Genomic DNA, 108,421 nt, shown 5'->3' with positions numbered 1-108,421 from the left:
CGCGCTTCAGGGCGCTGTTCCTCGCCGGCGAACGGGCCGATCCCGAGACACTGAAATGGGCCGAGGCGCTGCTGAAGGTGCCGGTGATCGACCATTGGTGGCAGACGGAAAGCGGCTCGCCGATCGTCGGCGACCCGATGGGCCTGGGCCTGCTGCCGATCAAGCACGGCTCGCCGACCGTGCCGCTGCCGGGCTGGGACGTGCAGTGCCTCGACGAGGGCGGCCGGCCGGTCGAGGCGGGCAAGATGGGCGCGATCGTGCTGAAGCTGCCGCTGCCGCCGGGCGCGCTGCCGACGCTGTGGAACGACGATGCGCGCTTCCGGGAGGCCTACCTCACGACTTATCCGGGCTACTACAACACTTCGGATGCCGGTTTTATCGATGAAGACGGCTATGTCTTCATCATGGGCCGCACCGACGACATCATCAATGTCGCCGGCCACCGGCTCTCGACCGGCGGCATGGAGGAGGTTCTGGCAGCCCATCCGGCCGTGGCTGAATGCGCGGTCGTCGGCATCCGCGACGCGCTCAAGGGCGAGCAGCCCTGCGGCTTCGTGGTGCTCAAGGCCGGCGCGACGGTGTCGCCCGAGCAGGTCGAGAAGGAGCTGGTGGCGCTGGTGCGCGAGCGGATCGGGCCGGTGGCGGCCTTCAAGCTGGCGGTGACGGTCAACCGGCTGCCGAAGACGCGCTCCGGCAAGATCCTGCGGGCGACGATGAAGAAGATCGCCGATGGCGAGGATTATGCGGTGCCGGCGACGATCGAGGATGTCGGGGTGCTCGACGAGATCGGCGCGGTGCTGAAGGGCAGGGGGCTGGGCTGACCACGCACATCGCCGTTGCGTGAGGTTTCGCAACGGCAATACAACTTCACGTTGAATTTACGGTTTGGTGGCAAGATCGACTGTGGTGGGGATAGCCGCAGGCGCTGAATATGGCTGCTTTGCAAGCTGGCCGGATCTTGTTGCCATTGATCGTCGCTCTGGCGCCGTTCGCGCTGGTGCTGGCGCCGCGCGATAACGCGTCGGTGATTGTCTTCGCAGCCGATGGGCGGGCAGCGGCGACCGCGATCGCGCATGCCGGCGGTACGGTGCTGGCGCGCTTCAGCTCGTTCGGATTCGTTGCCCGCGCCGAGAGCCCGGGCTTTGCGACGCGTCTCTATCTCGCAGGAGCCCTTCTCGTCCTGGACGGCGCCGGTCGCGGCGGCTGCCTGGCCTCGACAGGGCGTTCATGACTCGTGACGGAAGGGTGGATCCGGTGAGCCGCAGCCTCAATGACATTCGTCAGGCCTTCACGACGCCGCTGATGTACGGGCAATGGGGGTTCGTTCCGATCGTCGCCCTCGTCGCCTGGTTCAACGGGCATTCCATGGTTGCGGTCGCTCTGGTCTCCGCGCTTCTCGCGGGTGGCGGAGCGCTGGCCTGGGCGCAGGACAGGACCGGCCTCTCGACGCGGATCACCTCGACGGTCGCGCTGTGCGGGCAGGTCGCCCTGCTGGTGCTGGCCTGCGAAGGCACGCGCTACCAGATCGACATGCACATGGCCTTTTTCGCTGCGCTCGCGGTCACGACGGCGTGGTGCTGCTGGCGGGCGATCCTGGCTGCGACGGCGGTGGTCGCAGTCCACCATCTCGTCCTCAACCTGATCTATCCGCTGGCGGTGTTTCCGGACGGGGCGGAATTCCTGCGCGTCGTCACCCATGCCGTGATCCTGCTGGCCGAGGCCGGCGCGCTCGTCTGGCTGGCGCTGCGGCTCGAAAAGGCATTGTTTACGGCCGATGTGGCGACGGATACAGCCATTGCGAACCAGCAGCGCGAAGATGACCTGCGGCGCGAGGCCGGGCTTGCCGACGACCGGCGCGGCATCGTGGAAGCGCGGCTGCTTGCCGCCGTCGGAACGACGGTCGAGGCGGCGCGGCGCGGCGACTTCTCGGTCCGGACGACGCAAGCCTCCGATCTCGGCCGGCTGAGCTCGCTCGTGCAGGGCGTCGACGAACTCGCCGGCGTCTGCGAAGGCTTTCTCGACGAGACGGACCGGGCGCTGGCGGCGCTGGCGGCGGGCGATCTGACGGCGCGGATGGCGACCGGGTTCGAGGGGCGGCTGGCCGGGGTGGCGGTGAATTTCAACCGCTCGGCCGAGGCGCTGGGCAGCCTGCTGGCTGATGTCACGCAGAGCGCTTCCGATACGCGTCAGGCCGCCGATGCGATCCTGTCGGCGACGGACGACCTGTCGCAACGCGGCGAAAGTCAGGCCGCGGCTCTGGAAGACACGTCCACCGCGATCGAGGGGATTGCCGCGACGATCCGGGCGACGGCGGAGAAGGTTTCCTCAGCCGCCAGCAAGGCCCGCAGCACGGCCGACAGCGCCGATGCAGGCGCGGCCGTTGCCGGCAGCGCCGTGGCGGCGATCGACAGGATCGACGATCAGGCAAGGCGGATCGTCGATATCGTCGAGGTGATGGACGGGCTTGCCTTCCAGACCAATCTGCTTGCGCTCAACGCCTCGGTCGAGGCGGCACGCGCCGGCGAGGGCGGGCGCGGTTTCGCCGTGGTCGCCACCGAGGTCCGGCGGCTGGCTCAGCAATCGGCCGATGCGGCGCGGGATGTCCGGCTGCTGATCGACGAGACCAAGACGCAGGTCGATGAAGGCGTCAGATTGGTGCGCGAGGTTGGGCAAAGCCTGAACCTCGTCTCGGGCGACGCGGCCACGGTGGCGCGGGTCTTCGAGGAAATCAGCGACTCCACACGGGAGCAGACCCGGGCGGTGGGCGCGATCGAGCAGACGCTGGCGCAGATGGGCGCTCTGACTCAGGACGGCGCGCTCGCGGCTGCCCGTACCAGCGCTGCCGGGCATGGCATGGTGGCGACCGCGGAAACGTTGACGCGGCAGACGGAGCGCTTCCGGAGTGCCGCGATCTCCACTCTCGAGCGTGAACGCCAGCGGCGCGTGGCATAGTCACCGAGCCGTCCCGGGGGAGCGGCTCGGTCACGCATCGGTCGAGCCTCAGTCCTCGTCGTCCTCGTCGGCCGGGCGCTTGATCTGCTTCAGCTTAGCGAAGACGGAATCGACGTCGATCGCGGCTTCCTCCTCGCGCTTCGGCCGGCTCATGTCGGCGAAGGGCTGGGTCTCCGTCCGCACGGGCTCCGGAGCGGTCGCTTCCTCGACCGAGAGCAGGGTCGAGCCGGCTTCGGCCAGCGCGGCCGGGCGGTCCTTGGCGGCGCGGGCGACCTCGAAGTCCAGGTCGATCTGCGAGCATAGGCCGAGGCTGACCGGGTCGATCGGATTGAGCTGCTGGGCGTTCCAATGCGTCCGGTCGCGGATCTGCGCGATGGTCGACTTGGTGGTGCCGATCAGGCGGATGATCTGCGCGTCCTTGAGCTCGGGGTGGTTGCGCAGCAGCCAGAGGATGGCGTTCGGACGGTCCTGGCGCTTCGAGACCGGGGTGTAGCGCGGGCCCTTGGTGCGCTTGATCTCCGGCACCTTCACCTTGCGCTCGGCGAGGCGCAGATGGTGGTTCGGGTTCGCGGCGGCGCGCTCGAGCTCCTCGCGGGTGAGCTGGCCGGAGGTGATCGGGTCGAGACCCTTGATGCCGGCCGCCACTTCGCCATCGGCAATGCCGCGCACTTCGAGCGGGTGCAGCTTGCAGAACTCGGCGATCTGCTCGAAGGTCAGCGAGGTGTTCTCGACCAGCCAGACCGCAGTGGCCTTGGGCATCAGCGGGGGTTGTGACACGGGGGGCGTCTCCTGAATTGCCCTGGCGCCGTCTCAGGCTCGGCAGGGCAGGGTCGCGGACAATAGCTCTCATGCGCCGACCGGCCTCCTCGGCCGGCCATCCAAATCATCGACGATGAGCAGGATGGCGCGCCTTATAGGCGAGCGCGTGGCAGGTGTCCATGGAAAGTGACGTTCATATCGTCAGCACGATCTTGCCGATATGGGCGCTCGATTCCATCAGACGGTGCGCCTGCGCCGCTTCCGCCAGCGGGAAGGTCGCGCTGATCAGCGGCTTGCAGCGTCCGGCGTCCAGCAGCGGCCAGACCTTCTCCTGCAATTCCGCTGCGATGGCGGCCTTCTCGGCGACGGTGCGGGGCCGTAGCGTCGAGCCGGTGTGGGTCAGACGCTTCAGCATCAGCCGGCTGAAATTGACCGTCGCTTTCGGCCCGTTGAGGAAGGCGATCTGGACGATGCGGCCCTGATCGGCGGCGGCCTCGTAATTGCGGTCGATATAGTCCCCGCCGACCATGTCGAGGGTCAGGTTCACGCCGCGCCCGGCGGTCGCGGCCTTCGTCGCCGCGACGAAATCCTCCGTGCGGTAGTTGATGGCGTGGTCGGCGCCGAGCTCGCGGCAGGCCTGGCACTTCTCGTCCGAACCCGCGGTCGCCAGCACGGTCGCGCCGAAGGCCTTGGCGAGCTGGATCGCCGTGGTGCCGATGCCCGACGAGCCGCCATGGACGAGGAAGCTCTCGCCCGCCTGCAGGCGCCCGCGCTGGAAGACATTGGTCCAGACGGTGAAATAGGTCTCGGGAACGGCGCCCGCCTCGATCAGCGAAAGCCCTTTCGGCACGGGCAGGGCGTTGCTCTCATGGGCGACGGCGTATTGCGCATAGCCGCCGCCGGCGACGAGGCCGCAAACCTGGTCGCCGAGCGCGAAGCGCGTCGCGCCCTCGCCGAGCGCGACGACCGTGCCGGCGATCTCGAGGCCCGGGATGTCGGAAGCGCCCGGCGGCGGGTTGTAGCCGCCCTGCCTCTGTAGCACGTCGGGCCGGTTGACCCCGGCTGCCGCGACCGCGACGAGGATCTCGCCGGCAGCCGGCTGCGGGACGGGGCGCGTCTGCGGTTTCAGCACGTCGGGGCCGCCGGGGGCCTCCATGCCGATCGCGATCATGGTCCGGGGAACGATGCTCGAAGCGGTGTTCATGAGGCTCTCCTGCTATGGCATCGGGTTGAACGGCGTATTCGATCCGAGACGATAGGTCTTTGTTTTTACGTCGGCTTTGCCCGAAAACCGCATTTGGTTTTCGGGCCGCTGCCCCCGGCATGTTGCGGCGCAGCTTGGCGGCATGGGTCAGAGTTGTTTAGCCTACCCGTTCGAGTTTGGTGAGATGCGAGGCCGCCATGTCGTTATTCCCGGAGGATGATCGCCCGAAGCCGAAGCGCGTCCATGAGATCGGGCAGGATCTGTCGACCCTGTCGCTGGGCGAGCTGGAGGAGCGGATTGCCGCGCTGAAGGCCGAAATCGAGCGGCTGACCGAGGCGCGGGCGAGCAAGAGCGCGTCGCGCGCGGCGGCGGACGCCTTCTTCCGCCGGCCGGCCTGAAAATCGGGCGGGCAGGGTGCCATTAAGGGATCATTAATGATTCCAAAGTATGAATCGCATCATCCAGTTTGTCTGGATGTGAGTGGCTCCTGCCTACTCTGTTTGACGCCTCCCTGTTGACCTTCACGAGCCGCCTTTGGCGGCTCTTTTTTTATCCGGGGGGCATCCGGGGTACCGGGGCGGGCCGCCTTGTTGCCGCCATGGATGTCTACCTCCATTAAGGTTAACGACATCTTACCGGGGCCGGTCATCGTTAACGGCGCTATCCTTGCGGTGTCGTGGGCATGATCCGCGTTGCGTTCCAGAGGCGCACGCGATTGTGCCGATGGGAGACACCGTATGAACGACGCCCAGTTGCTCGAACTGCCCCGGGAAGGAACGATCTCCTTCGCGCGCGGCTTCGTTCGATCCGACGCCTTCATGATCCTGTTCCGCGAGGGCATGGGGCTGGTCGAGCAGACCGCGGCCTATCTCGATGGCGAGGGCCGCAAGGAATCGGCGGCGCTGCCGCGCGAGGTCGCGCTGACCTATGCCACCGAGAGCATGCGCCTGACCACGCGGCTGATGCAGATCGCTTCCTGGCTGCTGGTGCAGCGAGCCGTCGCGGAGGGCGAGATGACGGCCGAGCAGGCGCGGGCCGAGCACAGCAAGGTCAAGATCGGCGATCCGATGATCCCGCCGGCCGAGCATATCGTCGCCCGGCTGCCCGAGCGGCTGCGCCAATTGATGGACCATTCGGTCCGCCTTCAGGCGCGCATCCGCCATCTCGAGGAGCAGATGTCGGGCCATGCCCCGCTGCCGGAGACCGCGAACCCGGTGCAGGACCAGCTCGCCAGCCTGCAGGCGCGGCTTGAGCTGCGGAGCTGAGAGCTAGAGGCCTGCCCCGTCATGCTCGGGCTTGACCCGAGCATGACGGAAAACAGTCCGTTCCGTCCCGAGATTCTCGGATCTTCGCTTCGCTGCGTCCGAGTATGACGGCGAGGCTTCCGAAACAAAAAACCCGGCCGCGAGGCCGGGTTTTTGCATTTTCGGAGGAAGCAGCCTTGCGACCGCCTCGACTTACTTCTTGCCGATCGTGCCGAGGCCAGCGAAGCGCGAGTTGAAGCGCGAGACACGGCCGCCGCGGTCCAGCATATGCTGCGTGCCGCCTGTCCAGGCCGGGTGGGTCTTCGGGTCGATGTCGAGGTTCAGCGTGTCGCCTTCCTTGCCGTAGGTCGAGCGCGTCGCATACTCGCTGCCATCGGTCATGACGACCTTGATGGTGTGGTAGTCGGGGTGGATGCCGGCCTTGGCCATGACGAAATCCTCGAAGCTTACAAAAACGGGCGTGTCGACAAGCAGGCGGACCTGCCCGGCCCGTCGAAAGAATTCGGATGAGCCTGTCGTGAAGTCGCGAGCACATATCGCAGACGCAGGCGCAGCGCAAGTTTGACGGTGCCGAACCACGCCTGCGGCGTTGCGACATTTGCCAAGGCTTGCCCGATCGGCTTTGTCCGGTGTTGAAGATTGCTATCGTTCCAGGGCGCGCGAAGCGCGCGATTGCAGCAGGAGTTCCGGCGCGTGGCCGAAGCTGACGGGAAAGACGACAAGGCGCGGCCGGATTTCCGTTCGCTGGCGACCTTCTGGCCCTATGCGCGGGCGCAGAAGCGGCGCATCGCCGCGGCTCTGGTCGCGCTCATCGTGGCCTCGCTGGCGACGCTGATCCTGCCCGTCGCGGTCCGGCGCGTCATCGATGTCGGCTTTGCCGGCGGGGAGCAGCAGCTCGCCAACAGCTATTTCATCCTGCTGATCGGCGTCGTCGCCGTGCTGGCGCTGGCGAGCTCGGCGCGATTCTATCTGGTGATGACGGTCGGCGAGCGCATCGTCGCCTCGCTGCGCGCCGACGTCTTCCGGCATCTGACACGGCTGGAGCCCGCCTTCTTCGATTCGAGCAAGGCGGGCGACCTCGTCTCGCGGCTCACCGCCGACACGACGCAGATCAAGTCCACCTTTGCCTCGACCGCCTCGATCGCTCTGCGCAACGCCATCATGGCGCTGGGCGCGCTCGGGCTGATGGTGGCGACGAGCCCGCGGCTCTCGGCCATCGTCATCGGCGTGATCCCGCTGATCGTGATTCCGCTGGTGATGTCGGGCCGCTCGGTCAGGCGCCGCGCCCGGATGGCGCAGGACCGGCTGGCCGAGGCTTCCGCCTTCGCGGCGGAGGCGGTCGGCGCCATCCGCACCATGCAATCCTTCGGCGCGGCGGCGCAGACATCGGCCCGCTTCGAGGCGGCCTCGGACGGGGCCTATGGTGCCTCGCGGGAGGCGACGGCCTCGCGGGCGCTGCTGTCGGGCGTGGCGATCTTCCTGGTCTCGGCCAGCGTCGTCTGCGTGCTGTGGGTCGGCGCGACCGAGGTGTTCGACGGGCGCATGACCGGCGGACGGCTGTCGCAGTTCATCCTCTATGCGGTGCTGGCGGCGAGCTCGCTCGGCCAGCTCTCGGAGGTCTATGGCGATATCAGCGCCGCGGCGGGCGCCTCCGGCCGGCTTGGCGAAATCCTGGCGATGAAGCCTGCCATCGCCGCGCCGCCGATGCCTAAGCCGATGCCCGAGGCCTCGCTCGGCGAGCTCGCCTTCGAGGATGTTTCGTTCAGCTATCCCGGGCGGGACGCCTCGGCGCTCCATCATCTCAGCTTCTCGATCCGGCCGGGCGAGCGCATCGCGCTGGTCGGCCCGTCCGGCGCGGGCAAGAGCACGGTGCTGCAGCTGGCACTGCGCTTCTACGATCCGCAGGGCGGGCGCGTCGTCGTCGATGGCGTGGCCGGGCCCGAAGCCGATCCGGAGGTCTGGCGGCAGCGTTTCGCGCTGGTGCCGCAGGAGCCGACCGTCTTCGGTGTCTCGGTTCGGGACAATATCGCCTATGGCCGCCCCGATGCCACGCAGGCCGAGGTCGAGGAGGCGGCGCGGCTCGCGGCGGCGGACGGCTTCATCCGGGCCCTGCCGCAGGGCTACGACACCATCGTCGGCGAGCGCGGGGTGACGCTCTCGGGCGGGCAGCGCCAGCGGCTCGCGATTGCGCGGGCGGTGCTGAAGGACGCGCCGATCCTGCTGCTCGACGAGGCGACGAGCGCGCTCGATTCCGAAAGCGAGCGGGCTGTGCAGGATGCGCTCGACCGGTTGATGCTGGGGCGCACGACGCTGGTCGTCGCGCATCGCCTCGCGACCATCCTCTCGGCCGACCGCATCCTGGTGATGGAGGAAGGGCGCATCGTCGAGCAAGGCACCCACGCCGAGCTCAAGGCGCGCGGCGGGCTCTATGCGAGGCTGGCAGCGTTGCAGTTCGGGCTGGAGGCGGCCTGAGGCCAGCCCTCAGCGCGGCAGCGAGGCGTAATAGGCCGAAAGCGCCTGAGCCTCGGCCAGGGAGATCGAGCGGGCCATGTAGCGCATCTCCTTGTGCGGGCGCTTGCCGGAGCGGAAGGCCAGCATCTGGTTGTACATGTAGAGTTCGTTCTGGGCGGCGAGATGCGGTACGTCGGCGCTGCGGGCGATGCCGTCGAGACCGTGACAGAGCGCGCATTCCTCGGCCGGCGAGGTCCGTGGCTCGGCCGATGCAGGATAGGCCCCCAGCAGCGCAAGGATGGCGAGCAGCGGCCGCGCGGCCGCAAGCCTGCGGGACATGGCCTCAGCGCTCCGTGATCTTGAACTCGATGCGCCGGTTGCGGCGATGGGCCTCGTCGGTGTTGGCGAGGTCGAGCGGCTGGTATTCGCCGAAGCCGGTCGCCGCGACGCGGTCATTGGGCAGGCCGCGCGACATCAGATACTCCACCACCGCGATGGCGCGGGCCGCGGAGAGATACCAGTTCGACGGGAACTGCGCCGTCTTGATCGGGCGGTTATCGGTGTGGCCGTCTACGCGCAGGATCCAGGGCAGGTCCGGTGGCATCTCGCGGGCGAGGTCGAGCAGGACCGTGGCGAATTTGTCGAGCTCGGCCTGGCCCTCCGGCTTCAGCACCGCCTGGCCGGCATCGAAGAAGATCTCGGACTGGAAGACGAAGCGGTCGCCGACGGTGCGGATGTCCGGCCGCGTGCCGAGCACTTGCCGCAGCCGCCCGAAGAAATCGGAGCGGTAGCGCGCCAGCTCCTGCACGCGCTGGGCCAGCGCCACGTTGAGGCGCGAGCCGAGATCGGCGATGCGGGTCTGCGAATCCCTGTCCTTGGCCTCGGAGGCGGCGAGCGCCTCCTCCAGCGCCGCGAGCTGGCGGCGCATGGCGATGATCTGCTGGTTGACGAGGTCGACCGATGCCTGGGCACGGGCTGAGAGCTGCTTCTCGCTCTCCAGCGCCTTCTGCGTCTCGGCGAGCTGGGCGCCGGCATTGCCGTTCTGCTGCGTGTCGAGCAGGCCCTGCAGGCGGCTGCGCTCGCCCTGCGTCTGGGCGAGCGTCGACTGCATGAGCTGGAGGCTCTCCTGCGCCTGCCGGTTGGAGGAACGCTCCAGGGCGAGCAGGTCGGTGAGCTCCGAGATCTGCTTGTTGAGCCGCTCCAGCGCCGTGTCCTTGCCGGTCAGCTCCTGCGAGAGGAAGAACTGGCCGAGCACGAAGACGGTGAGCAGGAAGACGATGCCGATCAGCATCGTCGAGAGCGCGTCGACGAAGCCGGGCCAGAAATTCACGTCCTCGCGGCGGTGGGCGCGGGAAAGGGCCATCGTCAGTTTCCTGCTGCGGTTGCGGGGCGGATCATGGCTCCGTGATGTGGTCCGCGGTGAGGCGCTCGATGAGCCGCTTCATATCCTTCTCGCGGGTGGCCTGCGCCTCGACCCAGTCGCGGATCATCTGCTGCTCGGAACGCATGTGCTGGACGAGCCCCTGGATGCCTTCGGCGAGATTGGCGAGCGCCTGCGTCGCCGCCCGGTTGTTGGCGGCGCCGTCGGCCATCGCCGCGCTCAGCTTGTCGAAGCGGTCGGCCAGCGGGTTGCCGGTCGGCAGGAGCGGGGTCACGCCCGGCAAGGCGGTGCGCGTGCCGAGCCAGCTTTCGATCTCGTTGCGGAAGCGGCGCTGCGCCTGCGCGACCTGCAGGTCGAGAAAGCCGAGAATCAGCGAGCCGGCGATGCCGAAGAGCGAGGACGAGAAGGACAGGCCCATGCCGGCCAGCGGCGCCGAGAGCCCGGCCTTGAGATCGTCGAAGAGCACGCCGGCTTCCGCCCCGGTGCGCAGCGAGTTGATGACCGAGCCGACCGAGCCGACCGTCTCGAGCAGGCCCCAGAAGGTGCCGAGCAGGCCGAGGAAGACGAGCAGGCCGGCGAGATAGCGCAGCACCTCGCGCCCGTCATCGAGTCGGACGGAGACCGATTCGACGATGGAGACGGCCTGGGCCGGCGCGAGGCTGGCCTCGTCCAGCGCCGGCAGCACGGAGCCGAGCGGCGCGATGACCTCGCCGCGGCGGATTTCGGCATGGCGCGGCGCGGCGGCGAGGCGGGTGGCGGCGCGCGCCTCGCTGTGCAGCCGCCAGAGCTCGCGCAGCGCGACCAGCACGCCGACGAGCAGCGCGCCGAGGATGAGGCCGTTCAGCCCCGGATTGGTCATGAAGGCCTTGGCCAGCCCGGCTTGCAGGATGTAGCCGAGGAAGCCGATCAGCGCGAGGAAGACCAGCGCGCGGACGACATAGCGGAGAGGCCGGGAGAAGCGGGTGTCGTCTCGCGGGGGTGCGACCGTGATCTCTTCGGCCGCCAGATCCTCGTTCGCCATGCTTCGTCTTCCGTTCGCCTCGGATCGCAGAGCGCGCGATTCCCCGACCAGGCTGGTTCAACCCGGTCGGATCCTGCTCGCAGGGAACTGTCGCCTCCCCTACGGACAGGATCAAGCCTGAAAGATCAAGGTTCTATGTCAGCCGGCCGTCTTGAGGGCCGCGCGCAGCGCCTGTTCACAGGCTTCGTTGCCGCAGATGACGTCCTTCGCGCTGGTCACCTGCTTGCCGTCGAGCGTGCCGAAGGTGCCGCCGGCTTCGCGGATCAGCACGCTGCCGGCCGCGAAATCCCAGGTGTTGAGCCCGCGCTCCCAGTAGCCGTCGAGGCGGCCTGCGGCGACATAGGCAATGTCGAGCGCGGCCGAGCCCAGGCGGCGGACATTGGCGAAGCGTGGCATCACGGCCGCAAGTTCACGCAGGAACTGGCCGTGCCCGCCCTTGCCGATATGCGGAATGCCCGTGCCGACCAGCATCTCCGTCGGCTCGCGGAGGCCGGAGACGCGCAGGCGGCGGTTGTTGACATAGGCGCCCTTGCCCTTCTCGGCCATGAACAGCTCGTCCTTGGCCGCGTCATAGACGATGCCGGCGATGAACTGGTTATCGCGCTCCAGCGCGACCGAGATGTTCCAGTGCGGGATGCCGCGCAGGAAGTTGTGGGTGCCGTCGAGCGGGTCGATATGCCAGCGGTTGCTCTCGTCCGTGCCGTGGACGACGCCGCTCTCCTCCATGACGAAGCCGTAGCCGGGACGGGCCTTCTCCAGCGACTCGCGCAGGATCTGTTCGGCCTTGTGATCCGCCTTGGAGACGAAGTCGCCCGGTCCCTTGGCGAGCACCTGCAGATTCTCGACCTCGCCGAAATCGCGCTTCAGCGAACGGGACGCCTTCATCACGGCGTCGGTCATCACGGTCATCAACGGAGAACGAATCATCTGAACCTCTTGCGCGCCGTCACGGCACGGTGAGCCTGCGGCAGCGTAGCGCGCGGCGAAAATAGCGTGCCGTCACTTGCGCGGCTCTTAGGGCGCCGTCAAGACGAAGCTGCTGATGCGGGAGGCGGCCATGCCGGCGGCGCGGCCCTTCTGCTCGGGATTGAGACGGTCGAACAGCTCGTCCAGGGCCGCATCGTCGAGCCCTTGTGAGCGGGCGGCGAGATGCCAGGCGGCGGCCTCGATCGTGTCGGGCGCGATGCCGAGGCCGAACTGATAGAGTTTGGCGAGGCGGTTCTGGGCGATGGCGTTGCCCTGATAGGCGGCGTGCAGGAAAAGTTTCGCCGCGGCGGCTTCGTCCTTCGGCACGCCGGTGCCGTTGAACAGCATGATGGCGTATTCGACCTCGCCCGGCACATTGCCGGCGGCGGCGGCCTTCTTCAGCCAGCCGGCCGCGACCTCCCCGGATTGCGGCAGGCCGCGACCCTGCCTGGCAAGGACGCCGAGCGCATGCATCGCATCGCCGATCTGGGCCTTCGCGGCGACCTGAAGGCAGGCGATGGCGCGCTTGTCGTCAGCCTCCCGGCCCGTCGCCAGCAGCGCGAGGGCGAGGTTGTAGTTGGCCAGCGGGTGGCCGGCGGCGGCGGCCTTCTCCAGCAATTGCCCGGCGCGGACGGGATCGGGCTTGCCGCTGTTCGGGTCGAGCAACTCGGTCGCCAGCGCGAAGGTGGCGTTGATGTCGCCGCGCGCATCCGCCTGCTGGTACCATTCGGTGGCCGCCTTCTGGTCGGGCGCCACGCCGAGGCCCTGGCGGTAGATCTCGCCCAGCAGCGTCATCGCGGCGGCGTCGTTGTGATCGGCCTCGACGCGCTTCAGCGCCTCGGTCTGGGCGCGCCGGTAGTGGCCGGCTTGATAGGCGCCATAGGCGAGGTCCTCGAACGGCGCGCCGGCGGCGCTCGTCGTGCCCGCGGCGCCGAGCGAGGCTGCCAGCAGAATCGCGCAGCCCGCTCGATTCATCGGGCGGCCTTCCGCGCCGCGCAGGCGGACATGGCGGCATTGGCGGCCTCGACCAGGGCGCGGATGTCCTGCCCCTCGGCAAAGGCCCAGGCGCCGAGGGCCACGAATTCGGCCCCGGTTTCGATCAGCGGCTCGATCGAGTCGGCATCCGGCGCATAGGCGACGCAGGGCGTCTCGAAGATCTCGGCCCACCAGCCGGCGCGCTCGATCACCGCCGGCAGGGGCGGCATGCTGCCGTCCGGCCGCGGCTCGCCGAACATGACGTAGTCGACGCCGGCCTCGCCGGCATCCATGGCGTCATGGCGCGCCCTGAGGCCGCCGACGCCGATGATGCGCTCGGTCTTGAGGCTGGCGCGCGCCTCCGCGATCGCCTGCGGGCCGCCGGTGATATGCACGCCGTCGGCGCCGCCCCGGGCGGCGACCAGCGCATTGTCCTCGACGATGAGGGCGACGCTGTTGCCTTGCACCGGGCCGGCGAGGCGCTTGACGCGCTCGATGCGGCTGCGGTCGTCGCCGGGCGTCAGCCGGAGCAGGATGGCCGCGACATCGCCGCCGGCCATCGCCTGCATCAGGCGGAAGGCCATGGCGTCGGCGTCCTCGACCGGCGGGGTGACGAGCATCAGGCGAGTGGGGGAAGGATGTGTTGTCATGATCGGCTGCGCAAACGGCCCGCAGCGAAGTCCAATGTCAAGACCGCAAGCCCGGCAACGAGGCTCCAGAAGGCCGAGCCGATGCCGAAAAGCGAAAGACTCGACGCCGCGACGCAGAATGCGATCGCCGCGGCGAAGCGCTCCCGGTCCGACGACATCGATTGCGCAAGCGCGCCGGTGAAGGAGCCGGCGAGGCCCAAGCCCGCCACGGCGACGATGAGCGCCTTCGGCAATGCCAGCAGAAGCGCGATCAGCAGGCCGGTGCAGCCGGCGATGACGAGATAGGAAAAGCCGTAGATCACGCCCGCCTTCCAGCGCTGCTTCGGATCGGGATGGGTGTCGCTGCCGGTGCAGATCGAGGCTGATATTGCCGCCATGTTGGACATATGCGCGCCGAAGGGCGCGGTCAGCAGCGAGACGAGCCCGGTGGCGAACAGGGCCGGCGCCGTCGGGGGATTGTAGCCGGCGGCGCGCAGCACGGCGAAGCCCGGCAGGTTCTGGGCTGCCATGGTGACGAGATAGAGCGGGATGCCGATACCGAGCATGGCGCCAATATCGAAGCGCGGCGTGACGAATTCGAGGCTGGTGAGCGCGATCCCGCCTGCCGGCCAGTGGGCGAGCCCGCCCAGGAAGCTGATGACGACGCCGGCGACCAGCGCCGCGACGACGCCCAGGAACGGGTTGAGAAGCCGCGCGACGAAGAAGATCGCGAGCAGGGGCAGCACGAGCAGCGGCGAGACCCGCATTTCGTCGAAGACGGCGACGACGAAACGGAAGATCACGCCCGCCAGCATCGCCGAGGCGATCGGCATCGGGATGCGCTCGATCAGCCGGCCTAGCGGGCGGAAGGCGGCGGTCAGCATCATCAGCATGGCGGCGACGAGGAAGGCGCCGACGGCAGAGGCCATGTCGAAGCCGCTGGCGGCGGCGATCAGCGCCGCACCCGGCGTCGACCAGGCGCAGATCATCGGCATGCGGTAGCGCCAGGACAGCCAGATGCTGGGCAGGCCGGTGCCGATGGCGAGGGCGGCGACCATGGAAACGGTCTGCTCGGGCGTGGCGCCGAGCGCCTGCGCGGCCGAAAGAATGACCGCGACCGAGGCGGCGAAGCCGACGAAGACCGCAACGAGGGCGGAGAAGACGATCGACATGGGGTTGCGGGGACCAGCGGGGCAGGGACAGCGCTGCCCTTGGATCAGAAATCGCACCGCGCGGAAAGGGCGCTCCCGGCATGGCTGCAGCGAGCGCGACGTACGACGAGCGCGGTCGTCAGGGCAGAAACCGCCCGACCTTGGCTTCGAGCAGGTGGACGAGGGCTGGGTCCATGAACGCGTAGTTGTCGGGAATGTCGAGGCAGATCACCCGCGCCGATTTCAGATATTTGCCGAAACGCCGCTGCAGCTTGGCGCGCTGCTCGCGCTCCATCACGAAGATCAGGTCGGCCCAGGCAACGAGATCGCTTGTCAACGGCACGTCCGCATCGTGGTTCGTGCCGGCGGACGCGACCTCAAGGTCACGCCTCTCAGAGAAGATCTGTTCGGCCGTGGGGCTGCGCAACCGATTCCGGCTGCAGACGAACAGAACTTTCTTCATGGGATGGAGGCCTTGCGGGTGAAGCGATGCTCCACCCGCCCGAAATCGTCTTTCACGCCGCCTTCTTCGCGCCGAAGGTCGGGTCGAGCTCGCCCTTGGCGTAGCGCTTGGCCATCTCGGCGAGCGTGATCACGCGCTTGATCTTGGAAGCCTGGCCGGCGGTGTTGAACTCCTCGAGCCGCTTCTTGCAGAGCGCGGTCATCGCCTCCATGGCGGGCTTCAGATACTTGCGCGGATCGAACTCGCCGGGGTTCTCGGACAGAATCTTGCGGATCTGGCCGGTCATCGCCATGCGGTTGTCGGTGTCGATGTTGATCTTGCGCACGCCGTGCTTGATGCCGCGCTGGATCTCCTCGACCGGCACGCCCCAGGTCTGGGGCATCTTGCCGCCATACTGGTTGATGATGTCCTGAAGGTCCTGCGGAACGCTGGACGAGCCGTGCATGACGAGATGCATGTTCGGCAGCTTCTTGTGGATCTCCTCGATGACGTTCATCGCGAGGATCGCGCCGTCGGGCTTGCGGGTGAATTTGTAGGCGCCGTGCGAGGTGCCCATGGCGATGGCGAGCGCATCGACCTTGGTCTCGGCGACGAACTTCACCGCCTCGTCGGGATTGGTCAGGAGCTGGTCGTGGCTGAGCTTGCCCTCGAAGCCGTGGCCGTCCTCCTTCTCGCCTTCGCCGGATTCGAGCGAGCCGAGCACGCCGAGCTCGCCCTCGACGGAGATGCCGCCGAGATGGGCCATGTCGGTGACGGTCTTGGTCACGCCGACATTGTAGTCCCAGTCGCCCGGGGTCTTGCCGTCGGCCTTGAGCGAGCCGTCCATCATCACCGAGGTGAAGCCGGCCTGGATCGCGGTCATGCAGGTCGCCGGCTCGTTGCCGTGGTCGAGATGCACGCAGACCGGGATATGCGGATAGATCTCGGTGACGGCGTCCATCATGTGCTTGAGCATGATGTCGTTGGCGTAGCTGCGGGCGCCGCGTGAGGCCTGGATGATCACCGGCGCGTCGGTGGCGTCCGCTGCCGCCATGATCGCCAGCGCCTGCTCCATGTTGTTGATGTTGAAGGCGGGCACGCCGTAGTCGTTCTCGGCGGCATGGTCGAGCAACTGGCGAAGCGTGATACGGGCCACGATGGCACTCCCCTTTAGCTAAATCGGTATGATGGTTGGATTTAGTGCGTAAGCGCCGCTCGCGCAAAGCCAAAGCGGCGACGTGCTGAAAATGCGAAGGGCCGCCCGTTGCCGGGCGGCCCCTGAAAAACAGCCGGAATCAGGCCTTCCGAAGCGCCTCGACGCCCGGCAGGGGCTTGCCTTCCATCCATTCGAGGAAGGCGCCGCCCGCCGTCGAGACATAGGTCAGCTCGTCGGCGACGCCGGCATGGTTCATCGCCGAGACGGTGTCGCCGCCGCCGGCAACGGCAACCAGCTCGCCGGCCGCGACCCGCTTGGCGACGGCCTTGGCGACAGCGACGGTCGCGGTATCGAAGGGCGGCAATTCGAAGGCGCCGAAGGGCCCGTTCCAGACCAGCGTCTTCACCTTGCCGAGCCGCAGCACGACCTCGGCGATCGAGAGCGGGCCGGCATCGAGGATCATCTCGTCGGCCTCGACCCCATCGACCGGCACGACGCGATAGCCCGGATGGGCCTTGAACTCGCGGGCCACCAGCGCATCGACCGGCAGCAGGATCTCGCAGCCGGCGGCCTTGGCCTTCTCCTCGATCTCGCGGGCGGTGCCGGCGAGATCGTGCTCGCACAGCGACTTGCCGACATCGACGCCGCGGGCGGCGAGGAAGGTGTTGGCCATGCCGCCGCCGATGACGAGGACGTCGACCTTCTTCACGAGATTGCCGAGCAGGTCGAGCTTGGTCGAGACCTTGGCGCCGCCGACGATGGCCATCACCGGGCGGGCGGGGTTGTCGAGACCGGCGGAGAGCGCCTCCAGCTCGGCCTGCATGGTGCGGCCGGCATAGGCCGGCAGGACATGGGCGAGGCCCTCGGTCGAGGCGTGCGCCCGGTGTGCGGCCGAGAAGGCGTCGTTGACATAGAGATCGCCATTGGCGGCGATCGCCCTCACGAAGTCCGGATCGTTCTTCTCGTCGCCTGCGTGGAAGCGGGTGTTCTCCAGCAGCAGAACGTCGCCGTTCTTTGCAGCCGTCACGGCCTTGGCGACGTCGTCGCCGATGCAGTCCTCGACGAAGGTGACGGGCCGGCCGAGCGCATGCGCCAGCGCCGGCACGACCTGCTTCAGGCTGTTCTTGTCGTCGCGGCCCTTGGGACGGCCGAAATGGGCGAGGAGGATGACCTTGCCGCCCTTGTCGGCGATCTCGCGAATGGTCGGCAGCACGCGGTCGATGCGGGTGGTGTCGCTGACCTCGCCGTCCTCCATCGGGACGTTGAGATCGACGCGGACGAGGACGCGCTTGCCGGCGACATCGGCATCGTCGAGGGTGCGGAAGGCGCTCATCGCGACAGCAGGCCCCCGAACAGGCCGGGCACGCCGAATTTCAGCACGAGGATGGTGAGGATGACCGTCAGCACCGCGGTGACGATCGCGGTCATGAACAGGGTGCCGGCGCGCGGCGTCGCGTCGACGCGGCTGCGCAGATTGGAGATCTCGCCGCGGATCGCGGCGAAGTCCATGGTGCCGGCCGCAGCGTCGACCTTGTGGGCACTGCGCTCCAGCGAGGCCTCGGCGCGGGTCAGCACCGCCTCGTAACGGGCGAACTTCTCCTCGATGCGGGCGGCCTTCTCCTCGATGCGGGAGAGCTGGTCGAGGCCACGCGGCTCCTGCCTGGAAGCGGGTTCGGCGGAGGCCGGCACCGCGGAGCCGACGATCGCGGCCGGGGCAGGCGTCGCCGGCGCAGGAGCGGCCGGGGCCGGGCTCGGTGCGGGGGGCGGCGTCACGGCGGGCGTCTCGACAGGGGCCGGGGACGTGACGGTCGGCTCGATCTTGGCCATGGGCTCTCCGCAGTTTGAAGGAAACGGGCGAGGCCGCGCCGGAACGCGGCCTCGCTTTCAGAGGTCGATCAGAGCAGCGCGCCCATGGCGACGGCGGTGTCGCTCATGCGGTTCGAGAAGCCCCATTCGTTGTCGTACCAGGACAGCACGCGCACGAACTTGTCGTCCATGACCTTGGTCTGGTCGAGGGCGAAGGTCGAGGAATGCGGATCGTGGTTGAAGTCGATCGAGACGTTCGGCTGGTCGGTGACGCCGAGGATGCCCTTCAGCGGGCCGCGCTTCGAGGCCTTGATGATGGCCTCGTTCACCTTCTCGACCGTGGTCTTGCGCTTCGAGATGAACTTGAAGTCGACGACCGAGACGTTCGGGGTGGGAACGCGGATCGAGGTGCCGTCGAGACGACCCTTGAGCTCGGGGATGACGAGGCCGATCGCCTTGGCGGCACCGGTCGAGGTCGGGATCATCGACATGGCGGCGGCGCGGGCGCGGTAGAGATCCTTGTGCATCGTGTCCAGCGTCGGCTGGTCGCCGGTATAGGCGTGGATCGTGGTCATGAAGCCCTTGTCGATGCCGACGGCGTCATGGAGCACGCGCACGACCGGCGCGAGGCAGTTCGTCGTGCAGGAGGCGTTCGAGACGATCAGGTGGTCCTTGGTCAGCTCGTGCTGGTTGACGCCGAAGACGACGGTCAGGTCGGCGCCGTCGCAGGGAGCCGAGACCAGGACGCGCTTGGCGCCGGCGGCGAGATGGGCGGCGGCCTTCTCCTTGGTGGTGAAGAGGCCGGTGCATTCCAGCGCGATGTCGACGCCGAGCGCCTTGTGCGGCAGCTCCTTCGGGTCGCGGATGGCGGTGACCTTGATCGGGCCGCGGCCGACATCGATCGTGTCGCCGGAGACGGTCACCGTGCCGGGGAAGCGGCCATGGACGGAGTCGAAGCGGAAGAGATGGGCGTTGGTCTCGACCGGGCCGAGATCGTTGATCGCCACGACCTCGATGTCCTTGCGCTTCGACTCGATGATCGCGCGCAGAACGTTGCGCCCGATGCGGCCGAAGCCGTTGATCGCTACCTTCACCGTCATGTCTTCCTCTCCTTCGCCGAGCGTCCGGCGTGAGCCGTCGCTATCCACGCGGGCAATTCGGCCAAAGCATGGCCGAATGCAAGACTTGTCTCGGGAAACTCAGCCCGGTGGCCTGAAAATCAGGCGTTATGCTTCTTCATCGCGGCATCGGCGACGGCTTCCGCCGTGATGCCGAAATGCTTGTAGACGTCCTTGTAGGGGCCGCTCGCCCCGAAGGAGTGCATGCCGACGAAGCCGCCATCATGCCCGATCACCGCATCCCAGCCGAAGCGGACGCCGGCCTCGACCGCGACCTTGACGGGCGCCGAGCCGATGATCGCGGCTTGGGTCGCCTCGTCCTGCGCCAGCAGCAGTTCGAGCGAGGGCACCGAGACGACGCGCGCGCGCACGCCCTTTTCCGCCAGCAGTTTGCGCGCGGCGACCGCGAGCTCGACCTCGGAGCCGGAGGCGAAGAGCGAGACCTGGGCCTTGCCGCCCTCGGCCGCCAGCAATTCATAGGCGCCAGCCGCCGAGCGGTTCTTCGCCGAGGCGTCGGTGCGCAGCTGCGGCAGGTTCTGGCGCGTGAGGGCCAGAACCGTCGGGCCATCCGTGCGCTCCAGCGCGATCTGCCAGGCCTCCGCCGTTTCGATCGTATCGGCCGGGCGGAAGACGCGCATGTTCGGCATGGCGCGCAACGAGGCGATCTGCTCGACCGGCTGGTGGGTCGGGCCGTCCTCGCCGAGCCCGATCGAGTCATGCGTCATGACGTAGACCACCGGAACGCCCATCAGCGCGGCAAGCCGCATCGAGGGGCGGGCATAGTCGGCAAAGACCAGGAAGGTGCCGCCAGCGGTGCGGAAGCCGCCATGCAGGGTGATGCCGTTCATCGCGGCGGCCATGCCGTGCTCGCGGATGCCGTAGCGGACGTAGCGGCCCTTCGGGGTCTTCGGGGTGAAGTCCTCCGCCGCCTTGGTGCGGGTGTTGTTCGACGGCGTCAGGTCGGCCGAGCCCATCACCAGCTCCGGCATCACCGGGATGATGGCTTCGAGCGCCAGCTCCGAGGCCTTGCGGGTGGCCACAGCCTGCGGCGCGGCGATCAGCGCCTTCTTATGGGCGAGGATCGCCTTGTCGAGCTTGGCCGGCACGATATGCGCCAGACGGCGCTCGAACTCGGCGCGCTTGCGCTCGGAGAGCAGGCCGAAACGGCTCCTCCAGCTGGCGTGGGCATTCGCGCCGGCCGCGCCGGCGGCGCGCCAGGCCTTCAGCACATCTGCCGGGACCTCGAAGGGGCCGCCGGTGATGCCGAGCGCCTTTTTGGCGGCGGCAAGCTCCTCGGCGCCGAGCGGCTCGCCATGGGCCTTGGAGGTGCCCGCCTTCTTCGGCGCGCCGAAGCCGATCACGGTCTTGCAGGCGATCATGGTCGGCTTGTTCGACTTCTGGGCGCGGCGGATCGCGGCCTCGATCGCGTCGGGATCATGGCCGTCGACGCGCTCGGAGCGCCAGCCGCAGGCCTTGAAGCGCGCGACCTGGTCGACATTGTCGGTGATGGTCAGCGGGCCGTCGATCGAGATGCCGTTATCGTCCCAGAACACGATCAGCTTGTTGAGCTTCTGATGGCCAGCGAGCGCGATCGCCTCCTGGCTGATGCCTTCCATCAGGTCGCCGTCGGATGCCAGCACATAGGTGTGGTGGTCGACGACCTTCTTGCCGAACTCGGCGGCGAGCATGCGCTCGGCCATCGCCATGCCGACGGCGGTGGCGAGGCCCTGGCCGAGCGGGCCGGTGGTGGTCTCGACGCCGGCGGTCTCGAAATTCTCGGGGTGGCCGGGAGTCCGGGAGCCGAGCTGGCGGAACTTCTCGAGGTCGGCGAGCTCCATGCCGGGCGTGCCGGTGAGATAGAGCAGGGCGTAGAGCAGCATCGAGCCGTGGCCGGCGGAGAGCACGAAGCGGTCACGATCCGGCCAGCGCGGATCGGCGGCGTCGTATTTCATCACGCGGGTGAACAACACGGTCGCGACGTCGGCGGCGCCCATCGGCAGGCCGGGATGGCCGGACTTGGCCTTCTCGACGCCGTCCATCGCCAAGCCGCGGATGGCATTGGCGAGCTTGTCGTGCTGGGCGCGGTCGATGGTGGTCATGGTGATCTCGTGGCTCCGTCTGGCGGGCGGGGCGGTCCGGCCCGACCCCGCGCGAGGCGGGCAGGACGGTCCGACAAAGGCAAGCGCAGATGACTTCGAAAGGACGGCTGGATTAGGCCCGGCGCTCGCCTTGAGTCAATTCGCGGCGGGCGGTTTCGTGCCTCGGAAGGCGCGGCGCAGGGTCGTTTCCGCAAGCTTTGCCTCAGCGCATGTGGACAAGCCCTTGGCAATTGCAGGTTTCCTGCGGCCGGGATTCACGTTTCCCACGCTTCTGCTGTAAATTCAGGCACGAATCGCGTGAGCCGGCTTCGATCTGAAAGGAGAGCGATGGTGGCGAGCCTGATGCTGGACAATGCGCTGGCGCGCCTCGATGCGGCGCTGGGGCAGTTGGAAGCGGCGGCACGGCGACGGGTCGAGGCCGAGCGCGGCCGGGCCAATCTCGAGACCGAGCTGGCGCTGATGCAGGACGACCGGGCGCGGCTGGCGGCCGAGCTCGACGGGACGATGGCCCGGCTCGGCCATGTCGAGGCGGCGGCTGGTGACGTCGACCAGCGCCTGATGCGGGCGATGAACGTGATCGGCGCGGTTATCGAGCGGGTGCAGGCCCAGCAGCCGGCGGAGGTCGAGGCCGAGGAGACGGAGTGATCTGTCCCGCATGGGAGGTCACGGGAAGGAGAGGCGATGCCGCAAGTCAACGTCACGATCGCCGGCAAGGCCTATCGGATGGCCTGCGGGGAGGGCGAGGAAGCGCATCTGGAAGAGCTCGCGCGCTTCTATGACGGCAAGATCGGCGAGATGCGGGAGGCCTTCGGTGAGATCGGAGACATGCGCCTGCATGTCATGGCGGCGCTGATGGTGGCCGACGAGATGTCCGAGCTGAGACAGCGGCTCGCCAAGCTGGAATCCGATCTGGCGGCGACGCAGGGCGATGCCGGCGCGGCAGACCAGCGACTCAGCGAGGTCGAGGACCGGGCCGCGGAAGCCCTTGTCGGCGCGGCCGAACGGATCGAGGGCGTGGCACGGAGCCTGATCCCGACGCCGGTGGGGTGAGACGCTGATCGAGAGCGTCATGCTCGGGCTTGATCTGAGAATGACGGCCAGAGCGTATCCTTTGCAAAAGCCCCGGACGTTGCCGTCCGGGGCTTCGTGTTTTCAGAGGGTCGCGGCGCTCAGACGCCGGGGGCGCCGCCGGCGCCGTCCAGGACCGTCACGGCGCGGCGGTTCTGCGACCAGCAGGAGATGTCGTTGCAGACCGCGACCGGGCGCTCCTTGCCGTAGGAGATGGTGCGGATGCGGTTGGCCTGGATGCCGCGCGAGGCGAGGTAGTCGCGCACGGTCTGGGCGCGGCGGGCGCCGAGCGAGTAGTTGTATTCGCGGGTGCCGCGCTCGTCGGCGTGACCCTCGACGACGAAGCTGTAGCGCGGATAACGCTGCAGCCAGGAAGCCTGCTTGTCGAGGGTTGCGGTCGCAGTCGAGGTCAGGTCGGTGGAGTCGGTCTCGAAGAAGACGCGGTCGCCGACATTGACGACGAAGTCCTGCGCGCTGCCGGGCGTCGCGGCGCCGCCGGCGCCGAAGCCCGACGCATCCGCGTTCTGGTTGTTGTTGGCACAGGCGCCGAGCGCGAGCGTGGCTGCGAGGGCGGCGGCGAAGCGGACGGTGCGGCCGCCGGCGAGGAGGGTGGTCAACATGGCTGAACTCCGGGCGATCGAAATCATATGGCGGCGCGCTTCAGGACAGCGTTGCCTCGCTGCCATCAATGAAGCGTCAACCTAAACGAGACCTTGCCAGATCAAGGCGAAGTGGCGGCATTGCGGCGTATGGTTAACCAAATGTGGCGAAGGGCCATTTGCGGGCTTGGCTGTAGCGTGGCGGACACAGGAAGGCGAGGCGCGCTCGCGCTGGTCGGGCTACCTGCAATGCAACGAGAAGAGGGCATCCGGCTTTCGATTGACAGATTCATAACTCAGTGGTTATCGATATAACTCATAGCCAGGCAGTTATGGATTTCAGATGCCGGACACACCTGATGCGCTCTTCAGAACGCTTGCCGACCCGACCCGGCGGGGCATCTTCGAGCGCCTTTGTCGCCAGGGGGAGCAGACCGTCGCGGCTCTGACGGCCCAGGCCGGTGTCTCGCAGCCTGCTGTCTCGAAACATCTCGCGGTGCTGAAGCAGGTCGGGTTGGTGCGAGACCGCCATGAAGGCCGCCAGACGCATTACAGCGCCCAGCTCGGCGCGCTTGCGCCCCTGGTCGATTGGACGAGCCGGATGGCCGGGTATTGGGAAAGCCGGTTCGACGATCTCGAAGATTTGCTGAAGAGGATGGATCAATGACCGAAACCCGCTCCGTCGTCGTCGAGCGAGAGATGCCCCATGCGCCGGAGAAGCTCTGGCGTGCCCTGACGCAGCCTCATCTGATCGGGGAATGGCTGATGAGGAACGATTTCGTGCCGGCCGTCGGGCACCGCTTCAAGTTGAGCGGCGACTGGGGCGGCGTGCTGGATTGCGAGGTGCTCGCGGTCGAGCCGAACCGGTCATTATCCTATACGTGGAACTTCGCGCATGACGACGCGGCCTATGCCCTGCAGAGCGTCGTGACCTTCACACTCACCCCTTCTCCGAAGGGCACGCATCTGCGCATGGAGCAGGTCGGCTTCCGGCCGGAGCAGAAGCAGGCCTTCGGTGGCGCCAAGGCCGGCTGGCAGCAGTTCTTCGCGAAGCTGGAAGAGGTCATGGCGCGCGAGGGCTGAAAATCGCCGCCTTCACTTCAATGGCTCGAAAAGGAGGTTCCATGGCTTGGAGCACTTCGATCCGGCAAGGCCATCGCTGGCTGTCGATTATCTTCACGGTCACGGTCATTGCGAACTTCGTCGCCATGGCGCGCGGGGAGCCGCCGGCGTGGATCGTCTATTCGCCATTGCTCCCGCTTTTCCTGCTGCTGTTCAGCGGGCTCTACATGTTCATCCTGCCCTATGCCGTCAGATGGCGCGGCAGGGGGCGGGCCGAGGGGTAGGCCGAAGCCTTTCCGGGAGCTGCCCGGACCGGCTTTGCGTGGCGGCATGAAAAAAATGCGCAAACGGCGCGGGTAATTGCAGCGCATCTTTCGCCCTCTCCGCTCTATCCTGACGGGATCGCGGCCCGAGGCTTGCTTCGGTTTGCGCCCTGTCCTGACTGGAGATTGCGATGGCCCATTCCCTCAAGCCCGGCGTTTCGAGCACGGCGCCTGCGCGGGGCCCCAACCAACCCGATCTCGACTCGGACGTGGTGTGGGAGGCCCGCCGGGATCTCGCCGCGACGTTCCGGATGGCGGCGCGCTATGGCTTCGAGGAGGGCATCTGCAACCATTTCTCGGCGCTGGTGCCGGGCTATGACGACCTGTTCATCGTCAACCCCTATGGCTGGGCCTTTCGGGAGCTGACCGCCTCGAAGCTGCTGATCTGCGACTTCCACGGCAACGTCGTCTCGGGCGAGGGCCAGCCGGAGGCGACGGCCTTCTACATCCATGCCCGGATCCATAAGAACCTCCCGCGCGCCAAGGTCGCCTTCCACACCCATATGCCCTATGCGACGGCACTCTCGATGACGGAGGGTGAGCCGCTGATCTTCGCCGGTCAGACGGCGCTCAAGTTCTACGGCCGCACGGCGGTCGACCGGGATTATAACGGCCTTGCCCTCGACGAGAGCGAGGGCGATCGCATCGCCGCCGCAGTTGGCGACGCCGATATCGTCTTCATGAAGCATCACGGCGTCATGGTGCTCGGACCGACGATCGCCGAAGCCTGGGACGATCTCTATTATCTGGAGCGCGCCTGCGAGGTGCAGGCGCTGGCGCTCTCGACGGGGCGCGAGGTTCTGCCGGTCAAGCCCGAGATCGCCGAGGCCGCCTATCGCCAGATGCGCGAGGGCGATCCGGAATCGGCGCGCCTGCACCTGGCCTCGATCCGCCGGCAGCTCGATGCCGAGGAGCCGATCTACCGCGACTGAGCGACCGACTCCACACAAGCAAAAGCCGCCCGGCGCAGGCCGGGCGGCGCGTTCGTCTTCGCCGATGCTCGTCTCAGCGCGCCGGGCCGCTCAGCAGCGGCGACCAGGTCGGGTCGGAGGCATAGGCCGGAGTCGGTACCGGCACTTCGACGCGGCCGGTGATGTCGACCATGTAGAGCTTGCCGCCGGTCTCGCCGCCGGGGTCGCGGAAAAACATCAGGTACTGGCCGTTCGGCGCCCAGTTCGGCGCCTCGTTGTGGAAGCCTTCCGTCAGGATGCGCTCGCCCGAGCCGTCGGGCCGCATCACGCCGATGGCGAAGCCGTTAGGGCTCTGCCGGGTGAAGGCGATGAGGTCTCCGCGCGGCGACCAGGTGGGCTGCGAATAGCGGCCCTGGCCGAAGGAGATGCGCTGGCCCTCGCCGCCGCCGGCCGGCATCACATAGAGCTGCTGCGAGCCGCCGCGGTCGCTCTCGAAGACGATCTTGGAACCGTCGGGCGCATAGGAGGGCGAGGTGTCGATCGCCGCCGTCGAGGTCAGCCGCGTCGTCGAGCGCGAGGCGATGTCGATGGCGTAGAGATTGGCGTTGCCGCCCTGCTGCAGCGAGAGCGCGATGCGCTGGCCGTTCGGCGCGAAGCGCGGGCTCGAGGTCATGTCGGGGAAGTTGCCGACGATCTGGCGCTGGCCGGTCTCGATGTTGAGCACCTGCACGCGCGGCTGCTCGCCATGGCGCTGCGACATGAAGGTCACATCCTGCCCGACCGGCGAATAGCGCGGGGTCACGACCGAGACGTCGCCATTGGTCAGGTAGCGCACATTGGCGCCGTCCTGATCCATGATGGCGAGGCGCTTGCGACGGTTCTCCTTGGTGCCGGATTCATCGACGAAGACGATGCGGGTGTCGAAGAAGCCGCCGAGCCCGGTGATCTTCGAGAAGATCGCGTCCGAGATGATGTGACCGACGCGGCGGCTGTTGCTCGGGTCGGTGAAATACTGCTGGCCGTCGGTCTGGGTGCCCGTGCCGACGTCCCAGAGGCGGAATTCGGCGCGGATGCGGCCGGCCTCGCGGGCGACGCGGCCGGTGACCAGCGCCTGCACGCCGGCGGCCTGCCAGGCCTGGAATTGCGGGGCGGCGTCGAAGGGCGGGTTCTTCTCGGGGAAGCGGCCCTTGTCGACGGGCAGGAAATAGCCGCAGCGCTTCAGGTTGTTGGTGATGACGCTGGAGACGAGAACGCCGCCCTCGCCGGCGAAATCCGCGATCGCGATCGGCATCGGCTGGAAGGTGCCGCCGCGCAGGTCGATGACGAGCTCGGCTCTCGCCGCCGCGGGCACGAGCAGGCTCGCGCCGGCCATGGCGAGGAGGCCGCGGCGCGTCGGGGCCGAAGCGAGGAAGGGGAGGGGAGTGCGGTCGATCAGGGTCACAGTACGTCCCTTGCGTCGAAATTGACGACGACGTCACGCCAGTCGTCATAATAGGCGGCAAATTGAGCCGGAATGCGCAAAGGCGCGCAGCGGCGGGTCGCGGTCAATGCCGAGCTGGCCGCGACCTGGAAGAGCGGATCGGCAGACCGGTTGATCACCCCGGGCTCGGCGGCGAGCGAGCCGTCGGTGTTCAGTTTCATGCGCACCGTCGGCACGACATTGGCGTTGCCATGCGCGTTGGCAAGCGCGATCGGCACGTTCCAGCACTTCAGCAACTGATCCTGGATGATGCCGATGAGCTGCGCCTTGAGCGAGGGGCTGAGCTTCTGCGAGGAGCCGGTCTGGGTGCCAAGCGAGGCGGTGCGGTTGACCTGCGGCGCCGAGGAGCCGGTGGACTGCGCCTTTTCCTTCGACTGCAGCAGGCGCTCGATGTCGGTGGCGTTGAAGTTCTTGGCGATCTGCGCCTCTTTCTTCGCCTTGGCCTCGGCCTCCTGCTTGGCCTTCGCCTCGGCGGCGAGCTTGGCCTTCGCGGCCGCCTCCGCCTTGGCCTTCGCGGCGGCCTCGGCCTGTTCCTTGGCGGCCTTGTCGGCTTCGGCCTTGGCGAGCGCGTCGGCCTTGGCCTTCGCGTCTGCCTTGGCTTTCGCCTGCTGGGCGTCAGCCTCGGCCTTCGCCTTGGCGGCGGCCTTGGCCTGTTCCTCGGCCTGCTTGGCCTTGGAGGCGATTTCGGCGTCTTCGGCGAGCTTGGCCAGCTCCTGGCGCTTCTGCTCGGCCTCCTGCGCGGCGGCGGCCTCCGATTTCTGCGGCGGCTTGACGGGCTCGGGCGGCTTCGCCTCGGGCTTGGGCTGCTCGACCGGGCGGGCCGGCGGCAGCGGCGCGGCGGCATTCTCGTCGGCCGTCTTCAGCTCGGGCGGGCGCGTGGGCGGGGCGGGGTTGTCGGCCTTGGCCTCGCCGGCCTCCTTGCGCTCGACCACGTCGGACTGGCGCTCGGCGCGCGGGGTCGGCTTTTCCTCGACCTTCTGCGCGTTGCGCTCGCCGCGGGTGATCTGGTTCAGCGCGTTGGGATCGACGAGCTCGACGGCGATCGCCTCCTGATGCTCCGGCAGCGGCGCAGGCGACGAGAACGCCAGCAGCCCGACGACGAGCGCCGTCGTGTGGCCAAGCGCCGACACCAGCATGCCAGGTTCGGAGGTCGAAAGCTTCACGCCCTGAGTACCCTTACTTCCATCGTCCTCAGCGGTTCGCCGGTTCCGTCACCAGAGCGACCCGCTTGAAGCCGGCGGCGGTGATGGTCGACATGACCGAAGCGACGCGGCCGTAATCGACCAGCTTGTCGGCGCGCACATAGATGCGCTCGTCGAAACCCTGCTTGGCGAGGCCCTGCAATTTGGTGACGAGGTCGGGCTCGAGCGTCGCCTCGTCCTGCAGGAAGATCTGGCCCTTGCCGTCGATGGCGATCGTGACCGGCTTCTGGTCGACATTGATCGGCTTCGCCCCGGTCTGCGGCAGGTCGAGCGGCACGCCGGTGGCGATCAGCGGCGCCGCGACCATGAAGATGATGAGCAACACCAGCATGACGTCGATGAACGGCGTCATGTTGATCTCGGCGATGGCGCGGTGGCGGCGCGAGCGGCGGCCCCGACGGCCCCCGCCCTGTTGCGCTCCGGCTGCGGACATTCCCATCGTTCAGCCCCTCACGCCGCCATGCGCTCGTCGATCTGCCGCGACAGGATCGCGGAGAACTCGTCGGCGAAGGCTTCGAGGCGCCCTTGCGCCTTGGCGACCTCGGATTGCAGCTTGTTGTAGGCCATCAGCGCGGGAATGGCGGCGAAGAGGCCGATGGCGGTGGCGAAGAGCGCCTCCGCGATGCCGGGCGCCACCACGGCGAGCGAGGAGTTCTTGGATACGGCGATGGCGGTGAAGGAGGTCATGATGCCCCAGACCGTGCCGAACAGGCCGATGAAGGGCGCGGCCGAGGCGATGGTCGAAAGCACGAGCAGCCCCGATTCCAGCCGCTCCGTTTCGCGCTGGATGGTGACGTCGAGCACCTTGTCGATGCGCTGGGGGAGGCTGGCGACCGAGCGCCCGCCATTCTCGAAGGAGCGCTTCCACTCCCGCATCGCCGCGACGAAGACGGCCGCCATGTCGGCGACGGGCTTGCTGGCGAGGTCGCGATAGAGCTCCTCGAGCGAGCGGCCAGACCAGAACACCTCCTCGAAGGCGTCCATATCCTTGCGGGTGCGCCGGTAGAGCAGCGTCTTGTCGATGATGATCGACCAGCACCAGATCGAGGCGCCGAGCAGGCCCATCATGACGAGCTTGACGACGATATGAGCGTGCCAGAACAGCGTCCAGAACGACATGTCGATCTGCGGCGCGGCCTGCGCGACGTCGGCGGGGTTCATCCTGTCATCCTTCCAACCCAGGCGGTGCGACCAGAAGCTTGGCCTAGAGGCTCACGGTCCTGATCCAAACCCCGCCGTTCGCGTCGCGGAAGACCCACGCCGCCGCCCTTTTCACGATCCGGGGAAATGCCGTACCCTGTCTTTCGCGCGCGAATCCGGCGAAAGATGGGCCGAACCGGGGTTTCCCACGAAACGCATGCTCCGGTTCGAGTTAAGCCCCCGGCAAGGTTAATGTCCGGTATACGGCAGGACAGGAAGCGACCCTGCGGGCCGGAAAGGCCTTTGCCATGATCGGCCCCGACGAGGCGGCTGGCGGTTCGACGAGGGAATCAGCGCGGGCGACCGAATATGCGCGCGAAAAGCCTCGTCAGCTCTCGAAGGCCAGATCGAGGCTGCCTAGGTTGCGCGCGCTTACCCGGCAGAGTCGCGACACGCCCTCCATGTCGATGACAAGGGCGACCCGATCGGGGATGGCCGCCGCGTCGATGACGCCGACGGATGCTTCGGTGCTCGACAGCGAGCGAATGGTGCAAGCCATCGCGCTGCGCATGAAATGCAGTCGGCCGGCCTGAAGAACCCGGCTTTTCGGGGCTTCGCGCCCGCCGGATTCAGCTTTGCGCAATCGCTTCTGCATCTCGAGCAGGTCGATGGCCAGGCCGGCGAGCTCCGCCAGCACGGCCGTGTCGCGCTCGCTGAAAACGCGGGGCTTCCTGTCCATGGCGCAGATCGAGCCGACCGCCTGGCCGGCAGGCGAACGTAACGGTATTCCGGCGTAAAAGCGGATATGCGGGGCGCCCCGAACGAACGGATTCTCGGAAAAGCGCTCGTCGGCCGCAGCATCCGGCACGACCAGCGGCCGGGTATGCTGGATCGTGACGTTGCAGAAGGCAGGCTCGCGTTCGGTTTCGCAGGCTTGCATGCCCTGCCGCGACTTGAACCATTGCCGATGGCCATCGATGAAGGTGATGGTCGACATCGGCACGTCGAAGATATCGGTCGCGAGGCGGGTCAGCCTGTCGAAGCTCTGCTCGGCCGGCGTATCGAGCACCTCGTAATCAGCCAGCGCATCCAGGCGCGCCTGCTCGCTCACGATATCCGTGCGCAGGTGAGGCGGGATGACTTTCATCGCGCAAGTTGTGCGGATAGCCGCTTAACGATTTCTTAAGGCGAGAGGGCCGTGCCGCGACGCTGTTTCCATGTCGAGCGAGCCATAAAAGGCCCGCCTCGACATGTCGGGGCGGGCCATGATGATCATTCAGCAATGACGCCTGCTGATCAGGCCGCGTCGGGCTGGGCCGGGGGATTGGCCGGCGGATTGTTGCGGCGGTCGTTCATGAACTGGTCGAACTCGGCCTTGTCGCGAGCCATGCGCAGGCGGCCCAGGAAATCGTGGAACTCGCGCTGCTCGTCCTCGAGCCGGCGCAGCGTCTCGGCCTTGTACTCGTCGAAGGCACGGTTGCCGCTCGAAGGCTCGCGGCCCCAGCCGCCGAAGCCGCCGCCGAAACCGCGGCCCTCACGGCCCGCCATGCGCTCGCGCATCCGGTCCATCTTGCCTTGCAGGCGGCTCATCCGATGTTCGTAACGGTCTCCGGCATATCCGCAACCCATGCGTCCACTCCCAAACAGAAAGGCCAGGGTCGCCAGACCCAGCGGCCACCACACGATGAAGCCGAGCACCGCGAAGGCGATCCAGGCTCCTCTTCCGTATTCGTCAAGCTTCGTGACGATCGGCATCTTTCTCCTCCGCTCATCGACGTGAATGTAAATCACATTCACATAGATGCTTGCGAGGGTCCGGCTTGTCAAGAATGGCCGGCGAAAAATCGTCAGACGGCGGGTGGGGGTGCGGTTTCCGGGCCGATACCCAGGCCCTGGAGATAGATCAGCATGCCCGCCTCGAGCAGCTCGGCGGCCGACATGGGCAGCGGCCGCCGGCCGCCATCGGCGCGGCCGAACAGGGCGGCGATGCCATGCGACATCGCCCATATGTGCAGCGCCATCATCAGCGCGGGCGGGCGCTTGTTCTGCGGCAGCCGGGCGATCAGCGCCTCGGCCGCCTGCCGCAGATTGGCGAAGGCGCGGTCGGCGGCGGCCCGCAATTCCGGGCTTGCATCGAGCGACACGCCGGCCTCGAACATGGCGGAATAATAGGCCGGCTCGTCATGGGCGAAAGCCAGATAGGCACGGCCGAGCCGGTGGAAGGCAGATTCGGGGTCGGGGCGACCCTGGTCCCAGGCGCGCGACAGCGACGCCTCGAAGGCCTGGAAGCCGCGCGCGGCCACATCGGCCAGCAACTCGTCGCGGTCACGGAAATGCCGATAGGGCGCGGCGGGGCTGACGCCGGCCATGCGCGCGGCCTCGGCGAAGGTGAAACCGTTCGGGCCTTTCTCCCCGATCAGCCCCAGCGCGGCCCGCACCAGCTCCTCCTTGAGGTTGCCGTGGTGATAGCCGCGGGGCGTTTCGGGTCTGTCGCGCTTCCAGCTCATGTTAAGAGCGCTAACATGCGGGTGGGCCTTACGTCGATGGTCATGCGCGGCAGCGTTAGTCGTCGAGCATCAGCCGCTTGCGCAAGCCGTCGGGAATGCGCCGTGCCCGGCCGCCGCCGATGCAGGCGACCATGACCTGCGCCCCGATCAGCACCTCCTCGCCGCGCAGCACGCGCTGCTCGAGATCCATGGTGGCGCCGCGCGCGGCGGTGCAGTGCGTCTCGACCGTCACCAGGTCGTCCATCACGGCGGGGCGCAGGAAGTCGATCGTCATCTTGCGGACGGCGAAGCCCAGCGCCGTCTCGCCGTCGAAGAGCTCGCGCTGCTCGATGCCGAGCGCGCGGATGAGCTCGGTGCGGCCACGCTCCATGAAGCGCAGATAGGACGCGTGATAGACCACGCCGGAGAAGTCGGTGTCCTCATAGTAGACGCGGATGTCGAGGCGATGGACCCTGCTCATGGTGCTCCGGAGGGGTATCGAACGGTTGCCGCTGCCATAGACCAATCGATACGGCTTCGGAAAGGCTGGAACTGCTCAGCCGGAGCGGCGTTACCCGTTGCGTGACCCATGGGAGGACAAGTGATGGCGCAATCCAGCAAGGCGACCGCGCGGCTGCTCGACAAGACCGAGCTCGATCTCGTCGCACGCACCCAGCGCGGTGCGATCGGTGCTCTTCCGGACGATGAATTGCGCGATCTCGCCGCCAAGCTGCGCGAGCGCCGCGACAAGGCGCGCGACGGTGCCCGCCGGCAGAAGCGCGAGATGCGCGGCAAGGCCGAGCCCAAAGGCGCGAAGCCGGCGAGCGACAACAGCGGCACCAAGGCCAAGGCCGACGCGCTGACCGCGGCGCTGAAGCGCGTCGGAGCCGAGCGTACGCGCCGGGCCGAGAAGGAAAAGGCTCCGAGCCAGCGCAGCCTCGCCCGCAAGGCGCTGGCACTGAAACAACGCCAGAGCGCGGCGCAACGTCCCGCCAGCCGCACGGCCGGCAAGGGCATGCGGCCGGTCGAAAACCCGAAGGCGGTCAAGTCCGGCGCGCTGAACGATGCCGGCGCCCGCCCGGCGATGATGCGCTCGAAGATCGCGCGTCAGTCGTAGCGGGGTGCCGATTTCCGACGGAGACGTGGCGTCATCCCGGACAAGCTGCGTAGCAGCGCAGATTCGGGATCCGTCGTAATGCTCCGGAGCCCTTTGATGGATCCCGAGGCAAGCCCGGGATGACCTGCAGTTCCGAGAATGGTCGGAACGCTCCAGCCATATCGAGCCCTGCAGACGCTCAGCGCTTGCAGGGCTTGTTCATGAAGGAGCCGCAGTCATAGGGCTGCGAGAGCTGCTCGCGGATCGAATAGTCCTTGCCTTCGAAGTGGTTGACGATGTCGTCGATGCGCCAGCCGCCGTCCTCCCTGATCATCTGGAATTGGACGGTCACGGGCTTGCCGAAGCTGCGGAAATTGGCCAGCACCGTTGCCTTTCCGGCCGCGACCGGGATCGTGTCGAAGTTCAGCTTCTTGATCTCGCCGTCCTGGCCGTTGAGGAAGGGGTCGGCGCCGATCTGGCCCATATCGCCGCTTTCCTCCTGATAGAGGTCGTCGCGCGCGAAGAGCGCGGCCAGGCTCTTGCTCATCAGCTTGTCGCGATGCGGCGGGCGCCAGGCCGGCGGCGGGGCCTTGCCCTTGGCGGCGAGCATCTTGATCGTGATGGCGTAGCCTTCTTCCACCGGCCCGCGCGGCACGTCGTCACCGGCGCGAGCCGAAACCGCCAGGACGGCGAACAGGCCGGTCAGGGCGAGCGCCAGCGCGACATTCCGAAGGATCTGCCTCACGCCTCGTCCTCGTCGTTTCCAAACAAGCCGAACTGCGCCGTCTCGCGCGAGGGCTCGGGCATACCGAGATGGCGGAAGGCGTGCGGCGTCAGCAGGCGCCCGCGCGGGGTGCGCTGGATGAAGCCCTGCTGGAGCAGGAAGGGCTCGATGATCTCCTCGATCGCGTCGCGCGGCTCGGAGAGCGAGGCGGCGATGGTCTCGATGCCGACCGGGCCGCCGCCGAAATTGATCGCGACGGTGGTGAGATAGCGCCGGTCCATCTGGTCGAGGCCGATCGCGTCGACGTCGAGCAGGGAGAGCGCCTTGTCGGCGACCTTGCGGGTAACGATCGGGTCGCCGTCGACGATGGCGAAATCGCGCACGCGGCGCAGCAGGCGCCCGGCGATGCGCGGCGTGCCGCGGGAGCGCTTGGCGATCTCGTTGGCGCCATCGTCGGACATCGGCACGCCGAGCACGCGGGCGCCGCGCGAGACGATGCCCTGCAATTCCTCGACGGTGTAGAACTGCAGGCGGATCGGGATGCCGAAGCGGTCGCGCAAAGGCGTCGTCAGCAGGCCGGCGCGGGTGGTGGCGCCGACGAGCGTGAATTTGGGCAGGTCGATCTTGACCGAGCGGGCGGCCGGGCCTTCGCCGATGATCAGGTCGAGCTGATAGTCCTCCATCGCCGGATAGAGGATTTCCTCGACCGCCGGGTTGAGGCGGTGGATCTCGTCGATGAAGAGCACGTCGCGCTCTTCGAGATTGGTGAGCTGGGCCGCGAGATCGCCGGCCTTGGCGATGACGGGGCCGGAGGTCGAGCGGAAATTGACGCCGAGCTCGCGCGCCACGATCTGCGCCAGCGTCGTCTTGCCGAGGCCGGGCGGGCCGACGAAGAGGACATGGTCGAGCGCGTCGCCACGCGTGCGGGCGGCGTTGATGAAGACCTGGAGATTGGCGCGCGCCGCTGCCTGGCCGGTGAAATCGGACAGCGAAAGCGGCCGCAGCGAGGTCTCGCTGTCGTCCTCGCGGCGTTCGGCCGTCATCAGCCCGGAGCGCTTGGGTTCGCTCACAGTGCGATCTCCAGCTCGATGGCGTCGTGGATCGGAATGTCCTTGTATCCCGTCTTGATGATGGTCGGCACGACGGAGCGATAGGCGTCGATCGCGTCGAGATAAAGCCCGGACAGCCGAAAGCCGCGCCGCTGATAGAAGACGAGGCCCGGCATGTTGTCGTTGGTCAGCATGGCCTTGAGCCGTTTCGCCCCCGCCGCTCTCGCGGCCGCGATCACCGCATCGAGCATCCGGATGGCGACGCCTTCGCCGGGTCTCAGCGAATGCAGGGCGCAGAGATAGGCCGTCTCGCCCCGGATCGTCCAGCTCGCCAGCGCGGCGGTGCGCCCGTTCGGCTCGTAGAGGCCGAGGGCGTCGATCTCGGCCACGTCATAGACGTGGAGGTCGATCATCATGCGGTGCGAGCCCCAGGCCACCATCATGATCTTGAGCAGTTCGCCCTTGTCGGTGACGACGCGCAGTTCGAGATCGTCCGGCTCGCCGGCCGGGCTCACTTCGCCAGCTCCTTCAAGCCGAGCTTGATGAGCTGGGCGGTGCCGGCGCCGTCCCCGGCCTCCTTCGCCGCCGCGGCGATCGCGGCGATGGCCTGGGCCTGCGGGTAGCCGAGATTGGCCAGCGCCGAGACGGCATCGGCCACGGGCTGGGGCAGCTTCCTGTCCTCGAGTGCGCCGGAGAGCTGGGCGAGACTCGGATCGACATGGCCGAAGGCCGGCGCCTTGTCCTTCAGCTCGGCGCAGAGGCGCTGCGCCAGCTTGGGGCCGACGCCCGGCGCGCGGGCGATGGCCGCCTTGTCATTGGTGGCGATGGCGGTGGCGAGGCCGCCGGGGTCGAGCGTCGAGAGGATGGCGAGCGCGACCTTGGCGCCGACCCCCTGCACCACTTGCATCAGCCGGAACCAGTCGCGCTCGACATCGGACATGAAGCCGTAGAGGCGGATCGCATCTTCGCGGACATGGGTCTCGATCGAGAGCACGGCCGCCTCGCCGGGCTTGGGAAGCCGCTGGAGCGTGCGCGAGGAGCATTGCACGACATAGCCGACGCCCTGCACGTCGATGATGACGTGATCCTCGCCATAGGAGTCGATCAGGCCCTTGAGCTTGCCGATCATCGTGTGGATTCCCTGGCCGTCATTCAGCCCGCCGCGCGCATCTGCGCGACCAGGGCCCTCATGCCGCGATGCTGGGCATGGCAGATCGCGACGGCCAGCGCATCCGCCGCGTCGGCGGAGCTGGTCTCGGCCTTGGGCAGCAGCACGCGGATCATCGCCTGGACTTGCTTCTTGTCGGCATGGCCGACGCCGACCACGGTCTTCTTGACGAGATTGGCGGCATATTCCGCCACGCTCAGCCCTGCCAGCGATGGCACCACCAATGCGATGCCGCGGGCCTGTCCGAGCTTCAGCGCCGATTGCGGGTCGCGGTTGACGAAGGTCTCCTCCACCGCCGCCTCATGCGGCTTGTGGGCGGCGATCACCTTGCCGATGCCTTCGTGAAGCTGCCGCAGCCGGTCGCCAAGCGGCAGCGCGCCATCGCTCTCGATACAGCCGCAGGCGACGAAGGAGAGCTTGCTGCCCTCCGAGATGACGATCCCCCAGCCGGTCTTCCGGAGGCCGGGATCGATGCCGAGGATGCGAATCGGAGGTGCCATGGTGCCTCAAACTAGCGGGTGTTTCGGATTTGTCCCATGCGATGCGCCGGCATGGATGAATTCTCCTCATCGGACACATCAGAAAGGACGATTTCCTTTTCCGGCCGGGCAAGGACATGGTGCAGTTCGTTTCCCTCCTCGCATTTCTCCCGTGATGTCCGGCCTACAAAACCTGTTCTTTCCGGCTCTCGCCGGCGATGGCGTCGTCGTTCTCCTCGCCGCCACATTGCTGGGGGGGCTGGTGCGCGGCTTCACCGGCTTCGGCTTCGCGATGGTGTTCATGCCGCTCGCCTCGGTGGTGCTGGGGCCGGTCGCGGCGCTGGGGCTGATCTGGTTCATTGACCTGCCCGTGGCCCTGCCGGTCGCTGCCCGGAGCGCGAAACAGGCCGAATGGCGGGAGATCGTGCCGCTGCTCGTGACCGCGACGCTCGCCTTGCCGGCCGGCGTCTGGCTGCTCACCTGGCTCGATCGCGAAACGATGCGCTGGGTGCTGGCGCTGCTGGTGCTGGCGGCCGTCGGGCTGATGGCCTCGGGCTGGCGCTATCACGGGCGGCCGACCGTCTCGCTCTCGCTCGGCGTCGGCGCGCTCTCCGGCTTGTGCAACGGCATGGCCTCGATCGGCGGGATGCCGCTCGCCGTGTTCTGGCTCGGCGCGCAGCGCAACGACCGCCACAAGACGCGTGCCAACCTGCAGACCTTTTTCGGGATCTCGACCTTCATCAGCGGCGCGGTGCTGTGGTGGAAGGGCATCCTCACCCTGCAGGCGCTGCTGACGGCGGTGCCGCTTTTCGCCGTCTACGCGATCGGCTTCTGGGGCGGCGTGCATGGCTTCCGCCTCGCCTCGGAGGCGAGCTTCCGGCGCGGCGCCTATCTGGTGATCTTCCTCAGCGCCCTGGTCAGCCTGCCGCTCTGGGATGCGATGATCGGGCGCTGAAGGGCGTCATGCTCGGGCTCGCCCCGAGCATCTCATCGACAGGGAGGCTCCAGAGCCTCCTTCGGCCCGGGATTCTCGGGTCTGCGCTTCGCTTCGCCCGAGAATGACGCCGTGAAGCGAGCCGGCTCCCCTCAGGCGCTGAGCTTGGCCATGATGTCGTCGGCGATCTCGAAATTGGCGAAGACGTTCTGGACGTCGTCGTCGTTGTCGAGGGCTTCCATCAATCGCATCATCGAGGCGGCCTTCTCCTCGTCGAGCGGGGCCGAGGTCGTCGGCCGCCAGACGGGCTTCGCGGAGGCAGGCGCGCCGAGCGCGGCTTCGAGGGCCTTCGAGACCTCGTTCAGGGCGTCGAAGGCGCAGAGGATGGTGTGGCCGTTCTCGTCGGAGATCACGTCGTCGGCGCCGGCCTCGATCGCCGCTTCCATCACGGTGTCGGCGTCGCCGGCCTCCGGCGGATAGCTGATCTCGCCGACGCGGTTGAACATGAAGGAGACGGAGTTGCTTTCGCCGAGCGCGCCGCCCGACTTGGTGAAGTAGGAGCGCACGGCGGAAGCCGTGCGGTTGCGGTTGTCGGTCAGCGCCTCGACGATGACGGCTGCGCCGCCCGGGCCGTAGCCCTCGTAGCGGACCTCGTCATAGTTATCGCCCTCGCCGCCGGCCGCCTTGTTGATGGCGCGCTGGATATTGTCCTTCGGCATGTTCTCGGCCCGGGCGGCGAGCACGGCCATGCGCAGGCGCGGGTTCATGTTGGGATCCGGCATGCCCATCTTGGCGGCGACGGTGATTTCGCGGGCCAGTTTCGAGAACAGCTTGGAACGCACCGCGTCCTGCTTGCCCTTGCGGTGCATGATGTTCTTGAACTGTGAATGGCCGGCCATGGGCTTCCGTTGCCTTCTGCGATTGATCCGTAACGCGCCTGGGCCGAGCGGCATTCCAGCCCAGCGATCCAGCAAAGCGGCCTTATAGGCGGCGGATTTGCCCGCAGGCAAGCGGGATGCGGCCCTGTCCGAGCCTCCCATTAGATGAATCTTTACCGTGCAAGCGCAGCATTCAGGGCAGTACCGACCCGCGCCCCGCTACCGCTCCCGCCATCCCGAGTGACACCTTGACCACCAAAACGATCGCCGGGCAGGAGCACCGTTTTCGCGCCTTCCAGATCTCGGAGCGCGACCTGGCGCTGCTGGCGGCGCTGGCGGGTTTCGCGCGCGCACGCCTGCCCTCGCTGCTGCCGCAACTGCACGAACAGTTCGCGCCCTGGCCCGAGATCGCCAAGGCGCTGAGCCAGCCGCAGGTTCACGAGCGACGGCTGGCACACTGGATCCGGTTGGCCTCGGGCGATTTCGGCGAAGGGTTCACGGAGTCGGCCCGCAGCCTGGCGACGGCTTTCCACGAGCATGGCGTCCCGATCTATGCGGTCGTCATCTGCCACGGCATCGTGGTCAACGCCCTGATCGCCGAACTCGGACTCGACCAGCGCAGATTGACGAGCCTGAGCGGGCGCTGGCGCCGTACGCGCCTCGATACCGGGATCGCCACGCGTGCGGCCCTGTCCAAGGCCGCCCAGTTCGACCTCGAGCTCCTCCTCGAGACCTATGCGCTGGTCGAGCAGGACCGCCGTGACGCCACGCGCCGGCAGATCGAAGCCTTCGAGGGCACGGTCCGCGACGTCGTGGGCGCCGTCGGCTCGGGCGCGGTGAAGGTCGAGAGCCTGGCCGCCACCATGGAGGCCGTCGTCGGCGAGACCAGCGCGCAGGCTTTCATGGCCGTGCGGACCGCGGACGACGCGTCGAGCAATGTCAGCAATGTCGCGGCGGCCACGAACGAGCTGTCGATCTCGCTCGACCACGTCGCGGCGGAGGTCGTCCGCGCCTCGGAACTGGCCCATGAGGCGGATGCGGCCGCGCAGCAGACGGATGCGATCGTCCAGAGCCTGTCGCGTTCGGCCAACACGATCGGCTCGGTCGTCGAGCTGATCCAGATGATCGCGAGCCAGACCAATCTGCTCGCCCTCAACGCCACGATCGAGGCGGCGCGCGCCGGCGAGGCCGGGCGCGGCTTCGCCGTCGTCGCGACGGAGGTGAAGCAGTTGTCGGCCCGGACGGCGCAGGCGACAGGCGAGATCGCCGCGCAGGTGCCGGCGATGCAGGCGGCGACGCGCGAGGCGGTCGCGGCGCTCGAACGCATCGTCGCTTTCGTCAGCCAGGTCAGCGGGATCGCGTCGGTCGTCGCCGCCAGCATCGACGAGCAGCGGGCTGCGACGCAGGAGATCGCCCGCAGCGCGCATCAGGCCGCGGTGGGCACGGAGGCGAATGCCGATGCGATCGGCAAGCTGAGCACGCGGGCGCAGGAGGCGGGCAATGCCGTCTCCGAGGTGCTGGGTGTCGCCGGCGCGCTCTCCCGGCACGCGGCCGGCATGAGCGAGGCCTTCGAGACCTTGATCCGGCAGTCCCGCGCCGTCGCTTCCGACCGGAAAGCGGAGCCGGCTTTCCGGAATCATAGGTTGCAATGACAAGCAGATAGATCGCCGCTCATGGGTCCGCTGGGACGCGCGGAGATCTAACCGAGCGAGCCTTGGCTCAGGCGGCCCAGCCGGGCAGGGCCTCGCTCAGATGCGGGCCGATGCGGACCGCCCAAGTGGCTTTGGCCAGCCCGGTCGCGTCGTCGATCTCGACGGCGATGCCCGAGAGCGTGCCTTCGCCGGTGGCCGGCTCCAGTCGCGCGCCCGGCACCTTCTGCAGGAAGCGGCGCACCGGCTCGTCCTTCTGCATGCCGAGCACGGAATCATAGTCGCCGCACATGCCGGCATCGGATTGATAGGCGGTTCCGGCCGGCAGGATGCGCGTGTCCGAGGTCGGAGCGTGGGTATGGGTACCCACCACGAGGCTGGCGCGGCCATCGAGGAAATAGGCCATGGCCTGTTTCTCGCTCGTCGCCTCGGCATGAACATCGACGATGACGGCATCCGCGACCTCGCCGAGCGGGCAAGCGGCAAGCTCGCGCTCGACGGCGGCGAAGGGGTCGTCCAGCGGGTCCATGAAGAGCCGGCCCATGACGTTGACGACGAGCACCCGGGCGCCGTTGCGGGCTTCGACGACCGTGGCGCCACGGCCGGGCGTGCCGGGCGGATAATTGGCCGGGCGGATCAGCCTGTCCTGCCTGTTGATGAAGACGAGGGCCTCGCGCTGGTCCCAGGAATGGTTGCCCAGCGTGATCACATCGGCGCCGGCGGCGAGGATCTCGTCGCAGATCGCCTCGGTGATGCCGAAGCCGCCGGCGGAATTCTCGCCGTTGATGACGACGCAGTCGAGCTTCCAGGCTTCGCGCAGGGCAGGCAGGCGCTCCTGCACCGCAATCCGGCCCGGGCGGCCGACGATGTCACCGAGGAAGAGAAGACGCATGAAACCGGTCCGCAGGCTGTTATGCTTCCTCCGTGGCCCGAAAGCCCGGCAGAATCAACCGCAGCGGATGGTTTCGCGCTCGGTCACGATCCAGTCGAGGCGCCGGTCATGCGGCTGGTCGGGCACGGCTTCGATCTCCTGCGCCGCATAGGCGATGCCGATGCTGACGGTCGGGCCGAGCTCGGCCAGCGCGCGATCGTAATAGCCCCGGCCGTAGCCGATGCGGTAGCCGCGCCGGTCGAAGGCGGCCAGCGGCACGATCAGGATGCGCGGCGCGATCTCGGGCTGCTGCGGGGACGGAACGAGTGTGCCGAAACCACCCGGAACGATCGGCTCATAGGGCGCCCATCGGCGGAAGATCATGCGCTCGGCGACGATCGCGGGCAGGCAGAGCGGCAGGCCGCGCCGGTGCAGCTCTTCCAGGACCGGGCGTGGATCGGCCTCCGAGCGCATCGGCCAATAGGCAGAAACCGGGCCGTCCGCATTCCAGAGCGGCAAAGCCAGCGTCCGTTCCGCGATGTCGGGGTCCCATTCGAGGCGGTCGTCGATCTCGAGCGCATCACGCCGGGCGAGCGCCGACGCGCGTAGCGCCGCCTTGACGGCGGAAGGCTGGGGAAGGGTCTCGGACGCCATGCTGGTCATAAAGGCTGCGGAGCCACCTCGGCCGTGGAGTTTTGAATCCCGGGACACCTACAGAAGTAGGTGGGCGCCGTGTGTCCGGATCCAGGGACCCGGTCAGGGACAGCTCCCTAGGGAGTCGTATGGGCCCGGGGAATGCTGTCTCGCACGCACCAGGCAGCCCCGCCCAACCAATGTAGGCAACGCGCCGGCAAAGCGCCAGAGGCGTTTTGCCGGCGCCAGCCGAATTTCGCAGGCGGCTCATGAAGTTGTTCATATTTTGGCCGTGGTGCGTGAGTGATATAAGAGATGCGCGACAGTTTCAGTTAAGGAACCGGTTTTTCAGATGCCTGGCTTTTCCCTTGCCCGCCTCCTCGCCCGTCCGGCATTGCCGGCGCTCGCGCTCGCTGCGGGGCTTTTCGGAGCGGCCCTGCCGGCTTCGGCGCAGGATGCCGCCGATCTGCTGGTGCGCACCACCCGGCTCGAAAACCAGCTCCGCCAGATGGCCGGACAGATCGAGCAGCTCCAGTTCGAGAACAAGCGCCTGAGCGACCAGCTCAGCCGCTTTCAGCAGGATGTCGATTTCCGCCTGAACGAAAAGGGCGGTGCGCGTCCCTCCGCCACGCCTCCCGCCGGCGGGACGCCGCAGCGCCAGCGCCGCGGCGATGCCTTCGACCCGACGACCCAGCAGGGCGCGGCCGGGGCCCCCCAACAGCTTGGCGGTGGCATCGCCGGCATCATCGAGGACGAGTATTCCGGAGGCCCGGCGACGGGCCAGCCGCTCGATCTGCAAGGCGTCGGGCGCCCGGTCCAGCAGGGCGGGGCGGCTCCGGGCGTCCCGCGCGGCCAGAGCGTCGCCGCAGCGAGCGGTCCGGCCACGGCCAAGGAGGCCTATGACGGCGCCTATGCGGCGTTCCAGCGCCGCGAATACGAGCAGGCCGAGATGGGCTTTCGCCAGTTCCTGCAGAGCTATCCGCGTGACCGGCTCGCCACCGACGCGACCTTCTGGCTCGGCGAGAGCTACATGCAGCGCCAGCGCTATCGCGAGGCGGCGGAGCAGTTCCTAAAGATTTCCAAGGAATCGCCGCGCGCCGGCAAGGCGCCTGACAGCCTGCTCAGGCTCGGCATGGCGCTGAACGGGCTCGGCGCCAAGGAGCAGGCCTGCGCCACCTATGCCAAGGTCGGCGTGGATTATCCGCAGGCTTCCAGTGCCGTGCGGCAGGCGGTCGAGCGCGAGCGCCGCCGTTCCGGCTGCGCTTGAGCGCGGTTCCCCCTCTCGATCCTTCGGCGACGCCGGTTTCGGCTGCCGAGGCCAGTGCCTTGTTCGAGCCTCTGGCAGATGAGCCGGGGCTGCTCGTCGCCGTTTCGGGCGGGCCCGATTCCGTCGCTGTGCTGGCGCTGCTGTCGGACTGGGCGAAGCTGCCGGGGCGTCCCTCGATCCACGCCGCGACGGTCGATCACGGCTTGCGGCCGGAGGCTGCGGCCGAGGCCGAGGCGGTCGCCTCGCTCTGCGGGCGGCTGGGCGTCGCACACAGAATCCTGCGCTGGGCCGGGCCGAAGCCCGCCAACGGCCTGCAGGCCGCCGCGCGGCAGGCTCGCTACGACCTCCTCGCGGAGGAAGCGCTGCGGCGCGGCAACGCGGCCATCGTCACGGCGCATACGCTCGACGACCAGGCCGAGACGCTGCTGATGCGGATCGCCCATGGTTCGGGGCCGGCGGGGCTCGTCGGCATGCGCCCGCGCAGCTTGCGAGGCGCGATCGCGATCGTCCGGCCGCTGCTGGGCCTCGCGAAATCGCGGTTGATCGCTACCGCCGAGGCACGGGGCCTGCCCTTCGTCCGCGATCCCAGCAATGCCGATTCGCGTTTCGAGCGGGTGCGCTGGCGCGAATTGGCGCCGTCGCTCGCGGAACACGGCCTCGATGCGGCGCGGCTCGGATTGCTTGCGGAGCGCATGGCCCGGCAGGAGGGCGCCCTGGCACGCCGGGCGGCGGATGTGCTGGCGCAGCGGCGGCTCCCGGTCACCGTGGGGGAGGAGCGGCGGCTCGGCTTCCGGCAGCTTGCCGAAGAGCCGGAGGAGATCGTCCTGCGCGTGCTGGCGCTTGCGCTGGCGGAAATGACGCAAGGCGTCGAGAGCTATGGGCGGCTGGAGCGGCTGGAGGCCTGCGCAGCGGCGCTGCTCGCCGCATCGCGTGCTGGGTCCGCCACAAAGCGGACGTTCTCCGGATGCATCCTGTCGCTCGACCGGAACGGCGTGCTGAGCTTGCGGCGGGAGGGGCCGCGCAGACGCGGTGTTCACCCTGCGACATCATAGTAACGTGGCGTCGTGCGTTTTGCGTGCGTTTCCCTTGGCAAGGACGCATGTCGCACCTAGATTGCCTGTTAAGTGAAACCAGGCCTTATCCGGTTGGTCCCGGCAGGCCCGATCGGACTGGTGATGAATCCGAATTTTCGCAATTTCGCCCTCTGGGTGGTGATCTTCCTGCTGGTCCTGGCGTTGGTGACGCTGTTCCAGAGTCCGAGCCAACGCTCGAACACCAACGAGATTCCCTACAGCCAACTGATCAACGAGTCCGATTCCGGGCGCATCTCGAGCGTCGTGGTCGCGGGCCAGGAAATCTCCGGCACCTTCTCGGATGGTCGCAACTTCGTGACCTATGCGCCCTATGGCGACCCGAACCTGCTGAAGACGCTGGCCCAGAAGGGCGTGACGGTTTCGGCCCGCGCTCCTTCCGAGGGCACGCCCTGGTTCATGGCGCTGCTGGTGAACTCGCTGCCCTTCGTCATCTTCATCGGCCTGTGGATCTTCATGTCCCGCCAGATGCAGAACGGCGCCGGCCGGGCGATGGGCTTCGGCAAGTCGAAGGCCAAGCTCCTGACCGAGGCCCATGGCCGCGTCACCTTCGAGGACGTTGCGGGTATCGACGAGGCCAAGGAAGACCTGCAGGAGATCGTCGAGTTCCTGCGCGATCCGCAGAAATTCCAGCGGCTGGGCGGGCGCATTCCGCGCGGCGTGCTGCTCGTCGGCCCTCCCGGTACGGGTAAGACGCTCACGGCGCGTGCCGTCGCGGGCGAGGCCAATGTGCCGTTCTTCACGATCTCGGGCTCCGACTTCGTCGAGATGTTCGTCGGCGTCGGCGCGAGCCGCGTGCGCGACATGTTCGAGCAGGCCAAGAAGAACGCCCCCTGCATCATCTTCATCGACGAAATCGACGCGGTCGGCCGCCATCGCGGTGCCGGCCTCGGCGGCGGCAATGACGAGCGCGAGCAGACGCTGAACCAGCTCCTTGTCGAGATGGACGGCTTCGAGCCGAACGAAGGCGTCATCATCATCGCCGCGACCAACCGTCCCGACGTGCTCGATCCCGCCCTGCTGCGTCCGGGCCGTTTCGACCGCCAGATCGTCGTGCCGAACCCCGATGTCGCCGGCCGCGAGAAAATCCTGCGCGTCCATGTCCGCAAGGTGCCGATGGCGCCGGATGTCGACCTCAAGATCCTCGCCCGCGGCACCCCCGGCTTCTCCGGCGCGGATCTGATGAACCTCGTCAACGAGGCGGCGCTGCTGGCGGCCCGTCGCGGCAAGCGCATGGTCACCCATGCCGAGTTCGAGGATGCCAAGGACAAGGTCATGATGGGCGCCGAGCGCAAATCCATGGCCATGTCCGAGGAGGAGAAGAAGCTGACCGCCTATCACGAGGCCGGCCATGCCATCGTCGGCCTCTACGTCCCGGCTGGCATCCCCGTGCACAAGGCGACGATCATCCCGCGCGGACGTGCGCTCGGCATGGTCAAGTTCCTGCCGGAGGGTGATCGCTACTCGATGAAGTTCAAGGAGTTCACCTCGCAGCTCGCGGTCGCCATGGGCGGGCGCGTGGCGGAGGAGATGACCTTCGGCCGCGAGAACGTCACCTCGGGCGCCACCGGCGACATCCAGCAGGCGACCAAGATGGCCAAGGCCATGGTCACGCAGATGGGCTATTCGGACGAGCTCGGCATGGTCGCCTATGGCGACAATCAGGAAGAGGTCTTCCTCGGCATGTCGATGGGCCGCAGCCAGGCGGTCTCCGAGGCGACCGCCCAGAAGATCGACGCCGAGGTCAAGCGCCTCGTCGACAACGGCTACCAGGACGCCAAGGCCATCCTCACCGAGCACCATGACGAGTTCGTCTCGGTGGCCGAGGCGCTGCTCGAATTCGAGACGCTGACGGGCGAGGAAATTCGCGACCTGATCGCCGGTAAGCGCCCGGTGCGCGACGCCGACGACACGCCGCACGCCCCGCGCGGCTCGGCCGTGCCGAGCGCCGGCAAGGGCCGCAAGCGCGGCGAACCCGATGCCGGGCTGGAGCCGCAACCGCAGGCGTGAGGCGGTTCGACTGAAATGAAAAAGGCGGCCTTCGGGCCGCCTTTTTCATGTGTGGTGGGAGATCGCCTCCATTCCGCTTCCGCGCCGTCATCCCGGACAAGCCGCCCATGGCGGCGCCGATCCGGGATCCATGCCAGAGCGCATTTCGGAAACATGCCGGCACGGATCCCGGGTCTCCGCTTCGCTGCGCCCGGGAGGGCAGGGCCTGAATGATGAGAGCGGGGCTATGCGGGGCCGCGTCCCTGTCACGCTCCGTCATATTTTGTGAGAAGGCGGAAAGGTTTTTTGGCTATAGAAGAACGCAAATTCAGGGCGCTGGCGCCCTCTCGGAAGCGATTGGCAATGACGCGCAAATATTTCGGAACGGACGGCATTCGTGGGCGGGCGAACGGCGTCATCACGCCCGACCTCGCCCTGAGGGTCGGGCAGGCCACCGGCCTCGCCTTCCGCCGCGGCGAGCACCGCCACCGGGTGGTGATCGGCAAGGATACCCGCCTGTCGGGCTATATGATCGAATATGCCATGGTGGCCGGCTTCACCGCGGTCGGCATGGACGTCATGCTGCTCGGCCCGATGCCGACGCCGGCCGTCGCCATGCTGACGCGCTCGATGCGTGCCGATCTCGGCGTGATGATCTCGGCCTCGCACAACGCCTATGAGGATAACGGCATCAAGCTGTTCGGGCCCGACGGCTACAAGCTCAACGACGATGTCGAACGCGAGATCGAGGCGCTGATCGACGCCGATCTCGGCCCGCGCCTGGCGACTTCGCCGATGCTCGGCCGGGCCAAGCGCATCGACAGCGCCGATGCGCGCTATGTCGAATTCGCCAAGCGGACGCTGCCGCGCAATCTGAGCCTGGAAGGCCTGCGCATCGTGCTCGATTGCGCCAATGGCGCCGCCTACAAGGTGGCGCCGCAGGCGCTCTGGGAGCTGGGTGCGGAGGTCATCACCATCGGCGTCGAACCCGACGGCTTCAATATCAACCGGGAGATCGGCTCGACCCATCCGTCCACCCTGGTCAGCAAGGTCAAGGAGATGCGCGCCGATGTCGGCATCGCGCTCGACGGCGACGCCGACCGCGTGCTGGTGGTGGACGAGCATGGCCAGGTCGTCGACGGCGACCAGCTCATGGCGGTGATCGCGCGCTCCTGGCTGGAGGATGGCCGGCTCTCGGCACCGGGCATCGTCGCGACGGTGATGTCCAATCTCGGCCTGGAGCGCTATCTGGCGGGCTTGGGCCTGTCGCTGGCGCGTACCGCGGTCGGCGACCGCTATGTGCTGGAGCATATGCGCAATCACGGCTTCAACCTCGGCGGCGAGCAGTCCGGCCATATCATCCTCTCGGATTTCGGCACGACCGGGGACGGGCTGGTCGCAGCGCTGCAACTGCTCGCGGTGGTGAAGCGGATGGACAAGCCGGTCTCGGAGGTCTGCCACTGCTTCGAGCCGCTGCCGCAGATCCTCAAGAACGTGCGCTACAAGACCGGCAAGCCGCTGGAGCAGCAGGCGGTGATGAGCGCCATCGAGGCGGCGAAGCAGTTGCTTGGCGAAAGCGGCCGCCTGGTGATCCGGCCCTCCGGCACCGAGCCGGTGATCCGTGTCATGGCCGAGGGCGACGACCGCGATCTGGTCGAGCGCGCGGTCGACGATGTCGTCGATGCGGTGACGAAGGCCGCGGCCTGAGAAGAGCGCGCGTCATGCTCGGGCTTGATCCGAGCATCTCCTGCCGAAGGAGGCTCCGACGGCTATTCCGGCACGAGATTCTCGGGTCTGCGCTTCGCCCGAGAATGACGGCGGAGGCAATGTCGACCTCACACCACCGCGGTCAGCCCGCCATCGACCATCAGCAGATGGCCGTTGACGTAGTCGGAAGCCGCCGAGGACAGGAAGATCGCGGCGCCGACCAGCTCCTTCGTCTCGCCCCAGCGCCCGGCCGGCGTGCGGCTGCAGACCCAGCTGGTGAAGGCTTCGTCTGCGAGCAGCGCCTGGTTGATCTCGGTTGTGAAATAGCCGGGGCCGATGGCGTTGGCCTGGATGTTGTGCTTGCCGAGCTCGGCGGCGAGCCCCCGCGTCATCATCTTCACCGCGCCCTTGGAGGCTGTGTAGGGGATGATGGTAGCCCGGCCGAGCTCGCTCATCACCGAACCGATGCTGATGATCTTGCCGCGTTTACGGGGCTGCATCCGCTTCGCCACGGCTTGCGTGACGTAGAACACCGAATGCAGATTGGTGTTCATCACCTCATGCCAGCCCTCGACCGGGAATTCGGTGATCGGCGCCCGCTTCTGCATGCCGGCATTGTTGATGAGGATATCGATCGGGCCGATCTCGGCCTCGATCATGGCGATTCCGGCCTCGACGGCCTTCTGGTCGGTGACATCGAAGGGCGCGATGGAAGCCTTGCGGCCGGCCGCGGTCAGCGTCTGCTGCGCCCGCTCGAGCTTCGTCTTGTCGCGTCCGTTCAGCACGACATGGGCGCCGGCTTCCGAGAGGCCCTCCGCCAGGGCGAGCCCGATGCCCTGGCCCGAGCCGGTGACCAGCGCAACCTTGCCTTCCAGGCTGAACAGCGACAGCGACATGGCGTATCCTCGCAAATTGCCGGAGCCCGGCGTCGGTTTCGTTTGCGCCGGTGGCGCGTCGTTGGGTAAGCAGTTTTCAAACGATTAGACGACGGCGCGGCTAAGCTTGTCTCGCGCCATTTGAGGAGAAGCCGCCATGCGTGCCGTCGTCATCCATGCCGAGAAGGATCTGCGCGTCGAGCAGACGACCGCGCCGGAGCTGGGGCCGCGCGACGTGCGCGTGCGGATGGAAGCCGGCGGCATCTGCGGCTCGGACCTGCATTACTATCTGCATGGCGGCTTCGGCACGATCCGGGTGCGCGAGCCTCTGATCCTTGGCCACGAGATCGCCGGCCGGGTCGAGGCCGTTGGCGGCGAGGTCTCGCGGGTGAAGCCGGGCGACCGGGTCGCGGTCAATCCGAGCCGCGCCTGCGGCCATTGCCGCTATTGCCAGATGGGGTTGCAGCAGCACTGCACCGACATGCTGTTCTATGGCTCGGCGATGCGCTTCCCGCATGTGCAGGGCGGCTTTCGCGACGTGCTCGTGGTCGAGGAGCGGCAGGCGGTGAAGGTGGCGCCGGGCGTCACCGCGGCGCAGGCCGCTTTCGCCGAGCCGCTTTCGGTCTGCCTCCACGCCGCCAAGCGCGCCGGGCCGCTGCTCGGCAAGCGCGTGCTGGTGACGGGGGCGGGGCCGATCGGCGCGCTCACCATCGTCGCGGCGAAGGCGGCGGGCGCTTCCGAGATCGTTGCCACCGACGTGGTGGACGGGCCGCTGCCGGTGGCGCGCAAGATGGGCGCGACCGCGGCGATCAACGTCATGGCCGAACCGGACCGGCTGAAGGAGGAATACGGGGCGGAGAAGGGCGCTTTCGACGTGATGTTCGAGGCGTCGGGCAACCAGCATGCGCTGACCGGCGCCTTCGACGTGGTGCGCTCGGGCGGCATCATCGTGCAGATCGGCGTCGGCGGTCAGTTCACCCTGCCGATGAACGTCGTCGTCGCCAAGGAGTTCGACCTGCGCGGCTCCTTCCGCTTCCATGAGGAGTTCGACTGGGCGGTGGCGATGATCGGTTCGGGCAATATCGATCTCTCGCCGCTGCTGACCGCGACGATCCCTGTCGACCGCGCCGTCGAGGCCTTCGACCTCGCCGCCGACAAGGCGAAGGCGATCAAGGTGCAGCTCGACTTCGCTTGAGTTGCAGCTGGCTCGTCATTCTCGGGCCGTCTCAGCGGACCCGAGAATCTCCGGACGAGATAATGCCGGAGCCTTCTTCGGCGAGAGATGCTCGGGGCAAGCCCGAGCATGACGGCTGGAAGCGCTCCTAGAACAACCCCTCGATATGCCCCTGCGCGTCGATGTGGATGCGTTCGGCGGCGGGTTCGCGCGGCAGGCCGGGCATGGTCATGATGTCCCCGCAGATCGCGACGACGAAGCCGGCGCCGGCCGAGAGCCTGAGTTCCCGCAAGGGGACGATGTGGCCGGAGGGCGCGCCGCGGAGCGTCGGGTCGGCCGAGAAGGAATACTGGGTCTTGGCGACGCAGATCGGCAGCTCGCCGAAGCCGGCGGCCTCGAGATCGGCGAAGCGCGCCGCGAGCTTGGCGTCGAGGCTGATGCCGGCCGCGCCGTAGATCTCGCGCGCCACCGTCTCCAGCTTCTCGCGAAGCGGCATGGCGCCCGGGTAGAGCGGGGCGAAATCGGCTTCGCCCTCATCCGCGAGCGCGGCGACCTTATGGGCGAGCTCTTCCGCGCCGGCGCCGCCTTGCGCCCAGTGGCGGCAGATCACCGCCTCAACGCCGAGATGGTTGCGGCAGTAATTGCGGATGAGTTCGTGCTCGGCGGCGGTATCGGTCGCGAAGTGGTTGATCGCGACGATCGGCGGCACGCCGAACTTGCGGATGTTGCCGACATGGCGGGTGAGATTGGCGAGCCCGGCTTCGAGCGCCTTCAGGTTCTCCTGCCCGAGCGCGTCCTTCGCCACGCCGCCATGCATCTTGAGGGCGCGGACGGTGGCGACGACGACGGCGACGGCCGGTTTCAGCCCGGCCTCGCGGCATTTGATGTCGAAGAATTTTTCCGCGCCGAGATCGGCGCCGAAGCCGGCCTCGGTGACGACGTAATCGCCCAGCTTCAACGCCGCGCGGGTCGCGATCACCGAATTGCAGCCATGGGCGATGTTGGCGAAGGGGCCGCCATGGACGAAGGCCGGGGTGCCCTCCAGCGTCTGTACCAGGTTCGGCATCAGCGCGTCCTTGAGCAGCACGCTCATCGCACCGGTCGCCTTGAGATCGGCGGTGGTGATCAGGCGCTTGTCGCGGGTGCGGCCCACGACGATGCGGCCGAGGCGCTCCTCCAGATCGGCGGAATCACGGGCCAGACAGAAGATCGCCATCACCTCCGAGGCGACGGTGATGTCGAAGCCGTCCTCGCGCGGGAAGCCGTTGCCATTGCCGCCGAGCGAAGAGACGATCGAACGCAGGGCGCGGTCGTTCATGTCGAGCACGCGGCGCCAGGTGATCGTGCGGGTATCGAAGCCGAGCCCGTTGCCCCAGTAGACATGGTTGTCGACCATCGCGGCGAGCAGGTTGTGCGCGCTGGTGATGGCGTGGAAATCGCCGGTGAAATGCAGGTTGATCTGCTCCATCGGCACGACCTGGGCATAGCCGCCGCCGGCGGCGCCGCCCTTCATGCCGAAGCTCGGGCCCAGCGAGGGCTCGCGCAGCGCGATCATCGTCTTCTTGCCGATGCGCGTCAGCCCGTCGCCGAGGCCGACCGTGGTGGTGGTCTTGCCTTCTCCCGCCGGCGTCGGGCTGATCGCGGTGACGAGGATCAGCTTGCCGTCCGGCTTGTCATGGAAGCCGGGAATCGCACCGGTGTCGATCTTGGCGATGAACTTGCCGTAGGGGTGGAGCGCTTCTGCGGGGATGCCGGCTTGCTCGGCAATGGCGCCAACAGGTTGAAGCGTCGCGGCGCGCGCGATCTCGATATCGGTGGGCATCCGTCCTCTCGGAGACTGTGCTGGCCCGCGCGCCTCCCGGGGGCGGGGCGTCGCGACACTGGCCGGAAATGCTGGGCGCTGCCAGCGTTTTCAAAGGGTGATGCACAGCGGAGGCGCTGTGTCCTGCGTCATTCTCGGGCGGCGCCGTGCGCCGACCCGAGAAACTCGGGATTGGCTAGCTGGCTTTAGAGAGGGCCGGGTCAAGCCCGACCATGACGAACAAGCTCACCCCGCCAGACGCGCGTTCTGCGGGAAGAGGAATTTGCGGGCGTCCGCATCGACCTCGGTCTTGAAGGCGAACTGGTCCTTCAGCGCCATGGCGCGCTGGGCGGCCGGCCGTGCCGAGATCTCGTCGGTGTGGCGCTTCACGTTCGGGAACATCGTCGCCCAATCCTCCCCGACGGCGAAGGAAAGCCGCGTCGCCCAGCCCCAGACCGACATGTCGATCAGCGTGTAGTCCTCGCCGAGCATATAGCGCCGGGTCTTCAGCCGCTCGTCGATGATGCCCCAGTGACGCTCGGCCTCGCGGGCGTAGCGGTTGATCGCATAAGGGATCTTCTCGGGGGCGAAGCGGCTGAAATGCACGGCCTGACCGCAATAGGGCCCGATGCCGGTGGCGACGAACATCAGCCAGGACAGCATCTCGCCACGCGCCTTCGGCGTATCCTGCGGCAGGAACTTTCCGGTCTTCTCGGCGAGATAGAGCAGGATCGCGTTGGAATCGAAGACGGTGACGTCGCCATCGGTCAGCGCCGGCGTCTTGGCGTTGGGGTTGATGGCGAGGAAGTCCGGCTTGAACTGGTCGCCCTTGCGGGTGTCGACCGGGACCATCTCGTAGGGCAGGCCGGCTTCCTCGAGGAAGAGCGCGATCTTCGCCGGGTTCGGCGAGGGGTGGTAGTAAAGCTTGATCATGGCAGGCTCCCGCTTGGTCCGGGCAGGTTACGGATCGCGGCATAGGAGACGAGATCGGTCAGCGCGGCAATCGTCACATCCGCATGGAAGCCAAGCTGTTCCGGCTGCAGGCGCAGCGCCTTGAACATCAGCTTGGGGTCGATCGTGCCGGTCGCCTCGATCTCGACCCGCAAGGCCGCGGCCGGCACGCGTTCGATGCGCGCGACCGTGAAGCCATGGGCCTTGGCGCCGGCGATGTCGAAGCCGTTGGAGGAGACGAAGAGGATCTCGTCGCGCGAGAGGCCGAGCCGCTTCTCGACATGGGCATAGCCGCGCGGATCGGGCTTGTAGACGCCGATCTCGTCGACGCTGATGACGGTCTCCAGGAACTCGCCGATGCCGGCATGGGCGACGAGCCGCTTCAGCATGGCCGGGCTGCCGTTCGAGAAGATGGCGAGCCGGTAGGAGGCGAGCCCTTGCAGCGCGGCACGCGCCTCGGGATAGAGCGCAAGCCCGTCATAGGCGCCGGCGATCTCCGCCAGGAATGCGGGCGTCGCGGTGAGGCCCAGTGTTTTCAAGGTGAAGTCGAGGGATTCGGTCGTGACCGTCCAGAAATCCTCGTAGCGACCCATCAGCGCGCGCAGCCAGGTGTATTCGAGCTGCTTCAATCGCCAGATCTGGGTGATGGTCGCGCCATGGCCGGGGAAAGCGGCCTCGGTGACGGCGGCGACGGACTGGACGTCGAACAGCGTTCCATAAGCGTCGAAAACCAGGGCCTTGATCGGCATGGACATCCTCCGTCCGGGGCTAGGTCTCTGATCGTTCGCCTTCTTAGCACTCGCATCGGCGGCGCAGCACATGGTATCCGCACCAGCACCTTTTCCTGAATGCCGAAGGTCAAGCCGATGCCGCCTCGTCCCGTGATGTTGATGATCCTCGATGGCTGGGGCTGGCGCGAGGATGCCGAGAACAACGCGATCAAGCTGGCGAAGACGCCGAATTTCGATCGCTTCTGGGCGAGCAGTCCGCATACCTTCCTGCGGACCTCGGGGCTCGATGTCGGTCTCCCTCCCGGGCAGATGGGCAATTCCGAGGTCGGCCATCTCAATCTCGGTGCCGGGCGCGTGGTGATGCAGGATCTGCCGCGCATCAACCAGGCGATCGCCGATGGCTCGATCGCGAAGGCCGTGGGGGAGAGCGGGCTCGTCGCTGCGCTGAAGGCGAGCGGCGGCGCCTGCCACCTGCTTGGCCTCGTCTCGCCGGGCGGCGTCCATGCGCATCAGGACCACGCCGTGGCGCTGGCGAAGATCGTCGCGGCGCAGGGCGTGCCGGTGAAGCTGCATGTCTTCACCGATGGACGCGATACCCCGCCGCAATCGGCCGCCGATTATGTGAAGAGCTTCGCGGCCGCGCTGCCGGCCGGCGCGACCATCGCCAGCGTATCCGGGCGCTACTACGCGATGGATCGTGACAACCGCTGGGAGCGCGTCGAGAAGGCCTGGAGCGCGATGGTGCTGGGGCAGGGGAATGCCTTCCCCAATGCGCAGGCGGCCATCGCCGACGCCTATGCCGGCAAGGTCACGGACGAGTTCATCGTGCCGGCCGTGATCGGCGGCTATGCGGGGATGCGGGACGGCGACGGGCTGCTCAGCTTCAACTTCCGCTCCGATCGCATCCGCGAAATCCTGAACGCGGTGCTGGAGCCGGATTTCTCGGGCTTCGCCCGGCTGCGCGTGCCGAAGCTGGTCAAGGCGGTCAGCATGACCTCCTACAGCGCCGAGCTCGACAAGGTGATGCCGGCGCTGTTCCTGCCGCAGACGCTCGCCAATGGGCTGGGCGAGACGGTCGCCAAGGCCGGGCTGAAGCAGGTGCGCATGGCGGAGACGGAGAAATATCCGCACGTCACCTATTTCTTCAATGGCGGCGAAGAGACGCCTTATCCCGGCGAGGATCGGGTGATGGTGCCGTCGCCCAAGGTCGCGACCTATGATTTGCAGCCGGAAATGTCGGCGCCGGAGCTGACCGCCAAGGCGGTCGAGGCGATCGATTCAGGCCGCTACGACCTCGTCATCCTGAACTTCGCCAATACCGATATGGTCGGCCATACCGGCGTGCTCGCCGCGGCGATCAGGGCGGCCGAGACGGTTGATGCGGGGCTCGGCGCCATCGCGGAGGCCGTGCAGCGGCAGGGCGGGGCGCTGCTCGTCACCGCCGATCACGGCAATGCCGAATTGATGGTCGATCCGGTCACCGGTAAGCCGCATACCGCCCACACCACCAATCCGGTGCCGCTGATGCTGATCGGCGGGCAGGGCAGGGCATTGGCGGAGGGCCGGCTCGCCGATATCGCGCCGACGCTGCTGGCGCTGATGGGGCTCGCCCAGCCGGCCGAGATGACCGCGCAGTCGCTGCTGCGCTGACGGGGAGTTTTTCCAGTACAGCCCGCGCGGAATCGTCATCCCGGACAAGCCGCCTTTGGGCGGCGCCGATCCGGGATCCATGCGGTCGCGCAGGACGACCCTGCGTGCAGATGTTTCGAAGAGATGAAAAAAGCGAAACGGCGCGGAGATAATCCGCGCCGTTCGCTTGTTGGAAGGCCGTGAGCCTCAGTATTTGCGCACCGTCGGCGGCGGCATGTAGGCGACCGGCGCGGGCTCGGGTGTGCCGCAGCAATTCGGGTCGCCGAAGTTCCAGCGCATGCCGATGCGGAAATCGTGGCTGTCGATGTCCTTGGCCTTGAGCGGGCCCTGGATCTGGCCCGTGAAGGCGTTGATGAGGCGGCCCGACTGGGCGTCGCCGAGATTGAGGTAGCGATAGCCCAGTTCGAGGGTGAGGTTCTTGTTCACCTCGTAGCCGACGCCGGCCATGAGCGCCCAGGCGACATTGGTCTTGGTGCCGGTGTTGGCATAGCCAAGCGTCGGACCGACGAAGTTGCCGAACAGAGCGCCCTGATCGGTCAGCCCCGCAATGCGGTTCTGCGTGAAGCCGATGCCGGCGCCGATATAGGGTGTCAGGCAATTCCAGGTGCCGAGGTCGAAGTAGCCGTTGAACAGCGTGACCAGCGAGGTCAGGTTGCCCTTGTAGGTGTTGGTCTGGTTGCCGTTGTTGAAGGGGTTGAAGACGATGTCGTTCACCCCGATCTGGCCGGCGCCGCGATACTCGCCGGTGACGTCGAAGCGCAGCCAGTTGTTGAAGCGGTAGCCGATGCCGAGGCCGGCGAAGAAGGTGGAGTTGTCGCTCTTGCCGAAGAAGCTGCCGCCGAACTCGGCGACATCGTCCTGATGGTACTTGCTGACGCTCTGAACGCCGACGCCGACATCGCCGCGCAGATAGATGCCGCTTGAGATCGTGCCCTTGAGCACCGGCGGCTCCATCGGGGGCGGGGGAGGCAGGAAGTCGGCGGCATGGGCTGCCGCAGCGGCGCTGAGGGCCAGGGCGCCCCCAAGCGCAATGGATTTCAGGCTGCCCATGGCAGGATCCTTCGCGTTGCGCGCAAGGACAAGGACGCAGTCCCGCGCAGTTACCGTTGCGCAGGACCATGCCAGCGATTTCTTAAACGAGACTTAACCCTAACGGCTAACCTTACTTTTTGGTTGAAGGGGGCGCTTCTTCCCCGGTCGCGACCTTTTGCAGGGTCTGGCGTGCCTTTGCCGCCATCGCCTCGAATTCCGAGCGGAAGTGTTCGATCTTCTCCTCGTCGAGCTCTTCGAGATCGAGCAGCTCCTCGCGCGCGCCTTCCAGCTTCAGGATCAGCTCGTCGAGCTTGATCTGCATGGCGGCGGTGTCGCGGTTCTGGCTGTTCTGGATGATGAAGACCATCAGGAAGGTGACGATGGTCGTCGAGGTGTTGATGACCAGCTGCCAGGTGTCGTTGTAGCCGAAGAACGGCCCCGACAGGGCCCAGATCACGATGACGATCGCCGCGCCGAAGAACGTCTGCGGCTTGCCGGACCAGTGGGCGACGCGCTGAGAGAGGCGCGTGAAGAACGAGCGGTCGCTCTGCGGCAGGCGGCGCTTGGATCTCTTTGCCATGATGGCCCCCCGAGCCGTGTTGAGGCTGTGACAGCTTCAACGCGATGCCGGGACGGCCGTTCCCTCAGGCCGTTCAGGCGAAGAGGCGCTCGGCGTGCCAGGCGATGTGCTGGGCCATGAAGGTGGAGACGAAGTTGTAGGAGTGATCGTAACCCTCCCGCAGCGTGAGCTGCAGCGGGATGCCGGCGGTGGCGCAGGCGATCTCGAGCAATTGCGGGCGCAGGCCCTCCTCGAGGAAGCCGTCGGCACCGCCCTGATCGACGAGCAGTTCCTTGAGGCGATGCCCGTCCGCGATCAGCAGGGTCGAGTCGTAGGCGCGCCAGCCGGCCTCGTCGGGGCCGAGATATTTCTCGAGGGCCGGGCGCGACCAGTCGGCGGTCGAGGGTTGCGAGATCGGCGCGAAGGCGGAGACGGAACGGTAGCGCTCCGGGTTCTTGAGGGCGAGCGTGATCGCGCCATGGCCGCCCATGGAATGGCCGAAAATGCCCTGACGGGACATGTCGAGCGGGAAGTTCCGGGCGACCAGCTCCGGCAGCTCGTCGCGGATATAGCTCTCCATGCGGTAGTTCGCGGCATAGGGGGCCTGGGTGGCGTCGAGGTAGAAGCCCGCGCCCGAGCCGAACTGCCAGTTGCCCGGTTCGTCCGGCACGTCCTCGCCGCGCGGGCTGGTGTCCGGGCAGATGATGGCGATGCCGTTGGCGGCAGCCGCCGCGCGGTATTCGCCCTTGTCCATGACGTTCTGGTGAGTGCAGGTCAGGCCGGAAAGATACCACAGCACCGGCACCGGCCCTTCCTCCGCCTGATGCGGCAGGTAGATCGCGAAGGTCATCGGGCAGGCGCAGGCCGTGCTCTCATGCCGATAGACGCGCTGCGAGCCGCCGAAGGCCTTGGAGGCGGAGAGGAGTTCCATGCGGGGTCCTTTCTTGCGGCGCGCGCTTTTGTCGTTCCGGGGCGACCCGTCAGGATCGAATCCGGACCGACGACCGGGCGAGCCCTTGCCCAGTCGGCTTGTTCAAGCGTCATGCCCCGTCGCGGGTTCCGGGTTCAGCGCTTCGCGCTGCCCCGGAATGACTTAGGATGCTTCACTGCCTCACAGATGAGGCGGCAAAACGACGCCTCAATAGACCACGACGCTGCGGATCGACTTGCCTTCATGCATCAGGTCGAAGCCGTGGTTGATCTCCTCGAGCTTCAGCTTGTGGGTGATCAGGTCGTCGATGTTGATCTTGCCCTCCATGTACCAGTCGACGATCTTCGGCACATCGGTGCGCCCGCGCGCGCCGCCGAAGGCCGTGCCCTTCCAGACGCGGCCGGTGACGAGCTGGAAGGGGCGCGTCGCGATCTCCTTGCCGGCCTCGGCCACGCCGATGACGATCGACTCGCCCCAGCCGCGATGGCAGCATTCCAGCGCCTGGCGCATCACATTGGTGTTGCCGGTGGCATCGAAGGAGAAATCGGCGCCGCCGCCGGTGAGATCGACGATCGCCTGCACGACCTTGTCGTTGCCGATCTCCTTCGGGTTGATGAAGTCGGTCATGCCGAACTTGCGCGCCATCTCCTGCTTGGCCGGATTGATGTCGACGCCGATGATCTTGTCGGCGCCGACCATGCGGGCGCCCTGGATGACGTTGAGGCCGATACCGCCGAGCCCGAAGACGACGACATTGGCGCCCGGCCAGACCTTCGCCGTGTAGATTACCGCACCGATGCCGGTCGTCACGCCGCAGCCGATATAGCAGATCTTGTCGAAGGGGGCGTCCTCCCGGACCTTGGCGAGCGCGATCTCGGGCAGGACCGTGAAGTTCGCGAAGGTCGAGCAGCCCATATAGTGGAAGATCTCGCCGCTATCGCAGGAGAAGCGCGAGGTGCCGTCCGGCATGACGCCTTGCCCCTGGGTGGAACGGATCGAGGTGCAGAGATTGGTGCGCTGCGACAGGCAGGATTTACAGTTGCGGCATTCCGGCGTGTAGAGCGGGATGACGTGATCGCCGACCTTGAGCGTGGTGACGCCCGCGCCGACCTCGCGCACGATGCCGGCGCCCTCATGGCCGAGAATCGCGGGGAACTTGCCCTCCGAATCCAGGCCCGAAAGCGTGTAGGCGTCGGTGTGGCAGATGCCGGTCGCCATGACCTCGATCAGCACCTCGCCGGCCTTCGGGCCGCCGATCTCGATGGTTTCGATGGTGAGCGGCTTGCCGGCTTCCCAGGCAACGGCGGCGCGGGTCTTCATCGGGCGGTTCCTTCTTTCAGGCTGTTCATTTCAGATAGGGGCGGATCACGCGCATGATGGCGGCGATCTCGTCTTCGTTCGCGTCATCGGCGGAGCCGATGGCCGGGCCGGCGCCGGCTTGCATGGTTTCGCGCAGATGGCTTTCGAGCACCTCCGCCATCAGCCCGGTTGCCGCGCCGCGTAACGCCGCGAGCTGCTGCAGCAGCGCACCGCATTCCTCGCCGCGCTCGACGGCCGCGATCAGGGCATCGGTCTGCCCTCTGATCCGGCGCAGCCGCGTGACCGCGCGCTTCTTTTCTTCAGGCGTGTGAGGCATGGGCACCGAGGCTCCGGTTGCCGCGACGCTATGGTACTGAGGGGGAGTATGTCAACGCGCGAGGCGGGCCGAAACGAAAAGAGCGGCAGCGTTGCCGCTGCCGCTCTTCGCTTTGCGCAAAATCATGACCCAGCCTTCATCCTTCGAGACGCCGCATTCGCGGCTCCTCAGGATGAGGGCTGAGGCCTCGATTGGATCGTCAGAAGCTGTAGCCCAGCTTCACCTTGACGAGATGCTGGCTGAAGTTGGTCAGGTCGAGATCGCCGGGCTGGCCCTTGGCCTTGCCGGCGACCTGGATGTTGTAGGCTGCCGAAAGGGCGAGCTGTTTCGTCGCCTGCCAGAACACGCCGGGGCCGACATAGGTGGCGTAACCGGCCTCCTTGTCGAAGCCGAGCTCGTTATGCTTGCGCATGTGGCGGACCTCGCCGCTGAGATAAAGCCCGTCCTGCACCTGCCAGGCGAGCGAGCCGGCGAGCGTCAGCGTCGAGGAGCGGCCATAGGGCGAGGGGCCGGTCCAGGTCAGGTCCTGCGAGACGTTCACCGCCGCATAGAGCGTGTTCGGGATCAGCGTCTTGTCGGCGAAGAGGCGGATGCCGGTGTTGTAGGTGGTGAAGTTGCGGGCGATGCCGTCCGGATCGGTGCGGGTGACGCTCGGGTCGATCACCAGCGTCAGGCCGATGCCGTGCATGTCGCGGCCGAGCAGGCGGTACTTCATCTCGACGCCGGCGCCATAGCCGCGCGAATCGGCGCTGATACCGCCAGCCGAGGCATCGGTGAAATTGCCGAGGACATAGGGGCCGACCTCGGCGCAGGGGAACAGGCCGTAGGAGCCCTGCAGCGTCAAGCCGTGGCTGTTGGAGGTGCCGACCCGGGTGCCGAAGCCGCCATTATAGGTCAGGCTGGGGCCGAAGGAGCCGACATCGGCCACGTCGGAGCCGGTGGTGAAGCCGAAGGCGTCGGTCGGAATGCCCTCGCTCTCGGTGCAGCGGGAGACGACCGGCGCAGGTGCCGCGGGCGCGCCCTTGCGGGAGGGCAGGTCGGCGGCAGTGGCTGCGGTGGCGACGCAGGCCCCGAGGAGCGCGAAGGCGAGGCGGGAGGAGAGGAGGGCTGAGGCCAGCTTCATCGCGGACATTCCAGTTGAGGAGGGGCGGGGCACCGTGCGTGCAAAGCGTGCTCAGTCACTCGGATCGGTGTGATGATGCATTCGCGGCCCGCTTTCCGCGATAAAAGAGCCATAGGTATTTCGGCAATCCGTTCGGCTGTTGCGGCGTTGCAACAGAAGAAGAAGGGCTGTCGGCATGGCGGCTCCGGCGGGGTGAGCAATGACCTTATGCTATTGCGATTGATTTGCAATAGCATAATCGCTTCCGACCAAACTATGGCGCGCCGATGACGGGGAAGCGAGAGAGGGGAGGCTCTCTTTTCGTAATAATATTACATGTTGCGCCGCCGCAACAATCAACCAGGCAGGGCCAGCATCGCGATCCGGGCCAGCGCGCGCGGCGCGATCGCGGCCAGCTCCTCCACCGGCTTCCAGGCGGCGGCATGCACCTCCTCGACCTGAGCGACGAGCGGCCGGGCCGGGTCGGCGAGGAAGAGATATTGCAGGTCGTGATGGACATGGTCCGGCTCGCCGCGAGCGGGCTTGCCCGGCACGTCATGGCTGTCGATGGCGAAGGGGACATCCGCCTCGCGATGCCAGGGGTGGAGCTGCAAATCCTGCACGCCGGTCTCCTCGACCGCCTCGCGCGCCGCCGATTGGTGGAAGTGCTCGGCCTCCTCCCAATGCCCGCCGGGCTGGAGCCAGCGGCCGATGACGACATGGTCGATCAGCAGGATGCGGGCGTGGTCGGGAGAGAGCACGAAGGCGCTGGTGGTGACGTGGCCGGGAAAGGTCTCGCGCCGGTCGAGGGCATGGCCTTGCTCGATCTGCCAGCGCAGCAGCGAGAGATGCTCGCGGGAGCCCGCGACCTCGCTGCGATAGCGTGCGACGGCTTCGGTCAGGCAGGGCATGAAATCCATGGCTTCGCTTCAATCTCTCAGGGCAGTTGCAGGTGGTAGGATTCGAAATGGCCGTTGCGCGGGCCGTCATAGCCGATGAGGACATCGAGCTTGCGGCCCTGCTGCGCGAGCACCGTCAGGGATTCGGCCTTCGCGTTGCGCCGCTCCGGCAACTCGCCGAGATCGGCGGCTGCATCGGGCCGGGCGGGGTCGACCAGCAGCAGGGCATAGGGCCGTTGCTGCTCCTGCGCCGGCCCGATCAGCGCGAGCAGCCGCCCGCCGGCAAGGAGGGCGAGATCGCGGATGCCGCGATCCGGCCCGGCCGGCAGCGCAACCACGCGCGGTGCCTCTGTTGCCGGCGCATGGCCCGGCGCGAACAGCTCCTTGAGCGAGGCTCCGACCAGGAAGACACGCCCGCCGAGCGAGGGTGCGCGAAGCCCGACCCAGAGCGTGTCGCCCTGCGCCGCGATGCCTTCGACATTGAGGCCGTTATCGTCCATCAGGCTCTTGCCGAAAAAGGCGCCGGCCTCGCCCGCGCGGCGCAGGACATCGCTCAGGCGATAGGTCAGCTCGACCTGCCCGGCCGGCGCACCGGTTGCGTCGACGCGAAGACGCGCGAGATGGAAGGCCGAGAGCCGGAACTCGCCACTCTTGCGCGAGCAGCCATGCGAGCCCGCGATGTAGAAGGCGCCATCGGCATAGGCGACGGCCTCGCCGTCGAGCTCGCCGAAGCGGCCGGGCTTCTTGCAAATGCCCTGCGGGGCTGTGCCCAGCACGGCCGGCGAGGCTTCATCGCCGATAATCGGCAAGGTGGCGCCCGGCGTGATCCGGTTCTCGGCGATCTCCGCGAACTGGGCGAAGGCGCCTTCGTCATTGATCAGCAGGCAGCGCTGGGCGCCGTTGGCGACAGGCATGCAGGCGAGGCCGCTGACATCATGCGCGGCCTTTCCGGGCTTCTTCCCGGCAAAATCGCTGATGGCCTTGAAGCGCTGCTCTGGTGCGAGCGTCGCGGCCTGAGCGAATGAGGCAGCCAGCAAGGCAGCCGTGGCGAGAGACAAGAAGCGATACCGCATGCGGCGAATCCGGCGAACAGGGGGCGGGATTGAGCGCGCCGAGGGGGGCGATGTCAAAGCGCGTCGGCCGTTGTCCCTTCCGCCGGAACGAGCATGGACAGCTTCAGCTCCGGCTGGCTCGCGACCGCGAAGCTGACCTGATGATAGGCCAGCCGGCCCTGCGCCGGATGGTTGAAGGTGCGTTCGCCGCCTTCGCGTTCCAGCACGACGCGTTCGCGCCAGTAGCGCGCAAAGGCCTCGCTGCGCTCGCTCAACGCGTCGATACGGTTCCGTATCGCCGGATCGTTCAGATGGGCGCTGACATCCGCGCGAAACTCCGCGACGACGCGGCGCGCCCGATTCTCGAAGTCGCAGATCAGGGCCGACGCAGCCGGGGTGAGGAAGATGAAGTTGAGGAGATTCCGATCGGCGTCGCCGTCCAGCCAGCCACGAAAGAGGCGGCTGGCCGGCTCGTTCCAGGCAAGCGCCGTCCAGCCGCGATCGAGGATATAGGCCGGGGCGGCGATCAGGCCGACGCAGGCGAGGACATCGGGCGGCACGGCATGGCTTTCGCTGTCGCCCTGTTCGGGGTCGCGCCGGCCGGCAAGCTCGAAGAGATAGGCCCGCTCGGCCCGGCCGAGACGCAGCGCCCCGGCGAAACGGGCCAACGCCAGCGGCGAGAGCGCCATCTCCCGCCCCTGTTCGAGCCAGGTGTACCAGGTCACGCTCAGCCCGCAGAGCTGCGCCACCTCCTCGCGGCGCAGGCCGGGGGTGCGCCGCCGCCCGCCATCCGGCAGGCCGATGCCGGACGGCTTCAGCCGCTCGCGCAGGGTTCGCGCGAAATCGCCGAGCTCGCGGCGCTGCTCGGGTGAGGGGCCGGATATCATGACGCAGCTATCATGGTGCAATTTATACCAGTTAAAACTTCTCTCTGAAGCTAGTTATAAGCACGTGCTAAGCCGGCCGCCATCATCGATCGAACGGAGATCACACGATGTCGGAAGGCAGTCACGAAGCCCTGGTGGGCGCGCAGTTCGGATCGCGCGCCGAGGCTTATCTGCACAGCGCGGTGCATGCGCAGAGCGCGGATCTGGATGCGCTGGCGGCGCTGGCGAAGGGGCGGGATGGCGCGCGCGTGCTCGATCTCGGCTGCGGCGGGGGGCATGCCTCGTTCAACATCGCCCCCTTCGTCGGCGAGGTCGTGGCCTATGACCTGTCGTCCGAGATGTTGCAGGTGGTGGCCGATGCCGCCGGCAAGCGGGGCTTGCGCAATGTCGTGACGCAGCAGGGGCCGGCGGAAAAGCTGCCCTTCGCGGATGGCTCCTTCGACATGGTGGTGAGCCGTTTCAGCGCCCATCACTGGCGCGATGTCGATGCCGGCCTGCGCGAGGCGGCGCGCGTCCTGAAGAGCGGTGGCGAGTTGGTGATGTCGGACACGGTCGCGCCGTCGAACCCGCTCGCCGACAGCTATTTCCAGGCGATCGAGATCCTGCGCGACTGCTCGCATGGCCGCAACTACACCCGCGCCGAATGGGAGGCGGCGGTCGCCCGCGCCGGCTTCCAGGCCGAAGTCGCCACGCGCTTCCGGATGCGGCTGGAGTTCAAGTCCTGGGTCGAGCGGATGAACACGCCGAAGCTGCAGGTCGAGGCGATCCGGGCGCTGCAGACCTCCGTCTCCTCGGCGATCACCGACTATTTCGACACCGAGCCCGATGGCAGTTTCAAGATCGAGGTGCTGCTGCTCCAGGCGAAGAAGGCGGGCTGAACGGCCGCCGGAGCGCCCTGTGAGGCGCTCCGGCGAAATCCTATGCGATCTTGATGTTCCGGGACCGGAGTCCGTCTCGAACGGCTATGGCTGCGACCCTATCCTTTTCCGTGCGGTCCCAAAGGCCGTTCGGAAACCAGGATTATGAACCAGATCCATCACAGGCGTTTCGCCGATCCTCCCGCCTTTCTCATCGGCCGCGATGCCGAAGGGCATTGGCTCGCCATCGAGACGCATGGCCGCGGCGGCGGCATTTTCGCCGACCGGAGCGCTGCCTTGCGCTATGCCGCGGCCGAGACGGCCCATCGGCCGCGCGCCGTCCGGATGACGGCGAGACAGCTGCGCCTGCTTTGAGGCATGCCATGAACCACTGGCTTCACGGCATGTTCACGGCGCTGGTCACGCCGTTCGACGGCGGGGCGATCGATTACGGCGCGCTGGAGCGTCTGATCGCCTGGCAGATCGCCCAGGGCGCAGACGGCATCGTGGTCGGCACCGCGACCGGTGAAATCTCCGCGCTGACCGACCGCGAGCGACAGTCGCTGCTGGCCGCAGCGCGCAGCATCGCGGGCCGGCACTTTCCCGTCATCGTGGCCGCCGGAACTTACGGTACGGCCGATACGGTCGCGGCCGTCATGGCGGCGGAGAAGGCGGGGGCCTCGGCCCTGCTGCTGCGCATGCCCTATTACAGCCGGCCGACCCAGGCCGGGCTTGCCGCCCATGCACTGGCCGTCGCGCAGGCGACCGGGCTCGAGATCATCCTCGACAACGATCCGGATCGCTGCGGCGTCGAGATCGCGCTCGAGACGCTGGAGCGGCTCGAAGGGGCGGCGAACATCGTCGGCATCCTGGAGCGGCGTGGCGATCTTATTCGCTGCGACCGGATCGCCAGGATCCGCGGCCGCCGTTTCATGCGCCTGACCGGCGCGGCCGAGACCCTTCCGGCCTATCTGCTCGCCGGAGGCTGCGGCGCCATCACCAGCATCGGCAATCTCGCCCCGCATTGGCTGGCGCGGCTGGAGAGCGCGGCGCGCTCCGAGTTCTACGGCCAGGCGCAGATCCTGCAACGGCGGCTCATCCCGCTGCTCGACCTGCTGGCGAAAGAACCCGATCCGATCCTCGTCAAGCTCGCGCTCTCGCTGCTCCATCAGGGCATCGAAGCCGCTTGCCGGGTGCCGTTGACACCCGCATGGCCGGAGCTGGTTCCACTCGTCCGCGAGGCGATCGAGGATCTGCCGCGCCCGCTCCCGGAAACCATGACGGCGCAGTCTCTCGGCCGCGCCGCCGCAGGGGCGGCCGGGCGGCGCTGACACCGCGCCAACGGCTCCCCGCTCTCGAAGGAGGCTCTCATGTCCGTGATCGGCAGTTACCGTCGCCGCCGCGAGGCGGTCTATCAAAGCACAAGGCGCGTCTCCGCCGGAGGCTGGAAGGCCGATGTGCTGCATCTTTGCGTTTCGATCGCCCTGATGGCGGCGGTCATCGGCATCCGCGTCCTCTGGTCCCTGCACCATGGCTGAGGTCCTCAAACGACAAGGGCGCCGTCCGAAGACGGCGCCCTCTTTGCGATCATCCGGGTCCGCCCGTCAGGCGAGCTTGGCGTAGGCCGGCACGGTGAGGAAATCCTCGAAGTTCGGCGCCAGCGACAGCGTCTCGAACAGCGCAATCGCCTCGGGGAAGCGGCCCTTGGCGTAGTTCTCAGGCCCGAGCTCGCCCTTCACGCGTTCCATCTCCTCGGGCAGGCAGCGCTTGAACAGCGCCGCATCGGCCTTGATCCCGCCTTCGAGTTCGACGCTGTACTGGACGAACTGCCAGATCTGGGCGCGGCTGATCTCGGCCGTCGCGGCATCCTCCATCATGTTGTAGATCGGCACCGCCCCGCGGCCGCGCAGCCAGGCCTCGATATATTGCACGCCGACGCGGATGTTCTCGCGGAAGCCTTCCTCGGTGCGCGTGCCCTGGTGGACTTCCAGCAGGTCCTTGGCGCCGATCGAGACGTCGTCGCGCTTCTTGCCGAGCTGGTTGGCCTGCGGCATCAGCCGGTCGAAGACCTCCATCGCGACCGGGACGAGATCGGGGTGGGCGACCCAGGTGCCGTCATGGCCGTCGCCGGCCTCGCGCTCCTTGTCGGCCTTGACCTTGGCGAAGGCGGCGGCATTGGCCTCCGGGTTGTTCTTGACCGGGATCTGGGCGGCCATGCCGCCCATCGCAAAGGCGCCGCGCCTGTGGCAGGTCTTGATCAGCAGCAGCGAATAGGCGCGCAGGAAGGCCTTGGACATCACGACCTGCGAACGATCCGGCAGGACATAGGCCTTGTTTCGGGCGAGTTTCTTGATGAAGGAGAAGATGTAGTCCCAGCGGCCGCAATTGAGGCCGGCCATGTGCTCGCGCAGTTCGTAGAGGATCTCGTCCATCTCGAAGGCGGCGGGCAGGGTCTCGATCAGGACGGTGGCCTTGATCGCGCCGTTCTTCAGGCCGAGCGCCGACTGGGCGGCGACGAAGACGTCGTTCCAGAGCCGGGCCTCGAGATGGCTCTCCAGCTTCGGCAGGTAGAAATAGGGGCCGGAGCCGGCGGCGAGTGCCGCCTTGGCGTTGTGGAAGACATAGAGCCCGAAATCGACCAGGGAGCCCGAGGCTTCCTCGCCATCGATCTCGATATGGCGCTCCGGCAGGTGCCAGCCGCGCGGGCGGATGATCAGGACGGCCGGCTTGTCCTTGAGCTTGTAGTCCTTGCCGTTCGTCGGATCGGTAAAGTCGATCCTGTTCGCCCAGCGGTCCCGCAGATTGATCTGGCCTTCGATCATATTGGCCCAGACCGGCGAGGAGGCATCCTCGAAATCGGCCATGAAGACCTTGGCGCCGGAATTCAGCGCGTTGACAATCATCTTGCGATCGACCGGGCCGGTGATCTCGACGCGGCGATCGAGGAGGTCGGCCGGGATCGGCGCGACGGTCCAGTCGCCTTCGCGGATATGCTTGGTTTCGGCCAGGAAGTCCGGCGTTTCGCCAGCGTCGAAGCGCTTCTGGCGCTCGGCCCGGAGCGCGAGCAGGCGCTTGCGCGTCTCGTTGAAGCGGCGGTGGAGGTCGGCGACGAAGGTGAGGGCATCGCGGGTCAGAATTTCATCGAAGCGGTGCGCGAGCGCACCCTTGACGACGACGCCGGCCGGCAGATCGAGCGAGGGGATGTCGGACATCAGCATTCCTCCTGAAACATTGGGTCGATGCTGGCTCGAAACGGGTCATTTCGAAATCCAGAAAAAATGACGATCACTTTTTCCTGTAAGGAAATTATCTCTCATGCCGAGAGGGAGAGGAATTATGCGCGCAAAGGTTGTTTTCTCGGCTAAGCTAGCGCGATATGACGTAAGGGCATCGGCTTTTCCCTCAAAATGCGCAGATAGGTTCGATTTCCTCAAATCGGTTTTAGTAATTTGTAAGTTCCGGCGCCCAAGGCTCGCCCCGTCGAATGTGTCAATTCGGCCGGGGGTGAGTGGATAATGAGCAAGTTCGGTTCCCTGCGTGACATGATGGGCCGGTTCCGCAAGGACCAGAGCGGCAACATCATGATGCTGTTCGGGCTTTCCCTGGTGCCGCTGATGGGGGTTGTCGGCGTAGCCGTCGACTATTCGCGCGCCAGCAACGCCCGGCAGTCGCTGAACGCCGCGCTCGACTCCGCCGCCCTGATGGCGGCGCGCGATGCTCAGAAGCTCACCGATGTGCAGCTGACCGCACGGGTCAATGCCTGGCTCAAGGACAACCTGCCGGCCGACGTGAAAAGCGAGTTCACCAGTGCCCAGGTCAGCATCGACCGCACGGCGCGCACCGTCAAAATCGTGGCCAACGCGCAGGTGCCGACGACCATCGCGCGGGTCCTCGGCTCCGACAATCTCGCTGTGTCCAGCTCGAGCCAGTCGACCTGGGGGTTGAACACCATCGAGCTTGCTCTCGTGCTCGACAACACCGGCTCGATGGCCCAGAGCGGCAAGATGACAGCGCTGAAGCAGGCGTCGCTAGATCTGATCCAGATCATGAAAGACTCCACCCAGGAGACGGATCAGATCAGGATCTCGATCGTCCCCTTCAATACGCAGGTCCGGATCTCCCGCAGTCTCAAGGACGAGCAGTGGATCCGCTACGGGATGACCCGTAACGTGAACGTGAGCGTCACTTGCGACACCAAGGGCCAGAACTGCGTGTTTGCGAACACCAATACCAAGATCGGCAGCGATGTGTCGAACTGCGTTCCGACCGGGCAAGGGAAAAAGAACCAGACCTGCACGCAGCTCCAGACGCTGACCAAGGCAACCTGGGCGAACAGCGAAGGCTGCATTGCCGACCGGGATCAGAACTATGACGTGACCGATGGCGGCGCCACGGCCTCCAATGCGCAAGCCTATCCGGCGACCTGGTGCGGCCAAAGCTCGCTCGTCGAGGCGATGGGCCTGACGTCCGATTGGACTTCGCTGTCGAGCAAGATCAACGCGATGACACCGGTCGGCAACACCAACGTCACGATCGGCGCGGTATGGGGATGGGCGACGCTTTCGACGGACGTGCCTTTCACGGAGGCGAAGCCTGCGGAAACGCCGCGGCTGAAAAAATACATGATCTTGCTCACGGACGGCGACAATACTCAAAACAGGTTCACCACCTCCCAGTCGGCGATCGACTCGCGGACGGCGCTTGCCTGCACGGGTATCAAGAACGCGGGCATCACCGTCTATACCATCCGCGTGATGGACGGGAACGCGACGCTGCTGCAGAACTGCGCATCGGATCAGAGCAAATATTACGAGGTTACGTCCGCCTCCCAGCTCAGCCCGATCTTCAAGGCGATCGCGAACGAGATTAGCCAGGTCCGGCTGACGCAGTAAGCTCGTCGAAGCGCGCCAGGAAACGCGCCTGCGCCGTCTCGGTGTCGAGCGGCTCGAGCCAGGCGAGAACCGCGGGCGGCAGCGCCTGCGGCCGGCCGAAGAACTTCAGCGCCTCCTGCCGGTCGAAGCCGGCGAGCTGCGTCGCCTCGAAGAAGGCCGCGATGGTATCGGCCTCCTTGGTCCTGCGCTTCTGCAAAGCGGGCGTCGCGGCGGGCAATCCGAAGCGCAGATGGATCGCCGTCAGCAGGCGCAGTTCCACGCTCTTATAGGCATCGCCCATCACCACCTTGAAGGGCGAGATCATGTCGCCGATGACGTATTCCGGCGCATCGTGCAGCAGCGCCATCATTCGCCATGCGTCGCTCCAGTCGGGATTGAGATGGCCGGCGATGGCCTCGACCAGCAGGCAATGCTGCGCGACCGAGAAGGAATGGGCGCCGCGCGTCTGGCCGTTCCAGCGGGCGACGCGGGCGAGGCCATGGGCGATGTCCTCGATCTCGACATCGAGCGGCGAGGGGTCGAGCAGATCGAGCCTCCGGCCCGAGAGCATGCGCTGCCAGGCGCGCGGCTGTTCGGGGGGCCGGGGCATCAGGCGGCAGGGCGGCTGTCGCGTGCGAGCGCCGCGCATTCGCTCCAGCGGAAGCAGCCGGTCAGGTGATCGTTGACCAGCCCGCAGGCCTCCATGAAGGCGTAGACGATGGTCGGGCCGCAGAAGGTGAAGCCGGCCTTCTTCAGCTCCTTGGAGATCGCCTCGGAGAGTTTCGTCTGCGTCGGCACCTCGTTCTGGGTGCGGAAGCTGTTCTGCAGGACGCGGCCGTCGAGATGCTTCCAGAGAAAGTCGGCGAAGGGCTCGCGCTCGCTGAGCTTCAGATAGGCCTGCGCGCTCTTGATCGTGCCCTCGATCTTGCCGCGATGGCGGATGATGCCGGGGTCGGCGAGCAGGCGCTGGACATCGGCCTCGGTGAAGCGGGCGACCGCTTCGGGCTCGAAGCCGGCGAAACCGGCGCGGAAGGCGTCGCGCTTCCTGAGGATCGTGATCCAGGACAGCCCGGCCTGGAAGCCGTCGAGGATCAGCTTCTCCCAGAGCGCGCGGGAATCATACTCCGGCACGCCCCATTCGGTGTCGTGATAGGCGAGGTAGAGCGGATCGGTGCCCGGCCAGCGGCAGCGGAATTTGCCGTCCGGCCCCTCGATCGCGATGCGTTCCTCGCTGGAGACACTTGCCTCGCTCAGGAGAGCTGTCTGGCTCATAGGACGGCTCCTGCGGCGGCTCCGAAGCCCGGCTCGCCGGGGAAGGGGAAGCCGACGAAGCCCGGCTTTTCCGCCAGATGGAAGGCGAGGCCGCCGCCGAGCGGTGTCTGCCCGGCTGCGAGCGCATCGGCCAGCCGGTCGAGCCGGAGCAGGGCGAGCGCCTTGCCGTTCGCGCCCGAGCCGATGGTGCCGAGCGTCTTGCCGCCGGCTGTCGCCTCGGCGCCGGTTTCGGTGGCGATGCCGTCGTCGAAGACGATGGGCACGACGCGGGTGCGGGCGGTGCCGCGATGCTGCATGCGGGAGACGACCTCCTGGCCGATATAGCAGCCCTTCTTGAAGGAGACGCCGCCGAGCTGGTCGAGCAGGGCTTCATGCGGGAAGGTCTCGCCATAGGCGAAGTCGCGGCCGCCTGCGGGCACGCCGAGCGCGATGCGGCGGGCGTGATAAGCCTCCGGCTCGGCATCGACGAGGCTGTCAATCCCGGCCGCATCCGCGATGGCGCGCTGGCCGAGCGCCGGCAGGCGCGGGTCGTCATAGACGAAGCCGGCATCGGCCGGCAGCGGCGCACCATCGGCGGAGGCGAGGACGGCGCTGGACTCGGTCAGGTCGTCGAGCGCCACCTTGGCGCGCAGCTTGTAGAGCTTCAGGCGTTTCATCAGATCGGCAGTCTGGAGCAGGGGCGTATCGAGCAGGAAGCCGCCGCCATCTTCCGCCGGCAGCGCGACGACGAAGAAATCGCAGAGGATCTTGCCCTGCGGTGTCAGCAGCGCGCCATAGCCGGCCCGCTCCGGCGTCACCTCGTCCATCTCGTTGGTCACGATGTTCTGGAGGAAGTCGCGGGCATCCTCGCCGCTGACGCGGATGACGCCGCGATCGATCAATCTTGTGGCGGACATGGGCAGCCGGTCCAGTTCTGATGTCGGGTCGAGGTTCGTCAGCCGAATGGGGATGATGTCGCCACCCGAAAACTGTTTGGGCTTCCGGGACGGCGCGTTGGCCGATAGGTAGGCTGCATCCCGTCTTTGCTCAACCTCCCGGAGACCCGCCATGCCCCAGACCTACGACGTCATCCTCAAGGGCGGCACGGTGGTCAATCAGGATGGCCGCGTGACGCGCGACATCGGCATCACCGGCGGCAAGATCATGGCCCTGGGCGATCTCAGCCGGGCCTCGGCCGGCGAGGTCGTGAACTGCTACGGCCTGCACATCCTGCCGGGCGTGATCGACAGCCAGGTGCATTTCCGCGAGCCCGGGCTCGAGCACAAGGAAGATCTCGAGGCCGGCTCGCGCGCGGCCGCGCTCGGCGGCGTGACCTGTGTCTTCGAGATGCCGAACACGATTCCCCAGACGACGACGCCGGAGGCGCTGGCCGACAAGGTGAGGCGCGGCAGGCATCGCATGCATTGCGACTTCGCCTTCTGGGTTGGCGGCACGCATGAGAACGCGGCCGATGTGCCCGATCTCGAAAGGCTGCCGGGCGCGGCCGGCATCAAGGTGTTCATGGGCTCCTCGACCGGCGACCTGCTGGTCGAGGACGACCAGGGCGTCGCCGAGATCCTGAAGCGCACGCGCCGTCGTTCCGCCTTCCATTCCGAAGATGAGATGATGCTGCGCGAGCGCATGGGCCTGCGCGTTCAAGGCGATCCGTCGAGCCATCCGGTCTGGCGCTCGCCCGAGGTGGCGCTGACCTGCACGACGCGATTGGTGCGGATCGCGCGCGAGACCGGCGCCCGGGTCCATATCCTGCACATCTCGACGGCCGAGGAGATGGTCTTCCTCAAGGACCACAAGGATGTCGCGACCGTCGAGGTGCTGCCGAACCACCTGACCCTCGTCGCGCCCGACTGCTACGAGCGGCTCGGCAACTATGCCCAGATGAACCCGCCGATCCGCGACGACTATCATCGTCAGGGAATCTGGTGGGGCGTCGAGCAGGGCATCGTCGACGTGCTCGGCTCGGACCATGCGCCGCATACGCATGAGGAAAAGCACCACCCCTATCCGGAGAGCCATTCCGGCATGCCGGGCGTGCAGACGCTGGTGCCGATCATGCTCGACCATGTGAATGCCGGAAGGCTCTCGCTGGAGCGCTTCGTCGACCTCAGCAGCGCCGGGCCGCAGCGCATCTTCGGGCTGGAGGGCAAGGGCCGCATCGCGGTCGGCTACGACGCCGACTTCACCATCGTCGACCTCAAGCGCAAGCACACCATCACCAATGACGGGATCGCCTCGAAATGCGGTTGGACGCCCTATGACGGCGTCACCGTCACGGGCTGGCCCGTCGGCACCTATGTGCGCGGCCTGAAAGTGATGTGGGAGGGCGAATTGACGACGCCGTCGCAAGGCGAGCCGGCCCGCTTCCTGGAGGCGCTGCCGCGCGGAGCCTGAAACGGATCGGTGTCGCCCGCGTTCGGCTCTGCACGAGCACGCGGGCGGCTCCGCAAAAAAAACGGAAAAAGATTCCCGGCGCTGTCGATTCCAGCCGCGCCCGTTCGACGTGCAGTCAGAGAACGGGTTTCGGCGGTTCTCGCCGAAGCCGCCCGGTTCTCCCAAACCCAAGGAGAAGACCGATGCGTGTGATGGTTCTGGTCAAGGCCAGCAAGGACAGCGAAGCCGGCGTGATGCCGGACCCGGACGTCTTCGCGAAGATGGGCGCCTACAACGAGGAACTGATCAAGGCCGGCATCCTGCTCGCCGCGGAAGGCCTGCAGCCTACCTCCAAGGGGCTGCGCATGCGCTTCTCGGGCAGCGAGCGGGCGATCACCGACGGCCCCTTCGCGGAGACCAAGGAGCTGCTGGCCGGCTTCTGGCTCTGGCAGGTGAAGTCGTTCGACGAGGCCGTCGAGTGGCTGAAGCGCGCGCCCTTCGACGGTGGCACCGAAATCGAGCTCAGGCCCGTCTTCGAGATGGAGGATTTCGGCGAGTTGGTGACGCCGGAACGGCGCGAACGGAAAGAACACCTGCGCGCCGAATTCGAGAAGCGCCCCGGCTGACCCGGCTAGGTTTCCCACATCCAACTCAACGGGCGGTGCAGGCGATGCCTCCGTCCCTCCAAAGGAGAAAACCGATGCGTTTCATGGTGATGGTCAAGGCGACGAAGGACAGCGAAGCCGGCGCTCCGCCGAGCCAGGAGCTGCTCGAGGCGATGATGGCCTACAATGAAGAGCTGGTGAAAGCCGGCATCATGAAGGGCGGCGACGGCCTGCAGCCCAGCTCGAAGGGCGCGCGCGTCCAGTTCGACGGCGCCAAGCGCTCCGTCGTCGACGGGCCCTTCGCCGAGACCAAGGAGCTCGTCGCCGGCTACTGGCTCTGGGAATGCGCCTCGCTCGACGAGGCGATCGCCTGGGTCAAGCGCTGCCCCAACCCGATGCCCGGCCCGTCCGAGATCGAGATCCGGCCCTTGTTCGAGCTGGCCGATTTCGGCGAGATCGTCACGCCGGAGACCGCGGCGCAGTGGGATCGCCTCAAGGGCGAAGTGGAAGGCAAGGGCTGAACGGCACGCGAAGCGCGCCGCTTGCCAGCGCAGGCTGCTGATGGTGTGTATCGCTTCCCATGTCGGCAAGCGATACACACCGCACCGTCGAGACGGTCTGGCGCATGGAGGCGCCGAAGCTGATTGCCGGCCTGGTGCGGCTGACGCGCGATATCGGCCGCGCCGAGGAGCTGGCGCAGGACGCGCTGGTCGCGGCGCTGAAGCAATGGCCGGAAGAGGGCGTTCCCCGCAATCCCGCCGCCTGGCTGATGCAGGTCGCCAAGCATCGCGCGCTCGATGCAGCCCGTCGCGAGGCGATGGCGCGGCGCAAGCAGGAAGAGCTCGGCCGCGATCTCGAAGACGGCGGCCCGTCCATGCCCGATCTCGATGCGGCGCTGGATGACGAGGTCGGCGACGATCTGCTCCGGCTGATTTTCACCGCCTGCCATCCGGTGCTGTCGCAGGAGTCGCGGGTGGCGCTGACGCTTCGGCTCATCGGCGGCCTGACGACCGAGGAGATCGCGCGCGCCTTCCTCGTGCCGGAGCCGACGATGGCGCAGCGCATCGTGCGGGCCAAGAAGACGTTGAGCGATGCGAGAGTGCCGTATGAGGTGCCGGCCGGGGCGGAGCTCGGCGAGCGCCTCGCCTCGGTGCTGGAGGTCGTCTACCTGATCTTCAACGAGGGCTATGCCGCGACGTCCGGCGACGACTGGGTGCGCCCGGTATTGTGCGAGGAAGCGCTCAGGCTCGGGCGCATCATCGCGGCGCGGGCGCCGCAGGAGCCGGAGGTTCACGGGCTGGTGGCGCTGATGGAGCTGCAGGCCTCGCGGCTCCGGGCGCGGACCGGCCCGAACGGCGAGCCGATCCTGCTGCTCGACCAGAACCGCGCCCGCTGGGACCGGCTGCTGATCGGGCGCGGCCTGGCCGCGCTGGAGCGGGCGCAGCGGCTCGCGGCGACTTCGCCGGGCCCCTATCTGCTGCAGGCCGCGCTCGCCGCCTGCCATGCCCGCGCCCGGACGGGCGACGAGACCGACTGGGCGCGAATCGCGGCGCTCTATGCGGTGCTCTCCCGTGTGGCGCCGTCGCCGATCGTGGAATTGAACCGGGCTGTCGCGGTCGCCATGGCGGAGGGGCCGGCGGCGGGGCTGGAGTTGGTCGAGGCGCTGGCGGCGGAGCCCGCGCTCAAGCGCTATCACCTGCTGCCGAGCGTGCGCGGCGATCTTCTGTCCAAGCTCGGCCGGCATCGGGAGGCGGCGGAGGCCTTCGAGCAGGCGGTCGCGCTGACTGGTAACGTCAAGGAGCAGGCGCTGATGGCCGAGCGGGCCGTGAAGGCGCGGGCGGCTGCCGGCTAGTGCCGCGTGCCGCTGGTGAAGGCACCGCAGCGGACCTTCTCGGGCAGAGCCTCGGTGAAGACGGCGGTTGCCTCCTCGCCATAGGTCTCGACCAGGGTGCGCAGGGCCGCGAAGAGCGCGGCGTGGGCCATGGCGTCGGAATCCAGCCCATCCTGCTGGCCCTCGGCAAAGGCGTCCTCGACATAACCGTAGGCAACACGGCGAGCGTCGCCATGGTCCTCGGGGAGGTTCGGGTCGAGCATCGGGTCGTCTGAAAGGATCGACATCGAGACGGGACTCTGCTGCCTCTGGCTGGAGCGAATCGCGGCGGTTCTGCCCCGGATCGCGACGTTTGATGACGTTCCCGTCATAGGCCGTGCCAGAGCGGCACGCCAGCGTGGTGTTTAGGAAAGGTTAACGCGACCGCAAGAATTCCACCGAACATCGCATTCGTGCAACATCTGTTGCCTATCCGCCATAGCGCCCCGCGAGCATCCGCGAGAGCTGCTGGCCCTGGTCGGCGAGGCGGGAAGAGGCCTCCTGGCTGGCGTCGGTGCAGGTCCGGTGCGTTAGCGAATAGGCCTTGAAGCCGCGGTTGAAGGCGGCCGTCAAGCGGTCCCGCCGCAGCGGCGTGCGGCCTTCGGCGTCGATCAGGGCCGCCATGCGATCGCGCCAGTCCTGAGCCTCCTTGCCGCCGCAGAGCGTGCGCAGATAGGCGAGCGAGCCCATGATCTCGGCAAGCTGGAGGAGCTGCGGCTCGTAGGGCGGACCATCCGGCTCCGGCGGCACGGGCTCGGCCGGTTTCGCGCCCTGTGCGGGTTTCGCTGCCGGAGCGGCGGGGCGCTGCTGGGCGAGAGCCGCCACGGGCGCGACGGCGAGCACCATGGCGAGCGCGGCGGCGAGCGCCCTCACACCGAGGCTCCCCCGGTGAACAGCTTGTGGGCGCGGCGCAGCACCTCGCCAAGCTCGCGCGTGGTGGCGAGACCGCCGAGGCTCAGCGGATCGGCCCACATCACCGCGCCGGCCTCCGGCCCCGGACGCGGCTCGCCGGAGAGCCATTCGCCGATGAAGGAGGCGACGACGAAATGATGTGTCACGTCGCCCTTGGCATCGCGGCCGAAGATCTCGACATGGCGGTTGAAGCCGAGGATGCGGGCGGTGACGCCGACCTCTTCCTCGAGCTCCCGCAAGGCAGCTTCCTCGAGCGTCTCCCCAGCTTCGACCTTGCCGCCGGGCAGGGACCAGAGCCGGTCGGCCGGAGGCTTGGTGCGCGTCGCCAGCAGCACCTTGCCGTCGCGGAAGACCGCGACGGAGGCGGCCAGAACCGGTCGCGCCGGCGCCTTGCCGACCGCCGGGAAGCGGATGACCTGGCCGTCCCCCGCCGTCATCGGGCGCGGCTCCGGCTCAAACGTGCTGCCCGCCATTGATGTGCAACTCCGAGCCGGTGACGTAGCTCGATGCATCCGTGCAGAGGAAGTAGATCGCCTTGGCAACCTCCTCTGTCTTGCCGAGCCGTTTCATCGGCAAGGTCGCGACGATCTTTTCCGTGCCCGGCGAGAGGATGGCGGTGTCGATCTCGCCCGGCGAGATCGAGTTCACCCGGATGCCGAACGGCCCGAAATCGGCGGCCATCTCGCGGGTCAGGCTGGCGAGCGCGGCCTTGGAGGTGGCGTAGGCCGCGCCGGCGAAGGGGTGGACGCGCGATCCGGCGATCGAGGTGACGTTCACGATCGCCCCCTTCGCGGCGGTCAGTTCGTCGAGGAGCCCGCGCGCCAGCATGATCGGCGCGAAGAAATTGACCTGGAAGACCTGGTGCCAGTCGTTGAAGGAGGTGGTGGCGGCGCCCAGCCGCTCGCCCTTCGCCCCCTTCGGCGAGATGCCGGCATTGTTGACGAGCGCGTTGAGCTTGCCGCCCTCGGCGGCGAGACGCTTCTTGATCTCGGCGATGCCGCGCATCGTGTCCTCGGGATCGCCGAGATCGATCTGGATGTGGTCGTCGGCCCCCGACGGCCAGGGGCATTTCTCGGAAAAGGCCTGGCGCGAGCAGGACAGGATGCGCCAGCCCGCCATGGCGAACTGCATCACGGTGGCATGGCCGATGCCCCGGCTCGCGCCGGTCAGCAGCATGACCGGGCGCTTGCCGGCTTCAGTCTTGGGAAAGTCGAATTTCGGCATCGCCATGGGTCTTGAGTCCTCAAGTGCAGAGGCGTGTCTTCAGGGGTAGAAGCGCGGCATCAAGGGTAGAAGCGCGTCTTGGTCCAGGGCTCGGATGGCGAGCCCCGGCGGAAGATGATGCGGTCGTGCAAGCGGAAGGCCCCGTCGCGCCAGAACTCGATATAGACCGGGGTGATGCGAAAGCCACGCCAATAAGGCGGGCGCGGAATCTCGCCGACGCCGAATTTGAGCGCATAGCTCGCGACGGCCTTCTCCAGTGCGAAGCGGCTCTCCAGCGGGCGCGACTGCTGCGAGGCCCAGGCTCCGATTCGGCTGTCGCGCGGGCGAGACCGGAAATAGGCGTCCGATTCGGCATCGGTGACGAGCGCGACCGTGCCGCGGATGCGGATCTGCCGGCGCAGGCTCTTCCAATGGAATAGAGCCGCGGCCTTGGGCTGGCCGAGCAGTTCCTCGCCCTTCTGGCTCTCGGTATTGGTGTAGAACACGAAGCCGTCCGGCCCATGCCCCTTGAGCAGAACCATGCGGCTGTTGGGCATTCCATCGCCGTCCACGGTGGAGAGCGCCATGCCGGTCGGATCATTGGGCTCGGACTTCACCGCCTCGTCCAACCAGCTCTGAAACAGCGCGAAAGGCTCGTTTTCCTCGGTGAAGTCACCGCTCGTTAACGGTTGCACAGTCTAATCCTCAGCAATTGGAAGTGGGCGTTGGGCGAGCGCAAAGTGATCCGGTTTCGGGCGGCTGATTTATATAGGGCAGGGGCGGAGGCGTTCCAAAGCCTTCCTCGCTGCGTGGCGCCCATGCGCTCATGCGTCGCCGCCGTCGCGTTGGGGCTGCTGGCCGCCGGCTGCTCGGTGTCCTTCCCGATCCTGGGCCTGTCGAGCAAGAGCGAGGACGAGGTCGCGACGACCTCCGCCATCCTGCCGAGCCGGGGGCCGGACAAGGCCGCCGGGCTGGGCACCCTCGCCAGCGAGCTCGGCCCCGAGGATCTGCGCCGGGCGGATGGCGCCATGTCGGTCGCGCTCGACCCGCAGGGCAATGGCGCCGCCGTCTCCTGGGACAATCCGCAAACCGGCATCAAGGGCTCCTTCGTGCCCGTCGGCGGCCCGTTCCTGCGCGCCGACGAAATCTGCCGGGCCTTCATCGCCAGCGTCCAGACGCAGACCCGGCCGCTCAAGCTGCAAGGCACCGCCTGCCGCCCCTCGGGCGGAGACTGGGCGGTCAAGGACATGGAGCCCTGGAAGGGGCTGGGCTAGAGCATCCGCCCGGGCCATTCGCCTCGGCCGGTAAGGCGGGAGCGGAAGCGTATCCCGCACGATGTTGCGTACGGGCCACACCATCCCCAGATAAGGCGTAGCGGACGGCTTGCCGGCAGACGGGGCCGTCCTAGTCTTGCGTGGAAACGAGGTTTTTGGATGCGCGATCCGTATCAGGTTCTGGGCGTCGCCCGCGGCGCGAGCGATGCGGAGATCAAGAAGGCTTTCCGTCGCCGCGCCAAGGAGCTGCACCCTGACGCGAACCGGGACGATCCGAAGGCGCAGGACAGGTTCGCCGAGCTGAACACGGCCTATGAGGTGCTGGGCGACGAGACCAAGCGCAAGCAGTTCGACCGCGGCGAGATCGACGGCGAGGGCAAGCCGAAATTCCAGGGCTTCGAGGGGATGGGCGCCGGCCGCGGCGGCCGGGCCGGCGGCTTCGAGTTCAATTTCGGCCAGGGCGCGCCTTTCGGCCGTGGTGGCGACGCCGGATTCGATGCCTCCGACATCTTCTCCTCGCTCTTCGGCGAGGCCGGCCGGCGCGCGCGCGGCAAGGCCGAGCCGCAGAAGCCGCCGGAGCAAAGCTTCACGCTCGAGGTGACGCTGGCTCAGGCGGTCAGCGGCGCCACGCGGCGTGTCAAGCTGCCGGGCGGGCGCGAGGTCGAGATCACCATTCCCGAAGGGGTGAGCGACGGCAAGGTCATGCGCCTGCGCGGGCTCGGCCAGACCGATCCCTATTCCGGCGAGACCGGCGACGTACTGATGACCATCAAGGTCAAGCCCGATCCGCGCTTCACCATCGACGGCCAGGATCTGCGCACGCGCGTCGCCGTGCCGCTGGCCAAGGCGGTTCTGGGCGGGCCGCTGCATGTGCCGACCCTGACCGGCGCCGTGGAAATGACCATTCCGCCGATGACCGGCACGACCAAGCAGTTCCGGCTGCGCGGCAAGGGCCTGAAGGGCGAGAAAGGTGCCGCCGGCGACCTCTTCGTCGCCATCGACATCGAGATGCCGGCGAGCGATGCGGAGCTCTCCGCATTGATGAAGGCGCGCGCCGAGTAACGAGCCGCCAGCCGAAGAAACGGGCCTGGGCGAGGCCCGGTTCGGCCTCGCGGGGCTGCAATCCAGGCGTGGGGACAGCGTTCAAAAGCGGTTTCCACTTCCCCGCGACTGTTCTAAGAGACCTGCTCCTCGTTCATCTGCGGGTCCCCCATGCCTGATTCCAACGCCGTTTCGCCGACCGCCAATCTCCTCAAGGGCAAGCGCGGCCTCGTGATGGGCGTCGCGAACAACCGGTCCATCGCCTGGGGCATCGCCAAGGCAGCGGCGGATGCGGGCGCGGAACTCGCCTTCACCTATCAGGGCGATGCGCTGAAGAAGCGGGTCGAGCCGCTCGCCAAGGAGCTCGGCGGCCATGTCGTCGGCCATTGCGACGTCACCGACGGCGCCACGATCGACGCGGTCTTCGCCGAGGTCGAGAAGCTCTGGGGCAAGCTCGACTTCGTCGTCCACTGCATCGCCTTCTCGGACAAGGACGAGCTCACCGGCCGCTATGTCGAGACCACCGAGGCGAATTTCTCCAAGTCGCTGCTGATCTCCTGCTATTCCTTCACGGCGATCACCCAGCGCGCCGAGAAGCTGATGCCGGATGGCGGCTCGCTGCTGACGCTGACCTATTACGGCGCCGAGAAGTGGATGCCGCATTACAACGTCATGGGCATCGCGAAGGCGGCGCTGGAATCGAGCGTGCAGTATCTCGCCGCCGATCTCGGCCCCTCGAAGATCCGCGTCAACGCGATCTCGGCCGGGCCGATCAAGACGCTGGCCGCCTCGGGCATCGGCGATTTCCGCTACATCCTGCGCTGGAACGAATACAACTCCCCGCTGCGCCGCACGGTGACCATCGAGGAGGTCGGCGAGACCGCGGTGTTCCTCGTCTCGGACATGTCGCGCGGCATCACCGGTGAGATCATGCATGTCGACGCCGGCTATCATGTCGTCGGCATGAAGGTGCCGACCGCGCCGGACATCTCGCTCGACAAGGGCGAGTGAACCGGAAGGCCGCCGGCCTCTATTGCGCCAGCAATCTCTTCAACCGATCCGTCGCGGCATCGTCGCGGCGGATCGTTTCGTCTGCGATCGCCTCCAGCAAAGCCGCGACCGTTCGCGCGCCGATCAGCTTGGCCGGCAGGATCTGCGCCAGCGGCGCCAGCACGAAGGCGCGCTCGGCGATGCGCGGATGGGGGATCTGGAGGCCGGGCCGGTCGATTGCCGTCTCGCCATAGGTCAGGATGTCGATGTCGAGCGTGCGGGGCCCCCAGCGCTCGCGGCGCTCGCGGCCGCCAGCGCGTTCCAGCTCGAGGCACAGCGCGAGCAGGTCGTCGGCGGTCAGCGTCGTCTCGATCCGCGCCGCCATGTTGAGGAATTCCGGCTGGTCGGTCTTGCCCCAGGGCGGGGTGCGATAGACGGCAGAGAGCTGCCCGAGCCTGACGGCCGGATGCCGGCGCAAGGCGATCAGCGCCGCGGCGAAGGCCGCGACGGGATCGCCGAGATTGCCGCCAAAGGCGAGTGCGGCTTCAGTCGCCACGCCGGAAGCTCAGCTTGACGCCGACCGCGCCCAGCGTCGCCGGGATGGGTGGGGCGGGCTTGCGCAGGGTGACCTCGACGCCCGCGACGGGGGCGAAGGCCTCGAACAGGGCGAGCGCGACGGCGCGCGCGGCGCCCTCCAGCAGATGATAGCGCCGGGCCGTGAAGGCCTCGCTGACGATGGCGACGGCGCGGCCGTAATCGACCGTATCGGCAAGGCGGTCGCTCAGCGCGGCGGCGCGCAGGTCGACATCGAGCACGAGGTCGAGGACGAAGCGCTGGCCGAGCCGCTCCTCTTCCGAGAAGAAGCCGTGATAGGCGTAGATATCGAGCTGCTCGATCAGGATGCGGCCGGTCTCGCTCACGGGATCACCTTCGTTTCGTCCGCGATGGCGGCCCAGACCTTGAGCGCGTCGACATGCGGCGCGACGTCATGGACGCGCAGGATGGCGGCGCCGCGGCTGGCGCCGTAGAGATGGGCGGAGAGCGTGGCGGCCAGACGCTCGGCCGGGACCTTGCGGCCGGTGACGAGGCCCAGCGTCGATTTGCGCGAGGCGCCGAGCAGAATCGGGCAGCCGAGCACGTTGAGCCGGTCGAGCTCGCGGATCAGGTCGAGGTTCTGGCGCGGCGTCTTGCCGAAGCCGATGCCGGGATCGACGACGATCTGGCTGCGCGGCACGCCGGCGGCGGTGGCGATGGCGATGGAGCCTTCGAGGAAGCCGATCACCTCGTCGAAGATATCGAGGGAACCATCGACCGTGTCGCGGTTGTGCATCAGCACCATCGGGGCTCCGGCCCGTGCCGCGACCTCGGCGATGCGCGGATCGCGCCGGCAGCCCCAGACATCGTTGACGATGGAGGCGCCGGCGGCGAGCGCGGCCTCGGCGACCTCCGCCTTGTAGCTGTCGATCGAGAGCGGCACGGCGCTGCGGGCCTTCAGCCCGGCGATGACGGGGAGCACGCGGGCAAGCTCCGTCGCGGCATCGACGGTTTCGTGGCCGGGCCTGGTCGATTCGCCGCCGATATCGACGATCGCCGCGCCTTCCTCGGCCAGCCGCAGACCGTGCGCCACCCCCGCCTCGGCGCTGCCGAGCAAGCCGCCATCCGAGAAGGAATCCGGCGTGACGTTGACGATGCCCATCAGCAAGGGCCCCGCGTCGAGCGCGAGGCGGCGGCCATCGGGGAGAGTGAGGGCAGGAGGCATGGCGGTCCGCGAATTCGGAGCCATGAGGCTCACCTGCCGCCTATACACAGCCTGTTGCCGATCGGCCACCCAAAGCGACGGATCGTCGCGATCGGCCCTGCGCATGGCCGATGGGCGCATTAGGCTTTTGACCTCCCCCGGCGAGGCGTGCAGAAGCCGGGCATGATCCCGCTCTCGCTTCCGCACCGGCTCATTCTCGTCCGCCATGGCGAGACCGACTGGAATCGCGAGGGGCGGCTGCAGGGCGGGCAGGACATCCCGCTCAACGCGCTCGGGCGCGAGCAGGCGGCGGAGGCGGCCGGGCGGCTCAAGGCGCTGGAGCCGGGCTTCGCGACGCTCGACTATATCTGCTCGCCGATGGAGCGGGCACGGGAGACGATGGACATCCTGCGTCGCGATCTCGGCCTGCCGGCGGGAGAATACCGCGTCGATCCGCGATTGAAGGAACTCACCTTCGGGGCGTGGGAAGGTTTCACCTGGCGCGATATCCGCAAGGCCGAGCGCGAGCAGGCGCATCTGCGCGAGCGCGACAAATGGAGCTTCGTGCCGCCGGGCGGGGAGAGCTACCGGATGCTGGCGGAGCGGGTGCGGCCTGTGTTGGAGGAGTTGCAGCGCGAGACGGTGATCGTCAGCCATGGCGGGGTGGCGCGTGCGGTGCTGGCTCTCGTCGGCGCGGTCTCGCCGCTGAAGGCGTCCATGGTCGAGATCTGGCAGGGCAAGCTGCTCGTCGTCGAGGGCAGCAAGGCCGAGTGGCTCTGAGCCCCGGCTTTACCGCGCCGGCATTCATCACCGGTTCACGGATGATCTGGCACGAGGAATGTGCTAGCAGGGCGCGCGGAGCGGCGGCTTGCCCGGCCGGGGGGCTCGACCGGATAGCGCGGTCATCAGAGCGTCGATTCCGGGTTTGTTTAAAGGTGCGTGGCAAGGTGCGAATGAAGGATGCGGGAGCCGCGCTTCCCGCCCTCCATCCGGGCTTTGAGCGCAGCGGGGCGCCATGAACGATTTGAGCAAGCTGTCGGTGGCGACGGATGCCGCGGCGAATCCACTCGCGATGCTGGCCGGCGAGAAGCGTCCGGAGCTGCTGCGCGATGAAGTGCTCGCCGAGATCTTCGCGGCGACGGTCGCGTCGCGCGCCGAGCATCCCGCCCTGGTCGATGGTGCTCGCCGGCTGAGCTATGCCGAGGTCTGGGCGGCTGCCGGCCGGCAGGCGCGCGGGCTCCACCTCGCAGGGGTCGGGCCGGGCGACATGGTCGGCCTGTGGATGCCGCGCGGCATCGACCTGCTGATCGCGCAGATCGCGATCACGCGCGCGGGCGCGGCCTGGGTGCCGTTCGACGCCGAGGCGCCGGTCGAACGCATCGCGACCTGCCTGAACGACGCGCAGGCCAAGGGCATCGTCACCTGCGGCGGCTGGGCCGTCCGCGCCGAGGACACCGGCCGCACGATCTGGACGCCCGATGCGCTTGCCGCGGGCGCCGACGGGGTCGAGCCGCCGGCACGCGCCGCCGGGCTGACCAAGGACCACCCCGCCTATCTGATCTACACCTCGGGCTCGACGGGCACGCCGAAGGCGATCGTCATCAGTCACCGCAACATCTGCCATTTTCTGCGCTCGGGGAACGCGTTCTACGGCATCGGCCCCGACGATGTGGTCTTCCAGGGCGCCTCCGTCGCCTTCGACCTGTCGATGGAGGAGATCTGGACGCCCTATCTCGTCGGCGCGACGCTGTTCGTGGCCTCGCCGGAGATGATGGGCGATGCCGAGAAGCTGCCGGGGCTGCTGGAGCAGGCCGGCGTCACCGTCATCGACACGGTGCCGACGCTGCTCGGCATCCTGCCCTCCGACGTGCCGTCGCTGCGCCTCATCCTGCTCGGCGGCGAGGCGCTGCCGCCGGCGATCGTGCAGAAATGGTCGCGGCCAGGCCGGCGCATCCTCAACACCTACGGCCCCACTGAGGCCACGGTCGTCGCCACCGCCGCCGAGGTCGTGCCGGGCGAGACGGTCACCATCGGCCGGCCGATCCCGAACTACACGGCCTATGTCGTCAGCGAGGGCCTGCACCTCGTCCAGCCGGGTGAGCAGGGCGAATTGCTGATCGGCGGCCCCGGCGTGGCCAAGGGCTATCACGGCCGTCCGGAGCTCACCGCCGAGAAGTTCATCGCGAATCCGTTCTCCGGAGTCGCCGGCTCCGACGATCCGATCCTCTATCGCTCGGGCGACGCGGTCAGCCTCGATGCCGACGGCAACATCGTCTTCCACGGCCGCATCGACGATCAGATCAAGATCCGCGGTTTCCGCGTCGAACTCGGCGAGATCGAATCCAAGCTCGCCGACGAGCCCGGCGTGGCGCAGGCGGCTGTCGTGCTGCGCACGGATGACGGCATCGAGCGGCTGGTCGCCTTCGTCGTGCCGGAGCCGGGCATCGCGGTCGATGGGCCGGCGCTCAGGGCCGCGCTGCGCGAGAAGCTGCCGCCCTATATGGTGCCGGCGCATTTCGAGGCCGTCGGCTCGCTGCCGCGCATGGTTTCCGGCAAGGTCGACCGCAAGATGCTGAAGGCGGCGCCGCTCACGGCGCCCAGCGCCGATGGCGAGCAGGAGCCGCCGCGCAACGCCACTGAAGCCGCGCTGCTGGACGCGGCCAAGCGCGTGCTCGGCGCAGCGAGCCTGCCGCTGGAGGCGGATTTCTTCGTCGATCTCGGCGGGCATTCGCTGCTCGCCGCCCGCTTCATCTCGATCGTGCGCGAGACGCCGGCCTATGCCGGCATCACGCTGCAGGATGTCTACGGTGCCCGCACGCTGCGTGCGATGGCCGGGCTCCTCGACGAGCGCGGCGCGGCGGTGAGCGAAGACCTCTCCTTCACGCCGCCGCCCTTCCTGCGCCGCTTCCTCTGCGGGCTGGCGCAGGCGGCGGTGCTGCCGGTCATCATCGGGCTCTCCACCGCGCAATGGCTCGGCGTCTTCGTCACCTACATGATCGTGTCGGGCGAGGATCTGTCGCTGCTCGGTCAGATCGGCGCGCTGCTCGGCATCTATGTCGCGATCATCGTCGTGACCGGGCTCATCGCCATCGCGCTGAAATGGATCGTGCTCGGGCGCACCAAGCCCGGCGTCTATCCGCTATGGGGTGTCTATTATTTCCGCTGGTGGTTCGCGGCGCGCGTCGCCGGGCTTGTCCATATCAAATGGCTGCAGGGCTCGCCGGTGATGCGCTTCTACTGGCGCCTGCTCGGCGCCAAGGTCGGGCGCGACGTCATCCTCTCCGATTACGAGGCCGGCGCCATCGACCTGATCGAGATCGGCGAGGGCTCGACCTTCGGCACCAAGACCACCTTCGCCAATGGCGAGGCGATCGGCGACAAGCTGGTGATCGGCCGCATCACCATCGGCAAGGACGTCTCGGCCGGCGCCTCCGTCGTGTTCGGCCATGGCGCGGTGATCGGCGACCATGCCGAGATCGCCGATCTCACCGCCATCGCGCCCGGCACCCATGTCGGCGCGGCCGAGATCTGGGACGGTTCGCCCGGCCGCAAGACCGGCATGGTCGATGTCGCCGCATTGCCGCCGCAGGCGCAGGCCTCGCGGGGGCGGCGGGCGCTGATGACGGCCTTCTACATTTTCATGCTGATCGTGCTGCCGCCGGTCAGCCTGCTGCCGATCTTCCCGGCCTTCTGGCTGTTCGACAAGATCGACTACTGGATCGCGGGCTGGACCGACATCAGCTATCTCTGGTTCCTGCCGATCCTGACCTGGCCGACCGCGATCGGCCTCATCGCCTTCACCGTGCTGATGATCGCGGCGCTGCGCTGGGCGATCCTGCCGCGGGTGACGAGCGGCTCCTATTCGATCCATTCCGGCTTCTACGCCCGCAAATGGACGGTGGCGCTGGCCACCGAGGTGACCTTGGAGACGCTGTCGTCGCTCTTCGCCACCATCTATATGCGGGCCTGGTACCGGCTGATGGGCGCGCGGATCGGGAGCGGGGCGGAAATCTCGACCAACCTCTCCGGCCGCTACGACGTGACCGGCATCGGCGCCGGCAATTTCATCGCCGACGAGGTCGTGTTCGGCGACGAGGAGATGCGGCGCGGCTATATGCGCCTCGACGAGACGCGCACCGGCGAGCAGGTTTTCGTCGGCAACGATGCCGTCGTGCCGCCGGGCGCCGTCATTCCGGACCGCGTGCTGATCGGCATCAAGTCGAAGCCGCCGGCGAACGACAGGATGCAGCCCGGCGATACCTGGTTCGGTTCGCCGCCGATCAAGCTGCCGACGCGCCAGAAGGTCGATCTCGGGGCCGACTGGACCTACAAGCCCTCCTTCGCCAAGCAGTTCGGGCGCGGCGTCTTCGAGGCGCTGCACACCTCCTTCCCCTCGATGCTGTTCATCACCTTCGGCACCATCGCGGTCGACATGGTACTGCAGCAGAAGATCAACGAGGGCGATTGGCTCGGCCTCGTCACCTCTTTCATGGGCGTCGCCGTCGTCATCGCGCTGGTGCAGGCAGTGATCTGCGCAGGCGTCAAATGGCTGATGATGGGCGTCTACAAGCCGGTGATGAAGCCGATGTGGTCCTGGTGGGCGATGCGCACCGAGGCGGTCGCGGTGATGTATTGGGGCCTCGGCGGCAAGGTGCTGTTCGACTATCTGCGCGGCACGCCGTTCCTGCCCTGGTTCCTGATGCTGTTCGGCGCGAAATACGGCAAGGGCGTCTGGCTCGACTCCACCGACATCACCGAGTTCGACTGCATCAAGGTCGGCGACTTCTGCACGGTCAATGCTCATTCGGCGCTGCAGACACATCTCTACGAGGACCGGGTGATGAAGGTCGGCCGGGTCAGGCTCGGCAAGGGCGTCTGCGTCGGCGCCGGCGCGACCGTGCTCTACGACACCCATGTTGGCGACTACGCCCAGATCGGCCTGCTCACCGTGATCATGAAGGGCGAGAACCTGCCGGCGCATACGCGCTGGGAGGGAGCGCCTGCGGTGCCGGCGAAGGCGGCTGCGGGGCATTGAGCCGCTCGCTTCGTTTGACCATGGGTCCCGGCACGGACTAAGACCCTGCGCAGATTTCGCGCAGGCTCCCATGTCGCATAACAGCTTCGGCCATCTCTTCCGTGTCACCACCTTCGGCGAGAGCCATGGGCCTGCCATCGGCTGCGTCGTCGATGGCTGCCCGCCGCTGATTCCGCTGACGGAAGCCGATATCCAGGGTGATCTCGACCGGCGCCGGCCCGGCCAGTCGCGCTTCACGACGCAGCGCCAGGAGCCGGACCAGGTCCGCATTGTCTCGGGCGTCTTCGCGCGTGAGAGCGACGGCGCGCAGGTGACGACGGGCACCTCGATCGGGCTGATGATCGACAATGTCGACCAGCGCTCGAAGGATTATTCCGACATCAAGGACAAGTACCGGCCCGGTCACGCCGACTACACCTATGACGTCAAATACGGCATCCGCGACTATCGCGGCGGCGGTCGCTCCTCGGCGCGCGAGACGGCGATGCGCGTCGCGGCCGGCGCCATCGCCCGCAAGGTCGTGCCGGGCATGGTGGTGCGCGGCGCCCTCGTACAGATGGGGCCGCACAAGATCGACCGCGCCAATTGGGATTGGGAGGAGGTCGGCCGCAACCCGTTCTTCTGCCCGGACGCAAAGGCCGCCGCCTTCTTCGAGAGCTATCTCGACGGCATCCGCAAATCCGGCTCCTCGATCGGCGCCGTGCTGGAGATCGTGGCGGAAGGCGTGCCGGCAGGGCTGGGCGCGCCGATCTACGCCAAGCTCGATTCCGAGATCGCGGCCGCGCTGATGAGCATCAACGCGGTGAAGGGCGTCGAGATCGGCGAAGGCTTCGGCGGCGCCGAACTCTCCGGCGAGGAGAATGCCGACGAGATGCGCGCCGGCAATGACGGGCGCCCGCTCTTTCTCTCCAACCATGCCGGCGGCATCCTCGGGGGCATCTCGACCGGCCAGCCGATCGTGGCGCGTTTTGCCGTGAAGCCGACTTCCTCGATCCTGGCGACGCGCGCGACCGTGACGCGGACCGGCGGCGAGGCCGAGATGTTCACCAAGGGGCGCCACGACCCCTGCGTCGGCATCCGCGCCGTGCCGGTGGGCGAGGCGATGGTCGCCTGCGTGCTGGCGGACCACTATCTGCGCCACCGCGCGCAGGTCGGCGTGGTCGAGCCGCGCTGGCCGTTTCAGGAATGACATCGCCGTCATTCTCGGGCGAAGCGAAGCGTAGACCCGAGAATCTCTGGCCGAAAGGGGGCTCTGGTACGAGAGCCTTCCTCGTCATGAGATGCTCGGGGCAAGCCCGAGCATGACGCGGCGGAGAACTTGCATTTCAGCAATACTGAAAATGCAGCACTCATTCATTGCAGATGAAGCGTCGGCGTATTAGCTTGCCGGCATGAAGCTCGACGCCTGGCTCCGGCAGAACAAGATCGCGCGCAGCGCCTTTGCCAAGCAGGTCGGCCTGTCGCCGGCCAGCGTGACGGCGCTGTGCAACGATCCGGCTGCCTGGATCTCGCGGGAAAGCGCCGAGCGTATCGCCGCCGTCACGGGCGGCTCCGTTACCCCCAATGATTTCCTCGGCCTGTCCGGGCCGCGCGAGGCTGCCATGTTCAACAATGTCACCGAGACCATCGAAGCCTTCGCCCGCGGCGAGATCGTCATCGTCACCGATGACGACGATCGCGAGAACGAGGGCGATCTCATCGTCGCAGCCTCGCTCTGCACGCCGGAGAAAATGGCCTTCATCATCCGCAACACCTGCGGCATCGTCTGCGCGCCGCTGACGGCGAGCGAGGCGCGGCGCTTGCGGCTCGATCCGATGGTCTCCTCGAACGACGCGCCGCTCGGCACCGCCTTCACCATCACGGTCGATGTCAAGCATGGGCTGACCACCGGCATCTCGGCCGAGCAGCGCACCAACACGGTGCGTGCGCTCGCCAACGGCAATATGGGCGCCGCCGATTTCGTTCGGCCCGGCCATGTCTTCCCGCTGATCGCCAAGGATGGCGGCGTGCTGATGCGCTCGGGCCATACCGAAGCCGCCGTCGACCTATGCAAGCTCGCCGACCTGCCGCAGGTCGGCGTGATCTGCGAGCTCGCCAATGACGACGGCACGGTGATGAAGGGCGCGCAGATCGCCGCCTTCGCGCAGAAGCACGGCCTCAAGCAGATCACGGTCGCCGATCTGATCGCCTACCGGCAGTTGCGCGAGAAGCTGGTCGAGCGGGTGCATTCCTTCCCGGTCAAGACCGCGTTCGGCGAGATGACCGGCCATGTCTACATCACGCCTTTCGACGACACGCAGCATTTCGCTTTCGTGATGGGCAAGCTCGGCGATGGCGAGAAGGTGCCGGCGCGGCTGCATCGCGCCGATGTCGTCGCCGATGTGCTGGGGGGCGCGAGCTCGATCCAGTGCGCATTGCGGCGCTTCCAGCAGGACGGACGGGGCGTGCTGATCTATCTGCGCGACGGCACCGCCGGCGTGCCGATCAAGAGCGTCGAAGAGGAGGGCTCGGACGCGCTGCGCAGCCAGCAATGGCGCGAGGTGGGCCTCGGCGCGCAGATCCTGCGCGATCTCGGCGTCGCCTCGATCGTCAACCTCGCCTCCTCGCCGCGCTCCTTCGTGGGCCTGAGCGGTTTCGGTATCGAGATCGCGGATACGCAGCCGCTGGAGTGAAAGCGCGCAGCCATTTTGGCCGTCATGCCCGGGCTTGACCCGGGCATCTCCAGACGAGATGGGCCCCGTACCGGAGACACTTCCGGAAAGAGATTCTCGGGGCCGCACGCGGCCCGAGAATGACGGCCGGAGGCCGCCGGGCGAGGAGCTTCGTCAGCTTCCCATCAACGCGCCGACATGCGCGGCCGTCGATGTCGCCAGGCCCTCAAGGTCGTAGCCGCCTTCCAGGATGGAAACGAGGCGGCCGTTCGCGTGCTTGTCGGCGAAATCCATCAGCTTCTGCGTCGCCCAGGCGAAATCACCTTCGCGCAGGTTGATGTTGGCGAGCGGGTCGCGCCAATGCGCGTCGAAACCGGCGGAGATGATGACGATATCGGGTCGGAAGGCCTCGATCCGCGGCAGGATCGCGACCTCGAAGGCCTCGCGGAATTGATCCGAACCGTCGCCGGGCGCGAGCGCGGCATTGACGATGGTGCCGTGGCTGCCGCGCTCGGATGGGGCACCGGTGCCGGGATAGAGCGGCATCTCGTGCGAGGAGGCGTAGAGCACGCTGGCATCGTCCCAGAAGATGTCCTGCGTGCCGTTGCCGTGATGAACGTCCCAGTCGACGATGGCGACGCGTTCGGCGCCATGGACCTTCTGCGCGTGCCGGGCCGCGATCGCCGCACTGTTGAAGAAGCAGAAGCCCATGGCGCGCTCGCGCTCGGCATGGTGGCCGGGCGGGCGCATGGCGCTGAAGGCGTTGCGCGCCTTGCCCGACATCACCTCGTCTACCGCCATGACGGCGCCGCCGACGCCGCGCAAGGCAGCCTCGACCGTGCCGGGCGACATGGTCGTGTCGGCGTCGAGCTGGACGAAGCCCTCCTGCGGGGAGGCGTCGAGGATCGCCTGCACATAGGCCGGCGGGTGGCAGAGCGCCACTTGATCGATCGTGCCGAGTGGCGCCTCGAGGCGAATCAGCGGCGCGAATCGCTCGGCTTCGAGGGCGCGCTCGATCGCCCGCAGCCGGTCGGGCCGTTCGGGGTGGCCCGGGGGCATGGCATGGAGCAGGCTGGCGGGGTGGGTGATGAGGAGGGTCGTCAAAGGTCTCTATCCGGTGGCGGCGCCATTCAAGCGCAAAACCGTGACCACTTTGCCACGTTCATCGCTGTTGCGGCCGCCATGTCCGGAACAAGATTGCGCCATGCCCGTTTGGAGCCTAGTTCTGCGCGCGACCATCGCTCCCTGCGCCTTGCAGGCCAAGCATCGGCGATACGAAGCGTTAACGTTTGATTCATCATAAAGGCTGCCTGCGGGTCGCTCGGGTGGGGACTATGAAGAAGACCGTTTTCGTTGCCTTGGCGCTGTCGGCCCTTCTGGGTGCCTGCCAGTACAAGAGCGTCGCCGCTCCGGAGCTCTCCGCCCGCGATGCCGAATATATCGCGCTGGTTCCGAAGTTCGACACCTATCTCCCCTATCTCCCCTACGAGATCAGCGATCCGACCGGCCAGCCGCCCGGCACGATCTACATCGATACCAAGGAAAAGTTCCTCTATCTCGTGCTGCCGAACAAGAAGGCGATCCGCTACGGCGTCGCCACCGGCGACGAGGCTTATGGCTGGACCGGAGAGGCCGTGGTGCAGCGCAAGGCCGAGTGGCCGCGCTGGACGCCGCCGGCCGAAATGGTCAAGCGCTGGCCGCATCTGAAGCCGGTGGCGGGCGGTATGAATGGCGGGCCGGAAAATCCGCTCGGCGCCCGCGCGCTCTACCTCTACCAGAACGGCCACGACACGCTCTATCGCATCCACGGCACCAACGAGCCGGAGACGATCGGCCGTTCCGCCTCCTCCGGCTGCATCCGGATGCGCAATATCGACGTGATCGATTTGTTCAACCGTGTTCCGGTCGGCGCCAAGGTGGTCGTGATCTGACGCTCCGCGCGATCGCATTTTCGATGGCGGGTGCCTGTGGCGCCCGCCATTTTTGTTTTCAGCTCCTGCCGAACAGAAAAAGACCGGCGGGAGAGGCTCCGCGCCGGTCAGTTTATTGGGTCAAAAGAGAGTCTCGAAACAGGAGGTCTCAGTCGTCGAAACCGTGGCGAAGGACGCCGGGCAACTCTGCCCTGCGCTCATCATCCAACTTCCTCAACGCAGGTGAGCTCTGCCGGGTTCCGGCCGCAACGGCCTGAATCGCGATCGGGCGGAAACGCGATGCATAGGTCTCACGGGCGGAGGCGTCGTGAAAGCCCTTGCGAGATTGGGTCTGGGAACGCGCGTCGAGGTGAATCATGGCTCCTGACTTCACTGATTGTCCGATGTCGAAAGGCTTTCGCCTGCCGACACAAGGGAGCCTGATGCGGGATCGGGACGGCGGCGGGGCGCGATCGTGATCCATTCAAGGCAATTTGTGCCGGCTCATCACATTCGGCCATATTGCTGAACGAATCGGAAAGGGCCGGGCGCCTGGCGCCCGGCCCTTTGCTGTTTGTCGCGGTGCTCGAGTCGTCAGGCCGCCAGCAGCCCTTCGCCCTTGGCCCAGGCCAGGGTCTTGTCGAGGGCACGCTCGCAGCGGTCGAACATCTCGTTGATCTCCGCCTCGGAGATGACAAGCGGCGGGCAGAAGGCGAGGCGGTCACCCATGGCGCGGGTGATCAGGCCTTCCTGCAGCGCGAAGGAGACAGCCTTGGCGCCGACGCCCTTCTTGACCTCGAAGGAGGCCTTGGTCTGCTTGTCCTTGACCAGCTCGGCGCCGCCGATCAGGCCGACGCCGCGCGCCTCGCCGACGAGGGGGTGCTCGGCGAGCTTGTCGAGGCGGCGCAGGAAGGTCGGAGCGACCTTGGCGACGTGGTCGACGATCTTTTCGCGCTGGTAGATTTCCAGCGTCTTCACCGCGACGGCGCAGCCGACCGGGTGACCGGCATAGGTGTTGCCGTGGCCGAAGGTGCCGATCTTGCGGCTCTGATCGACGAGAACGTCATAGATCTTGTCGTTCATCATCACGGCGCTGAGCGGGAAATAGGCCGAGGTGATCTGCTTGGCGAGCGAGATCGAGTCGGCCGCCATGCCGTAGGTCTCGGTGCCGAACATCTTGCCGGTGCGGCCGAAGCCGGTGATGACCTCGTCCGAGATGAAGAGGATGTCGTATTTGGCGAGGATGGCGTTGACCTTCTCGAAATAGCCCTCCGGCGGGATGATCGCGCCGCCGGCGCCCATCACCGGCTCGGCGATGAAGGCGGCGACCGTGTCCGGCCCTTCGCGCAGGATCATCTCCTCGAGCTCGGCGGCGAGGCGCGAGGAGAAGTCCTGCTCGCTCTCGCCGGGCTCGGCGAAGCGATAATGGTGCGGGCAGGAGGTGTGCAGGATGCCGGGCAGCGGCAGGTCGAAATCGATATGGTTGTTCGGCAGGCCGGTCAGCGACGCCGAGGCGACGGTGACGCCGTGATAGCCCTTCAGCCGCGAGATGATCTTCTTCTTCTGCGGGCGGCCGAGCGCGTTGTTGAGATACCAGACGATCTTGACCTGGGTGTCGTTCGCATCCGAGCCGGAGGCGCCGTAGAACACCTTGGAGATCGGAACCGGGGCGATCTCCTTCAGCTTCTCGGCCAGCTCGATCGCCGGGTCATGGCTGCGGCCGCCGAAGATGTGCGTGAAGGGCAGCTTCTTCATCTGCTCGTAGGCGGTCTCGATCAGCTCCTGGTTGGAGTAGCCGAGCGAGGTGCACCAAAGCCCCGCCATGCCCTCGATATATTCCTTGCCGGTCGAATCGTAGACGTAGATGCCCTTGCCGCTTTCCAGCACCAGCGGGCCGTTCTCGCGGTGCGTTGCGAGATTGGTGTAGGGATGGACGAGGGTCTCGATGTCCCTGACGGCGACGTTCGACAACATGATGGGGCTCCCGGTCCCTGTTGAGAATACTTGCCACCATACGCCTGAATGTCCGCAAATGTTGAGCGATTTCGGCGCAGGGGACCGCAGACTCTGCTGCAATGCGCCCGGCGGCGTAAAGGCCTGCGGCGCGGCGCGTGAACGGCGCCTCAGCGCGCGAGCGGCGGCGGGGTGAAGCGACTTCCGGCCTCTTCCAGCATGGCGCCGACGGCGATCGCGGTGCGGTCTTCCCCGAAGGGCGCGATGATCTGGACGCCGAGGGGCAGGCCCTCACGCGATTGCATGACCGGCGCGCAGAGCGCCGGCAGGTCGGCGCCGGTGGCGGGTGCGGCCCAGAGCAGAAAATCGAGATAGGGGCGCGGCTCTCCGTTCACGATCAGGCGGCGGGCATGGATGTCCGGGCCGTGATCATGCGGGATCGCGGCGACGGGGGCAGGCGGGCAGAGCACGACATCGTAGCGCGTGAAGAAGCGGGCCCATTGCCGCTTCTGGGCCAGACGGCGCTGGGCGAGCTGGTGGTAGAGGCCGGGCGTCATCCGGGCGCCGCGCGCCTGCAGCGCCTGATGCGAGAGGTCGCCCGGGCTGAAGCGCGAGGCCTGCGCCTGGATGCGGGCGCGCACCTTCGGCGGCAGGCCATAGGCGACGACCGCGTGGTTCAGCAGCGCGTAGACCTCGAAGGCGTCGGCAAGGCTGACCGAGGGCCGGGCCGTCTCGTCGATGACGGCGCCGGCTTCTGCCAATCGGCGAGCGGCCTCGCGCACGGCCTCGGAAACCTCCCGGTCGACCGGCGCGAAGGAATCCTCGGCCCAGAGCGCGACACGCAGGCCCTTGGCGCTTCGGGCTCGCGGCTCCGGCAGGGGCGGGCAGGCAAGCGCGACGTTACGCGGACCGGCGATCACCGGCAGGATGAGGTCGAGGTCCTCGGCCGCGCGCGTGATCGGCCCTGCGACCATCAGATCGACATTGCGTGCCGTGCGCCGTTCGGGCGGTGGCGGGATCGCACCCCAGGTCGAGACCAGCCCCCAGCTCGTCTTCAGGCCGAAGACGCCGCAAGCATGGGCCGGCCAGCGGATCGAACTGCCGAGGTCGGAGCCGAGCTCGAAGGCGCTCATGCCGGTCGCGACCGCGACCGCCGCGCCGCCGGAGGAGCCGCCGGGAGAGCGGGCCTCGTCCCAGGGGTTGTTCGTCACGCCATGGGCGGGATTGTAGCTCTGGAAATCGCCGGAGAAGACCGGGACATTGGTCTTGGCCATGATGACGGCGCCGGCGGCGCGCAGCCTTGCGACTGCCGCGGCATCCTCGGTCGGGACGCGCTCGCGATAGGCCGGCAGACCGCCGGAGGAGGGCAGACCGGCGACGTCGAAGGCGTCCTTGATCGTGATCGGCAAGCCCTCGAGCGGGCGCGCGGAGCCGGCGGCGATGCGGGCATCGGAAGCCTTGGCCATGGCGCGGGCCGCCTCGCGATCCTCAGCCACCACGGCATTGAGGCGCGGGTTCAGCGCGTCGATGCGGGCGAGGCACGCCTCCAGCAAATCGGCGGCGCTGAAGCGCCGGGCCAGAAGCGCCTTGCGCAACGCGGTCGCGGATGCGGTCAGGTCGATGGTGGCAGGCACGGCAGCAACCTCACGCGGCATCCTCGGGGCGTATCGTCAGGAAGCATCCGCGGCGCGGGCGAGATCGCGCCAGAGCACGATGAGGCGGTCGAGCTCGGAGAGTTCTTGCGGCGCGAGCTTGCCCAGCGTTCTCGCGACGAAATCGCGCTGGATGGCGATCCCCCTCTCGGCGAGGCGGCGGCCTTCCGGCGTCAGGTGCATGGCGTAGGAGCGCCGATCGCCGGCGATGGCGCGGCGCTCGACCAGTCCGGCCTGCACCAGCCGGTCGACCAATCCGGAGACGTTGCCCTTGGTGACGTAGAGCCGTTCGGCCAGCTCGCTCTGGCTGATGCCTTCCTGTTCGGTCAGCGTCGAGAGCAGGTCGAATTGCGGAATCGAAAGGCCGATGGTGCGGATGCGCGCCGTGATCTGCGTCAGCATGCGCTGATGCAGCCGCATGACGCGGAACCAGACGCGGTCGGCCTCGGACGAGGCTTGCGGCACGGGCTTGGTCGCTGACAAAAAAGCATACCCCGACGAATGACGGATCAGACCTAAACCATCTCGACCGGTCAGGCGAGATCGCCATGCGTCTTACCTTACGCAAAGTGGAGGTCACGCTCCTGGGTGCTGCACCGGACCGGGCGTCCGAAGGGCTCACTTCACTTTCCGCGGAAGCCGTCGCTATCCTGCCGGCAAAACAGATGACGCCCGGGAGAAACGACCATGCTCGGCCTGATGCAGAACTGGCCCCTTCTGCTCCATCGCATCATCGACCACGCCGCCATCCAGCACGGCACGCGCGAGGTCGTCACCCGCGCGATCGAGGACGGAACGCTCCGGCGCCGTCCCTATGCCGAGATCAGGAGCCGCGCGCTGCGAGTGGCCAAGCGCCTGCAGCGCGAAGGCATCGGGATCGGCGACCGCGTGGCGACGCTGGCCTGGAACAGCGACCGCCATCTCGAGCTCTGGTACGGCATCAGCGGCATCGGCGCGATCACCCATACGGTCAATCCGCGGCTGTTCCCGGAGCAGATCGCCTGGATCGTGAACCATGCCGAGGACCGGCTGATGTTCCTCGACCTGACCTTCGTGCCGATGATCGAGGCGATTCAGGAGAAGCTGCCCAGCATTGCGCGCTTCATCATCCTCACCGATGCGGCTCACATGCAGCCATGCACGCTCAGGGGTGCGGTCCCCTATGAGGAGTGGCTGGCCGAGGCCGACGATGATTTCGCCTGGGCGGATTTCGACGAGAACACGGCGGCCGGGCTCTGCTACACCTCGGGCACGACAGGCGGGCCGAAGGGCGTGCTCTATTCGCACCGCTCGAACGTACTGCACGCGCTGGCCTGCGCCGCGCCGGATTATATGGGGCTGTCGTCGCGCGACACGGTGATGCCGGTGGTGCCGCTCTTCCATGCCAATAGCTGGTCGCTGGCCTATTCGGCGCCGATGACCGGGGCGAAGCTGGTGATGCCGGGCGCCAAGCTCGACGGTCCCTCGCTGCACCAATTGCTGGAGGATGAGGGCGTGACCATGACCGCGGCGGTGCCGACGGTCTGGCTCGGGCTTTTGCAGCATCTGGAGGCGACGAACGGCAAGCTTTCAACGCTGAAGCGCGTCGTCATCGGCGGTTCGGCCTGCCCGCGCGCGATGACGGAAGCCTTCGAGCGCAAATACGGCGTCACCGTCGCCCATGCCTGGGGCATGACCGAGATGAGCCCGCTCGGCTCCTTCTGCTCGGTCAAACCGGTCTATCAGGAGCTCGAGGGCGAGAAGCTCTACGATCTCAAGGTCAAGCAGGGCCATCCGCCCTTCACGGTGGAGTTCCGCCTCACCGACGATGCCGGGCGGGACCTGCCCTGGGACGGCAAGACCTTCGGCCGGCTGAAGGTGCGTGGCCCAGCCGTGGCCGGCGCCTATTTCAAGCGCGATGAGGAGATCCTCGACGATCTCGGCTTTTTCGACACCGGCGATGTCGCCACCGTCGATCCTGCCGGCTACATGCAGATCACCGACCGCTCGAAGGACGTGATCAAATCCGGCGGCGAGTGGATCTCCTCGATCGATCTGGAAAACCTCGCCGTCGGCCATCCCGACGTGGCGGAGGCGGCGGTGATCGGCGTCGCCCATCCGAAATGGGACGAGCGGCCGCTGCTGGTGATCGTGCCGAAGGCGGGCCGCACGCCGAGCAAGGACGAGATGCTCGCTTTCATGACCGGCAAGATCGCGAAATGGTGGCTGCCGGACGATGTCGTGCTGGTCGAGGCCATTCCGCATACCGCAACCGGCAAGATCCAGAAGACGGTGCTGCGCGAGATGTTCAAGGATTACCGGCTGCCGGGGTGACAGGGAGAGGCCGCAACGCAAAACGGCGCCCTTTCGGGCGCCGTGTCGTTATCGTGGATGTAATGCGGCTAGGCCGCGTCTGAGGTCCTCAGAACTCTTCCCATCCGGTGTCGATGGCGCGGCCATTGGCGACCTTGCGGGGGGCTGGGGCGGTCCGGGACTGGACGAAGGCGGCCTCGGCGAGCTGGCGCAGCCGCGCCGGCTCGGGCGCGGTGGTGGCGGCAGCCGGGGCCGGCCTGGCCGGGACGGCAGGCGGGGCCTTCGCCGGGCGGGCGGGCGCCGCCGCATGGGCTTGCGGATAGCCGGATTGCCCGGCCGCCTCGCGGCCGGTGCGGAAGGTCGCGACGAGGTCGTTGAGCTGGCCGATGCGGCCCGACAGCGAGCCGGCCGAGGCCGCGCTCTGCTCGGCCAGCGCCGCATTCGCCTGCGTCATCTCATCGAGATGCGCCACCGCCTGGCTCATCTCGTCGATGCCATTGGCCTGCTCGCCCGACGCCGCCGAGATGTCGGCGATGGTGGCGGCGACCTTGCGCGAGGCTTCGAGGATGCGCGCCAGCTGGTCGCCGGCCTGGCGCACCAGCTTCACCCCGGCGCCGACCTCGTCATTGGAGGAGGAGATCAGCCCGGAGATGTCCTTGGCCGCCTCGCCCGAGCGCTGCGCCAGGGTGCGCACCTCGGAGGCGACGACGGCAAAACCCTTGCCGGCCTCGCCGGCGCGCGCCGCCTCGACCGCGGCGTTGAGCGCCAGCAGATTGGTCTGGAAGGCGATGTCGTCGATGACGCGGATGATGTCGGAGATCTTCTGCGAGGCGCTCTCGATGCGGGCCATGGCCTCGACCGCCTGGCCGGCGATGGCGCCGCCCGACTGGGCCGCCTGCATGGCCTCGTCGGCGATGCGGGCGGCATCCTTCGAGGCCTGGGCCGAGGCCTTGACGGACGCGGCGAGCTCCTCGGTCGTCGCGGCGGTCTCTTCCAGCGAGGAGGCCTGCTCCTCGGTGCGCTTGGAGAGATCGTCGGCGCCCATATTGATCTCGCGGGCGGCGAGCCCGACATCGGCCGAGGTCGTCTGGATCGTCGCGACCGTGGCCGAGAGGCGCTCGACCGTCTCGTTGATCGCGCCCTGGAGATCGGCGAAGCGGCCGCGATAGCCGCCCTCGACCTGCCGCGTCAGGTCGCCGCCCGCCACCGCCTGCAGAACCCCGGCGAACTCCGTCGTCGCTCCGTCGACCACGCTGTTGATCTCGTTCAACCCCTCGACGAGTTCCTTGAGTGGGCCTTCCATGCCGCCGGTCCGAGCCTGGCCTGAGAAGTCGCCGTCGCGGGCGGCGGCGACGATGCTGGCGACCTCGCCGAGCAGCTTCTGGACATGGGCCGCCTGCTCGGCATCGGCGAGCATGGTCAGCTCGCGATCGCGGCGGTTGTTCTCGAGCGCCAGAGCGTTCTCGCGATAGATTTCGAGCGCGCCGCTGAGCGCGCCGATCTCGTCGGGGGAAGGCGGAGCTGGAATCGCCTGCGAGAAGTCTCCCTGCTGCATGGTGTCGAGCGCGGACTTCAGCGAGACGAGCGGGCGAACGATCCGGCGCTGGACGCCGCGCCAGCTCATCACGCAGATCGCCAGCAAGGCGGCGAGCAGGAAGCCGACGATGCCGAGACGCGTCCAGGCCGCAGCGAGCTTGGCTTGCGTCACATCCGCCATGTCGTCGAGCGACTGGGTGACGGCGGAGACGATCGCGTCGAACGGCGCGTTGCACTGCTTCGTCCAGTCCTCGGCGGCAATGACGGGGCCCGAGCCCTGGCCGAGCTTGCCGATCAGCTGGTCCATGCCGCGATTGGCCGCCTCGACCTGGGTGGCGGCCACGCCGACCTTGCGGACGAGCTCCTCGCCGACGCCCGGACGGGCGCTCAGCTGCCTGAGCTGGGCGAGGCTCGCGTCGGAGGAGCCACGCAGCTCGCCGAGCTTGCGAAGCTGGCTTCCGTCGAGCGCCTTGCCGGAGCCGAAGACCGGGCGCAGCAGCGAGCACTGCGTGCCGTAGTTGGAGCGCACGCTCCAGCCGGCGGATTTGAAGCCCTGCAGATCGGCGAGGACCGGATCGGCCAGGCGAGCCGCGTTCGAGGTCGCGGCCGAAGCCGTGACGAGCGCGCCCTCGATCGCGCCGACGCCGTTATACCAGGACATCGTTGCGGCGAGGCTACGCTGTGCCTTGGGCTTTGCGGCTTCGGCGTAGAGATCCTGGCTGCGCCCCTCGTTGCGCTTCTCCTGCGCCGAGACGTCCTCGATCAGGGCGGCGCGGTCCGGCAAGTCCGTCGCCTTCAGCCGCGCTATCGCCTCGGCGATCCTCGCCTTGTTGGTCTTCTCGATCTCGCGGATGACGGGGGCGGGATCGTCCGTGGCCTGAATGCTCGTCTGAGCCTGTCCGCGATTGGTGCGGATGGCATTGCCGGTCAGCAGCAGGGCCCTGTCGGCCTCCACGAGATCGGCGAGGCGCATATTGGTCCGAACCTCCATGACGGACTTCTCCGCCATATAGCTCAGCGCACCGATGCCGGGCACGCAGAGGCAGGCCATCGTGGCCACGAGATAGTTCTGGATCGAGGCGGGGAAGAATTTCACAGCGAGGCTCTGGAGGCGACGTACGGCGGGAAAGGCGGTGACGCAGGCCGAGGAGGCTGATGGCGGGGGGCACGCCTCTTCGTGCCCAGTTATCGTCAACTTGATTAAGATTGCGCTTAGAGCACGGGCCGCTTGCCTTCCTTGCTGTCCGGGATCACCTAAAGGCGATGCATCGCCGTCTCGTCTTCGAGGAACCGGTTTCGCGGGCCGCCATCTGGAGCCGGCGGCTGGCGTGGTTCTCCTGCGCGGTGCTGCTGCTGTCGCTTCTGCTCGTGCGGCTGCGCGAGCCCAGCATCGAAGGGCTTGCGCCGGTCGCCGGAGCCTATCTGCTCGTCCTGGTGGCGCTGGGCCTGGCGCTCGTCGCCTTCGCCCGCATCTGGCAGAAGGGGCATCGCGGCGTCGGCATGGCGGCCGGTGCGCTCCTGCTCTGCCTGATCCTGCTGGCACCCGCCGGCTATGTCGGCTTCATGCTGGCGACGCGGCCGGCGCTGGCCGATATCTCGACCGATATCGACGATCCGCCGGCCTTCAGCCGCTCGATGGCGGCGTTGACGGCACGCGAGGGGCGCGTCCCGCCCGATGTCGCGCCCGAAAAGCGCCGCCTGCAAAGGCAGGCCTATCCGAAGATCGCGCCGATCGTCCTCGAGGAACCGGCGGACGCGGCCTTCGGCCTGGCGCGCAAGGCCGTCGCCGCGCTGGGCTGGCAGATCGTGGAAAGCTCCCGTCCCGGCGGCCGCAGCGGGGCAGGGCGCATCGAGGCCGTGGCGCGCGGGCGCATCCTGCACTTTTCGGAAGACATCACTATTCGCATAAAGCCGCGCGTGGACGGCAGCCGCATCGATGTCCGCTCGGCCTCACGCATCGGCAGCCATGATCTCGGTGCCAATGCCAAGCAGATCGCCGCCTTTGCCGCCCAGGTCGAGCTGCTGATGGAACGATAGGGCAAGCGACTCCGGCGGGATCGCTTCCTCGTGCTCGCGAGGACGGTCGCAGCGGTGTCAGGCGAGACGGTAACGGCTCGACAGGGCCGGAACCGTGTCGCTGGCGGCGACGAGCCCGCGCGCGACCAGATCCTCAATCTGGGCGAGGACCGACAGCGCGGCGGCCCCGTGCAGCACGGGGGCCAAGCCCTGATAGATCACGGGCACCATGGCCGCGATGGTTTCGTCGCCCGCACCGATGCGGTTGAGAATGGCGGCCTCGCGCTGGCGGCGATGCTGGACGAGGCCGCGCAGGAAGCGCTGAGGCTCGGTGACGGGGCCGCCATGGCCCGGCCGATAGAGCCGATGGTCCATGCCGCGCAGCTTCTCGATCGAGGCCATATAGGCCGACATCGAGCCGTCCGGCGGGGCGACGATCGAGGTGGACCAGGCCATGACATGGTCGCCGGAGAACAGCGTCTCCTCCTCGGGCAGCGCATAGGCGAGATGATTGGCGGTGTGGCCGGGCGTCTCGACCGCCGTCAGGCTCCAGCCCGGTCCGGAGACGGCATCGCCGTCCCGCATCTGCCAGTCGGGCATGAAATCGCTATCCGCCGCGGCGTCGAGCACACGGTCCTCGCCGGGGCCGGGCGCACGCGAGGGGCGGTGCGGGCCGCAGCCGACGACGCGCGCGCCGGTTGCGGCCTTCAGCGCCGGAACGGCGGGCGAATGGTCGCGGTGGGTGTGGGTGACGACGATGTGGCTCACCGTCTCGCCGGCGACCGCCGCGAGCAGGCGCGCGACATGGCCGGGATCATCCGGCCCCGGGTCGATGATCGCCACCGTGCCGCGGCCGACGATATAGCTGCAGGTGCCGGTGAAGGTCATCGGCCCGCCATTGCCGGCGATGACGCGGCGCACGAGCGGGGAGAGCTCCGCGACCTCTCCGGCCGGTGTCGTCAGGCTCCTGTCGAATTCGACGTCGTCGCTCACTGTCCGATCCTGTCCCTGCCCGATCTTGCATCCGCGCGAGGCGGCCGTCAGCTTTCGATCCCGCCCAGCCGGACTGCCCGTTTCCGCCAGCCCCGCACGCTTGTGGCGCTTTGGCGCATTTTCTATAGACAGGGAAGGGGTCGCACGGCGCGGCTTCCATACACAATAATGCGGCCGCACGGCGCGGCCTGCCGCAAAACAGGACGATGTGCCATGGCCGACATGCTGCCCCTGCAGGCTTCGACCCTCGCCGGCGAGCTCTTCCCGGCCGCGAAACCCCGCTCCGCGGTCCTGCGTAATGTGGCGCTGGCCGTCGCCGGCAGCCTGCTCATGGTTGCCGCCGCGAAGATCAAGGTGCCGTTCTGGCCGGTGCCGATGACCTTGCAGACGCTGGCGGTGCTCGCGCTTGGCGCGGCCTATGGCGCGCGGCTCGGAGCCGCGACGATCGCGCTCTATATCGCGTACGGGCTCGCGGGCCTGCCGGTCTTCACCAATACGCCGCCGGCCGTGGCCGGGCCGCTCTACCTTCTCGGCCCGACAGGCGGCTTCCTGCTGGGCTTCGTGGCCGCGGCCGCCATCGCCGGCTGGGCGGCGGCGCGGGGCGCCTCGCTCGCTCGCCTGGTCGGTGGCCTGCTGCTCGCCGATCTCGCCCTCTTCATCGTCGGCTGCCTCTGGCTGGCCTTCGGCGCGCAGATGGCGGGCGGCGCGAGCGGCGTCGGCCTGGCCAAGGCCTTCGCCTATGGCGCACAGCCCTTCCTGCTCGGGGAGGTCCTCAAGATCGCGCTCGCGACCTGCATGGTCGGAGCGGGCTGGTCGCTGATCGGCCGGCGCGGCTGAACGCAATCCGCGACTGCAAAACGAAAAGGCCGGGGCGCAAGCCCCGGCCTTTTTCATGAGCAGTTTGCGGCGATCCGCCCGAGGCTGCGCCTGCCGGTCTTAGCGTCCAGTCTTATTTGACCGGCTCGCTGCCGCCGCAGCTCTTCGTGTCGGTCGTGAAGAACGGGCCGAGATTGCCGCATTTGTCGCAGCCGGACAGGGCAAGGCCCAGCCCGAGGATCGCGACGAGAAGGGAGATGCGCTTCATGGGCTTCGACGGCTCCGATTCGAACAGGCCGCGACTTTAACGGCGGTGCCGGGCCCGGGACAAGGACGGGCTCCCGGCTGTTCTCGTCAGAGGCCGCTCGCCAGCCAGCCGAGAATTCCGGCGGCTGAAACCGTGAACAGAACGATCACGGCTTTCGCGTCGTCGGGCCAGTGGCGCATCATGCTTCGTCTCCCATCGAGGAAGGCGTCGCAATAGTCATGCCATTTAACGGAGCCATGACAGGTGGCGCGTGGCGAGCGGTCGCGTATCCTGGCGGCGGGCCGGCTCCCTGCCGGGGCGCTGCCCTTCGAAGGGAGACCAAGGCATCATGGCATTGACCATCGGCATGATCGCTCATGACCGCAAGAAGCCCGATCTCGCCGCCTGGGCGGAGGCTCATCTCGATCTGATCGCCCGGCACAAGGTGGTCGCCACCGCCACGACCGGCTCGGTGTTGCAGCGCACCTTGCCGGACCTGCCGATCAAGCTGGTCAAGAGCGGGCCGCTCGGTGGCGACCAGCAGATCGGTGCGATGATCGCCCAGGGCGAGCTCGATGTCCTGCTGTTCTTCCCCGACCCGCTCGAAGCGCAGCCGCACGATGTCGATGTGAAGGCACTGCTGCGGCTGGTGCTCGTCTATGACATCCCTGCCGCCTTCAGTCCGCGCACTGCGACCGAGCTGGCGCGATCCGGGCTTTTCGCCCGGTGAGCGAGCGCGATTCGGCGATTGCGGAGGGCTCACAAGAGCGAGAGTGACGTAGCGTGCTCTTGTGCAGTGCAGCGAAGAGGCTTACGTCGGAGCTGCCTTAGGCAACCCTTCCCCCTATCTGAAAGGAGAGCCGAATGTCTGAAAGGCACCAGTCCGACTGTGCGCTCGAGGATGAGCCCGCCAAACAGACGGAGACCAGCGAAGCGCAGGATCAGGAAGGCTCCGAAGCCTTTTCGCCGCGCGACTATCAAGAAGGATTCTGGGGCAACTAGCCCCATTTTCAACCATCACGAAACCGGAGGGCGGCAAAGCGCCCTCCGGCACGGATCAGCCGATCAGTAGCGCGGGCCGTAGTCCCGGCGATAGCCGTAGCCGGGCCGCGGGCCATAGCCCGGGCGCGGTCCGTAACCAGGGCGCGGGCCATATCCGGGGCCGCGGCCATAGCCTGCCCCATATCCCCTGTTTTGGTGGCCGCGCTGCCGTTCCATATTCTGCTGAATGATCATCATCCGGCGCATTTTTGCTGCGCTCGCGGTGAACTCCACCGGTCGCTCGTCGAGATGCCGGGCCACGGCAGCGGGCAAAGCCTCGCCGGCAAGGGCCGGTGCTGCTGCAGTTGTCAGGGCACCTCCGATCGCGAGCGAGCCGAGAAGGCCGAGAACGGCAGAAATCTTCATGTCAGTTTCCCAAATCAGATGTATCGCACGGGTTGCATCTTAGGGCTGTGCGCGATCAAGACAACCTCTGGGTGAGGGCGGCTGTTCCTACAAGGCTCTGAAAGCGACGGGCGACGCCCGTGAAGGAGGGGATGGCTTTTGCGCCGGAGCGCTCCATCATGGGGGCGCTTGGCCATTCGCCGTATCCGGCCTGCGTCGCTGGCCGGGGAATCTGGCCCAGCACGGCGGGGGTGATCCGAAACCCACCGGCAAGCCTGCGACGAAACGCGCAGGCCCCGCAGGGCTTAATTCTCAACGCTTTGATTTATCGCGGGAAATTTTGGTCGGAGTGGCAGGATTTGAACTTCCCCCTGCCACCATGACGCGATTGATTTTACTCGACTTTTCGACCTTGAGCCGGGGCATTGTGTACCGCGCCTTTGTACCGCGAGCAAGAGCCGCGAAACAGTTCGGCTTCTCTTTTCGGGAAACAACCTCGCGTTATCTTGAGCCTTCGCTCCGGCCCGCCTACGCTCTCCTTGTGCTTCACCGCTTACACATGCGCCGTCTTCAGCGCCCGCTGACGAGGTCCGTATGCGCGAGTAGCCATTGACTAGGGGGATGCGTGAAAGAAGGCGACGCCGTAGACTCTCTGGAAGAAGGCTTCAGAGACCCGCCAGATCACGTCACAGAGCCCTGCCTCACGTACATGGCGCGGGTGATGGAACTCCGCGAGTTCATCTCGTTCGTTTTCACATTCGTCAAAACATCTGAGGAGCTAGGAAGACTCGTACCAAAAGAAAAGCTAGCGGCGGCTGAGGCGAAAGAGCTTCAGGTCCTCACATACAACTATTCAGGTCACCGTTCCCTCGTGAACCAAATCATGCTGTCGCGAGCGATTGAGTCGTTTGACCTCTACCTAATAACGATCCTGAGAGACATATTCCTTGCTCGACCGGAGATGCTGAAATCGGAAGGCACTATCGATGTCGCGGCCATCATAGACGCTGGCAACTACGACGACTTGATTTGGCAGATCGTTGACCGGAAGGTCCACGAGCTTTCTTACAAGTCGCTTATGGAACTGCGGAAGTACGTGTCCACACGCACGGGCATAGACCTATTTCCTAGCCAAGCCGCCTATGAGATGACTGTCCTGGCCTCTGAAGTACGCAATCTAATCGCCCACAATGACTGCGTCGTGAACCATCAGTTCAACTTGCGGACTAAGGGGATCATATCCCCGCTTGAAGTGTCTGATACAGGGCGGATCAGGATCGATGACGGATGGCTGCGGAGAGCAAGCTACACCCTTGATGGCCTTGTCTTCCGCTTTGACGAACTCGCCTCACAGAAGTTCGGCCTCCACACCCACTTCCGAATGGGGGCGTTTCTCTTTCGCGGCTAAAGCGTGCCTCGCGGCGCAATCAGCGGTCGCCTTTCTGTCTGAGGATGCGACATTAGCTCTGGATCGGTACGTTGGCGATGCTCAATCACCACCCGCAACCTGCGTTTCGCCTCTTCACGCGGCACTTCGGCCAGCTTACTGAACAGATCAAGACTATACTCGCGGACGCTCACCCCGTTTGATTGGGCCGATCCGTCCAACTTGTCGGGGTACATAGCGTAGTACCAGATGAAGAAAATCTGGACCTCTATCGGCAGACATTGGGTAGCCTGCATATAGTCGTGCCAGCCCAACAAAAGAGCGTGATCATTCACCCCATCATCAAACCGATCGAGTAGCTCTTCATCCTGTCGATTTTGCCCCGTCCGGGACGAGGCGTGCTTGAAGGCATTCCAGAACTGATTTCGAAGCCTCTTGATGTCCGCCAAGCTGCTGTCGGGGAAGGCCTCCAGCATATGGGCTGAAAAGGGGTTTGCGCCCGCACTGCGGCTGAGGTGCTCAGCGATCTCGCCACCACCGCAAGCGAGCGAGTGAACCGACACTGGATCGAGGTCTTCCAAGAACAACGCTAACGCACTGCCGAGCTGCCTTCTCGCTATCTCTGCTTTGTCGAGCGTCATTCCAGCCGGCCTTCCGTTCGGTGCTATAGCTTCCGGACATTCTGCCGCCAAAATGTGAAATCCCTCCCTTCTCCGGCCGCTTCCCTTATTCCCCCCGTGGCCCCCTCGCGTTTCCTATAGGGTAGCATCACGCACCCTGCCGGGACCTGAAGCGTCTGTTGCCGCTACGGGTCGGGAGCGTACAGGGCGTTGCGGCGCGTGGCCGGTACTGGCCTAGCCGGGAGGGCTCACGACGGCGTAACGCTGCATTCCATACTTCGCGATATCGGCGTCGATCCTTCGCAGCTTCGCCTCGTAAAAGCGAACCTCTCGCTTCCTCCCGGCAAGTCGAGCTTCGTCCATAAGCCTGACAGCATTTGCCCGGAGCTTGAACGTCAATTGAGCGAAGGTGGCGGGGGTCAGCGGAGCACCCAACGACGGGGGGAGATGGTCGGTCATGACGCCTCCAATGAGTCGCGTTCAGCTTATCACTCGTCTCCGCCTCTGCGTATCGCCTCGCGGGTCATTCCGGCGAGGCAGGCGGTCACTTTGGTGTGCCCTTGAAAGACCGGCCGGCAGAAGGCGCAGAAACACATATTGACCTATCCTTAGAAGACCGCTTATTAGTGACCTATCCAAACAGGACTAGGAGCGGTGCATGTTCGTTCGGGCCTATCTCAGAGCTTCCACCACAGAGCAGGACGCCAGCCGAGCGCGGGAACAGGTCGAAGCCTTCGCCAGCGAGCGGGGTCTCACCATCGCCGCGACCTACACAGAGAACGAGAGCGGGGCGTCCCTGAAGCGGCCAGAGCTGTTCCGCCTGCTGGCCGATAGCCGGCCCGGAGATGTCCTCCTCATTGAGCAAGTGGACCGCCTGTCCCGCCTGAATGCGGAAGACTGGACCAAGCTCAAGGCCGAGCTGGCTGCCCGTCATGTTCGCGTCGTCGCGCTGGACCTGCCCACGAGTTGGGCCATGGCAGACCCGAAGGCCGACGAGTTCACGGTGCGTATGTTCGACGCCATCAACGCGATGATGCTCGACATGCTCGCCGCCATCGCCCGCAAGGATTATGAGGACCGCCGCCGTAGGCAGGCTCAGGGTCAGGCTAAGGCGAAGGCAGAGGGCCGCTACAAGGGCCGGCCGGCGAACGCTCAGCGCAACGACAACATCGCCTCTCTACTCAAGGCGGGCATGTCATGGGCGAAGGTGCAGACCATCACCGGGTGCAGCCGGGGGCAGGTAGCGAAGATAGCGAAAGAGACGGCATAGGAAAGCTGCCGAGCGCCTTCAGGTCACCCGCAAGAGCCCGTCAGGAATGGCGGGCTTTTCCTTGCTGTCACCCTACCGTGGGAGCTTGTCCCAAGCGTTCAAAGCATCATCGGGAACCTGCCAGCGGCGAATGTCTCCGTTGGTCGGATTGCGGCGGTTCCACTCTGAGGCTTGCCAGATTGCACAGGCTTCCTCCGCCGTTAGGACAAATACTTGTGCGGCGGCGGGATCGGGGAGAGCCGCAGGCAATCGAGGAGCCGAAACCAAGAACCATACGGAGCTGGCGCTGGCGTCGGGACAGCTTCGGACGAACCATGTCGGCCGGGTGGCCCGGTCGGCTTTGACCTCCGCACGGAAGGTGAGCCCGCTCGGCGCGGTGATGCTGAGGTCAGCCTGCCGAGCATTGTTGTTCGTCGGAACCACCCGATAGCCCCTCTCCGTCAGAGCGTCGGCCACCAATAGCTCACCTATGAAGCCCGTGGACTTTGCAATGAGGCGCTCAAGAAAGGGGCCATGCCGCCGCGCTACCTCAACGATGTCCATACAGCCGGCCTCCACGGGAACGGGCTGGTCATTTGGCACTGTAGGTCTCCCGCGTACAGGCCCATCGCCGTCCTACCCGCTACACCACCAGCCGGAAGCCTTCCCCGGCCGTCCCTGCGGGCTAGGCTATCCGATACCGATCGACTCATTTCTGTGATGAGTTGGCTCTGATCGAGTCAAAAAACTGATTAGACCGGAAGCGGATAAGGACTCAAGAAAGAGTAGCCATAAGGCTGTCTTGATGAGGACCCGCCGTGAACAACCAAAGCTCTTGCACCGCTCAGCAACAGAACTCAGACGCCCTTGCATCGTTGTTCGGCCCTGAACTCTATCCGATGATCGCGGGCTTTCAGCATCTCAATTCAAGGCATCCGCGCTTAGACGTGGAAGCCACCGCCATCTTCCTCGATGTCATGCGTAAGGGTGACCTCACGATGCCGAAGGCGGAAGCCGTCGCGAGCACGGAGGGGCTCGCCTTTCTCAAGAATGCTCAGCTCATCAATGTGGCAGAGGTAGAAGACGCGTTCGCAATCGCGTTGACCGGCATAGGCAGGGAGCTTGCGGCGGAACTCCTCGACATTTTCGAGACCAAGGCCAGCCCGCTCCAATCGTGAAGTGACTTCACTTTTCGATGCCTACCCGGCCGGGGCGGA

The 108,421-nt window shown here is 67.1% G+C and carries 116 protein-coding genes and 1 other RNA gene (1 of these 117 cut by a window edge); 46 read left to right on the top strand and 71 right to left on the bottom strand.

What is annotated here, in order from left to right; translation table 11 throughout:
* The 3 genes from AB6806_RS09635 to AB6806_RS09625 form a co-directional block, all read left to right on the top strand.
* Positions 1 to 821, top strand: the final stretch of a protein-coding gene (locus AB6806_RS09635) for a propionyl-CoA synthetase (protein ID WP_142021960.1). 1,114 nt of this gene lie to the left of the window's left edge; only the last 821 of its 1,935 coding nucleotides appear in the window; its start codon lies off the left edge, out of view; its stop codon occupies positions 819 to 821.
* Between the two features lie 146 nt (positions 822 to 967).
* Positions 968 to 1,231, top strand: a complete 264-nt coding sequence (locus AB6806_RS09630; protein ID WP_370954520.1) for a hypothetical protein — start codon at positions 968 to 970, stop codon at positions 1,229 to 1,231.
* 23 nt (positions 1,232 to 1,254) lie between these two features.
* Positions 1,255 to 2,952, top strand: coding sequence for a methyl-accepting chemotaxis protein (locus AB6806_RS09625; RefSeq protein ID WP_185747950.1), 1,698 nt, complete (start codon positions 1,255 to 1,257; stop codon positions 2,950 to 2,952).
* A 48-nt stretch (positions 2,953 to 3,000) separates the two neighbouring features.
* On the opposite strand, the gene AB6806_RS09620 is transcribed toward AB6806_RS09625, so the two are convergent.
* Both AB6806_RS09620 and AB6806_RS09615 read right to left on the bottom strand, forming a co-directional pair.
* Positions 3,001 to 3,729: a DUF1013 domain-containing protein gene (locus tag AB6806_RS09620; RefSeq protein WP_038359672.1), complete on the bottom strand. Its 729-nt coding sequence runs from the start codon at positions 3,727 to 3,729 to the stop codon at positions 3,001 to 3,003.
* A gap of 175 nt (positions 3,730 to 3,904) precedes the next feature.
* Positions 3,905 to 4,915, bottom strand: a complete 1,011-nt coding sequence (locus AB6806_RS09615; protein WP_370954519.1) for an NAD(P)H-quinone oxidoreductase — start codon at positions 4,913 to 4,915, stop codon at positions 3,905 to 3,907.
* A gap of 197 nt (positions 4,916 to 5,112) precedes the next feature.
* Here AB6806_RS09615 and AB6806_RS09610 point away from each other — a divergent pair, with 197 nt between their 5' ends.
* Both AB6806_RS09610 and rcdA read left to right on the top strand, forming a co-directional pair.
* Positions 5,113 to 5,313 carry a DUF1192 domain-containing protein gene (locus AB6806_RS09610; RefSeq protein WP_038359669.1) on the top strand — a complete coding sequence of 67 codons (201 nt, stop codon included), beginning with the start codon at positions 5,113 to 5,115 and terminating at the stop codon, positions 5,311 to 5,313.
* 339 nt (positions 5,314 to 5,652) lie between these two features.
* A complete protein-coding gene (rcdA, locus tag AB6806_RS09605; RefSeq protein WP_113254489.1) occupies positions 5,653 to 6,180 on the top strand; it encodes a protease adaptor protein RcdA in 528 nt (175 codons plus the stop codon).
* A 192-nt stretch (positions 6,181 to 6,372) separates the two neighbouring features.
* On the opposite strand, the gene rpmE is transcribed toward rcdA, so the two are convergent.
* Positions 6,373 to 6,609 carry a 50S ribosomal protein L31 gene (gene rpmE, locus AB6806_RS09600; RefSeq protein WP_038359667.1) on the bottom strand — a complete coding sequence of 79 codons (237 nt, stop codon included), beginning with the start codon at positions 6,607 to 6,609 and terminating at the stop codon, positions 6,373 to 6,375.
* 264 nt (positions 6,610 to 6,873) lie between these two features.
* Between rpmE and AB6806_RS09595 the strand changes: the two genes are divergently transcribed.
* Positions 6,874 to 8,652 carry an ABC transporter transmembrane domain-containing protein gene (locus AB6806_RS09595; RefSeq protein ID WP_370954518.1) on the top strand — a complete coding sequence of 593 codons (1,779 nt, stop codon included), beginning with the start codon at positions 6,874 to 6,876 and terminating at the stop codon, positions 8,650 to 8,652.
* A 9-nt stretch (positions 8,653 to 8,661) separates the two neighbouring features.
* Here AB6806_RS09595 and AB6806_RS09590 read toward each other — a convergent pair whose 3' ends face one another.
* The 13 genes from AB6806_RS09590 to tkt all read right to left on the bottom strand — a co-directional run bounded on the left by AB6806_RS09590 (position 8,662) and on the right by tkt (position 21,375).
* Positions 8,662 to 8,970, bottom strand: coding sequence for a c-type cytochrome (locus AB6806_RS09590; protein ID WP_112764738.1), 309 nt, complete (start codon positions 8,968 to 8,970; stop codon positions 8,662 to 8,664).
* Between the two features lie 4 nt (positions 8,971 to 8,974).
* A complete protein-coding gene (locus AB6806_RS09585; protein WP_133564549.1) occupies positions 8,975 to 9,994 on the bottom strand; it encodes a peptidoglycan -binding protein in 1,020 nt (339 codons plus the stop codon).
* Positions 9,995 to 10,025: 31 nt separating this feature from the next.
* The gene (locus AB6806_RS09580) at positions 10,026 to 11,033 is read right to left on the bottom strand and encodes a flagellar motor protein MotA (protein WP_133564547.1); all 1,008 of its coding nucleotides are present in this window, start codon (positions 11,031 to 11,033) and stop codon (positions 10,026 to 10,028) included.
* A 138-nt stretch (positions 11,034 to 11,171) separates the two neighbouring features.
* The gene (locus tag AB6806_RS09575; protein WP_038359662.1) at positions 11,172 to 11,960 is read right to left on the bottom strand and encodes an inositol monophosphatase family protein; all 789 of its coding nucleotides are present in this window, start codon (positions 11,958 to 11,960) and stop codon (positions 11,172 to 11,174) included.
* Between the two features lie 87 nt (positions 11,961 to 12,047).
* Entirely contained in the window at positions 12,048 to 12,974 is a 927-nt protein-coding gene (locus AB6806_RS09570; RefSeq protein WP_133564543.1) for a tetratricopeptide repeat protein, read from the bottom strand.
* Positions 12,971 to 13,624, bottom strand: a complete 654-nt coding sequence (locus tag AB6806_RS09565; protein ID WP_038359659.1) for a thiamine phosphate synthase — start codon at positions 13,622 to 13,624, stop codon at positions 12,971 to 12,973. The genes AB6806_RS09570 and AB6806_RS09565 overlap by 4 nt, the downstream gene beginning before the upstream one ends.
* A complete protein-coding gene (locus AB6806_RS09560) occupies positions 13,621 to 14,775 on the bottom strand; it encodes a benzoate/H(+) symporter BenE family transporter (protein ID WP_370954517.1) in 1,155 nt (384 codons plus the stop codon). The genes AB6806_RS09565 and AB6806_RS09560 overlap by 4 nt, the downstream gene beginning before the upstream one ends.
* 118 nt (positions 14,776 to 14,893) lie before the next feature.
* The gene (locus tag AB6806_RS09555) at positions 14,894 to 15,217 is read right to left on the bottom strand and encodes a low molecular weight protein tyrosine phosphatase family protein (protein WP_113254485.1); all 324 of its coding nucleotides are present in this window, start codon (positions 15,215 to 15,217) and stop codon (positions 14,894 to 14,896) included.
* A 52-nt stretch (positions 15,218 to 15,269) separates the two neighbouring features.
* Positions 15,270 to 16,352, bottom strand: a complete 1,083-nt coding sequence (gene fba / locus AB6806_RS09550) for a class II fructose-bisphosphate aldolase (RefSeq protein WP_038359656.1) — start codon at positions 16,350 to 16,352, stop codon at positions 15,270 to 15,272.
* A gap of 139 nt (positions 16,353 to 16,491) precedes the next feature.
* Positions 16,492 to 17,685 carry a phosphoglycerate kinase gene (locus AB6806_RS09545; protein ID WP_142021953.1) on the bottom strand — a complete coding sequence of 398 codons (1,194 nt, stop codon included), beginning with the start codon at positions 17,683 to 17,685 and terminating at the stop codon, positions 16,492 to 16,494.
* Positions 17,682 to 18,179: a hypothetical protein gene (locus tag AB6806_RS09540; RefSeq protein WP_185747949.1), complete on the bottom strand. Its 498-nt coding sequence runs from the start codon at positions 18,177 to 18,179 to the stop codon at positions 17,682 to 17,684. The genes AB6806_RS09545 and AB6806_RS09540 overlap by 4 nt, the downstream gene beginning before the upstream one ends.
* A gap of 68 nt (positions 18,180 to 18,247) precedes the next feature.
* Positions 18,248 to 19,258, bottom strand: a complete 1,011-nt coding sequence (gene gap / locus AB6806_RS09535; RefSeq protein WP_038359654.1) for a type I glyceraldehyde-3-phosphate dehydrogenase — start codon at positions 19,256 to 19,258, stop codon at positions 18,248 to 18,250.
* A gap of 119 nt (positions 19,259 to 19,377) precedes the next feature.
* Positions 19,378 to 21,375, bottom strand: a complete 1,998-nt coding sequence (tkt, locus tag AB6806_RS09530; protein WP_370954516.1) for a transketolase — start codon at positions 21,373 to 21,375, stop codon at positions 19,378 to 19,380.
* A 327-nt stretch (positions 21,376 to 21,702) separates the two neighbouring features.
* Between tkt and AB6806_RS09525 the strand changes: the two genes are divergently transcribed.
* Positions 21,703 to 22,020, top strand: coding sequence for a DUF4164 domain-containing protein (locus AB6806_RS09525; protein WP_260368427.1), 318 nt, complete (start codon positions 21,703 to 21,705; stop codon positions 22,018 to 22,020).
* 36 nt (positions 22,021 to 22,056) lie between these two features.
* Positions 22,057 to 22,425, top strand: coding sequence for a cell division protein ZapA (locus AB6806_RS09520; RefSeq protein ID WP_038359650.1), 369 nt, complete (start codon positions 22,057 to 22,059; stop codon positions 22,423 to 22,425).
* A 119-nt stretch (positions 22,426 to 22,544) separates the two neighbouring features.
* Here AB6806_RS09520 and pal read toward each other — a convergent pair whose 3' ends face one another.
* The gene (gene pal, locus AB6806_RS09515) at positions 22,545 to 23,063 is read right to left on the bottom strand and encodes a peptidoglycan-associated lipoprotein Pal (protein ID WP_112764491.1); all 519 of its coding nucleotides are present in this window, start codon (positions 23,061 to 23,063) and stop codon (positions 22,545 to 22,547) included.
* Positions 23,064 to 23,385: 322 nt separating this feature from the next.
* On the opposite strand from pal, the gene AB6806_RS09510 reads away from it, so the two are divergent.
* From AB6806_RS09510 to AB6806_RS09495, 4 genes are all read left to right on the top strand, one after another.
* Positions 23,386 to 23,709, top strand: a complete 324-nt coding sequence (locus tag AB6806_RS09510; protein WP_113253735.1) for an ArsR/SmtB family transcription factor — start codon at positions 23,386 to 23,388, stop codon at positions 23,707 to 23,709.
* Positions 23,706 to 24,125: an SRPBCC family protein gene (locus AB6806_RS09505; protein WP_370954515.1), complete on the top strand. Its 420-nt coding sequence runs from the start codon at positions 23,706 to 23,708 to the stop codon at positions 24,123 to 24,125. Before AB6806_RS09510 ends, AB6806_RS09505 begins: the two co-directional genes overlap by 4 nt.
* Positions 24,126 to 24,166: 41 nt before the next feature.
* Complete coding sequence (locus tag AB6806_RS09500; RefSeq protein ID WP_370954514.1) at positions 24,167 to 24,388, top strand: hypothetical protein; 222 nt, start codon at positions 24,167 to 24,169, stop codon at positions 24,386 to 24,388.
* Positions 24,389 to 24,558: 170 nt separating this feature from the next.
* Positions 24,559 to 25,359, top strand: coding sequence for an aldolase (locus AB6806_RS09495; RefSeq protein ID WP_142021950.1), 801 nt, complete (start codon positions 24,559 to 24,561; stop codon positions 25,357 to 25,359).
* 73 nt (positions 25,360 to 25,432) lie between these two features.
* Here the strand turns inward: AB6806_RS09495 and tolB are convergent, their stop codons facing one another.
* From tolB to ybgC, 8 genes are all read right to left on the bottom strand, one after another.
* Complete coding sequence (gene tolB / locus AB6806_RS09490; RefSeq protein ID WP_051987632.1) at positions 25,433 to 26,710, bottom strand: Tol-Pal system beta propeller repeat protein TolB; 1,278 nt, start codon at positions 26,708 to 26,710, stop codon at positions 25,433 to 25,435.
* Between the two features lie 65 nt (positions 26,711 to 26,775).
* The gene (gene tolA, locus AB6806_RS09485) at positions 26,776 to 27,981 is read right to left on the bottom strand and encodes a cell envelope integrity protein TolA (protein WP_133564532.1); all 1,206 of its coding nucleotides are present in this window, start codon (positions 27,979 to 27,981) and stop codon (positions 26,776 to 26,778) included.
* 28 nt (positions 27,982 to 28,009) lie between these two features.
* The gene (locus AB6806_RS09480) at positions 28,010 to 28,459 is read right to left on the bottom strand and encodes an ExbD/TolR family protein (RefSeq protein WP_038359644.1); all 450 of its coding nucleotides are present in this window, start codon (positions 28,457 to 28,459) and stop codon (positions 28,010 to 28,012) included.
* An 11-nt stretch (positions 28,460 to 28,470) separates the two neighbouring features.
* Positions 28,471 to 29,181 carry a protein TolQ gene (tolQ, locus tag AB6806_RS09475; RefSeq protein ID WP_038359641.1) on the bottom strand — a complete coding sequence of 237 codons (711 nt, stop codon included), beginning with the start codon at positions 29,179 to 29,181 and terminating at the stop codon, positions 28,471 to 28,473.
* Between the two features lie 367 nt (positions 29,182 to 29,548).
* On the bottom strand, positions 29,549 to 30,271 hold the full coding sequence (locus AB6806_RS09470) for a GAF domain-containing protein (RefSeq protein ID WP_370954513.1): 723 nt from the start codon (positions 30,269 to 30,271) through the stop codon (positions 29,549 to 29,551).
* 185 nt (positions 30,272 to 30,456) lie between these two features.
* Positions 30,457 to 30,915 carry a DUF2852 domain-containing protein gene (locus tag AB6806_RS09465; protein WP_038359637.1) on the bottom strand — a complete coding sequence of 153 codons (459 nt, stop codon included), beginning with the start codon at positions 30,913 to 30,915 and terminating at the stop codon, positions 30,457 to 30,459.
* A 92-nt stretch (positions 30,916 to 31,007) separates the two neighbouring features.
* A complete protein-coding gene (locus tag AB6806_RS09460; protein WP_038359635.1) occupies positions 31,008 to 31,667 on the bottom strand; it encodes a TetR/AcrR family transcriptional regulator in 660 nt (219 codons plus the stop codon).
* 55 nt (positions 31,668 to 31,722) lie between these two features.
* Entirely contained in the window at positions 31,723 to 32,127 is a 405-nt protein-coding gene (gene ybgC, locus AB6806_RS09455) for a tol-pal system-associated acyl-CoA thioesterase (RefSeq protein ID WP_370954512.1), read from the bottom strand.
* Between the two features lie 123 nt (positions 32,128 to 32,250).
* Between ybgC and AB6806_RS09450 the strand changes: the two genes are divergently transcribed.
* The gene (locus tag AB6806_RS09450; RefSeq protein ID WP_038359630.1) at positions 32,251 to 32,763 is read left to right on the top strand and encodes a hypothetical protein; all 513 of its coding nucleotides are present in this window, start codon (positions 32,251 to 32,253) and stop codon (positions 32,761 to 32,763) included.
* A gap of 178 nt (positions 32,764 to 32,941) precedes the next feature.
* Here AB6806_RS09450 and AB6806_RS09445 read toward each other — a convergent pair whose 3' ends face one another.
* Genes AB6806_RS09445 through ruvC form a run of 5 tightly spaced genes read right to left on the bottom strand, consistent with a single transcriptional unit; the run spans position 32,942 to position 36,183 of the window.
* A complete protein-coding gene (locus AB6806_RS09445; protein WP_142021949.1) occupies positions 32,942 to 33,487 on the bottom strand; it encodes a DUF3828 domain-containing protein in 546 nt (181 codons plus the stop codon).
* The gene (ruvB, locus tag AB6806_RS09440) at positions 33,484 to 34,509 is read right to left on the bottom strand and encodes a Holliday junction branch migration DNA helicase RuvB (RefSeq protein WP_051987631.1); all 1,026 of its coding nucleotides are present in this window, start codon (positions 34,507 to 34,509) and stop codon (positions 33,484 to 33,486) included. Before ruvB ends, AB6806_RS09445 begins: the two co-directional genes overlap by 4 nt.
* A gap of 23 nt (positions 34,510 to 34,532) precedes the next feature.
* A complete protein-coding gene (locus AB6806_RS09435; protein WP_051987577.1) occupies positions 34,533 to 35,030 on the bottom strand; it encodes a hypothetical protein in 498 nt (165 codons plus the stop codon).
* Positions 35,027 to 35,644, bottom strand: a complete 618-nt coding sequence (ruvA, locus tag AB6806_RS09430) for a Holliday junction branch migration protein RuvA (RefSeq protein WP_038359624.1) — start codon at positions 35,642 to 35,644, stop codon at positions 35,027 to 35,029. Before ruvA ends, AB6806_RS09435 begins: the two co-directional genes overlap by 4 nt.
* A gap of 23 nt (positions 35,645 to 35,667) precedes the next feature.
* On the bottom strand, positions 35,668 to 36,183 hold the full coding sequence (ruvC, locus tag AB6806_RS09425) for a crossover junction endodeoxyribonuclease RuvC (RefSeq protein ID WP_112764481.1): 516 nt from the start codon (positions 36,181 to 36,183) through the stop codon (positions 35,668 to 35,670).
* Between the two features lie 154 nt (positions 36,184 to 36,337).
* Between ruvC and AB6806_RS09420 the strand changes: the two genes are divergently transcribed.
* Positions 36,338 to 37,117, top strand: a complete 780-nt coding sequence (locus AB6806_RS09420; protein WP_038359620.1) for a sulfite exporter TauE/SafE family protein — start codon at positions 36,338 to 36,340, stop codon at positions 37,115 to 37,117.
* Between the two features lie 131 nt (positions 37,118 to 37,248).
* Here the strand turns inward: AB6806_RS09420 and AB6806_RS09415 are convergent, their stop codons facing one another.
* On the bottom strand, positions 37,249 to 37,995 hold the full coding sequence (locus AB6806_RS09415; RefSeq protein ID WP_038359618.1) for a YebC/PmpR family DNA-binding transcriptional regulator: 747 nt from the start codon (positions 37,993 to 37,995) through the stop codon (positions 37,249 to 37,251).
* Between the two features lie 227 nt (positions 37,996 to 38,222).
* Between AB6806_RS09415 and AB6806_RS09410 the strand changes: the two genes are divergently transcribed.
* Positions 38,223 to 39,626 (top strand): methyl-accepting chemotaxis protein, encoded by a 1,404-nt coding sequence (locus AB6806_RS09410; protein ID WP_185747948.1) that lies wholly within the window; start codon positions 38,223 to 38,225, stop codon positions 39,624 to 39,626.
* Positions 39,627 to 39,693: 67 nt separating this feature from the next.
* On the opposite strand, the gene AB6806_RS09405 is transcribed toward AB6806_RS09410, so the two are convergent.
* The 3 genes from AB6806_RS09405 to ssrS form a co-directional block, all read right to left on the bottom strand.
* Positions 39,694 to 40,515: a TIGR00282 family metallophosphoesterase gene (locus AB6806_RS09405; RefSeq protein WP_038359615.1), complete on the bottom strand. Its 822-nt coding sequence runs from the start codon at positions 40,513 to 40,515 to the stop codon at positions 39,694 to 39,696.
* A 54-nt stretch (positions 40,516 to 40,569) separates the two neighbouring features.
* Positions 40,570 to 41,157 (bottom strand): 5-formyltetrahydrofolate cyclo-ligase, encoded by a 588-nt coding sequence (locus tag AB6806_RS09400; RefSeq protein ID WP_370954511.1) that lies wholly within the window; start codon positions 41,155 to 41,157, stop codon positions 40,570 to 40,572.
* A 6-nt stretch (positions 41,158 to 41,163) separates the two neighbouring features.
* A non-coding RNA gene (gene ssrS, locus AB6806_RS09395) (6S RNA) lies at positions 41,164 to 41,320 on the bottom strand.
* Positions 41,321 to 41,479: 159 nt separating this feature from the next.
* Here ssrS and ybgF point away from each other — a divergent pair.
* From ybgF to glmM, 4 genes are all read left to right on the top strand, one after another.
* Positions 41,480 to 42,394 carry a tol-pal system protein YbgF gene (ybgF, locus tag AB6806_RS09390; RefSeq protein WP_051987575.1) on the top strand — a complete coding sequence of 305 codons (915 nt, stop codon included), beginning with the start codon at positions 41,480 to 41,482 and terminating at the stop codon, positions 42,392 to 42,394.
* Positions 42,395 to 42,453: 59 nt separating this feature from the next.
* Positions 42,454 to 43,446, top strand: a complete 993-nt coding sequence (gene tilS, locus AB6806_RS09385) for a tRNA lysidine(34) synthetase TilS (protein WP_370954510.1) — start codon at positions 42,454 to 42,456, stop codon at positions 43,444 to 43,446.
* Between the two features lie 123 nt (positions 43,447 to 43,569).
* Positions 43,570 to 45,495, top strand: coding sequence for an ATP-dependent zinc metalloprotease FtsH (ftsH, locus tag AB6806_RS09380; RefSeq protein ID WP_038360327.1), 1,926 nt, complete (start codon positions 43,570 to 43,572; stop codon positions 45,493 to 45,495).
* A gap of 342 nt (positions 45,496 to 45,837) precedes the next feature.
* Entirely contained in the window at positions 45,838 to 47,181 is a 1,344-nt protein-coding gene (gene glmM / locus AB6806_RS09375; protein ID WP_038359611.1) for a phosphoglucosamine mutase, read from the top strand.
* A gap of 128 nt (positions 47,182 to 47,309) precedes the next feature.
* Here glmM and AB6806_RS09370 read toward each other — a convergent pair whose 3' ends face one another.
* Positions 47,310 to 48,077: an SDR family oxidoreductase gene (locus tag AB6806_RS09370; protein ID WP_142021946.1), complete on the bottom strand. Its 768-nt coding sequence runs from the start codon at positions 48,075 to 48,077 to the stop codon at positions 47,310 to 47,312.
* Between the two features lie 136 nt (positions 48,078 to 48,213).
* On the opposite strand from AB6806_RS09370, the gene AB6806_RS09365 reads away from it, so the two are divergent.
* Positions 48,214 to 49,251, top strand: coding sequence for an L-idonate 5-dehydrogenase (locus AB6806_RS09365; RefSeq protein WP_142021945.1), 1,038 nt, complete (start codon positions 48,214 to 48,216; stop codon positions 49,249 to 49,251).
* Positions 49,252 to 49,378: 127 nt separating this feature from the next.
* On the opposite strand, the gene AB6806_RS09360 is transcribed toward AB6806_RS09365, so the two are convergent.
* The 3 genes from AB6806_RS09360 to AB6806_RS09350 form a co-directional block, all read right to left on the bottom strand.
* The gene (locus AB6806_RS09360; protein WP_142021944.1) at positions 49,379 to 51,052 is read right to left on the bottom strand and encodes a formate--tetrahydrofolate ligase; all 1,674 of its coding nucleotides are present in this window, start codon (positions 51,050 to 51,052) and stop codon (positions 49,379 to 49,381) included.
* Positions 51,053 to 51,277: 225 nt separating this feature from the next.
* The gene (locus tag AB6806_RS09355) at positions 51,278 to 51,964 is read right to left on the bottom strand and encodes a glutathione S-transferase family protein (protein ID WP_038359604.1); all 687 of its coding nucleotides are present in this window, start codon (positions 51,962 to 51,964) and stop codon (positions 51,278 to 51,280) included.
* Positions 51,961 to 52,731 carry a haloacid dehalogenase type II gene (locus AB6806_RS09350; protein WP_038359602.1) on the bottom strand — a complete coding sequence of 257 codons (771 nt, stop codon included), beginning with the start codon at positions 52,729 to 52,731 and terminating at the stop codon, positions 51,961 to 51,963. The genes AB6806_RS09355 and AB6806_RS09350 overlap by 4 nt, the downstream gene beginning before the upstream one ends.
* 117 nt (positions 52,732 to 52,848) lie before the next feature.
* On the opposite strand from AB6806_RS09350, the gene gpmI reads away from it, so the two are divergent.
* On the top strand, positions 52,849 to 54,363 hold the full coding sequence (gene gpmI / locus AB6806_RS09345; RefSeq protein WP_370954509.1) for a 2,3-bisphosphoglycerate-independent phosphoglycerate mutase: 1,515 nt from the start codon (positions 52,849 to 52,851) through the stop codon (positions 54,361 to 54,363).
* Between the two features lie 186 nt (positions 54,364 to 54,549).
* Here gpmI and AB6806_RS09340 read toward each other — a convergent pair whose 3' ends face one another.
* The 9 genes from AB6806_RS09340 to AB6806_RS09300 form a co-directional block, all read right to left on the bottom strand.
* Positions 54,550 to 55,413: an outer membrane protein gene (locus AB6806_RS09340; RefSeq protein WP_038359600.1), complete on the bottom strand. Its 864-nt coding sequence runs from the start codon at positions 55,411 to 55,413 to the stop codon at positions 54,550 to 54,552.
* A gap of 112 nt (positions 55,414 to 55,525) precedes the next feature.
* On the bottom strand, positions 55,526 to 55,975 hold the full coding sequence (locus tag AB6806_RS09335; RefSeq protein WP_113253719.1) for a low affinity iron permease family protein: 450 nt from the start codon (positions 55,973 to 55,975) through the stop codon (positions 55,526 to 55,528).
* A gap of 73 nt (positions 55,976 to 56,048) precedes the next feature.
* Entirely contained in the window at positions 56,049 to 56,885 is an 837-nt protein-coding gene (fghA, locus tag AB6806_RS09330) for an S-formylglutathione hydrolase (protein ID WP_370954508.1), read from the bottom strand.
* Between the two features lie 207 nt (positions 56,886 to 57,092).
* Positions 57,093 to 58,205 (bottom strand): S-(hydroxymethyl)glutathione dehydrogenase/class III alcohol dehydrogenase, encoded by a 1,113-nt coding sequence (locus tag AB6806_RS09325; protein ID WP_112764469.1) that lies wholly within the window; start codon positions 58,203 to 58,205, stop codon positions 57,093 to 57,095.
* A 25-nt stretch (positions 58,206 to 58,230) separates the two neighbouring features.
* On the bottom strand, positions 58,231 to 58,521 hold the full coding sequence (locus tag AB6806_RS09320) for a metal-sensing transcriptional repressor (RefSeq protein ID WP_038359595.1): 291 nt from the start codon (positions 58,519 to 58,521) through the stop codon (positions 58,231 to 58,233).
* Positions 58,522 to 58,720: 199 nt separating this feature from the next.
* A complete protein-coding gene (locus AB6806_RS09315; RefSeq protein WP_112764468.1) occupies positions 58,721 to 59,644 on the bottom strand; it encodes a hypothetical protein in 924 nt (307 codons plus the stop codon).
* 335 nt (positions 59,645 to 59,979) lie between these two features.
* Positions 59,980 to 60,543, bottom strand: coding sequence for an NUDIX hydrolase (locus AB6806_RS09310; protein ID WP_051987573.1), 564 nt, complete (start codon positions 60,541 to 60,543; stop codon positions 59,980 to 59,982).
* 17 nt (positions 60,544 to 60,560) lie between these two features.
* A complete protein-coding gene (locus tag AB6806_RS09305; RefSeq protein WP_370954507.1) occupies positions 60,561 to 61,595 on the bottom strand; it encodes a DUF3616 domain-containing protein in 1,035 nt (344 codons plus the stop codon).
* A gap of 53 nt (positions 61,596 to 61,648) precedes the next feature.
* Positions 61,649 to 62,461 carry a helix-turn-helix transcriptional regulator gene (locus AB6806_RS09300; RefSeq protein ID WP_142021940.1) on the bottom strand — a complete coding sequence of 271 codons (813 nt, stop codon included), beginning with the start codon at positions 62,459 to 62,461 and terminating at the stop codon, positions 61,649 to 61,651.
* 107 nt (positions 62,462 to 62,568) lie between these two features.
* On the opposite strand from AB6806_RS09300, the gene AB6806_RS09295 reads away from it, so the two are divergent.
* The 4 genes from AB6806_RS09295 (at position 62,569) to AB6806_RS09280 (ending at position 64,856) form a co-directional block, all read left to right on the top strand.
* Positions 62,569 to 63,339: a class I SAM-dependent methyltransferase gene (locus AB6806_RS09295; RefSeq protein WP_370954506.1), complete on the top strand. Its 771-nt coding sequence runs from the start codon at positions 62,569 to 62,571 to the stop codon at positions 63,337 to 63,339.
* A gap of 144 nt (positions 63,340 to 63,483) precedes the next feature.
* The gene (locus AB6806_RS09290; protein ID WP_038359583.1) at positions 63,484 to 63,693 is read left to right on the top strand and encodes a hypothetical protein; all 210 of its coding nucleotides are present in this window, start codon (positions 63,484 to 63,486) and stop codon (positions 63,691 to 63,693) included.
* Between the two features lie 8 nt (positions 63,694 to 63,701).
* Complete coding sequence (locus tag AB6806_RS09285) at positions 63,702 to 64,649, top strand: dihydrodipicolinate synthase family protein (protein WP_370954505.1); 948 nt, start codon at positions 63,702 to 63,704, stop codon at positions 64,647 to 64,649.
* 39 nt (positions 64,650 to 64,688) lie between these two features.
* Positions 64,689 to 64,856 carry a hypothetical protein gene (locus AB6806_RS09280; RefSeq protein ID WP_156115885.1) on the top strand — a complete coding sequence of 56 codons (168 nt, stop codon included), beginning with the start codon at positions 64,689 to 64,691 and terminating at the stop codon, positions 64,854 to 64,856.
* A gap of 66 nt (positions 64,857 to 64,922) precedes the next feature.
* Here AB6806_RS09280 and aceB read toward each other — a convergent pair whose 3' ends face one another.
* Positions 64,923 to 66,530, bottom strand: coding sequence for a malate synthase A (gene aceB, locus AB6806_RS09275; RefSeq protein WP_370954504.1), 1,608 nt, complete (start codon positions 66,528 to 66,530; stop codon positions 64,923 to 64,925).
* 303 nt (positions 66,531 to 66,833) lie between these two features.
* Here aceB and AB6806_RS09270 point away from each other — a divergent pair, with 303 nt between their 5' ends.
* Positions 66,834 to 68,210, top strand: a complete 1,377-nt coding sequence (locus AB6806_RS09270) for a pilus assembly protein TadG-related protein (RefSeq protein WP_370954502.1) — start codon at positions 66,834 to 66,836, stop codon at positions 68,208 to 68,210.
* On the opposite strand, the gene AB6806_RS09265 is transcribed toward AB6806_RS09270, so the two are convergent.
* Genes AB6806_RS09265 through ygfZ form a run of 3 tightly spaced genes read right to left on the bottom strand, consistent with a single transcriptional unit; the run spans position 68,185 to position 70,357 of the window.
* On the bottom strand, positions 68,185 to 68,799 hold the full coding sequence (locus tag AB6806_RS09265; RefSeq protein ID WP_370954501.1) for a YfbR-like 5'-deoxynucleotidase: 615 nt from the start codon (positions 68,797 to 68,799) through the stop codon (positions 68,185 to 68,187). The two genes, AB6806_RS09270 and AB6806_RS09265, sit on opposite strands and share 26 nt — an antisense overlap.
* Positions 68,799 to 69,461, bottom strand: a complete 663-nt coding sequence (locus AB6806_RS09260) for a DNA-3-methyladenine glycosylase I (RefSeq protein WP_370954500.1) — start codon at positions 69,459 to 69,461, stop codon at positions 68,799 to 68,801. Before AB6806_RS09260 ends, AB6806_RS09265 begins: the two co-directional genes overlap by 1 nt.
* Complete coding sequence (gene ygfZ / locus AB6806_RS09255; RefSeq protein ID WP_370954498.1) at positions 69,458 to 70,357, bottom strand: CAF17-like 4Fe-4S cluster assembly/insertion protein YgfZ; 900 nt, start codon at positions 70,355 to 70,357, stop codon at positions 69,458 to 69,460. The genes AB6806_RS09260 and ygfZ overlap by 4 nt, the downstream gene beginning before the upstream one ends.
* A 151-nt stretch (positions 70,358 to 70,508) precedes the next feature.
* On the opposite strand from ygfZ, the gene AB6806_RS09250 reads away from it, so the two are divergent.
* The 4 genes from AB6806_RS09250 to AB6806_RS09235 all read left to right on the top strand — a co-directional run bounded on the left by AB6806_RS09250 (position 70,509) and on the right by AB6806_RS09235 (position 74,285).
* Positions 70,509 to 71,849, top strand: coding sequence for a dihydroorotase (locus tag AB6806_RS09250; RefSeq protein ID WP_142021933.1), 1,341 nt, complete (start codon positions 70,509 to 70,511; stop codon positions 71,847 to 71,849).
* A gap of 182 nt (positions 71,850 to 72,031) precedes the next feature.
* Positions 72,032 to 72,454, top strand: a complete 423-nt coding sequence (locus AB6806_RS09245; RefSeq protein WP_112764458.1) for a YciI family protein — start codon at positions 72,032 to 72,034, stop codon at positions 72,452 to 72,454.
* Between the two features lie 74 nt (positions 72,455 to 72,528).
* The gene (locus AB6806_RS09240) at positions 72,529 to 72,954 is read left to right on the top strand and encodes a YciI family protein (protein WP_142021932.1); all 426 of its coding nucleotides are present in this window, start codon (positions 72,529 to 72,531) and stop codon (positions 72,952 to 72,954) included.
* Between the two features lie 59 nt (positions 72,955 to 73,013).
* Positions 73,014 to 74,285 carry an RNA polymerase sigma factor gene (locus tag AB6806_RS09235; RefSeq protein WP_142021931.1) on the top strand — a complete coding sequence of 424 codons (1,272 nt, stop codon included), beginning with the start codon at positions 73,014 to 73,016 and terminating at the stop codon, positions 74,283 to 74,285.
* Here AB6806_RS09235 and AB6806_RS09230 read toward each other — a convergent pair.
* The 5 genes from AB6806_RS09230 to pdxH all read right to left on the bottom strand — a co-directional run bounded on the left by AB6806_RS09230 (position 74,282) and on the right by pdxH (position 77,113).
* Complete coding sequence (locus AB6806_RS09230) at positions 74,282 to 74,551, bottom strand: hypothetical protein (RefSeq protein WP_370954497.1); 270 nt, start codon at positions 74,549 to 74,551, stop codon at positions 74,282 to 74,284. The genes AB6806_RS09235 and AB6806_RS09230 overlap by 4 nt on opposite strands.
* A gap of 181 nt (positions 74,552 to 74,732) precedes the next feature.
* Positions 74,733 to 75,176 (bottom strand): TIGR02301 family protein, encoded by a 444-nt coding sequence (locus tag AB6806_RS09225; protein ID WP_370954496.1) that lies wholly within the window; start codon positions 75,174 to 75,176, stop codon positions 74,733 to 74,735.
* Positions 75,173 to 75,652, bottom strand: coding sequence for an NUDIX hydrolase (locus tag AB6806_RS09220; protein WP_051987629.1), 480 nt, complete (start codon positions 75,650 to 75,652; stop codon positions 75,173 to 75,175). Before AB6806_RS09220 ends, AB6806_RS09225 begins: the two co-directional genes overlap by 4 nt.
* 16 nt (positions 75,653 to 75,668) lie before the next feature.
* On the bottom strand, positions 75,669 to 76,445 hold the full coding sequence (locus AB6806_RS09215; protein ID WP_370954495.1) for an SDR family NAD(P)-dependent oxidoreductase: 777 nt from the start codon (positions 76,443 to 76,445) through the stop codon (positions 75,669 to 75,671).
* A 53-nt stretch (positions 76,446 to 76,498) separates the two neighbouring features.
* Entirely contained in the window at positions 76,499 to 77,113 is a 615-nt protein-coding gene (gene pdxH, locus AB6806_RS09210; protein ID WP_142021930.1) for a pyridoxamine 5'-phosphate oxidase, read from the bottom strand.
* Positions 77,114 to 77,236: 123 nt separating this feature from the next.
* On the opposite strand from pdxH, the gene AB6806_RS09205 reads away from it, so the two are divergent.
* The 3 genes from AB6806_RS09205 to fabI all read left to right on the top strand — a co-directional run bounded on the left by AB6806_RS09205 (position 77,237) and on the right by fabI (position 79,744).
* A complete protein-coding gene (locus AB6806_RS09205; RefSeq protein ID WP_112764455.1) occupies positions 77,237 to 77,692 on the top strand; it encodes an RT0821/Lpp0805 family surface protein in 456 nt (151 codons plus the stop codon).
* Between the two features lie 159 nt (positions 77,693 to 77,851).
* A complete protein-coding gene (locus tag AB6806_RS09200; RefSeq protein ID WP_038359563.1) occupies positions 77,852 to 78,754 on the top strand; it encodes a DnaJ C-terminal domain-containing protein in 903 nt (300 codons plus the stop codon).
* Positions 78,755 to 78,904: 150 nt separating this feature from the next.
* Complete coding sequence (fabI, locus tag AB6806_RS09195) at positions 78,905 to 79,744, top strand: enoyl-ACP reductase FabI (protein ID WP_038359560.1); 840 nt, start codon at positions 78,905 to 78,907, stop codon at positions 79,742 to 79,744.
* Positions 79,745 to 79,763: 19 nt separating this feature from the next.
* Here fabI and folK read toward each other — a convergent pair whose 3' ends face one another.
* Genes folK through folP form a run of 3 tightly spaced genes read right to left on the bottom strand, consistent with a single transcriptional unit; the run spans position 79,764 to position 81,482 of the window.
* Positions 79,764 to 80,279: a 2-amino-4-hydroxy-6-hydroxymethyldihydropteridine diphosphokinase gene (gene folK, locus AB6806_RS09190; protein WP_142021929.1), complete on the bottom strand. Its 516-nt coding sequence runs from the start codon at positions 80,277 to 80,279 to the stop codon at positions 79,764 to 79,766.
* On the bottom strand, positions 80,269 to 80,643 hold the full coding sequence (gene folB, locus AB6806_RS09185) for a dihydroneopterin aldolase (protein WP_166653040.1): 375 nt from the start codon (positions 80,641 to 80,643) through the stop codon (positions 80,269 to 80,271). Before folB ends, folK begins: the two co-directional genes overlap by 11 nt.
* Positions 80,640 to 81,482 carry a dihydropteroate synthase gene (gene folP / locus AB6806_RS09180; protein ID WP_142022167.1) on the bottom strand — a complete coding sequence of 281 codons (843 nt, stop codon included), beginning with the start codon at positions 81,480 to 81,482 and terminating at the stop codon, positions 80,640 to 80,642. The genes folB and folP overlap by 4 nt, the downstream gene beginning before the upstream one ends.
* A 162-nt stretch (positions 81,483 to 81,644) precedes the next feature.
* Here folP and AB6806_RS09175 point away from each other — a divergent pair, with 162 nt between their 5' ends.
* From AB6806_RS09175 to ribB, 4 genes are all read left to right on the top strand, one after another.
* A complete protein-coding gene (locus AB6806_RS09175) occupies positions 81,645 to 82,241 on the top strand; it encodes a histidine phosphatase family protein (RefSeq protein WP_133564470.1) in 597 nt (198 codons plus the stop codon).
* Positions 82,242 to 82,476: 235 nt separating this feature from the next.
* The gene (locus AB6806_RS09170) at positions 82,477 to 86,496 is read left to right on the top strand and encodes a Pls/PosA family non-ribosomal peptide synthetase (RefSeq protein WP_370954494.1); all 4,020 of its coding nucleotides are present in this window, start codon (positions 82,477 to 82,479) and stop codon (positions 86,494 to 86,496) included.
* A 70-nt stretch (positions 86,497 to 86,566) separates the two neighbouring features.
* On the top strand, positions 86,567 to 87,685 hold the full coding sequence (gene aroC, locus AB6806_RS09165) for a chorismate synthase (RefSeq protein ID WP_370954493.1): 1,119 nt from the start codon (positions 86,567 to 86,569) through the stop codon (positions 87,683 to 87,685).
* Between the two features lie 202 nt (positions 87,686 to 87,887).
* Positions 87,888 to 89,168, top strand: coding sequence for a 3,4-dihydroxy-2-butanone-4-phosphate synthase (gene ribB / locus AB6806_RS09160; RefSeq protein ID WP_038359548.1), 1,281 nt, complete (start codon positions 87,888 to 87,890; stop codon positions 89,166 to 89,168).
* Positions 89,169 to 89,321: 153 nt separating this feature from the next.
* Here the strand turns inward: ribB and AB6806_RS09155 are convergent, their stop codons facing one another.
* Positions 89,322 to 90,251, bottom strand: coding sequence for a histone deacetylase family protein (locus tag AB6806_RS09155; RefSeq protein ID WP_370954492.1), 930 nt, complete (start codon positions 90,249 to 90,251; stop codon positions 89,322 to 89,324).
* Between the two features lie 230 nt (positions 90,252 to 90,481).
* Between AB6806_RS09155 and AB6806_RS09150 the strand changes: the two genes are divergently transcribed.
* The gene (locus AB6806_RS09150) at positions 90,482 to 91,078 is read left to right on the top strand and encodes a L,D-transpeptidase (protein WP_112765274.1); all 597 of its coding nucleotides are present in this window, start codon (positions 90,482 to 90,484) and stop codon (positions 91,076 to 91,078) included.
* Positions 91,079 to 91,226: 148 nt separating this feature from the next.
* Here AB6806_RS09150 and AB6806_RS09145 read toward each other — a convergent pair whose 3' ends face one another.
* The 4 genes from AB6806_RS09145 to AB6806_RS09130 all read right to left on the bottom strand — a co-directional run bounded on the left by AB6806_RS09145 (position 91,227) and on the right by AB6806_RS09130 (position 95,145).
* A complete protein-coding gene (locus AB6806_RS09145; protein WP_038359543.1) occupies positions 91,227 to 91,436 on the bottom strand; it encodes a hypothetical protein in 210 nt (69 codons plus the stop codon).
* A 215-nt stretch (positions 91,437 to 91,651) separates the two neighbouring features.
* Positions 91,652 to 93,031 (bottom strand): aspartate aminotransferase family protein, encoded by a 1,380-nt coding sequence (locus AB6806_RS09140; RefSeq protein ID WP_370954490.1) that lies wholly within the window; start codon positions 93,029 to 93,031, stop codon positions 91,652 to 91,654.
* A gap of 149 nt (positions 93,032 to 93,180) precedes the next feature.
* Positions 93,181 to 94,665: an amidase gene (locus AB6806_RS09135; RefSeq protein WP_370954489.1), complete on the bottom strand. Its 1,485-nt coding sequence runs from the start codon at positions 94,663 to 94,665 to the stop codon at positions 93,181 to 93,183.
* A gap of 15 nt (positions 94,666 to 94,680) precedes the next feature.
* Positions 94,681 to 95,145 carry a MarR family winged helix-turn-helix transcriptional regulator gene (locus AB6806_RS09130; RefSeq protein ID WP_370954488.1) on the bottom strand — a complete coding sequence of 155 codons (465 nt, stop codon included), beginning with the start codon at positions 95,143 to 95,145 and terminating at the stop codon, positions 94,681 to 94,683.
* A gap of 204 nt (positions 95,146 to 95,349) precedes the next feature.
* Here AB6806_RS09130 and AB6806_RS09125 point away from each other — a divergent pair, with 204 nt between their 5' ends.
* Complete coding sequence (locus tag AB6806_RS09125; RefSeq protein ID WP_142021923.1) at positions 95,350 to 96,975, top strand: long-chain-fatty-acid--CoA ligase; 1,626 nt, start codon at positions 95,350 to 95,352, stop codon at positions 96,973 to 96,975.
* Positions 96,976 to 97,063: 88 nt separating this feature from the next.
* Here the strand turns inward: AB6806_RS09125 and AB6806_RS09120 are convergent, their stop codons facing one another.
* Positions 97,064 to 99,586, bottom strand: coding sequence for a methyl-accepting chemotaxis protein (locus tag AB6806_RS09120; protein WP_370954487.1), 2,523 nt, complete (start codon positions 99,584 to 99,586; stop codon positions 97,064 to 97,066).
* A gap of 167 nt (positions 99,587 to 99,753) precedes the next feature.
* Here AB6806_RS09120 and AB6806_RS09115 point away from each other — a divergent pair, with 167 nt between their 5' ends.
* Positions 99,754 to 100,527, top strand: coding sequence for a DUF1499 domain-containing protein (locus AB6806_RS09115; RefSeq protein ID WP_142021580.1), 774 nt, complete (start codon positions 99,754 to 99,756; stop codon positions 100,525 to 100,527).
* A 57-nt stretch (positions 100,528 to 100,584) separates the two neighbouring features.
* Here AB6806_RS09115 and AB6806_RS09110 read toward each other — a convergent pair whose 3' ends face one another.
* Positions 100,585 to 101,499 (bottom strand): MBL fold metallo-hydrolase, encoded by a 915-nt coding sequence (locus AB6806_RS09110; RefSeq protein WP_370954486.1) that lies wholly within the window; start codon positions 101,497 to 101,499, stop codon positions 100,585 to 100,587.
* A gap of 213 nt (positions 101,500 to 101,712) precedes the next feature.
* Here AB6806_RS09110 and AB6806_RS09105 point away from each other — a divergent pair, with 213 nt between their 5' ends.
* Positions 101,713 to 102,336, top strand: coding sequence for a biotin transporter BioY (locus tag AB6806_RS09105; protein WP_370954485.1), 624 nt, complete (start codon positions 101,713 to 101,715; stop codon positions 102,334 to 102,336).
* A 112-nt stretch (positions 102,337 to 102,448) separates the two neighbouring features.
* On the opposite strand, the gene AB6806_RS09100 is transcribed toward AB6806_RS09105, so the two are convergent.
* Complete coding sequence (locus AB6806_RS09100; RefSeq protein ID WP_260368393.1) at positions 102,449 to 102,583, bottom strand: hypothetical protein; 135 nt, start codon at positions 102,581 to 102,583, stop codon at positions 102,449 to 102,451.
* Between the two features lie 328 nt (positions 102,584 to 102,911).
* Between AB6806_RS09100 and AB6806_RS09095 the strand changes: the two genes are divergently transcribed.
* Together AB6806_RS09095 and AB6806_RS09090 are read left to right on the top strand one after the other, a co-directional pair.
* Entirely contained in the window at positions 102,912 to 103,292 is a 381-nt protein-coding gene (locus AB6806_RS09095; protein WP_038359451.1) for a methylglyoxal synthase, read from the top strand.
* A gap of 134 nt (positions 103,293 to 103,426) precedes the next feature.
* A complete protein-coding gene (locus tag AB6806_RS09090) occupies positions 103,427 to 103,564 on the top strand; it encodes a hypothetical protein (protein ID WP_156115882.1) in 138 nt (45 codons plus the stop codon).
* A gap of 63 nt (positions 103,565 to 103,627) precedes the next feature.
* On the opposite strand, the gene AB6806_RS09085 is transcribed toward AB6806_RS09090, so the two are convergent.
* Positions 103,628 to 103,969: a hypothetical protein gene (locus AB6806_RS09085; RefSeq protein ID WP_038359449.1), complete on the bottom strand. Its 342-nt coding sequence runs from the start codon at positions 103,967 to 103,969 to the stop codon at positions 103,628 to 103,630.
* Between the two features lie 604 nt (positions 103,970 to 104,573).
* Here AB6806_RS09085 and AB6806_RS09080 point away from each other — a divergent pair.
* Positions 104,574 to 105,356, top strand: a complete 783-nt coding sequence (locus AB6806_RS09080; protein ID WP_370954484.1) for a hypothetical protein — start codon at positions 104,574 to 104,576, stop codon at positions 105,354 to 105,356.
* Here AB6806_RS09080 and AB6806_RS09075 read toward each other — a convergent pair.
* Positions 105,353 to 105,976: a hypothetical protein gene (locus tag AB6806_RS09075; protein ID WP_370954483.1), complete on the bottom strand. Its 624-nt coding sequence runs from the start codon at positions 105,974 to 105,976 to the stop codon at positions 105,353 to 105,355. The genes AB6806_RS09080 and AB6806_RS09075 overlap by 4 nt on opposite strands.
* 213 nt (positions 105,977 to 106,189) lie before the next feature.
* Positions 106,190 to 106,414, bottom strand: coding sequence for a hypothetical protein (locus tag AB6806_RS09070; RefSeq protein WP_370954482.1), 225 nt, complete (start codon positions 106,412 to 106,414; stop codon positions 106,190 to 106,192).
* A 199-nt stretch (positions 106,415 to 106,613) separates the two neighbouring features.
* On the opposite strand from AB6806_RS09070, the gene AB6806_RS09065 reads away from it, so the two are divergent.
* A complete protein-coding gene (locus AB6806_RS09065) occupies positions 106,614 to 107,225 on the top strand; it encodes a recombinase family protein (RefSeq protein WP_370954481.1) in 612 nt (203 codons plus the stop codon).
* A 72-nt stretch (positions 107,226 to 107,297) separates the two neighbouring features.
* Here AB6806_RS09065 and AB6806_RS09060 read toward each other — a convergent pair whose 3' ends face one another.
* Positions 107,298 to 107,768, bottom strand: coding sequence for a hypothetical protein (locus AB6806_RS09060; RefSeq protein ID WP_370954480.1), 471 nt, complete (start codon positions 107,766 to 107,768; stop codon positions 107,298 to 107,300).
* 254 nt (positions 107,769 to 108,022) lie between these two features.
* On the opposite strand from AB6806_RS09060, the gene AB6806_RS09055 reads away from it, so the two are divergent.
* Entirely contained in the window at positions 108,023 to 108,382 is a 360-nt protein-coding gene (locus tag AB6806_RS09055) for a hypothetical protein (RefSeq protein ID WP_370954479.1), read from the top strand.
* The last annotated feature ends 39 nt before the right edge of the window (positions 108,383 to 108,421 follow it).

The sequence above is a fragment of the Allobosea sp. RCC_152_1 genome, assembly GCF_041360765.1.
Lineage (GTDB): Bacteria > Pseudomonadota > Alphaproteobacteria > Rhizobiales > Beijerinckiaceae > Allobosea > Allobosea spartocytisi.
This window is presented reverse-complemented; position numbering and strand designations above follow the sequence as displayed.

Bases quoted from the DNA above. Each gene is read 5' to 3' on its own strand.
- AB6806_RS09615 (WP_370954519.1), bottom strand. From the start codon at position 4,915: ATGAACACCGCTTCGAGCATCGTTCCCCGGACCATGATCGCGATCGGC.
- AB6806_RS09610 (WP_038359669.1), top strand. From the start codon at position 5,113: ATGTCGTTATTCCCGGAGGATGATCGCCCGAAGCCGAAGCGCGTCCAT.
- rcdA (WP_113254489.1), top strand. From the start codon at position 5,653: ATGAACGACGCCCAGTTGCTCGAACTGCCCCGGGAAGGAACGATCTCC.
- rpmE (WP_038359667.1), bottom strand. From the start codon at position 6,609: ATGGCCAAGGCCGGCATCCACCCCGACTACCACACCATCAAGGTCGTC.
- AB6806_RS09590 (WP_112764738.1), bottom strand. From the start codon at position 8,970: ATGTCCCGCAGGCTTGCGGCCGCGCGGCCGCTGCTCGCCATCCTTGCG.
- AB6806_RS09585 (WP_133564549.1), bottom strand. From the start codon at position 9,994: ATGGCCCTTTCCCGCGCCCACCGCCGCGAGGACGTGAATTTCTGGCCC.
- AB6806_RS09580 (WP_133564547.1), bottom strand. From the start codon at position 11,033: ATGGCGAACGAGGATCTGGCGGCCGAAGAGATCACGGTCGCACCCCCG.
- AB6806_RS09575 (WP_038359662.1), bottom strand. From the start codon at position 11,960: ATGATTCGTTCTCCGTTGATGACCGTGATGACCGACGCCGTGATGAAG.
- AB6806_RS09570 (WP_133564543.1), bottom strand. From the start codon at position 12,974: ATGAATCGAGCGGGCTGCGCGATTCTGCTGGCAGCCTCGCTCGGCGCC.
- AB6806_RS09565 (WP_038359659.1), bottom strand. From the start codon at position 13,624: ATGACAACACATCCTTCCCCCACTCGCCTGATGCTCGTCACCCCGCCG.
- AB6806_RS09560 (WP_370954517.1), bottom strand. From the start codon at position 14,775: ATGTCGATCGTCTTCTCCGCCCTCGTTGCGGTCTTCGTCGGCTTCGCC.
- AB6806_RS09555 (WP_113254485.1), bottom strand. From the start codon at position 15,217: ATGAAGAAAGTTCTGTTCGTCTGCAGCCGGAATCGGTTGCGCAGCCCC.
- AB6806_RS09545 (WP_142021953.1), bottom strand. From the start codon at position 17,685: ATGAGCGCCTTCCGCACCCTCGACGATGCCGATGTCGCCGGCAAGCGC.
- AB6806_RS09540 (WP_185747949.1), bottom strand. From the start codon at position 18,179: ATGGCCAAGATCGAGCCGACCGTCACGTCCCCGGCCCCTGTCGAGACG.
- gap (WP_038359654.1), bottom strand. From the start codon at position 19,258: ATGACGGTGAAGGTAGCGATCAACGGCTTCGGCCGCATCGGGCGCAAC.
- tkt (WP_370954516.1), bottom strand. From the start codon at position 21,375: ATGACCACCATCGACCGCGCCCAGCACGACAAGCTCGCCAATGCCATC.
- AB6806_RS09525 (WP_260368427.1), top strand. From the start codon at position 21,703: ATGGTGGCGAGCCTGATGCTGGACAATGCGCTGGCGCGCCTCGATGCG.
- AB6806_RS09520 (WP_038359650.1), top strand. From the start codon at position 22,057: ATGCCGCAAGTCAACGTCACGATCGCCGGCAAGGCCTATCGGATGGCC.
- pal (WP_112764491.1), bottom strand. From the start codon at position 23,063: ATGTTGACCACCCTCCTCGCCGGCGGCCGCACCGTCCGCTTCGCCGCC.
- AB6806_RS09510 (WP_113253735.1), top strand. From the start codon at position 23,386: ATGCCGGACACACCTGATGCGCTCTTCAGAACGCTTGCCGACCCGACC.
- AB6806_RS09505 (WP_370954515.1), top strand. From the start codon at position 23,706: ATGACCGAAACCCGCTCCGTCGTCGTCGAGCGAGAGATGCCCCATGCG.
- AB6806_RS09500 (WP_370954514.1), top strand. From the start codon at position 24,167: ATGGCTTGGAGCACTTCGATCCGGCAAGGCCATCGCTGGCTGTCGATT.
- AB6806_RS09495 (WP_142021950.1), top strand. From the start codon at position 24,559: ATGGCCCATTCCCTCAAGCCCGGCGTTTCGAGCACGGCGCCTGCGCGG.
- tolB (WP_051987632.1), bottom strand. From the start codon at position 26,710: ATGGCCGGCGCGAGCCTGCTCGTGCCCGCGGCGGCGAGAGCCGAGCTC.
- AB6806_RS09480 (WP_038359644.1), bottom strand. From the start codon at position 28,459: ATGGGAATGTCCGCAGCCGGAGCGCAACAGGGCGGGGGCCGTCGGGGC.
- tolQ (WP_038359641.1), bottom strand. From the start codon at position 29,181: ATGAACCCCGCCGACGTCGCGCAGGCCGCGCCGCAGATCGACATGTCG.
- AB6806_RS09465 (WP_038359637.1), bottom strand. From the start codon at position 30,915: ATGCCGATCGTCACGAAGCTTGACGAATACGGAAGAGGAGCCTGGATC.
- AB6806_RS09460 (WP_038359635.1), bottom strand. From the start codon at position 31,667: ATGAGCTGGAAGCGCGACAGACCCGAAACGCCCCGCGGCTATCACCAC.
- ybgC (WP_370954512.1), bottom strand. From the start codon at position 32,127: ATGAGCAGGGTCCATCGCCTCGACATCCGCGTCTACTATGAGGACACC.
- AB6806_RS09450 (WP_038359630.1), top strand. From the start codon at position 32,251: ATGGCGCAATCCAGCAAGGCGACCGCGCGGCTGCTCGACAAGACCGAG.
- ruvB (WP_051987631.1), bottom strand. From the start codon at position 34,509: ATGACGGCCGAACGCCGCGAGGACGACAGCGAGACCTCGCTGCGGCCG.
- ruvA (WP_038359624.1), bottom strand. From the start codon at position 35,644: ATGATCGGCAAGCTCAAGGGCCTGATCGACTCCTATGGCGAGGATCAC.
- ruvC (WP_112764481.1), bottom strand. From the start codon at position 36,183: ATGGCACCTCCGATTCGCATCCTCGGCATCGATCCCGGCCTCCGGAAG.
- AB6806_RS09420 (WP_038359620.1), top strand. From the start codon at position 36,338: ATGTCCGGCCTACAAAACCTGTTCTTTCCGGCTCTCGCCGGCGATGGC.
- AB6806_RS09415 (WP_038359618.1), bottom strand. From the start codon at position 37,995: ATGGCCGGCCATTCACAGTTCAAGAACATCATGCACCGCAAGGGCAAG.
- AB6806_RS09405 (WP_038359615.1), bottom strand. From the start codon at position 40,515: ATGCGTCTTCTCTTCCTCGGTGACATCGTCGGCCGCCCGGGCCGGATT.
- AB6806_RS09400 (WP_370954511.1), bottom strand. From the start codon at position 41,157: ATGACCAGCATGGCGTCCGAGACCCTTCCCCAGCCTTCCGCCGTCAAG.
- ybgF (WP_051987575.1), top strand. From the start codon at position 41,480: ATGCCTGGCTTTTCCCTTGCCCGCCTCCTCGCCCGTCCGGCATTGCCG.
- ftsH (WP_038360327.1), top strand. From the start codon at position 43,570: ATGAATCCGAATTTTCGCAATTTCGCCCTCTGGGTGGTGATCTTCCTG.
- glmM (WP_038359611.1), top strand. From the start codon at position 45,838: ATGACGCGCAAATATTTCGGAACGGACGGCATTCGTGGGCGGGCGAAC.
- AB6806_RS09370 (WP_142021946.1), bottom strand. From the start codon at position 48,077: ATGTCGCTGTCGCTGTTCAGCCTGGAAGGCAAGGTTGCGCTGGTCACC.
- AB6806_RS09365 (WP_142021945.1), top strand. From the start codon at position 48,214: ATGCGTGCCGTCGTCATCCATGCCGAGAAGGATCTGCGCGTCGAGCAG.
- AB6806_RS09360 (WP_142021944.1), bottom strand. From the start codon at position 51,052: ATGCCCACCGATATCGAGATCGCGCGCGCCGCGACGCTTCAACCTGTT.
- AB6806_RS09355 (WP_038359604.1), bottom strand. From the start codon at position 51,964: ATGATCAAGCTTTACTACCACCCCTCGCCGAACCCGGCGAAGATCGCG.
- AB6806_RS09350 (WP_038359602.1), bottom strand. From the start codon at position 52,731: ATGCCGATCAAGGCCCTGGTTTTCGACGCTTATGGAACGCTGTTCGAC.
- gpmI (WP_370954509.1), top strand. From the start codon at position 52,849: ATGCCGCCTCGTCCCGTGATGTTGATGATCCTCGATGGCTGGGGCTGG.
- AB6806_RS09340 (WP_038359600.1), bottom strand. From the start codon at position 55,413: ATGGGCAGCCTGAAATCCATTGCGCTTGGGGGCGCCCTGGCCCTCAGC.
- AB6806_RS09335 (WP_113253719.1), bottom strand. From the start codon at position 55,975: ATGGCAAAGAGATCCAAGCGCCGCCTGCCGCAGAGCGACCGCTCGTTC.
- fghA (WP_370954508.1), bottom strand. From the start codon at position 56,885: ATGGAACTCCTCTCCGCCTCCAAGGCCTTCGGCGGCTCGCAGCGCGTC.
- AB6806_RS09325 (WP_112764469.1), bottom strand. From the start codon at position 58,205: ATGAAGACCCGCGCCGCCGTTGCCTGGGAAGCCGGCAAGCCGCTCACC.
- AB6806_RS09320 (WP_038359595.1), bottom strand. From the start codon at position 58,521: ATGCCTCACACGCCTGAAGAAAAGAAGCGCGCGGTCACGCGGCTGCGC.
- AB6806_RS09315 (WP_112764468.1), bottom strand. From the start codon at position 59,644: ATGAAGCTGGCCTCAGCCCTCCTCTCCTCCCGCCTCGCCTTCGCGCTC.
- AB6806_RS09310 (WP_051987573.1), bottom strand. From the start codon at position 60,543: ATGGATTTCATGCCCTGCCTGACCGAAGCCGTCGCACGCTATCGCAGC.
- AB6806_RS09305 (WP_370954507.1), bottom strand. From the start codon at position 61,595: ATGCGGTATCGCTTCTTGTCTCTCGCCACGGCTGCCTTGCTGGCTGCC.
- AB6806_RS09300 (WP_142021940.1), bottom strand. From the start codon at position 62,461: ATGATATCCGGCCCCTCACCCGAGCAGCGCCGCGAGCTCGGCGATTTC.
- AB6806_RS09295 (WP_370954506.1), top strand. From the start codon at position 62,569: ATGTCGGAAGGCAGTCACGAAGCCCTGGTGGGCGCGCAGTTCGGATCG.
- AB6806_RS09290 (WP_038359583.1), top strand. From the start codon at position 63,484: ATGAACCAGATCCATCACAGGCGTTTCGCCGATCCTCCCGCCTTTCTC.
- AB6806_RS09285 (WP_370954505.1), top strand. From the start codon at position 63,702: ATGAACCACTGGCTTCACGGCATGTTCACGGCGCTGGTCACGCCGTTC.
- AB6806_RS09280 (WP_156115885.1), top strand. From the start codon at position 64,689: ATGTCCGTGATCGGCAGTTACCGTCGCCGCCGCGAGGCGGTCTATCAA.
- aceB (WP_370954504.1), bottom strand. From the start codon at position 66,530: ATGTCCGACATCCCCTCGCTCGATCTGCCGGCCGGCGTCGTCGTCAAG.
- AB6806_RS09270 (WP_370954502.1), top strand. From the start codon at position 66,834: ATGAGCAAGTTCGGTTCCCTGCGTGACATGATGGGCCGGTTCCGCAAG.
- AB6806_RS09265 (WP_370954501.1), bottom strand. From the start codon at position 68,799: ATGCCCCGGCCCCCCGAACAGCCGCGCGCCTGGCAGCGCATGCTCTCG.
- AB6806_RS09260 (WP_370954500.1), bottom strand. From the start codon at position 69,461: ATGAGCCAGACAGCTCTCCTGAGCGAGGCAAGTGTCTCCAGCGAGGAA.
- ygfZ (WP_370954498.1), bottom strand. From the start codon at position 70,357: ATGTCCGCCACAAGATTGATCGATCGCGGCGTCATCCGCGTCAGCGGC.
- AB6806_RS09250 (WP_142021933.1), top strand. From the start codon at position 70,509: ATGCCCCAGACCTACGACGTCATCCTCAAGGGCGGCACGGTGGTCAAT.
- AB6806_RS09245 (WP_112764458.1), top strand. From the start codon at position 72,032: ATGCGTGTGATGGTTCTGGTCAAGGCCAGCAAGGACAGCGAAGCCGGC.
- AB6806_RS09240 (WP_142021932.1), top strand. From the start codon at position 72,529: ATGCGTTTCATGGTGATGGTCAAGGCGACGAAGGACAGCGAAGCCGGC.
- AB6806_RS09235 (WP_142021931.1), top strand. From the start codon at position 73,014: ATGTCGGCAAGCGATACACACCGCACCGTCGAGACGGTCTGGCGCATG.
- AB6806_RS09230 (WP_370954497.1), bottom strand. From the start codon at position 74,551: ATGTCGATCCTTTCAGACGACCCGATGCTCGACCCGAACCTCCCCGAG.
- AB6806_RS09220 (WP_051987629.1), bottom strand. From the start codon at position 75,652: ATGACGGCGGGGGACGGCCAGGTCATCCGCTTCCCGGCGGTCGGCAAG.
- AB6806_RS09215 (WP_370954495.1), bottom strand. From the start codon at position 76,445: ATGGCGATGCCGAAATTCGACTTTCCCAAGACTGAAGCCGGCAAGCGC.
- AB6806_RS09205 (WP_112764455.1), top strand. From the start codon at position 77,237: ATGCGCTCATGCGTCGCCGCCGTCGCGTTGGGGCTGCTGGCCGCCGGC.
- AB6806_RS09200 (WP_038359563.1), top strand. From the start codon at position 77,852: ATGCGCGATCCGTATCAGGTTCTGGGCGTCGCCCGCGGCGCGAGCGAT.
- fabI (WP_038359560.1), top strand. From the start codon at position 78,905: ATGCCTGATTCCAACGCCGTTTCGCCGACCGCCAATCTCCTCAAGGGC.
- folP (WP_142022167.1), bottom strand. From the start codon at position 81,482: ATGCCTCCTGCCCTCACTCTCCCCGATGGCCGCCGCCTCGCGCTCGAC.
- AB6806_RS09175 (WP_133564470.1), top strand. From the start codon at position 81,645: ATGATCCCGCTCTCGCTTCCGCACCGGCTCATTCTCGTCCGCCATGGC.
- AB6806_RS09170 (WP_370954494.1), top strand. From the start codon at position 82,477: ATGAACGATTTGAGCAAGCTGTCGGTGGCGACGGATGCCGCGGCGAAT.
- aroC (WP_370954493.1), top strand. From the start codon at position 86,567: ATGTCGCATAACAGCTTCGGCCATCTCTTCCGTGTCACCACCTTCGGC.
- ribB (WP_038359548.1), top strand. From the start codon at position 87,888: ATGAAGCTCGACGCCTGGCTCCGGCAGAACAAGATCGCGCGCAGCGCC.
- AB6806_RS09150 (WP_112765274.1), top strand. From the start codon at position 90,482: ATGAAGAAGACCGTTTTCGTTGCCTTGGCGCTGTCGGCCCTTCTGGGT.
- AB6806_RS09145 (WP_038359543.1), bottom strand. From the start codon at position 91,436: ATGATTCACCTCGACGCGCGTTCCCAGACCCAATCTCGCAAGGGCTTT.
- AB6806_RS09140 (WP_370954490.1), bottom strand. From the start codon at position 93,031: ATGTTGTCGAACGTCGCCGTCAGGGACATCGAGACCCTCGTCCATCCC.
- AB6806_RS09135 (WP_370954489.1), bottom strand. From the start codon at position 94,665: ATGCCGCGTGAGGTTGCTGCCGTGCCTGCCACCATCGACCTGACCGCA.
- AB6806_RS09125 (WP_142021923.1), top strand. From the start codon at position 95,350: ATGCTCGGCCTGATGCAGAACTGGCCCCTTCTGCTCCATCGCATCATC.
- AB6806_RS09115 (WP_142021580.1), top strand. From the start codon at position 99,754: ATGCATCGCCGTCTCGTCTTCGAGGAACCGGTTTCGCGGGCCGCCATC.
- AB6806_RS09105 (WP_370954485.1), top strand. From the start codon at position 101,713: ATGGCCGACATGCTGCCCCTGCAGGCTTCGACCCTCGCCGGCGAGCTC.
- AB6806_RS09100 (WP_260368393.1), bottom strand. From the start codon at position 102,583: ATGAAGCGCATCTCCCTTCTCGTCGCGATCCTCGGGCTGGGCCTTGCC.
- AB6806_RS09095 (WP_038359451.1), top strand. From the start codon at position 102,912: ATGGCATTGACCATCGGCATGATCGCTCATGACCGCAAGAAGCCCGAT.
- AB6806_RS09090 (WP_156115882.1), top strand. From the start codon at position 103,427: ATGTCTGAAAGGCACCAGTCCGACTGTGCGCTCGAGGATGAGCCCGCC.
- AB6806_RS09085 (WP_038359449.1), bottom strand. From the start codon at position 103,969: ATGAAGATTTCTGCCGTTCTCGGCCTTCTCGGCTCGCTCGCGATCGGA.
- AB6806_RS09075 (WP_370954483.1), bottom strand. From the start codon at position 105,976: ATGACGCTCGACAAAGCAGAGATAGCGAGAAGGCAGCTCGGCAGTGCG.
- AB6806_RS09070 (WP_370954482.1), bottom strand. From the start codon at position 106,414: ATGACCGACCATCTCCCCCCGTCGTTGGGTGCTCCGCTGACCCCCGCC.
- AB6806_RS09065 (WP_370954481.1), top strand. From the start codon at position 106,614: ATGTTCGTTCGGGCCTATCTCAGAGCTTCCACCACAGAGCAGGACGCC.
- AB6806_RS09060 (WP_370954480.1), bottom strand. From the start codon at position 107,768: ATGGACATCGTTGAGGTAGCGCGGCGGCATGGCCCCTTTCTTGAGCGC.